The sequence below is a fragment of the Acinetobacter sp. YH01010 genome (assembly GCF_013420775.1).
Lineage (GTDB): Bacteria > Pseudomonadota > Gammaproteobacteria > Pseudomonadales > Moraxellaceae > Acinetobacter > Acinetobacter amyesii.
The window spans coordinates 57,672-173,014 of record NZ_VOYF01000003.1; the positions used below are offsets into that span (position 1 = coordinate 57,672).

Annotated in this window: 92 protein-coding genes, 1 tRNA gene, 1 other RNA gene and 1 pseudogene (2 of these 95 cut by a window edge); 32 read left to right on the top strand and 63 right to left on the bottom strand. The window is 40.0% G+C overall.

Annotated elements, in window-relative coordinates; translation table 11 throughout:
• Both FTT77_RS03475 and FTT77_RS03480 read right to left on the bottom strand, forming a co-directional pair.
• Positions 1 to 509: the 5' end (the start) of an ABC transporter permease gene (locus FTT77_RS03475; RefSeq protein ID WP_180073221.1), read on the bottom strand. Its footprint begins 1,993 nt before the window's first position; the window shows 509 of its 2,502 coding nt (coding positions 1-509); it begins with the start codon at positions 507 to 509; its stop codon lies beyond the left edge, outside the window.
• Complete coding sequence (locus FTT77_RS03480) at positions 506 to 1,237, bottom strand: ABC transporter ATP-binding protein (RefSeq protein WP_180108911.1); 732 nt, start codon at positions 1,235 to 1,237, stop codon at positions 506 to 508. Before FTT77_RS03480 ends, FTT77_RS03475 begins: the two co-directional genes overlap by 4 nt.
• Positions 1,238 to 1,248: 11 nt before the next feature.
• On the opposite strand from FTT77_RS03480, the gene FTT77_RS03485 reads away from it, so the two are divergent.
• Positions 1,249 to 1,878, top strand: coding sequence for an arylesterase (locus FTT77_RS03485; RefSeq protein WP_078193022.1), 630 nt, complete (start codon positions 1,249 to 1,251; stop codon positions 1,876 to 1,878).
• 82 nt (positions 1,879 to 1,960) lie between these two features.
• On the opposite strand, the gene FTT77_RS03490 is transcribed toward FTT77_RS03485, so the two are convergent.
• On the bottom strand, positions 1,961 to 2,575 hold the full coding sequence (locus FTT77_RS03490; protein WP_078189941.1) for a carbonic anhydrase: 615 nt from the start codon (positions 2,573 to 2,575) through the stop codon (positions 1,961 to 1,963).
• 334 nt (positions 2,576 to 2,909) lie between these two features.
• Between FTT77_RS03490 and FTT77_RS03495 the strand changes: the two genes are divergently transcribed.
• The gene (locus FTT77_RS03495; RefSeq protein ID WP_373423849.1) at positions 2,910 to 3,950 is read left to right on the top strand and encodes an alpha/beta fold hydrolase; all 1,041 of its coding nucleotides are present in this window, start codon (positions 2,910 to 2,912) and stop codon (positions 3,948 to 3,950) included.
• Between the two features lie 46 nt (positions 3,951 to 3,996).
• Complete coding sequence (locus FTT77_RS03500; protein WP_180108912.1) at positions 3,997 to 5,004, top strand: hypothetical protein; 1,008 nt, start codon at positions 3,997 to 3,999, stop codon at positions 5,002 to 5,004.
• A gap of 36 nt (positions 5,005 to 5,040) precedes the next feature.
• Here the strand turns inward: FTT77_RS03500 and FTT77_RS03505 are convergent, their stop codons facing one another.
• Together FTT77_RS03505 and nfuA are read right to left on the bottom strand one after the other, a co-directional pair.
• Positions 5,041 to 7,233 carry a TonB-dependent siderophore receptor gene (locus FTT77_RS03505; RefSeq protein ID WP_180108913.1) on the bottom strand — a complete coding sequence of 731 codons (2,193 nt, stop codon included), beginning with the start codon at positions 7,231 to 7,233 and terminating at the stop codon, positions 5,041 to 5,043.
• Between the two features lie 229 nt (positions 7,234 to 7,462).
• The gene (gene nfuA / locus FTT77_RS03510) at positions 7,463 to 8,101 is read right to left on the bottom strand and encodes a Fe-S biogenesis protein NfuA (protein WP_078189947.1); all 639 of its coding nucleotides are present in this window, start codon (positions 8,099 to 8,101) and stop codon (positions 7,463 to 7,465) included.
• Between the two features lie 158 nt (positions 8,102 to 8,259).
• Here nfuA and FTT77_RS03515 point away from each other — a divergent pair, with 158 nt between their 5' ends.
• From FTT77_RS03515 to FTT77_RS03525, 3 genes are all read left to right on the top strand, one after another.
• Entirely contained in the window at positions 8,260 to 8,877 is a 618-nt protein-coding gene (locus tag FTT77_RS03515; RefSeq protein ID WP_180051069.1) for a rhomboid family intramembrane serine protease, read from the top strand.
• 247 nt (positions 8,878 to 9,124) lie between these two features.
• Complete coding sequence (locus FTT77_RS03520; RefSeq protein ID WP_180108914.1) at positions 9,125 to 9,304, top strand: hypothetical protein; 180 nt, start codon at positions 9,125 to 9,127, stop codon at positions 9,302 to 9,304.
• Positions 9,305 to 9,523: 219 nt separating this feature from the next.
• The gene (locus FTT77_RS03525) at positions 9,524 to 11,074 is read left to right on the top strand and encodes a hypothetical protein (protein WP_180108915.1); all 1,551 of its coding nucleotides are present in this window, start codon (positions 9,524 to 9,526) and stop codon (positions 11,072 to 11,074) included.
• Between the two features lie 164 nt (positions 11,075 to 11,238).
• Here the strand turns inward: FTT77_RS03525 and FTT77_RS03530 are convergent, their stop codons facing one another.
• The gene (locus FTT77_RS03530; RefSeq protein ID WP_180024086.1) at positions 11,239 to 12,858 is read right to left on the bottom strand and encodes an inorganic phosphate transporter; all 1,620 of its coding nucleotides are present in this window, start codon (positions 12,856 to 12,858) and stop codon (positions 11,239 to 11,241) included.
• A 479-nt stretch (positions 12,859 to 13,337) separates the two neighbouring features.
• Between FTT77_RS03530 and metH the strand changes: the two genes are divergently transcribed.
• On the top strand, positions 13,338 to 17,027 hold the full coding sequence (metH, locus tag FTT77_RS03535) for a methionine synthase (protein ID WP_180108916.1): 3,690 nt from the start codon (positions 13,338 to 13,340) through the stop codon (positions 17,025 to 17,027).
• A 117-nt stretch (positions 17,028 to 17,144) separates the two neighbouring features.
• Here the strand turns inward: metH and FTT77_RS03540 are convergent, their stop codons facing one another.
• The 3 genes and pseudogenes from FTT77_RS03540 to FTT77_RS17570 all read right to left on the bottom strand — a co-directional run bounded on the left by FTT77_RS03540 (position 17,145) and on the right by FTT77_RS17570 (position 18,973).
• Complete coding sequence (locus FTT77_RS03540) at positions 17,145 to 17,771, bottom strand: transglycosylase domain-containing protein (RefSeq protein ID WP_180026484.1); 627 nt, start codon at positions 17,769 to 17,771, stop codon at positions 17,145 to 17,147.
• The gene (locus tag FTT77_RS03545) at positions 17,768 to 18,373 is read right to left on the bottom strand and encodes a hypothetical protein (RefSeq protein WP_180026485.1); all 606 of its coding nucleotides are present in this window, start codon (positions 18,371 to 18,373) and stop codon (positions 17,768 to 17,770) included. The genes FTT77_RS03540 and FTT77_RS03545 overlap by 4 nt, the downstream gene beginning before the upstream one ends.
• A gap of 232 nt (positions 18,374 to 18,605) precedes the next feature.
• A pseudogene (locus tag FTT77_RS17570) lies at positions 18,606 to 18,973 on the bottom strand (endonuclease domain-containing protein).
• 291 nt (positions 18,974 to 19,264) lie between these two features.
• Between FTT77_RS17570 and dhaK the strand changes: the two are divergent.
• The 3 genes from dhaK (at position 19,265) to FTT77_RS03565 (ending at position 23,686) form a co-directional block, all read left to right on the top strand.
• A complete protein-coding gene (dhaK, locus tag FTT77_RS03555; RefSeq protein ID WP_180108917.1) occupies positions 19,265 to 20,995 on the top strand; it encodes a dihydroxyacetone kinase subunit DhaK in 1,731 nt (576 codons plus the stop codon).
• Positions 20,996 to 21,220: 225 nt separating this feature from the next.
• Entirely contained in the window at positions 21,221 to 21,898 is a 678-nt protein-coding gene (locus FTT77_RS03560; RefSeq protein ID WP_180108918.1) for a DUF421 domain-containing protein, read from the top strand.
• A 600-nt stretch (positions 21,899 to 22,498) separates the two neighbouring features.
• Positions 22,499 to 23,686, top strand: coding sequence for an ammonium transporter (locus FTT77_RS03565; protein ID WP_180092233.1), 1,188 nt, complete (start codon positions 22,499 to 22,501; stop codon positions 23,684 to 23,686).
• A gap of 77 nt (positions 23,687 to 23,763) precedes the next feature.
• On the opposite strand, the gene FTT77_RS03570 is transcribed toward FTT77_RS03565, so the two are convergent.
• Positions 23,764 to 24,462 carry an HAD family hydrolase gene (locus tag FTT77_RS03570; RefSeq protein WP_180108919.1) on the bottom strand — a complete coding sequence of 233 codons (699 nt, stop codon included), beginning with the start codon at positions 24,460 to 24,462 and terminating at the stop codon, positions 23,764 to 23,766.
• A gap of 172 nt (positions 24,463 to 24,634) precedes the next feature.
• On the opposite strand from FTT77_RS03570, the gene FTT77_RS03575 reads away from it, so the two are divergent.
• Positions 24,635 to 25,342 carry a phosphatase PAP2 family protein gene (locus tag FTT77_RS03575; RefSeq protein WP_180108920.1) on the top strand — a complete coding sequence of 236 codons (708 nt, stop codon included), beginning with the start codon at positions 24,635 to 24,637 and terminating at the stop codon, positions 25,340 to 25,342.
• 43 nt (positions 25,343 to 25,385) lie between these two features.
• Here FTT77_RS03575 and FTT77_RS03580 read toward each other — a convergent pair whose 3' ends face one another.
• From FTT77_RS03580 to FTT77_RS03600, 5 genes are all read right to left on the bottom strand, one after another.
• On the bottom strand, positions 25,386 to 26,705 hold the full coding sequence (locus FTT77_RS03580) for an ATP-binding protein (RefSeq protein WP_180085196.1): 1,320 nt from the start codon (positions 26,703 to 26,705) through the stop codon (positions 25,386 to 25,388).
• Between the two features lie 19 nt (positions 26,706 to 26,724).
• On the bottom strand, positions 26,725 to 27,393 hold the full coding sequence (locus FTT77_RS03585; RefSeq protein WP_180089255.1) for a response regulator transcription factor: 669 nt from the start codon (positions 27,391 to 27,393) through the stop codon (positions 26,725 to 26,727).
• A 3-nt stretch (positions 27,394 to 27,396) separates the two neighbouring features.
• Positions 27,397 to 29,067 (bottom strand): phosphoethanolamine transferase, encoded by a 1,671-nt coding sequence (locus tag FTT77_RS03590; protein ID WP_180085198.1) that lies wholly within the window; start codon positions 29,065 to 29,067, stop codon positions 27,397 to 27,399.
• Between the two features lie 140 nt (positions 29,068 to 29,207).
• Positions 29,208 to 30,344, bottom strand: a complete 1,137-nt coding sequence (locus tag FTT77_RS03595) for a porin (protein WP_180108921.1) — start codon at positions 30,342 to 30,344, stop codon at positions 29,208 to 29,210.
• Between the two features lie 127 nt (positions 30,345 to 30,471).
• Positions 30,472 to 31,758 (bottom strand): MFS transporter, encoded by a 1,287-nt coding sequence (locus tag FTT77_RS03600; RefSeq protein ID WP_180108922.1) that lies wholly within the window; start codon positions 31,756 to 31,758, stop codon positions 30,472 to 30,474.
• 169 nt (positions 31,759 to 31,927) lie between these two features.
• Here FTT77_RS03600 and FTT77_RS03605 point away from each other — a divergent pair, with 169 nt between their 5' ends.
• From FTT77_RS03605 to putP, 5 genes are all read left to right on the top strand, one after another.
• The gene (locus FTT77_RS03605) at positions 31,928 to 32,563 is read left to right on the top strand and encodes a 1-acyl-sn-glycerol-3-phosphate acyltransferase (RefSeq protein WP_180108923.1); all 636 of its coding nucleotides are present in this window, start codon (positions 31,928 to 31,930) and stop codon (positions 32,561 to 32,563) included.
• A 61-nt stretch (positions 32,564 to 32,624) separates the two neighbouring features.
• Positions 32,625 to 33,548, top strand: a complete 924-nt coding sequence (locus FTT77_RS03610; RefSeq protein WP_180108924.1) for a patatin-like phospholipase family protein — start codon at positions 32,625 to 32,627, stop codon at positions 33,546 to 33,548.
• Positions 33,549 to 33,647: 99 nt separating this feature from the next.
• Positions 33,648 to 34,127 carry an NfeD family protein gene (locus FTT77_RS03615; RefSeq protein WP_111885593.1) on the top strand — a complete coding sequence of 160 codons (480 nt, stop codon included), beginning with the start codon at positions 33,648 to 33,650 and terminating at the stop codon, positions 34,125 to 34,127.
• A 16-nt stretch (positions 34,128 to 34,143) separates the two neighbouring features.
• Positions 34,144 to 34,998: an SPFH domain-containing protein gene (locus FTT77_RS03620; protein WP_180108925.1), complete on the top strand. Its 855-nt coding sequence runs from the start codon at positions 34,144 to 34,146 to the stop codon at positions 34,996 to 34,998.
• A 211-nt stretch (positions 34,999 to 35,209) separates the two neighbouring features.
• On the top strand, positions 35,210 to 36,700 hold the full coding sequence (gene putP / locus FTT77_RS03625) for a sodium/proline symporter PutP (protein WP_180026493.1): 1,491 nt from the start codon (positions 35,210 to 35,212) through the stop codon (positions 36,698 to 36,700).
• A gap of 194 nt (positions 36,701 to 36,894) precedes the next feature.
• Here putP and FTT77_RS03630 read toward each other — a convergent pair whose 3' ends face one another.
• The 3 genes from FTT77_RS03630 to prpF all read right to left on the bottom strand — a co-directional run bounded on the left by FTT77_RS03630 (position 36,895) and on the right by prpF (position 40,308).
• A complete protein-coding gene (locus tag FTT77_RS03630; RefSeq protein WP_078193048.1) occupies positions 36,895 to 37,803 on the bottom strand; it encodes a polyprenyl synthetase family protein in 909 nt (302 codons plus the stop codon).
• A 130-nt stretch (positions 37,804 to 37,933) separates the two neighbouring features.
• On the bottom strand, positions 37,934 to 38,911 hold the full coding sequence (locus FTT77_RS03635) for a GGDEF domain-containing protein (RefSeq protein WP_180108926.1): 978 nt from the start codon (positions 38,909 to 38,911) through the stop codon (positions 37,934 to 37,936).
• 206 nt (positions 38,912 to 39,117) lie between these two features.
• On the bottom strand, positions 39,118 to 40,308 hold the full coding sequence (gene prpF / locus FTT77_RS03640; protein ID WP_180108927.1) for a 2-methylaconitate cis-trans isomerase PrpF: 1,191 nt from the start codon (positions 40,306 to 40,308) through the stop codon (positions 39,118 to 39,120).
• A 330-nt stretch (positions 40,309 to 40,638) separates the two neighbouring features.
• On the opposite strand from prpF, the gene FTT77_RS03645 reads away from it, so the two are divergent.
• The 4 genes from FTT77_RS03645 to FTT77_RS03660 all read left to right on the top strand — a co-directional run bounded on the left by FTT77_RS03645 (position 40,639) and on the right by FTT77_RS03660 (position 45,428).
• Positions 40,639 to 42,027 (top strand): amino acid permease, encoded by a 1,389-nt coding sequence (locus tag FTT77_RS03645; RefSeq protein WP_078189974.1) that lies wholly within the window; start codon positions 40,639 to 40,641, stop codon positions 42,025 to 42,027.
• A 73-nt stretch (positions 42,028 to 42,100) separates the two neighbouring features.
• Positions 42,101 to 42,173, top strand: a tRNA-Arg gene (locus tag FTT77_RS03650).
• Between the two features lie 538 nt (positions 42,174 to 42,711).
• A complete protein-coding gene (locus FTT77_RS03655) occupies positions 42,712 to 43,971 on the top strand; it encodes an OmpP1/FadL family transporter (RefSeq protein ID WP_180026496.1) in 1,260 nt (419 codons plus the stop codon).
• Positions 43,972 to 44,276: 305 nt separating this feature from the next.
• Entirely contained in the window at positions 44,277 to 45,428 is a 1,152-nt protein-coding gene (locus FTT77_RS03660; protein WP_180004312.1) for an OmpP1/FadL family transporter, read from the top strand.
• A gap of 72 nt (positions 45,429 to 45,500) precedes the next feature.
• On the opposite strand, the gene thrH is transcribed toward FTT77_RS03660, so the two are convergent.
• Positions 45,501 to 46,118 (bottom strand): bifunctional phosphoserine phosphatase/homoserine phosphotransferase ThrH, encoded by a 618-nt coding sequence (gene thrH / locus FTT77_RS03665; protein ID WP_078189978.1) that lies wholly within the window; start codon positions 46,116 to 46,118, stop codon positions 45,501 to 45,503.
• 200 nt (positions 46,119 to 46,318) lie between these two features.
• Here thrH and FTT77_RS03670 point away from each other — a divergent pair, with 200 nt between their 5' ends.
• Together FTT77_RS03670 and FTT77_RS03675 are read left to right on the top strand one after the other, a co-directional pair.
• On the top strand, positions 46,319 to 47,053 hold the full coding sequence (locus tag FTT77_RS03670; RefSeq protein WP_180026497.1) for a phosphoadenylyl-sulfate reductase: 735 nt from the start codon (positions 46,319 to 46,321) through the stop codon (positions 47,051 to 47,053).
• 167 nt (positions 47,054 to 47,220) lie between these two features.
• The gene (locus FTT77_RS03675; protein ID WP_180026498.1) at positions 47,221 to 48,600 is read left to right on the top strand and encodes a wax ester/triacylglycerol synthase family O-acyltransferase; all 1,380 of its coding nucleotides are present in this window, start codon (positions 47,221 to 47,223) and stop codon (positions 48,598 to 48,600) included.
• A 311-nt stretch (positions 48,601 to 48,911) separates the two neighbouring features.
• Here the strand turns inward: FTT77_RS03675 and FTT77_RS03680 are convergent, their stop codons facing one another.
• From FTT77_RS03680 to FTT77_RS03705, 6 genes are all read right to left on the bottom strand, one after another.
• Complete coding sequence (locus FTT77_RS03680) at positions 48,912 to 49,085, bottom strand: PA1571 family protein (protein WP_168379036.1); 174 nt, start codon at positions 49,083 to 49,085, stop codon at positions 48,912 to 48,914.
• A gap of 142 nt (positions 49,086 to 49,227) precedes the next feature.
• The gene (rng, locus tag FTT77_RS03685; RefSeq protein ID WP_111885603.1) at positions 49,228 to 50,682 is read right to left on the bottom strand and encodes a ribonuclease G; all 1,455 of its coding nucleotides are present in this window, start codon (positions 50,680 to 50,682) and stop codon (positions 49,228 to 49,230) included.
• Between the two features lie 42 nt (positions 50,683 to 50,724).
• Positions 50,725 to 51,291 carry a Maf-like protein gene (locus FTT77_RS03690; RefSeq protein WP_168379037.1) on the bottom strand — a complete coding sequence of 189 codons (567 nt, stop codon included), beginning with the start codon at positions 51,289 to 51,291 and terminating at the stop codon, positions 50,725 to 50,727.
• Positions 51,279 to 51,770 (bottom strand): rod shape-determining protein MreD, encoded by a 492-nt coding sequence (gene mreD, locus FTT77_RS03695; RefSeq protein ID WP_168379038.1) that lies wholly within the window; start codon positions 51,768 to 51,770, stop codon positions 51,279 to 51,281. The genes FTT77_RS03690 and mreD overlap by 13 nt, the downstream gene beginning before the upstream one ends.
• On the bottom strand, positions 51,757 to 52,614 hold the full coding sequence (gene mreC / locus FTT77_RS03700) for a rod shape-determining protein MreC (protein ID WP_078189984.1): 858 nt from the start codon (positions 52,612 to 52,614) through the stop codon (positions 51,757 to 51,759). Before mreC ends, mreD begins: the two co-directional genes overlap by 14 nt.
• A gap of 16 nt (positions 52,615 to 52,630) precedes the next feature.
• Positions 52,631 to 53,677: a rod shape-determining protein gene (locus tag FTT77_RS03705; RefSeq protein WP_086178633.1), complete on the bottom strand. Its 1,047-nt coding sequence runs from the start codon at positions 53,675 to 53,677 to the stop codon at positions 52,631 to 52,633.
• Positions 53,678 to 53,810: 133 nt separating this feature from the next.
• On the opposite strand from FTT77_RS03705, the gene gatC reads away from it, so the two are divergent.
• Genes gatC through gatB form a run of 3 tightly spaced genes read left to right on the top strand, consistent with a single transcriptional unit; the run spans position 53,811 to position 57,130 of the window.
• Positions 53,811 to 54,125 carry an Asp-tRNA(Asn)/Glu-tRNA(Gln) amidotransferase subunit GatC gene (gatC, locus tag FTT77_RS03710; RefSeq protein ID WP_078189985.1) on the top strand — a complete coding sequence of 105 codons (315 nt, stop codon included), beginning with the start codon at positions 53,811 to 53,813 and terminating at the stop codon, positions 54,123 to 54,125.
• 51 nt (positions 54,126 to 54,176) lie between these two features.
• Complete coding sequence (gatA, locus tag FTT77_RS03715) at positions 54,177 to 55,655, top strand: Asp-tRNA(Asn)/Glu-tRNA(Gln) amidotransferase subunit GatA (protein ID WP_180022293.1); 1,479 nt, start codon at positions 54,177 to 54,179, stop codon at positions 55,653 to 55,655.
• Positions 55,655 to 57,130, top strand: a complete 1,476-nt coding sequence (gene gatB, locus FTT77_RS03720; RefSeq protein ID WP_180108928.1) for an Asp-tRNA(Asn)/Glu-tRNA(Gln) amidotransferase subunit GatB — start codon at positions 55,655 to 55,657, stop codon at positions 57,128 to 57,130. The genes gatA and gatB overlap by 1 nt, the downstream gene beginning before the upstream one ends.
• 51 nt (positions 57,131 to 57,181) lie before the next feature.
• Here the strand turns inward: gatB and FTT77_RS17360 are convergent, their stop codons facing one another.
• Both FTT77_RS17360 and FTT77_RS17365 read right to left on the bottom strand, forming a co-directional pair.
• Positions 57,182 to 57,526, bottom strand: a complete 345-nt coding sequence (locus tag FTT77_RS17360; RefSeq protein WP_257224697.1) for a DUF4145 domain-containing protein — start codon at positions 57,524 to 57,526, stop codon at positions 57,182 to 57,184.
• Positions 57,523 to 57,888, bottom strand: coding sequence for a hypothetical protein (locus tag FTT77_RS17365; RefSeq protein WP_252725847.1), 366 nt, complete (start codon positions 57,886 to 57,888; stop codon positions 57,523 to 57,525). Before FTT77_RS17365 ends, FTT77_RS17360 begins: the two co-directional genes overlap by 4 nt.
• Before the next feature lie 357 nt (positions 57,889 to 58,245).
• Between FTT77_RS17365 and FTT77_RS03730 the strand changes: the two genes are divergently transcribed.
• Entirely contained in the window at positions 58,246 to 58,800 is a 555-nt protein-coding gene (locus tag FTT77_RS03730; protein ID WP_180108929.1) for a hypothetical protein, read from the top strand.
• 415 nt (positions 58,801 to 59,215) lie between these two features.
• Complete coding sequence (locus FTT77_RS03735) at positions 59,216 to 59,794, top strand: DJ-1/PfpI family protein (RefSeq protein ID WP_168379042.1); 579 nt, start codon at positions 59,216 to 59,218, stop codon at positions 59,792 to 59,794.
• A gap of 108 nt (positions 59,795 to 59,902) precedes the next feature.
• Here FTT77_RS03735 and FTT77_RS03740 read toward each other — a convergent pair whose 3' ends face one another.
• From FTT77_RS03740 to sbmA, 4 genes are all read right to left on the bottom strand, one after another.
• Complete coding sequence (locus FTT77_RS03740) at positions 59,903 to 60,349, bottom strand: hypothetical protein (protein WP_227591924.1); 447 nt, start codon at positions 60,347 to 60,349, stop codon at positions 59,903 to 59,905.
• Between the two features lie 147 nt (positions 60,350 to 60,496).
• Positions 60,497 to 61,342 carry a hypothetical protein gene (locus tag FTT77_RS03745; RefSeq protein WP_180007417.1) on the bottom strand — a complete coding sequence of 282 codons (846 nt, stop codon included), beginning with the start codon at positions 61,340 to 61,342 and terminating at the stop codon, positions 60,497 to 60,499.
• Positions 61,343 to 61,436: 94 nt separating this feature from the next.
• The gene (locus FTT77_RS03750; RefSeq protein WP_180108930.1) at positions 61,437 to 62,408 is read right to left on the bottom strand and encodes a hypothetical protein; all 972 of its coding nucleotides are present in this window, start codon (positions 62,406 to 62,408) and stop codon (positions 61,437 to 61,439) included.
• A gap of 471 nt (positions 62,409 to 62,879) precedes the next feature.
• The gene (gene sbmA / locus FTT77_RS03755) at positions 62,880 to 64,070 is read right to left on the bottom strand and encodes a peptide antibiotic transporter SbmA (protein ID WP_180108931.1); all 1,191 of its coding nucleotides are present in this window, start codon (positions 64,068 to 64,070) and stop codon (positions 62,880 to 62,882) included.
• Between the two features lie 459 nt (positions 64,071 to 64,529).
• Between sbmA and FTT77_RS03760 the strand changes: the two genes are divergently transcribed.
• The gene (locus FTT77_RS03760) at positions 64,530 to 64,724 is read left to right on the top strand and encodes a hypothetical protein (protein ID WP_180108932.1); all 195 of its coding nucleotides are present in this window, start codon (positions 64,530 to 64,532) and stop codon (positions 64,722 to 64,724) included.
• A 151-nt stretch (positions 64,725 to 64,875) separates the two neighbouring features.
• On the opposite strand, the gene FTT77_RS03765 is transcribed toward FTT77_RS03760, so the two are convergent.
• The 3 genes from FTT77_RS03765 to FTT77_RS03775 form a co-directional block, all read right to left on the bottom strand.
• Complete coding sequence (locus tag FTT77_RS03765; protein WP_180108933.1) at positions 64,876 to 67,839, bottom strand: type I restriction endonuclease subunit R; 2,964 nt, start codon at positions 67,837 to 67,839, stop codon at positions 64,876 to 64,878.
• A 213-nt stretch (positions 67,840 to 68,052) separates the two neighbouring features.
• The gene (locus FTT77_RS03770; RefSeq protein WP_180108934.1) at positions 68,053 to 69,294 is read right to left on the bottom strand and encodes a restriction endonuclease subunit S; all 1,242 of its coding nucleotides are present in this window, start codon (positions 69,292 to 69,294) and stop codon (positions 68,053 to 68,055) included.
• Complete coding sequence (locus FTT77_RS03775) at positions 69,294 to 70,862, bottom strand: type I restriction-modification system subunit M (protein ID WP_180108935.1); 1,569 nt, start codon at positions 70,860 to 70,862, stop codon at positions 69,294 to 69,296. Before FTT77_RS03775 ends, FTT77_RS03770 begins: the two co-directional genes overlap by 1 nt.
• 346 nt (positions 70,863 to 71,208) lie before the next feature.
• Between FTT77_RS03775 and FTT77_RS03780 the strand changes: the two genes are divergently transcribed.
• A complete protein-coding gene (locus FTT77_RS03780) occupies positions 71,209 to 71,940 on the top strand; it encodes a Fic family protein (RefSeq protein WP_180026592.1) in 732 nt (243 codons plus the stop codon).
• 1,086 nt (positions 71,941 to 73,026) lie between these two features.
• Here the strand turns inward: FTT77_RS03780 and FTT77_RS03790 are convergent.
• From FTT77_RS03790 to ssrA, 25 genes are all read right to left on the bottom strand, one after another.
• Positions 73,027 to 74,310 carry a tetratricopeptide repeat protein gene (locus FTT77_RS03790; protein WP_180026591.1) on the bottom strand — a complete coding sequence of 428 codons (1,284 nt, stop codon included), beginning with the start codon at positions 74,308 to 74,310 and terminating at the stop codon, positions 73,027 to 73,029.
• 15 nt (positions 74,311 to 74,325) lie between these two features.
• Positions 74,326 to 74,880, bottom strand: coding sequence for a DUF2799 domain-containing protein (locus FTT77_RS03795; protein WP_180026590.1), 555 nt, complete (start codon positions 74,878 to 74,880; stop codon positions 74,326 to 74,328).
• A 73-nt stretch (positions 74,881 to 74,953) separates the two neighbouring features.
• Positions 74,954 to 75,616 carry a hypothetical protein gene (locus tag FTT77_RS03800; RefSeq protein ID WP_180026589.1) on the bottom strand — a complete coding sequence of 221 codons (663 nt, stop codon included), beginning with the start codon at positions 75,614 to 75,616 and terminating at the stop codon, positions 74,954 to 74,956.
• 29 nt (positions 75,617 to 75,645) lie between these two features.
• Positions 75,646 to 77,079, bottom strand: coding sequence for a hypothetical protein (locus FTT77_RS03805; protein ID WP_180026588.1), 1,434 nt, complete (start codon positions 77,077 to 77,079; stop codon positions 75,646 to 75,648).
• Positions 77,080 to 77,157: 78 nt separating this feature from the next.
• Positions 77,158 to 80,883, bottom strand: coding sequence for a tubulin-like doman-containing protein (locus tag FTT77_RS03810; RefSeq protein ID WP_180090158.1), 3,726 nt, complete (start codon positions 80,881 to 80,883; stop codon positions 77,158 to 77,160).
• A 33-nt stretch (positions 80,884 to 80,916) separates the two neighbouring features.
• Positions 80,917 to 81,327 carry a hypothetical protein gene (locus tag FTT77_RS03815; protein ID WP_180026586.1) on the bottom strand — a complete coding sequence of 137 codons (411 nt, stop codon included), beginning with the start codon at positions 81,325 to 81,327 and terminating at the stop codon, positions 80,917 to 80,919.
• Between the two features lie 39 nt (positions 81,328 to 81,366).
• Positions 81,367 to 82,830 (bottom strand): hypothetical protein, encoded by a 1,464-nt coding sequence (locus FTT77_RS03820; RefSeq protein WP_180026585.1) that lies wholly within the window; start codon positions 82,828 to 82,830, stop codon positions 81,367 to 81,369.
• On the bottom strand, positions 82,827 to 84,317 hold the full coding sequence (locus tag FTT77_RS03825) for a hypothetical protein (RefSeq protein WP_180026584.1): 1,491 nt from the start codon (positions 84,315 to 84,317) through the stop codon (positions 82,827 to 82,829). The genes FTT77_RS03820 and FTT77_RS03825 overlap by 4 nt, the downstream gene beginning before the upstream one ends.
• Positions 84,318 to 84,626: 309 nt before the next feature.
• Positions 84,627 to 84,833 (bottom strand): hypothetical protein, encoded by a 207-nt coding sequence (locus tag FTT77_RS03830; protein ID WP_257224012.1) that lies wholly within the window; start codon positions 84,831 to 84,833, stop codon positions 84,627 to 84,629.
• A 100-nt stretch (positions 84,834 to 84,933) separates the two neighbouring features.
• Positions 84,934 to 86,226, bottom strand: coding sequence for an McrC family protein (locus FTT77_RS03835; RefSeq protein ID WP_180108936.1), 1,293 nt, complete (start codon positions 86,224 to 86,226; stop codon positions 84,934 to 84,936).
• 12 nt (positions 86,227 to 86,238) lie between these two features.
• Positions 86,239 to 89,154: an AAA family ATPase gene (locus FTT77_RS17235; RefSeq protein WP_180108937.1), complete on the bottom strand. Its 2,916-nt coding sequence runs from the start codon at positions 89,152 to 89,154 to the stop codon at positions 86,239 to 86,241.
• Between the two features lie 70 nt (positions 89,155 to 89,224).
• Complete coding sequence (locus FTT77_RS03845; RefSeq protein WP_180108938.1) at positions 89,225 to 90,595, bottom strand: restriction endonuclease subunit S; 1,371 nt, start codon at positions 90,593 to 90,595, stop codon at positions 89,225 to 89,227.
• Positions 90,592 to 92,163: a type I restriction-modification system subunit M gene (locus tag FTT77_RS03850; RefSeq protein ID WP_180108939.1), complete on the bottom strand. Its 1,572-nt coding sequence runs from the start codon at positions 92,161 to 92,163 to the stop codon at positions 90,592 to 90,594. The genes FTT77_RS03845 and FTT77_RS03850 overlap by 4 nt, the downstream gene beginning before the upstream one ends.
• Before the next feature lie 53 nt (positions 92,164 to 92,216).
• Entirely contained in the window at positions 92,217 to 95,708 is a 3,492-nt protein-coding gene (gene hsdR / locus FTT77_RS03855; RefSeq protein WP_180108940.1) for a type I restriction-modification system endonuclease, read from the bottom strand.
• Positions 95,709 to 95,841: 133 nt separating this feature from the next.
• A complete protein-coding gene (locus FTT77_RS03860) occupies positions 95,842 to 96,849 on the bottom strand; it encodes an HNH endonuclease domain-containing protein (RefSeq protein WP_180108941.1) in 1,008 nt (335 codons plus the stop codon).
• A complete protein-coding gene (locus tag FTT77_RS03865) occupies positions 96,842 to 97,426 on the bottom strand; it encodes a bifunctional 2-polyprenyl-6-hydroxyphenol methylase/3-demethylubiquinol 3-O-methyltransferase UbiG (RefSeq protein ID WP_180026578.1) in 585 nt (194 codons plus the stop codon). Before FTT77_RS03865 ends, FTT77_RS03860 begins: the two co-directional genes overlap by 8 nt.
• Before the next feature lie 73 nt (positions 97,427 to 97,499).
• Positions 97,500 to 97,730, bottom strand: coding sequence for an AlpA family transcriptional regulator (locus tag FTT77_RS03870; protein ID WP_180108942.1), 231 nt, complete (start codon positions 97,728 to 97,730; stop codon positions 97,500 to 97,502).
• A 76-nt stretch (positions 97,731 to 97,806) separates the two neighbouring features.
• Complete coding sequence (locus FTT77_RS03875; RefSeq protein WP_180108943.1) at positions 97,807 to 98,691, bottom strand: hydrolase or metal-binding protein; 885 nt, start codon at positions 98,689 to 98,691, stop codon at positions 97,807 to 97,809.
• 206 nt (positions 98,692 to 98,897) lie between these two features.
• A complete protein-coding gene (locus FTT77_RS03880) occupies positions 98,898 to 99,971 on the bottom strand; it encodes a YqaJ viral recombinase family protein (protein ID WP_180108944.1) in 1,074 nt (357 codons plus the stop codon).
• Between the two features lie 132 nt (positions 99,972 to 100,103).
• Positions 100,104 to 101,138: a DUF932 domain-containing protein gene (locus FTT77_RS03885; RefSeq protein WP_180108945.1), complete on the bottom strand. Its 1,035-nt coding sequence runs from the start codon at positions 101,136 to 101,138 to the stop codon at positions 100,104 to 100,106.
• A 22-nt stretch (positions 101,139 to 101,160) separates the two neighbouring features.
• Complete coding sequence (locus tag FTT77_RS03890) at positions 101,161 to 101,439, bottom strand: hypothetical protein (RefSeq protein ID WP_180108946.1); 279 nt, start codon at positions 101,437 to 101,439, stop codon at positions 101,161 to 101,163.
• 123 nt (positions 101,440 to 101,562) lie between these two features.
• Entirely contained in the window at positions 101,563 to 102,417 is an 855-nt protein-coding gene (locus FTT77_RS03895; RefSeq protein ID WP_180108947.1) for an inovirus-type Gp2 protein, read from the bottom strand.
• A gap of 659 nt (positions 102,418 to 103,076) precedes the next feature.
• Positions 103,077 to 105,518, bottom strand: coding sequence for a hypothetical protein (locus FTT77_RS03900; RefSeq protein WP_180108948.1), 2,442 nt, complete (start codon positions 105,516 to 105,518; stop codon positions 103,077 to 103,079).
• A gap of 387 nt (positions 105,519 to 105,905) precedes the next feature.
• Entirely contained in the window at positions 105,906 to 107,042 is a 1,137-nt protein-coding gene (locus tag FTT77_RS03905) for a tyrosine-type recombinase/integrase (protein ID WP_180010037.1), read from the bottom strand.
• A 184-nt stretch (positions 107,043 to 107,226) separates the two neighbouring features.
• Positions 107,227 to 107,586: a transfer-messenger RNA gene (gene ssrA / locus FTT77_RS03910) on the bottom strand.
• Between the two features lie 128 nt (positions 107,587 to 107,714).
• Here ssrA and glpK point away from each other — a divergent pair.
• Positions 107,715 to 109,199, top strand: a complete 1,485-nt coding sequence (glpK, locus tag FTT77_RS03915) for a glycerol kinase GlpK (protein ID WP_168379050.1) — start codon at positions 107,715 to 107,717, stop codon at positions 109,197 to 109,199.
• Positions 109,200 to 109,268: 69 nt separating this feature from the next.
• On the opposite strand, the gene FTT77_RS03920 is transcribed toward glpK, so the two are convergent.
• From FTT77_RS03920 to FTT77_RS03930, 3 genes are all read right to left on the bottom strand, one after another.
• Positions 109,269 to 110,795: a DHA2 family efflux MFS transporter permease subunit gene (locus FTT77_RS03920; RefSeq protein WP_180108949.1), complete on the bottom strand. Its 1,527-nt coding sequence runs from the start codon at positions 110,793 to 110,795 to the stop codon at positions 109,269 to 109,271.
• Positions 110,796 to 110,801: 6 nt separating this feature from the next.
• Positions 110,802 to 111,953 (bottom strand): efflux RND transporter periplasmic adaptor subunit, encoded by a 1,152-nt coding sequence (locus tag FTT77_RS03925; RefSeq protein ID WP_180108950.1) that lies wholly within the window; start codon positions 111,951 to 111,953, stop codon positions 110,802 to 110,804.
• A gap of 262 nt (positions 111,954 to 112,215) precedes the next feature.
• Positions 112,216 to 112,713: a thioesterase family protein gene (locus FTT77_RS03930; RefSeq protein ID WP_180026566.1), complete on the bottom strand. Its 498-nt coding sequence runs from the start codon at positions 112,711 to 112,713 to the stop codon at positions 112,216 to 112,218.
• Between the two features lie 107 nt (positions 112,714 to 112,820).
• Between FTT77_RS03930 and hemB the strand changes: the two genes are divergently transcribed.
• Together hemB and thiO are read left to right on the top strand one after the other, a co-directional pair.
• On the top strand, positions 112,821 to 113,834 hold the full coding sequence (gene hemB, locus FTT77_RS03935; protein ID WP_111885258.1) for a porphobilinogen synthase: 1,014 nt from the start codon (positions 112,821 to 112,823) through the stop codon (positions 113,832 to 113,834).
• A 137-nt stretch (positions 113,835 to 113,971) separates the two neighbouring features.
• Entirely contained in the window at positions 113,972 to 115,096 is a 1,125-nt protein-coding gene (gene thiO / locus FTT77_RS03940) for a glycine oxidase ThiO (RefSeq protein ID WP_180108951.1), read from the top strand.
• A gap of 21 nt (positions 115,097 to 115,117) precedes the next feature.
• Here the strand turns inward: thiO and FTT77_RS03945 are convergent, their stop codons facing one another.
• On the bottom strand, positions 115,118 to 115,343 hold the 3' end of the coding sequence (locus tag FTT77_RS03945; protein WP_180108952.1) for a TIGR01777 family oxidoreductase. Its footprint extends 710 nt past the window's final position; the window shows 226 of its 936 coding nt (coding positions 711-936); its start codon lies off the right edge, out of view; its stop codon occupies positions 115,118 to 115,120.

Here is a 115,343-nt window from a genome sequence, read left to right on the forward strand (position 1 = left end):
TCTTGATTGGTATCATGAATGATTTTGGCACTGACTTGAAAAGCAGCATCGGCAATATTGATCTGATCTCCAACCTTTACACCCAATAAATCCATGGCACGAGGACTTAACCAGACCTCACCTGCTTGTATGGAACGGTTTAGTTTCGGTTCTGTTTCGAGTTCACCTCTTAATGGAAATGCAGCATCAACGGCTTTGACATTGACCATGACAAATTGCTGATCAGTATGCGCCATGCTGCTAAATAGCGTGACATTGGATTGTTTTAATTGCTGTGTTTTGGCTTGTTGTTGCCACTCTTGTGGAATTGGTTCATTGGCTGTCAGCACCAAATCTGCTGCCAACATTTCAGCAGCTTGTAGCGCTACAGCATTTTGAATTTGTACATTACTAAACTTTAAAGCCGTGGTGGCACTGATCGCCAAGGTCAGTGTGATCAATAATAAATACACACCCGTGGTTTTAAAACTCAGCTGTAAGAGTGGTCGAAACAATGCCAAAAGATTCATGTAGCATCTCCTGTCCGATGCTCAATTAATTGACCATTGACCAATTCAAAATGGCGCTGACATTGACGGGCCAAATCGGCATCATGCGTCACTAATACCAAAGTGGTTCCCATTTCACGATTTAACTGAAATAACAGTTGTTCAATTTCCTGTGCCGTTGCACTATCTAAATTACCTGTCGGTTCATCTGCAAAGATCAGATCGGGTTCACTCACCAAAGCACGGGCAATCGCAACCCGTTGCTGCTCACCACCCGATAAAACTTTGGGAGCTTGTTGCGCTTGACGTTCTAATCCAACCTTTGCTAACAGTTTTAATGCTTTTTCTTCGGCGGCTTTGACCTGAAAATTTGCTTGTAGCCGTAGCGGCAGCATGACATTTTCCAATGCCGTTAAATGTGGCAACAACTGGAAAGACTGAAAGACAAAACCAATATGGGCCAAACGAACTTGAGCACGCTGTTCTTCATTTAATAGATGAATGTCTTGACCACAGACCCGTAACAGTCCAGAACTGGCTTGATCTAAGGTCGCCAAAATCCCCAACAAGGTGGATTTACCTGAACCAGAACGACCAGTGATCGCAACTTGTTCCCCTGCAAAGATTTCAAGATCGAGTTGTTCAAAGATCGATAACTGTTTTTGTGGAAGTTGTATCTTTTGTGTCAATTGCTGTGCAGAAATAATCGCCTGTGGCATGATGTCAACATCTGTCGTAAGTTGGGTCATATCTTCCCTATATGCAAAATCGCATTCAAAATAATCGTCTATTGAGTTACTTGCTGGCTATTGCACTGATGTTCTGCCCGATGCTGCTCTCTGCCAAAACCATTATGATTTTGGGCGATAGCTTAAGTGCAGGTTATGGTGTTTCAGTGCAGCAAGGTTGGGTCCACTTATTACAAAAACGTCTAGACCAACAGTATCCGAAACAACATAAAGTGGTCAATGCAAGTGTCAGCGGTGAAACCACCAGTGGTGCTTTGGCACGACTGCCTAAACTGTTGCAAACTCATCGTCCAGACCTTGTGGTGATTGAGTTAGGTGGTAATGATGGTTTACGCGGACAGCCCCCTGCACAAATTCAAAAAAATTTAGCGCAGCTGATTCAAAAAAGCCAACAGGCCAAATCGAAAGTCATTTTATTTGGAATGAAAATTCCACCGAATTATGGCAAGGCATATAGCCAAGCTTTTGAAAATAACTATCAAGTGTTGAGCCAACAGTACAAAGTCAAATTATTGCCTTTCTTTATGCAAGGGGTTGCGGGACATAAAAACTTAATGCAACAAGATCAGATCCACCCGAATGCCAAAGCGCAAACAATTTTGCTGAACAATGCTTATCCATTGATCAAAGCAAGTTTATAAATTTAGTTGGTGAAAATCGGTTCATAAAAAAGGCGCTTCATTTGAGCGCCTTTTTTAATATCTTGTCTTTACTGTAATTTGCTTAGAAATCGTAGAAGCTTACTTCACCTGTTTCGAGTGAATACTCAGCGCCCACCACTTTTAATTTGCCTTGCGCAATTAAGTTTTCGAGGACTGCTGAACCATGACGCAGTTGATTCACTGATGCAAAAACGTTTGAACGTACTGCATGCATTGAAAGTTTTTCAAGGTCATCTTTCAATTCAGTTTGCATGAGTATTTCTACAGATGGACGAACGCGGTTCACAATCGACATCAAGTTTGCTGATGGTGGTGTCGCAGGATTAGTTAAAGCTTCAATTGTAGAATGAATCGCGCCACAGTGTGTATGACCCAATACAATGACCACAGGACATCCAAAGCTTTCTGCTGCAAATTCCACGCTACCGACTTGAGACGGTGCCACAATATTACCTGCAACACGAATCACGAATAAATCGCCTAAGCCTTGGTCAAATACCATTTCAGCAGGAACACGTGAGTCTGAACACCCTAAAATAATCGCAAAAGGTTCTTGGCTTTCGGCCATTTCAGCACGTTGTTGATGCGTCAAAAGCTTCGGGTGATTCGTTTCACCGTTTACAAAACGTTGATTCCCTTTCTTTAAACGATCTAAAGCTTCTGCTGCTGCTAGCATGTTCTAATTACCCTTATCCGAAGTTGCAATATTTTAATCCCAGTCGAATCGATTGTCACTTGCAAAAACAATTGCTGTGAATTTTTTCTACGACGATGCAACTTGATAGAAAATGCTACTCCACATTCATCAAAAAAAATTATTTTTTCTGTAATGGTTCACATTATTAAACCGCAAGTTTAACCACATCAAAAAAGCAATGGATGACAAAGGTCATTTTTAATTTACAATATATTTCATAAATATACGCTTTTACTATTTCAGCCCATTCTGATAATAGTCATATAAATGATCTAAAAAATATATCGATTCGATTTAACTGGGGTAAACGTCAATGAAAGGACATCATTCACGCGTTTTTGGCTTTTTCAAGCTAGCAACAATTTGCTGTATGACGTTTACTGCCAACCATGCTTTGGCTGCAAATCCGTCTCCCATCAGCAAAAACCTGGCTGTACCCTCTATCGTGCAAAACTATTTGAGCCAAGAACGTAAAGCGGCTGGTTTAGTTACACATAGCGTTCAAGTCGGCAATGTGAATTGGAGTTATAGCGAAGGCGGTCAACGCTCTAAACCTACCATTTTGCTGATTCATGGTTTAGGCGGCACACGTGATAATTGGAATCGTGTTGCGCATTATTTAACACCGAACTATCACGTGATCATCCCCGACCTTCCGGCCAATGGCGATACCCATGTCCCTGTCGATTTTGATGTCTCAGTGCCGAATGTCACGGAACAACTACGCCAGTTTGTCCTTAAAATAGATATTGAAGATAAACTGAATGTTGCAGGTCACTCATTGGGTGGTTCCATTGCCACGGTATATGCCTCTCAATATCCTTTTGATACCCAAAGTTTATTTTTACTCAACAGCGCGGGCATTTATAAACAGGCCAATACCAGTTACACCCGCGACCCGTATAAACTTAAAAATTTAATCGTTTCAAAACCGGGGGATTTAGATGATGTTATGCATAAACTCATGCAAAATCCGCCCAATGTTCCAACACAGCTCAAAGAAGCGCAGGAAAATATCTTAATTGCGCGTGCGCCCTTCACCAGTAAAATGATCGATCAAGTCGTCACGCTCAATCGAATCTACACCCCTGAAACTTTTGCCCGATTAACACGAACGGTGGAAGCACCAACCCTGATCCTTTGGGGCAAACAAGATAAAATCTTTAATGTTGAAGTGGCTGGGGAACTCAAGTCTTTACTGAAACGTGCAGAAACCCCTGTGATTTTAAATAACGTCGGTCATATGCCAATCTTAGAAGCTGAACAACAAGTTGCAGACCATTACTTGCCTTTCCTTGCGAAAAGTCAAAAGTTTAAAAACCCTTTGGTAGATAAACTGATTCAGTTAAACTGAGCATTCGCCATTTTTAGATACCCATCACTGGGGCTTCAGGGAAAGTATGCAGAAAAACCCGATGATTGAGCAGTTGATTGACGCTCAACTGAACTTTTTAGATCAGAGCTTTTCACACAATGATACCGTAGCCACTGAATTCACCCATTTTTATCAATGGTTTCGTAAACAATCTTTGCAGCAAATTTGGAGTTTTGATCAAATCAATGCCTTGTTGCAGAAACAAATTTTAAATACCCCTACAAGTCAATTTCTAATTGAGCAAATTGCTGAACATATCAAATTTGCACTGATTCATCCTGCAAATGACAGCACCACGATTGCCGAAATCATTCCTGTGTTGACCATCGATAAAATTGCACAGTATGTGGCCAGTAAACAAGGACATCGTCAGCGTTTAATTCATACCATGGTCAACAATCCTGCATTTTCAGCCATGATCAGTCAATTGATTCAACATGCGATACAAGATTATTTAGATAATTCGGTGATTGCAAAATCGGTACCCGGTGTTTCACGATTTATGAAAATGGGGAAATCGGTACTGGAAAATGTCACAGATACCAATTTAGATAATGCGGTCAGCAAATACTTGCAAAAGAATATTTTAAAACTCAGTCAAATGAGTGAAACCGTGTTAAATCAGCACTTTGATGATCATAAGCTGTACCATTTTCAAGCCAATTTGTGGCATAAAATTAAAGCGCTGCCAGTTTCGGTATTAAAGAACTATGTTGAAGTTCAGGACTTGCCGCAAACGGTTGCCATGGGTCATGAAATTTGGGACTTTATGCGACAGTCCGAGTATATGAAACAGCAAGTGCATGATGGCGTATACGCTTGGTACGTGCGTAATGCAGAACGCCCTTTTGATTTATTGCTACGTGATTTAAATATTGATGAAGCGTTAATTCAGCATGAACTTCAAAACTTACTCAATCCAATCGTTCAACAAATGATTGAGTCGGGTTATTTGCGTGAGCGTTCACGTCTCTATTTAGAACAATTCTACTACTCAAGTGAAGCACTGAAAATTTTAAATATCCCAACATAAAAAAAGCCGCGTTAAGCGGCTTTTTTTTGGACATACTTAGAACTGGTATTTCAAACTTGCATAATAAGCTCGACCCGGCTCGTTATATGTTTGGTTGACCGTTTTATCACGCAGTTTTTGCTCATCAAATAGGTTATTCACACCGATACGAGCACTTAAAGCCGCATTAAATTTATAACCAAAGTTAATGCCTGCAATGCCATAACTTTTCACGCTATCCATCGCCAAGCCATCTTTGCTTTCAAGACTGGTTTCTGCATATTGACGTGGTTTTTGACGTCCATATTGGGTATAGACAAAGTTACTGTCTAATCGATCCGTGATGTTGTAGTTCAAAATAGAGTTTAGTGTGTAATTCGGAATCACTGAAAGCGGGTTGCCTGTACGTTTATCTTCAGAGTTGATCATATAGGTGACGTTATTGGTCCACGTGATATCACCCCAATCCAAAGAAATACTTCCTTCAACACCTTCTACCAAGGCTTCAGGCGTATTCATCCAACGCAGTACATTATATGTTGTTCCATTTACTTCTAGTTCTTCTAGACGTGTATCCCCTGCAACGATCTTATTTTTATAATCATTACGGAACCATGCAAAGCTTGCATTTACGATGTCTTTTTCAAACTGTACACCTAATTCTTTATTCACTGAAGTTTCAGGTTTGAGATCGCCATTACCTTGTAATAGACATTGGCTCAGCCCAATCGGACAGCCATTACCGCGAGTGCTTAACAGATAACCTTCCGCATTTTGGTACATATTAGGTGCTTTATACGCCTTAGCTACACCACCTTTTAGTGTCCAATAGTCACCAAGTTTTTGCGTAATATTGAGACTTGGACTCCAGCTATCTCCCGATTTACTATGATTATCATAACGCAGTGCCAAAACAACATCGGTGCTTTCGCCCAAATTCATATTATTTTCAATATAGGCCGACGCAATCCGTGAATCCATTTGTGAACGGTCACCTGAAGTCAGCGCATCACCAAAACCGCCTGCGCCAGCTTGTGTATTAACCGTATCGGTAAAGTCATCTTCGACCCACTCAGCGCCTAAAGTTAATACTTGTGGGACATACCATTGGAACGGCAGATTGGCTTCTGCATTAAAGCGAATGGTTTCTAGATGTGACGTTTGTTTATTCTCGAGATTATTAATCTGACCCTCTGTACTACCGCCTGTACCTTCAGGTAAGCGCTTATTTTTGGTTTTGTCATATTGCGCTATGAGTTTACTGTCACCCCAACCCCAAGTACCTTCATGAGTTAATGCAAAACTATCACGATAAATGGTATTGGTTTCTTCACCGATTAAAGCCGATAAAATTGGTGCTTTGTTTGGATCGGCTGGATCAAATACACTGTTTTGACTGTCGCCTGCAAAACGGTTGCCTTGGCGGCCAACACTTGCATCAAACATCAAGACTTGTTGATCATTCAACTGCCAAGCCAAGCGCCCAGCAATATCTTTATTCTCTACGCCTTCTCGACCCGCCATACGCGCGCCATTGTTCATTAAAGCATTAATATCCGCAGCATCTGAATCGGTTTTGTTATAACTACCGTAGAAACGATATGAAAGGACATCTTTGAGAATTGGGCCGCTTAAGTTAAAGCTTTCACGGTGACTTGCGCCCTCTTTAGCATCTTCAGGCTGATTGGTAAAAACCTCCACAGAGCCATGCACGTCGTTGGTCACTTTCTTGGTTTTAATATTGACCACACCACCCATCGCACCTGAACCATAACGCGCTGCAGCTGGACCACGCAGCACTTCAATTGATTCAATAGCATCTGCAGGTACCCAGTTCGAATCACCACGTGTATCACGCTCACCGCGCCAGCCATAACGTACTGAGTTTCTCGAATTTACTGGCTTGCCATCAATTAAGATCAACGTGTTTTCAGGCCCCATACCACGGATATCAATCTGACGGTTATTACCACGTTGGCCTGTGGCACTGTTACCAGTCAAATTCACACCCGGCATACGGCGCACATACTCTGAAATATCATTCACAACCGGCATTTTTTCTAAATCTTCTGCCGTAATTTTTGAAGCACCTAATGATTGTTTAACTTGTTCTGCTGCAGTAACAACAATAGTTTCCATTTTAACTGCAGATTCATCGACTGCTTCTGCTGCTTCATTCGCATGGCTGAGGCTTACCATTGCGCTAAGAACTGAAAGTGTAAGCGTTGATTTTAATAGTTGTTTGGTCATTGAGTGCTTCCAAATAAACGTATTTATGGAGAAATCTAGAATAATGTGTTGCACATTGTAACCACCACAAACAATATTGCAATTAATTTTAATAATCATTCTCATTTATATTTGTGATATCGCTTATCATTTTGATGTAAAAACCCTAGAAATATCTAAAAATCTTCGTTTTTTTGATTTAGACAATAAAAAAGCCGCAAGGTTGCGGCTTTTTATAAAAATACTGAACTTATTTGAAATAAGCACCTTCAGTATTACTGTGATCCGTTTGGTCAACAACACGCATTAACTCAGGTACATGCTGCTTCAATGTTGTTTCAACACCTTGTTTCAAGGTTAAATCGATTGAAGAACAACCTTGACAACCACCACCGAATTTAAGCACTGCAGTTAAACCATGTTCTGCATCTTCAACCACTTCTACCAGTGCACAGTTACCACCATGACCTGCAAGGCCAGGGTTAATTTCTGACTGTAGAACATAAGTGATACGCTCTTCTACAGAGGCATCTGGACCCACACGTGGCACTTTTGAGTTTGGTGCACGGAATGTTAACTGACCACCAAAACGGTCTTTGTTATAGTCAATCACCGCATCCAAAAGATATGGAATAGACGGTGTGTCAATAAATGCAGGGAAATCTGGATAGTCTTGTTTATAGTCTGTAGGCACAACTTCTTCTGGTGCACTGTAAGCCATACAACATTCAGCACGTGGCGTACCCGGATTTTCCACAAAAACACGTACACCAATGCCCGGTGTATTTTGTTTATCCAAAAGATCTTTCAAATACTCTTGGGCATTTGGAGTGATCAATAGGTTTGGAATTTCTTCAGCAACTGCTGTGCTGTTGTTCTCAGTCGACATTACAATATTTCCTCAAGCTGAAGTCGCTATTTTAACTTAAGATGCGGGGCATTAGAAAAAAATCAACTAAAATTGTCGGATTTATTCTGAAAGTTCACGCTTTAGGCAGATTTAATGGCATTATTGAGCATAAATTTTAACAAGTAGAATAGTCATATATGTTGGGTCTACCCTTTAACCACACCGTGACCCTTATCCTGATTACGGTGGTGATTTCACTGATTGCATTTTCAAATCAGAAAGTGATGAATCGATTGTTATTTTGGCCACCGGCCCTCAGTCGTGGCGAATATGACCGATTTATTAGCCATGGTTTTATTCATGCAGATGGCGCGCACCTATTGTTCAACATGATTACCTTATTTTTCTTTGGTAGCGTGATTGAAAGTTTTTATCGCCAATATTTCTTCGACATGGGCTTTGTATTGTTTTATTTAGGCGGTTTGATCGCTGCGATTATTCCGAGTTATTTAAAACATAAGCATGATACCCATTGGGCAAGTTTAGGGGCTTCTGGGGCAGTATCTGCAGTACTCTTTGCGTATATCTTGTTTGAGCCGTGGAAACTGATTTTTGTATTCTTTATTCCTGTTCCTGCGATTATTTTTGCCGTGCTGTATGTGGCTTATAGTATCTGGTCAGGTAAACGTGGCAACAGCAACATTAACCACAGCGCACACCTTTGGGGCGCAGCGTATGGTGTAATCATGACGATTATTCTTGAACCGAAGCTCATTCCACATTTCTTAAGTCAGTTATTAAACGTTCCTTTCTAACGTTAAGTCTAAAAAATCAGTCTGATTTAACCAGTAAAATGACAGCCTAAACCGTTTCAGTTTAGGCTTTTTTATTGTGCTGCGTTAAATCGAAATGTCCTTTAATTTTTTTCTTTAGCCAATTTCCCACATTTACAGCACCGCACTTTGAATATCGAGCTATACAATTTCACAGCAGATTGAAACGCTATCTACCCTTGCCCTGATTTAAACTGAAATGACACAGAATAAAAAAGGGAAAATTCCAATGAAAATAGTCCTGATATTCTCAAGTTTGCTGTTGACCTGCGTGTTGAGTGCTTGTGCTGTTCACACCCGTGAAGGCAGTATCGTGGTCAACCCAGATCGTAATCACTATCCTTATAATTATCCAGATCGCCATGGCGACTTTTGCCCGCCCGGACAGGCTAAAAAAGGCCGTTGTTGATTTGCCGTTATTGACTTAATGCCCTCTTCTTTTCAGCCTTCAAACCGAAGGCTTTTTCAATTCCGACAATAAAAATTGACGCTGTATATTCTACGAAAGTTCACAAAAGCACATGACAAATCATATAAATCTGGCACTTTATGCCACCCTATTTTTTAATTTGGCATAGATAATGTATACATCTGTATATTAATGACAAAATTAGCTGAGATATTTTGCATGTCGAGTTCAACTGAAGGTCTTCAATTTCCCATTTCGGCTTCAAACCAAAAGCCGAGTACATCTAAAACAGGTCGTGAAATTATCGCTGAAGCATTAGCTGCAGTTGACCATCACTCTTCCGTACGTGCAAAACAAGAAAAAAACTGGCGTAAAAAATATCCTGAATATTTTAAAGCCTTGGTTGAACAAGGAATTCAATCATCTGAAGCCGCAATCAACATTGCTGAGCAAGGTTTAAATAAAGCGCATCACGTCTTTGAGTTTTATCGTGATCAAGAAAAGCATACGCTCAAAGATGCAGTAGCTTTGACTGCACATCCGCTGCATACCGTGAAATTAAAAGGTGAAAGTGACGCTGCACCTGAGTGGTATGTGCCCTATCATGGTCAAAAACTTCAAGGTGAGGCTTTACAGGCTCAGATTCAAAAATGGCAAGATGCTGGCATTATTGAAGCAAGTCATGCCGACGCATTACGTGAAGCCATTGCCCACCCAGAATGGTTCGATTTGTCAGATCGGACAATGGTGCTTTTTGGTGCTGCCTCCGAAGCTGGCCCTCTGACGTGGTTAGCAAAATGGAAAGCCAATATTGTGGCAATTGACCTGAATAATGAACGTGTTTGGGATCGAATCTTAAGCACGGTTCAGGCCGGTAATGCCACTTTATATGCGCCAAGTCTCGACGCTGTGCATGAAGACACACCCATTCAAGAACTAAAACACAAATTGGGTGCCAATTTACTGACACACATTCCTGAAATTGCACAGTGGCTTGCACAAAGTGAACATCAACTTGATCTAGCTGCAATAGCCTATTTGGATGGTGAAAAGCATGTTCGTGTTGCAATGGCGATGGACAGCATCATGGCCTATGTCAGCCAACAAAAAGCCGACACCAGCTTGATGTTTATGTGTACTCCGACCGATGTCTATGCGGTGCCAGAAGAGATTGTTACGGCAGCGCAAGCCAAATTCCAAAACCGTGCTTCTGCACAAAAGCTTTTGACGCAAAGCATTGCCAAAGTCACAGGTCAGCATTTCTTTAAGCAAAATAATGAGCAAACCACCACAGCAGACAATGGAAAATCCTATGGTATCGCTGACTGTTTGGTGGTGGAACAAGGTCCTAACTACGCACTTGCAAAACGTATTCAACAATGGCGCGCAACTGTCGCACGTCAAAATGGTCAGCGGGTTAGTATCAATATTGCGCCATCCACCACGACCCGCTCAGTAACGAAGAATCCATTATTAAAGGCAGCATTTAATGGTGCGAGTTTATTTGATGTGGAATCCTTCCAACCTGAAACCACCAATGCACTCATGGCAGCTTTATGGATTCACGACTTGAGAAACCCTCAATCGGTTGCTAACCCTGAAACAGCGCTAGACCATCCATTAGAACTCTTGATGCATGGTGCCAACCATGGTGGCTTATGGCGTGTGGCTTATTTGGCGCGTACCGCCTTACCTTTTGCAGCGCTGTATGGTTTCGCTGAAGAAAAACTGCCCGTGAAAAAAGTATTGGGGCTGTTTAAAAAAGCGTAACGGCATTGGTTCAAATAAGTGTTGAACTTTGCAAAGTTTCAACTCGCTAGTTTGATTGTTCTAATTCAGCTCAGTCACCCCATTCAAATCGGTGATGACTGAGATAAAGCCATAAAAAAACGCTGCCGAAGCAGCGTTTTTTTTATACCTAAAATTTGAGTTGCTTAGAACACTTTCAAGAATAACCAGTACAAGCAGCCTGATAGACAGATCGTTGCAGGTAAAGTAAAGACCCAAGCCGATAGAATGGTTTTCACTGTTGCAAAGTTCAGACCCGATTTATTCGCGACCATGGTACCTGCAACCGCAGAGTTAAGTACGTGTGTAGTCGATACTGGCATACCAAAACCATCCGCAGCAGCAATCGTTGACATAGCAACAAGCTCGGCAGACATACCCTGACCATAGGTCATGTGGTTTTTACCAATACGCTCACCTACAGTCACGACAATACGTTTCCAACCCACCATGGTTCCAAGACCCAGTGCCAATGCAACAGCGACTTTCACCCATGTTGGAATGTACTGTAAGAACGAGTCTAGGTGACTACGATATTCTTTCACAGTCTTTTGTTCAGCTTCTGCCATTGCTGGTAGTTGGTCAGCTTTATCTAGACGTTTAAAAGCAGTAGTACTTAAGTACATGTCATTACGAATCGAAGATACTTCTTGTTCAGGAATATCTTTTAAGTCGCCATACTGTGCAACACGCTCACCTAAATGATCGGTCAAACTTGCCAAAGCTGGCACAACTTCTGGGCTGACTTCTTTGGTTTGAATGTATTTGGTGAGTACATCACGTGCTTGTGCATCAGGAATATCCTTATGCTCTGCGTAGATCGCAGTCGCAGTTTGAGCAGATAACTGATGGAAAGATTGAATATGTTGATTATCTAAGTTCTTATTCAATGAATAAGCCAATGGCACACATCCGATCAAAATCAGCATGATCAGACCCATACCTTTTTGACCATCATTTGAACCGTGCGCAAAACTTACACCTGTACAGGTAAAGATCAAAATTGCACGAATTAGTGGTGGTGGCGGCTTGTTGCCTTCTGGTGGCTGAAACAATTCTAGCTGTTTGCGGAAAATACGCTTCACCAACAAGAAAACGAGAGCCGCAAATGCAAAACCAATCAGTGGAGAGAACAATAACGCCTTACCCACTTTAAGCACCTGCTCCATATCTACACCGCTCGCACCACCACCTGCATTTAACAGGTAATTCATGATGCCAACGCCAAGAATAGAACCAATCAAAGTATGCGAACTAGACGCTGGGATGCCCAAGAACCAAGTCCCTAAATTCCACAAAATCGCTGCGATCAACATAGCGAAAACCATGGCAAAGCCAGCACCTGAACCGACATTCATAATCAATTCAACAGGTAACAAGGCAATAATGCCGTAAGCGACTGCACCACTGGCAACCATTACGCCTAGGAAGTTACAGAAACCCGCCCACATTACCGCAACCGGTGCTGACAAGGCGTTGGTATAAATCACTGTTGCTACTGCATTTGCAGTGTCATGGAAACCATTTACAAATTCAAAGCCAAGTGCGATGAATAAGGCTGTGCCCAATAAAATCATTGAATAAAGACTTAAAGGCGGAACATGCGCTAAATCGGCAGTCACCTGAAAACCAATATAAATCAACGTTGAAATAATCACCGTTAAAAATACCGGCATAAAGAATTTCGGTGTAGGCACATGAACATTCGTGGACTTTTGAGGAGTCGACGTGTGCGCTGAATCTACGGGAGTTTGTTTAGAATTCATGCAGGCAGGAATAGAGGATTTTAAAATCCCCATATTGTTCAATTTAATTATGACAATTATATGACAAAGCGGTGTCATATAAAGCAATTTTTCATGCTTTATTTGTTTTTTTTAGGTGTTTAAAACCGACTCCTACACTCTACTTTCATAAAGTAAATCAGTTATTTAATCTACGTATTTAAACTTTATTTTCTTTGAAACCCAATGTTTCAGCTTTTATTTCATCTGTCATGTTTTTTTGTCATATTGCATAGCCCTGCTGGATGTTTTTTAATCTTGCCTGAGCAATATGACAAATTCATGAAGCTTTCCATACATTTATATGAAATTGGAATATGAAATTATCAAGTTGCAATATTGCTCATTAATTCAACAAGCTAATAATTGCGCGCTGTGAAGATGATTGAATATCAATAAAACTGCAATGAATTCTGTTAATATATTTGCCGATTTTATATTCCATCGGATTGGGGTTATTTATGTCCACGCTTGCCACCCTAAAAGAGCTGCTCGCTCAACGGATTCTGATTATCGACGGTGCAATGGGCACCATGATTCAGCGTCATAAACTCGAAGAAGCTGACTACCGTGGTGAGCGTTTTGCAGATTGGGCATCTGACCTCAAAGGCAATAATGACCTATTGGTGTTGACACAGCCTCAAATTATTCAAGGCATTCATGAAGCCTACCTCGATGCCGGCGCAGACATCATTGAAACCAACAGCTTTAACGGCACAAAAGTTTCAATGTCTGACTACCATATGGAAGATTTGGTATCAGAGATCAACCGTGAAGCAGCGCGTATTGCCAAAGCAGCTTGTGAAAAATACTCAACGCCTGAAAAACCGCGTTTTGTTGCAGGTGTGCTTGGCCCGACTTCACGTACTTGCTCGATCTCGCCAAATGTAAATGACCCAGCATTTCGTAATATTACTTTTGATGAGTTAAAAGAAAACTATATTGAAGCTGCGCATGCCCTGATTGAAGGCGGTGCGGATATTCTACTCATTGAAACTGTATTCGATACCTTAAACTGTAAAGCTGCCATTTTTGCAGTGAAAGAAGTCTTCAACCAAATTGGCTACGAATTGCCATTGATGATTTCAGGCACGATTACCGATGCCTCTGGCCGAACTTTAACTGGCCAAACTGCTGAAGCGTTCTGGAACTCTGTGCGTCATGGTGATTTATTGTCGATTGGCTTTAACTGTGCCCTAGGTGCAGATGCCATGCGTCCGCATGTAAAAACCATTGCTGACGTTGCCGATACTTTTGTTTCGGCGCATCCGAACGCTGGCTTACCAAATGCCTTCGGCGGTTATGATGAAACCCCTGAACAAACCGCTGCCTTTATTAAAGAATTTGCAGAAAGTGGCCTGATTAACATCACGGGCGGTTGCTGCGGTACAACGCCGGATCACATCCGTGCTATTGCCAATGCCGTAAAAGACATTGCGCCGCGCCAAGTGCCAGAAACCAAACCCGCTTGCCGTCTCAGCGGTTTAGAGCCGTTCAACATTACAGAAGATTCGCTGTTTGTAAACGTCGGTGAACGTACCAACGTGACAGGTTCTAAAAAATTCCTACGTTTAATCCGTGAAGAAAACTTTGCCGAAGCTTTAGAAGTTGCACAGCAGCAAGTTGAAGCCGGTGCTCAGATTATCGACATCAACATGGATGAAGGCATGCTGGATTCAGAAGGCGCAATGGTGCACTTCCTGAATCTTGTAGCCTCTGAGCCTGAAATTTCACGTGTGCCTATCATGATTGACTCATCAAAATGGGAAATCATTGAGGCAGGCTTAAAATGTGTACAAGGTAAAGCGGTTGTAAACTCGATCTCCCTCAAAGAAGGCTATGACGAGTTTGTGCATAAAGCGCGTTTGTGCCGTCAGTATGGCGCTGCCGTGATTGTGATGGCCTTTGATGAACAAGGTCAGGCAGATACTGCTGCACGTAAAAAAGAAATCTGTAAACGCTCTTATGATGTATTGGTGAATGAAGTGGGCTTCCCTGCTGAAGACATCATTTTTGACCCGAACGTGTTTGCAGTGGCAACAGGTATCGAAGAACACAACAACTATGCTGTGGACTTTATTGAAGCAACAGGCTGGATCAAGCAAAACTTACCACATGCGATGATTTCAGGCGGTGTGTCTAACGTATCGTTCTCCTTCCGTGGTAATGAACCTGTACGTGAAGCGATTCACTCTGTGTTCTTGTACCATGCCATCAAGCAAGGCATGACCATGGGTATTGTCAACGCTGGTCAAATGGCGATTTATGATGATATTGATGCTGAACTGAAAGCTGCGGTTGAAGATGTGATCTTGAACCAAAACCAAGGTGAAAGCCATCAAGAAGCTACAGAAAAGCTGCTTGAAGTTGCTGAAAAATACCGTGGTCAAGGTGCTGCGCAAAAACAAGTGGAAAACTTGGAATGGCGTGAGCTTCCCATAGAAAAGCGCCTTGAGCATGCTTTAGTGAAAGGTATCACCACCTTTATTGATGAAGATACTGAAGAAGCACGTCTGAAAGCTAAACGTCCACTCGATGTGATTGAAGGTCCGCTGATGGACGGCATGAATGTGGTAGGTGATTTGTTCGGTTCAGGCAAAATGTTCCTGCCGCAAGTGGTGAAATCTGCACGTGTCATGAAACAGGCTGTAGCTTGGCTGAATCCGTTCATTGAAGCGGAAAAAACAGCTGGCCAATCTAAGGGTAAAGTCCTGATGGCGACTGTTAAGGGCGATGTGCATGACATCGGTAAAAATATCGTAGGTGTGGTGTTAGGCTGTAACGGCTATGACATCATCGACCTTGGCGTGATGGTGCCTTGCGAGAAGATTTTACAAACTGCGATTGATGAGAAAGTCGACATTATTGGTCTATCTGGCCTGATTACGCCGTCACTGGATGAAATGGTTTTTGTTGCGAAAGAAATGCAGCGCAAAGGCTTTAATGTTCCATTGATGATTGGCGGTGCAACCACTTCTAAAGCACATACGGCAGTGAAAATTGATCCGCAATATTCAAATGATGCAGTCATTTATGTTGCCGATGCATCTCGTGCGGTGGGTGTAGCAACAACTTTACTTTCTAAGGAAATGAAGCCAAAGTTTGTAGCAGAAACCCGTGCTGAATATGAAAAAGTCCGTGAGCGTATTGCTAACAAACAGCCGAAAGCAGCGAAACTGACGTATGCTGAATCGGTTGAAAATGGCTTAAAAATTGACTTTGCAGCCAATGCACCTGTGAAGCCAAACTTTATTGGTACGCAAACGCTGACCAATTATCCATTGGAAACATTAGTTGAATACTTTGACTGGACACCGTTCTTCATTTCTTGGAGTTTGGCAGGTAAATTCCCTGCTATCTTAACTGATGAAGTTGTAGGTGAAGCAGCAACTGACTTGTATGAACAAGCACAGACCATGCTAAAAGACATCATCGACAACAAACGTTTTGATGCTCGTGCTGTGTTTGGTATTTACCCTGCAAACCGTTCAGCAGCGGATTCGGTTGAAGTGTATAGCGAAGATGGTCAATCGGTTACGCATACCTTCCATCACATTCGTCAACAGTCTGATAAAGTGACAGGTAAACCAAACTTGTCATTAGCGGACTTTATTGCGCCTAAAGGTGTCGCAGAAGACTACTTGGGCGGTTTCACTGTATCGATCTTTGGTGCAGAAGAAATGGCCAATGAGTACAAAGCTAAAGGCGATGACTACTCTGCAATTCTTGCGCAATCTTTAGGTGACCGTTTTGCGGAAGCGTTTGCGGAGCATTTGCATGAGCGCATTCGTAAAGAGTTCTGGGGCAACCAAGCTTCTGAAACCTTAAGCAATGAAGAATTGATTAAAGAGAAGTATATAGGCATCCGTCCTGCGCCGGGCTACCCTGCTTGCCCTGAGCATTCTGAAAAAGCGCCATTGTTTGATTGGTTAGGTTCTACCGATAAAATTGGTACGCAATTGACTTCTAGCTTTGCAATGTGGCCGCCTTCATCTGTCAGCGGTTTTTACTATGCAAACCCTGAAAGCCAATACTTTAACGTGGGTAAAATCGCAGGCGATCAGCTTGAGGATTATGCAAAGCGTAAAGGCTGGACTTTGGATGAAGCGAAGCGTTGGTTAGCACCGAATTTGGATGATTCGGTTCAATAATTTGCATTAATAAAAGCTCTCACAGTGAGGGCTTTTATTTTTTAATCCCCCTAAATCCCCCTTTTTCAAAGGGGGACTTTCGCGTATCAATTTAATTACGTGACAGCTCCTCCCTTTTTAAAGGGAGGCTGGGAGGGATTTTTTAGCCAATTTACAAGAAATATTAGTAACTCTTATTTTCATTTTAAATAACCATAAACCTTTATGTTTTAATGGTTCGGGATATTTTAGTCTAGCAACTATTTCTATCTTTTCGATAGTGCTCAACTGTGAATATTTTTTATGTTCTCTTCTTAAATATTTATCTATTCCATTCAATCCTGAACCCAAAAATGCAATTTTAAGATAGGCAGTTGCTATGTGTTTATGACTATATTTTCTACAAATTAAAATAGACAATAATTGTTCACGAAATTTTCTAATCCATGTTCGCTCATACCTTTCAGTAATTACTCTGACATATTGTTGAGCCACTGTACTTGCTCCTTGAAATTCATTTTTAAACTTTGTGCAGTAAATAGCACGAAGCATTGCATAATGATCTATTCCAAAATGCATTGAAAATCTATGGTCTTCAGCAAGGAATAAAATATTGAGTGTTTCATCATCTACGAACTGATAAATACTATCTAAATGAACTTCACATTTCTTGAAATCAGAATTTATTTCATCAAAGTTTAGAATTTGAAATAACTTAGCTACAAAATAAAATGGAATGGTTGCTAAGAAATAAAGTGCCCTCATACTTTACCTTTGATTTCAGCAATAGATTGGGGAAATGGTTCTTTAGATAACCAAACTTTTCCTTTTTGATCAGCAACCATTGAATAAAAATCACCTTCAAACTTAGTTGCTTTACGATCACTAAAAAAGATGAAATTTTTCCTTAATTCAAATCTGCAATAAATTGTTGATTGTCTCCGCTCTCCATATTCAGTTGCATGTAAAGTTAATATATCTGGACCAAAAATATTTTTTTGAATTGACCCTTCTATTTGTGCTCTAGCACGATGTTTACCAGTATATTTAAGGACATGTCGGCTATGCGTAAAACGTTTTCCATAAGTAGAATCTTCATAAATTTTTTCAGAGGCTCCTCGAATATTATTCCCCTCTAATCTCAAAAATAAATTATGTTGTAATTCCATATTTTCATAGGGTCTATATGCTGTTTTCTCAGTTTTAGATCTCAAATACCATTTTCCTGAAAAGTCTGGTATTCCTAAAACCCGTTCTCTAACCCAGAAGAAAAGACCAGCAATAATGATTGCTGCAAAAACTGCTTCTAATACATCCCCACATGCAAAATCCTTAATTAATACATCCAAAAGTTCAATTTCACTCATTTTTAAGATTTTTATAAAGAAATTGATTCATTTTATATAAAACATAAAGTCTTTTAAAGGAAAAACTCTATAAAAAACAATCAACTTATCTAGAAAACCATGAGATTAATTACCTTTATATTTCTATTTTTTCTTATAATCCCTCCTAATCTCCCTTTGAAAAAGGGAGGAACTACGCGAATCCACAATGGCAATCAAATTCGTGTGAAGTCCCTCTTTCTTAAAGAGGGATTTAGGGAGATTCTTTCAGACAATACCGATAAATCACTTCCACCACATCATCAATCTGCGCCATTACCTGCCCATTATCAAACCTCAGCACTTTTAGCCCAAGCTGAGCCAAAGCTTCATCTCGAATTCGATCTGCCTCTAATTCTTCAGGCGAAAAGTGCTGACTACCATCGCACTAAAGCCTACATTCAAGCCCTCACCCCAGCCCTCTCCCAAAGGGAGAGGGAGCACCATCTAATTTAATAATCAGGTTAATTCAATAGTGAAAGTTCCCTCTCCTCTCAGGAGAGGATTAGGGAGAGGTAAATCAGTCATGTTATTGCGTAAATCACGCGAGGCTTGTTTTAAATTTTTATTGTAGGGTTTCATTTTATTCTTCTATTTTAATATTTTTAATCCCTCCTAACCTCCCTTTAAAAAAGGGAGGGACTATCACGTAATTCATTTAATCACATGAAAAAGTCCCCCTTTGTAAAAGGTGAGAAGCGTAGCTTCGCAAGAGAGGGATTCTATCGAAGAATATATACAACTGAGACGTCAATTTTCCACCACACTCATCGATCAACTGCCCTTTTTTACACTTTTATGTCAGACACCACGCCAATTTCCTTATAATAATCACTTTAGATCTCCCCAAATTCATAACCCATTGGTGCATTAATGAAAAAACTCATGAACGGTGCAGAAAACATCGTAATTGAAATGTGCAAAGGCTTTGTTCTTGCGCATCCTGAACTCGCATTTAACGAGTCACACAAAATCATTTCACGCAAAGAAAAGCACAACAACGTGGCATTGATCAGTGGTGGTGGTAGCGGTCATGAACCTGCCCATGCAGGCTTTGTCGGCACAGGCATGTTAGACGCTGCTGTGTGCGGAGACGTATTTGCATCTCCGTCGCAAATTCAGGTTTATAAAGCCTTACAGCAAGTCGCAACTGACAAAGGCGTGCTGATGATCATCAAAAACTATTCTGGCGATATGATGAATTTCCAGAATGGCGCAGCCCTTGCGACTGAAGACGGCATTAAAGTTGACTATGTAAAAGTGGCAGATGACATTGCGGTTAAAGACAGCCTATATACAGTCGGTCGTCGTGGTGTTGCAGGCACAGTATTTGTACATAAGATTGCAGGCGCAGCAGCATCAAAAGGCTTAGAACTTGCAGACGTAAAAGCGATTGCTCAAAAAGCTGCAGACAACGTCATTAGCCTTGGTTTTGCTTATAGCTCATGTACTGTTCCAGCCAAAGGCACGCCAACGTTTACTTTGACTGATGACGAAATGGAATATGGCGTCGGCATTCACGGTGAACCCGGCATCCGTCGTGAAAAAATATTGCCTTCTAAAAAAATGGCACAGCGCATCGTGGATGATTTATTCCTCGACCGTCCAGACATGAAAGAAGTTGCAGTCTTGGTCAATGGCTTTGGTAGCACACCGCTGCAAGAGTTGTATGTCTTTAACCATGATGTATGCGAACACCTTGCACGTAAAGGCATCAAAATTTACCGCACATTTGTCGGCAACTATATGACCAGTATCGACATGAATGGTGCATCTGTGTCCTTGCTTGCTGTCGATGATGAATTGAAAACTTACCTCGATGCAGCAGCCAATACCCCTGCATTTAAAATGGATGGTTCAGCAGCACAACCTTTAACTTTCGCAACTAAAGATGCTGCCACCGAAGCTGTGGTAAATACCCAAGTTGAAACACAGCCTGAACATGCGGTGATTAGCAATGAACAATTCACCATCGAAAACATGCGCTATGTGGTCGATGTCATGTCTGCCTGTATCATTAGAAATGAAGTGCCATTCTGTGAACTAGACGCGCATGCAGGTGACGGCGACTTCGGTATGAGCGTGGCGAAAGGCTTTAAGCAATTAAAACGTGAATGGCAAAGTCTGATTCAAGCGCAGCAGATGGATGAATTCATGCTGAACTGCTCAATGATCATTATGGAACACTGTGGCGGTGCATCTGGCCCAATCTGGGGTTCAGCATTCCGTGCAGCAGCGAAATCAATTCAAGGCAAAACTGCTTTGAGCGTTTCAGACTTTGCCGAGATGCTGCAAGCAGCGGTCAAAGGCATTCAAACTACAGGTGAGCGTTCATTTGGACGCGGCGCAGTGGTGGGTGATAAAACCCTGATTGATGCACTTGTGCCATGCGCAGATTCTTGGTCTGCCCATACAGATAAAACCTTTAAAGAAAACTTTGTACTTGGTGCAAAAGCGGCGGTTCAAGGCGCTGAAAATACCAAAGAGATTGTAGCGCGTATGGGACGTGCGGGAACTGTAGGCGACCGTAGTCTTGGCTATCCAGATGCTGGCGCACATGGTTTAGGTGTAATCTTTACGAATATTGCAGAACATATTAAATAACTGAACATCTTTAAAAATTGCCAGACCACATCAAAAGCATCGATTCGTCGGTGCTTTTTTTATGGCTATTTTAAAGCACTTTTTTTCATCAAATATCTCATTCATACAATACCTTTAGCATGAAATCCTTTTTCGAATAGTGCTTAAAAATTAACACAATTGAGCTGCTTTATCGCCCAGCGCTTTGCTAAGTTAAAAACACATAACGATAAAAAAGGATGAGACATGGATTTCACTCAAATTTTCATCCATGACACTACATGGACTTTTGCTGCCGAAGTGATTTTGCGTAGCGTCATTATGTTCGTTTTAATCATCGTATTCTTACGCCTAACAGGCAAACGCGGCGTGCGTCAGTTATCCATCTTTGAAGTTGCCATCCTCCTTGCTTTGGGTTCAATTGCAGGCGACCCGATGTTTGAAGAGGAACTCCCCCTCTTACAAGCGCTCATTGTGATGACGGTAGTGATTGGTTTATACCGCGTAATCACTTGGCTAATGATGAAATACCAGCCCTTTGAAGATTTAATTGAAGGTAAAGCCCTCTACATTGTGGAAGATGGTGAATTGGTCTTAGAAAAGATTAAACAAGGTAAAATGTCACATGATGAATTCTTCTCTGAAATGCGCCAGCAAAATGTTGAACATTTAGGGCAAGTCCGCGTCGGTCTATTAGAAAGTGATGGAAAATTTAGTATTTTGTTTTATCCACCTGAACAAGTGCGTTATGGACTGCCACTATTTCCGAAACCCTATAAAGCGGTTCGAGATATCAAAATGCATCAGCTGTATGCCTGTACGCACTGTGGCAAAACCATGTACATTTACGGTGCTCAGGATACCTGCCCGCGCTGCGGATGTAGTGACTGGGCTGAAGCGATTAATACACAGCGTTTAGCTTAAGCATTCAAGGCTAAAACTTTAAAATTCTGTGCCGCTTCAATTAAATACGTCATCAAAATACAGTAAGATCCAACGACCATCACCACAGACCCACCCTTGAATGTTTTTCGCCATCTAAAAGTGCAGCAGCAGAGATTTCATTGGTTAATATATGTGCATTATTTCAGTTCAGGCAAGCCATCCAGCTTTCATCTTTTGAAGACTACAAGATGCTCAGACAGACTCCCAAAAATGTATCATTCGTCAATTTTCAGTTCCATTATCGCGCTAACATCTATCAATCAGATAAAAATACAAAATAATGAATTGCCCTGAATTAACTCAGAAATGGCGCAATTTGTTTTTCATTTTTTAAACAGATTCTAAAAACATAGTTTTTCACTTAATAATCATTCATTTAATTTTGTCATTGCAAATCACCATTGCACCATTTTAGTGCATTGTTGTCATACTCATGCAAGTCTTTGCTTTATATCGAGTCTTCTACATTTTTTAGTTTTTTTAATCAAAATTTCCCTCGCTCACTCCTCTTTTCGAAATTATTCCGCTCGATATACTGAACTTCTTTTCGTGAACTAGCGCACTAAACTGGAACACCTTATGCAAAATATAGATCTCCTCTTTCTCCTTCTTGGTGCAGTCTTGGTTCTTGCCATGCATGCTGGCTTTGCATTTTTAGAATTGGGTACAGTACGACATAAAAATCAGGTCAATGCGCTGAGTAAAATTTTGACTGACTTTTCTATTTCCGCAATTGCATACTTTTTTGTGGGTTATTACATCTCTTATGGTCAGCACTTTTTTCATATTGGGGACACTTTAGCAGCCGATCATGGCTACAACTTAATGCGTTGTTTCTTCCTGCTGACTTTTGCCGCAGCCATTCCAGCGATTATTTCAGGTGGTATTGCTGAACGTGCAAAAATGCGGACTCAAGCGATTGCCACATTATTATTGGTCGCTTTGGTCTATCCATTCTTTGAAGGCATGGCATGGAATGGTAATTTTGGGCTACAAGCATGGTTAGAACGCACATTTGGCGCAGCATTTCATGATTTTGCAGGTTCGGTCGTGGTACATGCGATGGGCGGTTGGATCGCTTTAGCTGCAGTACTTTTACTTGGCGCACGTCATGGACGCTATAAAAAAGACGGTCGTATCAGCGCTCACCCCCCTTCAAGTATTCCATTCCTTGCCTTAGGTTCTTGGATTTTAATCGTCGGCTGGTTTGGCTTTAACGTGATGAGTGCGCAACGTTTAGATGCCATTTCAGGACTGGTTGCAATTAACTCTCTCATGGCAATGGTGGGCGGCACGCTTGCAGCAAACTTTATGGGTAAAAATGACCCCGGTTTCTTACATAACGGTCCCTTAGCAGGTTTGGTTGCAATCTGTGCAGGCTCAGATGTAGTTCATCCTGTCGGTGCGTTAATTATCGGCGCTGTCGCAGGTCTGATCTTTGTCAAACTATTTACATACACTCAAAACAAACTCAAAGTCGATGATGTACTTGGCGTATGGCCACTACACGGTGTTTGTGGTGCTTTCGGTGGTATTGCAGTGGGTGTATTTGGACAAAAATGGTTGGGCGGTTTAGGCGGTATTTCAATGATCTCTCAATGTATCGGTACGCTGCTCGCGATCGTGATTGCATTGGCTGGTGGATTCATCATTTATGGTCTACTCAAAGTAACGATGGGCATTCGCCTAGATCAAGAAGAAGAATTCCGTGGTGCAGACTTAAGTATTCACCGTATTTCGGCAAACTCTGAAGAAAACATGTTCTAAACAACACAATCTAAAGCGGCTTTTAAGCCGCTTTTTTTAACCCTGAAATGCACTCAAAGCTCTATTATTAGAATTCCTTATTTCAGAAAATTTAAGACTTGATCCAAATGCTGAATTTTATTCGGAATGCTGTGCTGTTGTTCTGCACTTAAAGCATGAAAGCCTTCAAGCAATACGGCAAACATCCCTGCTTGGCTCGCACCATAAATATCATTGACAGGATGATCACCAATAAATAAACACTCGGTTTCCGTCACGCCCAACTCACGACAACTGTACTGAAATATTTCAACTTTGGGCTTACTGATGCCTGCACTTTCCGAGCTGATGATCTGATCAAAATACGATGCAAAACCCAGTCCATTTAAAATGTTCAGGCGTGTGGCATGTCCACCATTCGACACCACAGCCAATTTATACTGCTGTTGTTTTAGTTGCTGCAGCAAGCTCAATGCTCCTGGCATCGCCACGGCAAACTGACCAAAGTGCTGAAACCAAAATTGTGTCAGCTCATCAAAATCGGGTTGATGTATCCAACTTAGCTCTGTTTGTAGGGCATAAGCGACAGATGCCCCAATACTCGGATGAGTAAGGAGTTCTTTTTTCGGATATCCCCCATTATCTATACGATTAATAATACGTTTAATCTGTACAAGGTCTACCTCCGCCAGCGTCGACTGATAAGACTCGGCTAAATACTGCGTATAGGCCTGAACGCTGTGATCTCGATGAGTCAAAGTATTATCTAAATCAAAAAGGACTGCACGTATGCTCATAAATCTTTATTACTGAGTTTTCAAAAACTTTAACACAATGCCCGTTTTGCTTTATGCACCTTCTTCACTATCGATATCAATACAGTTCAAATAGCCGATTAAGTCTGATTTAAGTTTTGTGGTTTCAAATAGCAGCATTCAAACAAAATAATTTCGGCACATCACACGACTTATGCTCTCGAACCGTACCTTTTTATTGCGACAAACCCTGCTGCTCACACTCAGTTTGGTTGGCCTCCTTTATGTTTTTCCCGTCGGTGGTTCGCTCGACCAAGCTTTTATTCAGCCTTGGGTCGACCTACATGGTAGTTTTCCTCATCGTAATGATTGGGCACTTGCTGTGCTGAACCATCGCTATATCAAGAATATCGTCATAGGCGTTTATGTTCTCTATATCGCAGCATGGATATGCAGTTTTAAATATCCTCATCTAAAAGCACGCAAGTTTGAATTTGGTTATTTTATCGTAGTGGCTCTACTCAGCACGGCAATCATTGGGTTGCTCAAATCACAATCTGCACATGCCTGCCCTTGGAATATGACAGTCGCTACAGCCCATGGCTTTTCTTGGGATTTTTCAGCACGCCAAGGACACTGTTTTCCCGGTGGTCATGCTGCAACTGGTTTTGCCCTAATCACTGGATATTTTGTTTATCGAATACATCGACCTGCCCGTGCCTACTTCTTTTTATCTGCAGGGCTGATTTTAGGCTTTGCTTTTGGCTGGGCGCAAATGATGCGGGGTGCGCATTTTCTGAGTCATAACCTTTGGACCGTATGGATCATTTGGGCATTTAATTGTGTCATGTATGTGCTGTTTTCTCGCCATTTCACTGCATCGACTACGCAGCAAAACAGCAAAGCTTTTACATGGATCTAATTAAGTCCCTGAATTGAGCTTGATCTGAAAATGATTGAGTCACTCATGATTCACTAAATGGGATCTGTAAACTCACTTTCAGACCACCCAATGTTTCACTTTTAGAAAATTTCAAATCCGCACCGATATGTTTTGCGGCTTTATCCACGATCGCTAGCCCTAAACCACTTCCAATTTCTTCATGATTATAAATTCGATAAAAGCGTTTTCGAATTTGCTCATATAAAGCTGGGTCGATGCCAGGCCCACTATCTTCAACCTGTACAACCGCCTGCCCCGCATGTTCAAAGACGGAGACATTAATCATGCCCTGTGCAGGGGTATATTTAATGGCATTATCAATCAAATTAAAAATGATTGAATGTACCGTTGGCTCAAGACTATATAAGGCAATGCTTTGTTGTTGCTCCATGCCAAGGTCAATATCTTTTTGCATCGCCAAATGTACCAGTTGCTCCACGCAATTGGTTGCGACTTGCTTAAGATCAAAATGTTGTTTGCGCTCAAGTTCAAAGACCGAGGCATCTTGTTTTGCCAAACTCAATAATTGACTGACCAAATGCTGAATACGAATTAAACCTTTACTCAAATTTTGTAGAGCGTCATCTTGTGGAAATTTTTGTAGCAAAATCTGCATTTGCAAATTCAGTGCGGTAATCGGGGTCCGTAACTCATGCGCTGCGTCAGCAATAAACTGGCGCTGTTCCTGCTGTGACAATGAAATTCGTTCAAACAACTGGTTCATTTCAATAATAGTCGGTGCAATTTCCTCTGGATACGGCATTTGAGAGATTGGAGAAAGTTCAAAGGCATCCCGTTTTGCCAGTTCTTTTTTAAATTTTTCCAGTGGGTTTAAACTGCGTTGAATCAACCATCCCAAAGCGATTAATGCAAAAGGTATAAAAACCAAATAGGGAATAAACATGCTACTGGCCAATTCTGCTGCAAGATGCTGTCGTACCGATTCTTGCTGACTGACCTGAATTTGCCGATCTGCAAGTGGCAAAATATAGGTATGCCACTCATCTTGTTGGGTATTGTGGGTATAAAAACCGGCTTTGGGCTGAGGCGCGACCAATAATTTTAATTGATGGGTTTGATGCGCATTGGACTGATAAGTCCACACATCAACAAATAAATCTTCTTCGTGATAACGCTTATGTTGATCAAATTCGCCGCGAATAGGCTGCGGATCATGCTCTGCAACACGTTCCGCCAAATTTTGCATTTGCGCATCTAAAATTTCATTAATTTCTTCAAGTGCAATTCGATAAGCTGAAAACACCAAAAGACAGCCCAAAAACATACTGAAAACAGACACATAAATAATTAGTCTCTTTTTCAGAGAATAAGGCTGCTGCATGGTTGATAATTCCTTTGCCTTAACCGAGTCGATAACCTAAACCACGAATGGTGCGAATAAAATCTTTGTCTAATTTTGTTCTGAGATGATGCACATACACTTCTATGGTATTACTACTGATATCACTATCAAAATCATAAAGCTTATCTTCTAAATTGGCTTTCGAAAAAATCTTATTCGGATGCGTCACCAGTGGAATCAATATGGCCCATTCACGGTTAGATAAATCAACATATTGCCCCTTATAGCGTGCAAGATGCTGCTCAATATCTAAAATCAATTCACCATGTTTTAAAATTTTCTGTGGTGCTTCGACTGAACTCAGCCCTGTGCGTCGAAGGAGCGCATGAACCCGTGCAAGTAATTCATCAAACTCATAAGGCTTAATCAGATAGTCATCTGCCCCATGGTTTAAACCATCTACACGATTTTGTAATTGATCACGTGCCGAGATGATTAACACTGGCAATTTAGGCTGCATTTGACGAATTTGTTTCAGGACTTGCATACCATCCATCATCGGCAAACCCAGATCTAGTAAGACGATATCAATCCCCCCTTGCATTATGAGCTTTAAGCCATCGATACCATTATTCACCCACTCGACTTCAAACTGTTGATAGTTCAACAAGGTTTTAGTCGATTCGGCAATCATGAAATCATCTTCAATAATAAGTATTTTGTGCATGGCTTAAGTCCTGCGCTGTACTGAAGTACATTGTTGCAACATATTGTTTTTTTCATCAATCACTTGAGTCTGCACATCGAGCAAACTCAATAGCGATGGAAATAGATTATCCTGACTTAATTTTTGGCTTTTTTGTGCCATTAAACAAGTATATTGCGCTGAATTATTTTTTTGCCACGCCGGTGAAAACCACATCAACATCGGTACATGGGTTTGCTGTGACGGTGCAATTGCGTATGGAGAACCGTGTAAATACAAACCATGCTCACCTGTCGACTCGCCATGATCGGACAAATACCACAGTCCTGTTTGATAGTTGTCAGTCACTTTTAAAGTGTTAATCAATTTACTCAGTACATGGTCGGTATAGACAATACTGTTGTCATAACTATTTATTAATTCCGTCGAGCTACATCCCTGTATGGCATTGCTATTACAGGTTGGCTTAAATTTTTGAAACGCTGCGGTACTTCGTTTGAAATAAGCAGGGCCATGACTGCCCATTTGGTGTAACACAATTAAACGGGGAGTTGGATCTGCTTTGGGGATCGAAGCCAAATATGCCTTCAAACCATCCACCAAGATTTCATCATGACATTCGCCATCGGCATCACACCACTTTTTCTTCAGCGCTTCAGGAAATTCATATTTTTCAACACGTGTGCATGTGCCCTTACAGCCTGAATTATTATCTAGCCACGTCACCTTATAGCCTGCACGCTGTGCAATATCGAGTAAACCTTCGCGATGACTTGCAAGCTGTTCATCATATTCGGTTCTCGGCATACCCGAGAACATACAAGGAACAGACACAGCGGTTGCGGTGCCACATGAACTGACTTGGCTAAAATTGATAATATTTTGCTGACTGAGTTCAGGATTTGTATTTTTAGCATAGCCATTGAGTGAAAAACTTTCCGCGCGCGCAGTTTCACCAACCACTAAGACCATCAATTTTGGTAAGCTTTTGGCGCTTACGTTTTCAACTATATGTGCATCTTCACCATAGCTCAGCAATGGCAAATTCTGTTTCGGTGCTTTTTTGTGATAATAGGAAAATGTCGAAGCGATACTGTTTTGTGGTGAGAGCATGCCTTTTAAGTCACGATGCTCACGAAAGATCGCAGCATAATCGACAAAATAAACAAACAGCAAAGCACCCATGAGGATGAGCGAAAGCACTATATGTAAACCCTTTTTGGCTACCACCGTGCTTAGGGCTTCTTTATGCAGTGGCAAAAGCCAGATCAATAGCACTGGCAAAATAACCAGTCCAAAGACCCAGATAAAAAATTGTGGCGAGATTAAATCCTGCACTTCCTTTACATCTGTTTGCATCATGTTCTGCACTTGGTCAGATGTAATGGTCACGCCTAAACTATTGACGAAATAAGCACTCAAGCCACCAATGATCAGCAAAACACTCGCCAAAAGTTTTGAATTCCATCGCCATTGCAGGAGTTGCATCAGCACATTATAAAGTGCCACCACCACCAGTACGGTTGCCGCTAAAAATAGTCCGGCCTTCAGCCCCGTATAAGGCGTGAGCTGCTGGATTTGCTGATAAAACGTAAGGTTCAAAACCACCCCAAGCCATAAGGCAAGCACGAGGTTAAATTGACTTAAACTAAGTCTTGGAATTTTTTGCTGTATTTTAGCTATGACCTGAAGCATATTGGCATCAATTATTGATCTTTGATGCCCTAATCTAAAAATTCAAACTTAAAAATCACTTAAAACTGATCAAAACCATGCAAGAAAAATAAAAAAAGGCGATGTAAAACATCGCCTTTTGAACAACTTAAATCAAGGTCTTAGAATTTAAATTCTAGGCCTGTACCCAATACAGGTTGTTCGCTTTCATCTGGACCTTGTTCAAGTGCCAAGTAACCCGCATAACCATAAGCTTTCACTTGTTTGCTAAATGCATAATCCGCACCTGCAATGAATTGCTGAGCTTCGTAATCCTCACCTGCTTTATAAGTCGTGGTATTTTGACTATATTGTGCTTTTACTGTCCAAGCTTTTGCAGAAGGTAGATTGTATTCTGCGCCGACTAACCAACCTTGAGCATCATCAATATTTGCTGCTGCAACATCATTACCTTTAGCAGCCTCAACCTCTGATGTTTGATACAGTGCTTTGAGTGCCAAACCGCCCTCAAGATTTACGCGACCAATCGCACGAATTGTATTTGCAGCAGCAAATACTTTGGTTCCAGTTATTTCAGAATTTGAAACAACTTTATCATTCACGGTATATGTACCACTATTTAGCGTCCCTACGCCACCAAAGTTCGATGGAATGGCTTTGTCATAGGCTAAACCTGCGACAACAACGGGGCTGTCATAGACAACAGACGCCGACCAAGCATCGCCAAGACCACGACCTGCAGTTTTTACTACACCTTTGTCGCTCTTGATTCCTGAAGATTCACCTGTAGCAAGCAATGCATTAACTTTAATTGCACCTTCAGCAATTTTAAATGCTGGTGATTCATAGACAACAACGTTATCTACACGGTTTTCACCCGTCATGATGCCTGTAACATCAGCACGGTTACCCACGTAGTTGTTGAATGTATCAACCGGACTAGACAATTGTTTTAATGGTGTATCGTGTGCACCGACTTTCAATGTACCAAGTTTCGCATCTTTCAAACCAACGAAGCGGTTACGCTTAGACCAGTCATCGCCTTCGCCGTCTGAGTTAAATGCCCATTCAATTGCATAAATTGCGCTTAAACGCTCAGTCAGTTTTTCATCGCCCTTTAAACCCAAGAAAGAACTGTTTGAACTGATTTCAACGACATCTTTATCTGAAACACCCGTTTTATTATCTTCAGGTAAATAATCAACTGACGCATCAATTTCACCGTAGAAGGTTGGTGCTGCAAAGGTTGACCCGGCCAAAAGGCTCAATGCGATAGCCGCTGCTAACTTAGTTTTCATCAAAAATTTTCCTTAAATTATTTTGTAACAGATATTACACACGCGAAACATATTACAAAATTATTAAAATAATATTTGCATTGCTCTTTTAGTGCTTTAGCTGATAAAAAACAACCAAAATCATGATTTAGAAGTGATTTTGGTCATTTTTTGATGCTTTTCCCCAAAATAGAATCGGGACTAAGCTCAATGCAGCCAAACCTGTGATCCAAAATAAATAAGTGCTATAACCCAACTGATCGGCCACTATGCCACTGATGCTATACAGCCCCCCACTCACCGTAGCCATAATGGCAACCTGAAATGTAAAGTCCGTTGCTGCAAATACTTTACGACTATATTGCATCACCAAAGTCAGCATGATCACGAGCAGCATGGCTGAAATCATGTCTTCGGCAGCATTGATCCCATAGATCAGCCATTCATGAACTTTCTGTTTTGCCTCGAACTGCAAAGCCAGCCATGCATAGGCTAATAAGCTGAATATTTTCAATACCGAATAGAAAACCAAGGCTTGCGCCCGAGAAATATACTTCAAGCTTAGACCAGCAACCCCCGCCCCAATTAAAGCAGCCACAGCACCCAGCATGGTGACATACAGACCAATTTGACTAAAACTCAATCCTAAATCGACCATCAGCGGCTTGAGTAAAGGACCTGCCAGACCATCTGCAAGCTTAAAACTCAATAAGATCATCAGCCATAGTGTGAGGGTTTTGGTTTGGGTAAAATAAGCCAAATACTGGCGAATAGCATAGAATAAGCCTGAAGTATGTTTATAGTTGTTATCATTCTCTGGACTAGATTTTATGTTGATTGGTAGCTTTGAAGGTTCTCGATACAGAAAAATAGGAATGGTATTGATGAACACCAATGCCGCTAAAAACAGAAAGGTGGCTTGCCAATCCAACCAATCTAAAGCCCAAAGTACAGCGCCACCACCGACAATAAAGCCGAGTCTGGAACCAATCACCTGAAAGGTATTGCCCCAGTGCTGTTGGTCGGTTTTTAAAATATTGACAGCCAAGCCATCGGTTGCGACATCTTGAGTCGCACCGACCAAATTCATACTGAGTAAAGCCACAAAAAACAGCAGCAAATACATCGGTTCATTCAAACTTTGGATCGGCAGAAAAGACAGGAAGACCAAGACCAGCACGGACAACAACTGCATTGGAATAATCCAACTCCGATAGTGCCCTTTGGACTTTGAACCATGTCGATCAATCCACGGTGCCCAGAAAACTTTGATCGACCATGGCAGCATGAGTAATCCAAAGCCACCAATATGTGCCAAAGACACACCTTGCGCTCTTAAAATCACCGGTAAAGCATGTGTCATAAAACCGACAGGTAACCCTTGCGCCCAATATAAGGAAAACAGTAAAAGATAGAGCTGACGAAGCTGGATCATAAGTTCCTAAATGTTGAATGCGCTGAAGTTACATTTAGAGTAGTCAAAATACGGCTATTTTGCCAATGATCTAAAAAAATCATCGACCTAAGATAAAGGTCAATGCTGATGCCGTATTTTTAAATGTGCATCACATCAAAAATGGATTTCACTTATATAAGAATATGCAATGAATCAAAAGACTCAATTATTTCCGGTTTTGCCCGATCAAGTTCCATCACTAGGCTCCATCCTGAGCCGCGCTATTTTTAAAAAACTTTTTTTGGCACAAGGATGGAAATTTGACGGCGAATTTCCCAACCTTGCCAAAGCTGTGGCAATCATTTCTCCGCATACTTCTAATATAGATGCATGGCATGGTTTTCTCGCCTTGCTTGGGATCGGGATAAAAATAACCATTTTTGGTAAAAACACCCTTTTTGATACTCCCTTAAAACCACTTTTGGATTGGGTCGGCGTGATCCCTGTACAGCGTGAAAATCCACATGGACTGACGCGTGAAATTGCAGAGATTGTCCAAGCGACAGATCAAATTTGGATTGGAATGGCACCTGAGGGAACACGAAAAAAAGCCGATAAAATCCGCAGTGGTTTTTACTATATTGCCTATGAAGCACAGATTCCTATTGTGATGTTTAGCTTTGATTATGCAAAGAAAACCATTCATTGCTTGGGTGTTTTTGAACCGAGTGGAGATTTTGAAACTGATCTCGAAAAAATTTTGAAGATATATGACGGGAAATTTTCCCCGAAAAATCCCGAATGGTTGGCATTGCCGTTACAAAAGCACTGGAAAAAGCCCTAGTCAAATGGCTATTTTTTTGATGTGATGTGCACTTTGTATATTTAACCATCAGATTTCACCCATGAAACTTTTGCAATACCTGATTCCTAGCCTCTTTGTATTGGCACTCACTGGCTGTGATTCTGCAACCAAAACGCCTGCAACCACGACACCTACACCTGCCAAAGCACGTGAACCGGTGATCGCGATTGCGCTCGGTGGTGGCGGTGCCAAAGGTTTTGCTCATATTGGTGTGCTTAAAGTGCTTGAATCGCACGGTATTAAACCTAAGATTGTGACTGGGACCAGTGCGGGTAGTTTTGTCGGCAGCTTGTATGCCAGCGGTAAAACACCATATCAAATGCAGCAATTGGCCCTGAACTTTAAAGAGTCTGATATTCGTGATTTAACCTTAAATAGCCAAGGCATTATTCAAGGGCAAAAACTGCAAGACTTTGTTAATAAAAACGTCGGCAATAAATCAATTGAACAATTTCCAAAGCGCTTTGTTGCTGTAGCCACCCGTTTGGATAATGGCAGTAAAACTGAATTTAACCGTGGTAATGCAGGCCAAGCGGTACGTGCATCGTGCAGCATTCCGAATGTATTTGTACCTGCGACTATTGCAGGGGTGAAATATGTCGATGGTGGTTTAGTCAGCCCGATTCCGGTGAAAACCGCACGTGATATGGGTGCAGATATTGTAATTGCGGTGGATATTTCTGCGCGTCCTGACGGTAGCAAAGCCGTAAGCATGTTTGGTTTACTCGATCAAACCATTAACATCATGGGACAACAAAGTATTAATGAAGAACTGAAAAATGCTAATTTCGTGATTCAACCTAAAGTGGGACATATCGGCACACTCGATTTGAAGTCGAGCAATGCGACGATTTTAGAAGGTGAAAAAGCCGCACAGCTCAAAGTGAATAGCATTATTAAGGCGATCGATAACTTTAAACAGTCCCCTGCGGCCTTTAAACCAGCACCAAAAGCGAAAATATAATTCAACGATTTTTTTTATATTCATTGAGTTATACATCTGCTACATTGATATAGATGCTGGTTCATCTATATCAATTCACCCTTATATAAGAGTAGATGTATGGAATTTATTTTAGAACCTTGGCACTGGTTTGTATTGGGCGTCGTTTTGATGCTTTTTGAACTGATTTTGCCGTCTTTTGCTGCGCTATGGTTTGGCGTTTCTGCAATTTTGGTTGGGATCTTATATTGGATCTTTCCATCCATGGACTTTAATGTCCAAATTGTGGTTTGGATTATTTTTGCCGTGCTCTGCACATTTTTGTGGTTCAAATTTATTAAACCTTTATCCATCGATAAAACCAAAGCAGGTCTGTCCCGTGAAGCGACGATTGGCCAAGTGGGTATGGTGATTCAAACCCAGCTCAATCATGGCAGCGTTAAAGTTCGCTTCCCGATGCCTGTTTTAGGTTCAGACGAATGGCATTGCCGTACCCAAGATGCACTTCAAGTCGGCGACCGTGTTCGCGTGACCGATATTTTAGGCAATGATTTAGTCGTCCAACTGCACAGCAGCAACCACCCCACTGACAATCCATAAATAAGTGAGAAATGACATGTCTGGTGTTTCTATTGTTTTTTTAGCGCTCTTAGTTTTTGTAGCCGTCACCATTTTTAAAGGTGTCCGTATTGTTCCCCAAGGTTATAAATGGATTGTTCAGCGTTTAGGTAAATACCATACCACGCTCAATCCGGGGCTGAACTTTGTGATTCCGTATGTCGATGAAGTGGCTTATAAAGTCACAACCAAAGATATCGTGTTAGATATTCCCTCTCAGGAAGTGATCACACGTGACAACGCGGTACTGCTGATGAATGCTGTGGCTTATATCAATTTAACCACACCTGAAAAAGCAGTTTACGGTATTGAAAACTACACATGGGCGATTCAAAACTTAGTTCAAACCTCTTTACGTTCAATTGTCGGTGAAATGGACCTCGATGATGCACTTTCATCGCGTGATCATATTAAGGCTAAACTTAAAGCTGCTATTTCTGATGATATCTCTGACTGGGGTATTACGCTTAAAACTGTAGAAATTCAAGACATTAAACCTTCTCATACCATGCAAGCAGCAATGGAAGAGCAAGCAGCAGCGGAACGTCAACGTCGTGCGACAGTCACCAAGGCAGACGGTGAAAAACAAGCGGCTATTTTGGAAGCTGATGGTCGTTTAGAAGCCTCTCGTCGTGATGCAGAAGCTCAAGTGGTACTGGCAGAATCTTCACAGCGTGCAATTGAAATGGTGAGTTCAGCCGTCGGCGATAAAGAAATTCCAGTTGCGTACTTACTGGGTGAACAATACGTTAAAGCCATGCAAGATATGGCTAAATCTAATAATGCCAAAACTGTGATTTTACCTGCGGATGTACTGAATACGATTCGTGGTGTGATGGGACGTAATAACTAAATCTTCGCATTAATTAAAATGGGTCGTGATATACGGCCCATTTTTATGCCCAAAACAAAAAAGAAGGCAAAGTTTGTCAATTTATGTTTAAATTTCACGTTATTTTTTTGACGTTTTAGGACTTATCGTTCGATTTCACCTACTTGGCTTAGGCAAATCCCATTGAGTCCCCTAATTAAACGCAATTGTCCAACGCCAAAGCGGATACCGTATGAGCTCCCTGAATCCCACCCTAATTACCTTTCTCTTTTATATTGTCGCCATGGTCGTGATCGGTTTACTTGCATACCGTGCGACCAGTAACTTTTCTGACTACATTTTAGGTGGCCGCCGATTAGGGAGCTTTGTCACTGCCCTTTCTGCAGGTGCATCGGATATGAGTGGTTGGTTGCTCATGGGTCTTCCGGGGGCGATTTACCTTTCAGGTTTATCTGAAATGTGGATTGCAATTGGTCTGATCATCGGTGCTTGGCTCAACTGGCTACTTGTGGCAGGTCGTCTTCGTGTACATACCGAAGTTCAAAATAATGCTTTGACCCTACCTGACTATTTCTCAAATCGTTTTAACGATCAAAAGAAAATCTTACGTATCGTGTCAGCTGTGATTATTTTGATTTTCTTCGCAATTTACTGTGCTTCAGGCATGGTTGCAGGCGCTCGATTATTTGAAAGTATGTTTGGTATGTCGTATAGCACTGCGCTTTGGATCAGTGCCATTGCAACGGTGAGCTATGTGTTTATTGGTGGCTTCCTTGCTGTCAGTTGGACCGATACCATTCAAGCGGGCTTTATGATTTTTGCCTTGCTACTTACCCCTATCGTGGTCATGTTGTCATTCTCTGATTTAAGCCAGTTCACTCTGGCACTAGAAGCGGCACGCCCTCAAGCCATGGATGTATTTGCTGACTTAAGTTTTGTCGCAATCATGTCTTTATTGGCATGGGGCTTAGGCTATTTTGGTCAACCGCATATCTTAGTGCGCTTCATGGCAGCTGATTCTGTTAAATCGATTCCCAATGCACGCCGTATTGGTATGACATGGATGACGCTCTGCCTCGGTGGCGCAGTTGCAGCAGGCTTCTTCGGTATTGCTTATTTCCAACAGCATCCAGAACTGGCAGGTGTCGTTACAGCAAACCCTGAAACGGTCTTTATGGAATTGACTAAAATTCTATTTAACCCATGGGTGGCAGGTATCGTATTGGCTGCGATTTTAGCTGCGATCATGAGTACCTTAAGCTGTCAGCTTTTAGTCTGTTCAAGTACCTTAACTGAAGACTTTTATAAATCATTCTTACGTAAAAATGCTTCACAAAAAGAATTGGTTTGGGTCGGCCGTATCATGGTGTTAATGATTGCGTTGCTAGCGATCTATATGGCGGCTAATCCTGACTCTAAAGTCCTTGGTCTCGTCGCATATGCATGGGCAGGCTTCGGTGCTGCATTTGGCCCACTGATTATCATGTCATTGTTCTGGAAACGCATGACACTCAATGGTGCTTTAGCAGGTATGGTGGTTGGTGCTGTTATGGTTATTCTATGGAAAAACCTCTGGGGCGATACAGGCGTTTATGAAATTATTCCTGGCTTCATTTGCTCACTACTTGCAATCATCATTGTAAGCTTAATGGGCAAAGCACCATCTGCTGAAGTCACTGAAAAATTTGAAGAAGCAGATCGTATCTATAAAGAAAGTATTTAAGACCAATAGCACTTAAATTTAAGCTCTAATTTTTAATATCTGCAAAAAAGGACGCCTAGCGTCCTTTTTTGTTTTTATCATGTCATCCATTTAGATATTACTTAGAGGTTTATTGACTTCTGTTCCAAATGTACTTGATATAAAAAAGCCCACAACATGTTACATGTGTGGGCTAATGTCTTTACTGCGTCATATTAACTTTGACGTTTTAATAAAAACTGCGTGATCTTGTGTAATTCTGCTGCATCTTCTGCAAAATAATCCAAAGCTTGAAGTGCTTGTGCATGTAATTCTTCTGCATATGCTTGCGCTTGCTCGAGACCCATTAACGCAGGATATGTGGATTTATCCACTTGTTGATCTTTACCCGCTGTTTTACCCAATGCTTCAGTGTCAGCAATAATATCTAAAATATCATCTTGCACCTGAAAGGCTAAACCAATCGCAAGACCAAATTCACGGAGTTTAGGAATGGCTTGATCTGTGCCATTAAATATCGTCACTGCCGCCATCATGATTGCAGCAGAAATTAAAGCACCAGTTTTATTTCGATGAATGTTTTCTAGTTCATCCTGACTGACGTGTTTGCCTTCCGCTTGTAAGTCTAGGACTTGTCCATTGACCATTTTTGAAGTTGCAGTCGCTAAAATTTGCATTTGCTTTAAGATAATCGGCGCTTCAACTGCTGGGCCTTGATCAAAGAGACGACTGCCTAAAACTTCAAAAGCCATCGATTGTAAAATATCGCCAGCAAGTAAGGCCGTATCTTCACCAAAAGCCACATGACAAGTTGGTTGACCACGACGAAGTAAATCATTGTCCATACACGGCAAATCATCGTGTGCCAATGAATAGCAATGAATAAATTCAATTGCCACCGCAGCACGGCGTACTGCTGCAAAATTGGTATTGGGTTTTAATGCTGCTGTTGCATAACAAAGTGCCGGTCGAACACGTTTTCCACCCAACATCACAGCATGATACACCGCCCCTTTTAAGGGTTCTGGAATTGAAAATGCATCAAGCGCTGTCAGTAAATCCTGCTGAATACGCTGCTGCGCTTCTGTCAGGGCATGTGTGGAAACGTCTGTTAAAGAAGACACATTCACCTCAAATACTTTAAATATTTAACTGCTTCGTTCATTAGCAAATCGACTGCCAATGTTTTCTGTCAATTTTGACCTGTTGCATCATACTGCTTTCTCAGATCTTTCTCTATGTTACGACCTAAATCTATGTGTTTTTCCCACAGTCTGATGGTTTTTTAAATGTCGTTTCCTCAAATAGCGCCACATTTTGTCCATCATTAAAACAGGTACAATTTTTCGAGCCTTTCTTGGCTTGATATAAAGCCTGATCGGCACGTGTCAATGTTTCAAAAAATGACTCTGTACCATCCCACAAGGCCACTCCGCATGAAATACTCAGTTGTAAAGCCTTATCTGCATAATTCATCGAAGAAGCATAGATTTGCTCACAACATTGTTGTGCAATCGAACATGCAGTCGATATAGCCGTGCGTGGCAAAATCATTGCAAACTCTTCCCCACCCATGCGATATATTTGTGCATCTGCGTGTTGACTAATTTGCATCCTTAAAAGCTGCGCACTTTTTCTTAAAACTTCATCGCCAAACGCATGACCGTAGATATCATTGATTTGCTTAAAATTATCTAAGTCGAGCATCATCAAACAAATTTCATCGGCTTGTTCAACCGCGAAGCTTTTTTGCCACTGAGAAAGGTCTAAATCAAAACCTCGTCGATTTTTTATCCCTGTCAGATAATCAAAATAAACTTGTTGTTCGAGTTGTTGGTTATGTTTCAACAGCGATAATTCGAATTGCTTTAAATTTGTAATGTCCGCACAGCACAACAACACATGTTCCAAATCGCCACTTTGTTGAAACTTTGGTTTGAGCGTGAACCAATAATGCCGTTCGTTTTCACTATACATAAAGGGTTCAATGCTATCGTTCTCAAAACAGCGTAAATCAAACTCAGAACTTGTGGCTTTGGTCTTTTGCTGCATCTCAGACACGTGATTTAATACGATCTCTTGTAAGTCTGACTGAAATCGATGTTTAAATATTTGATTGGCGCATATCAGCTCAGCTGTCGCAGAAAATAACGCAGCAGGCATTGGCAACGCTTCTAATACAGACAATTGTTCAGTAGGTATTTCCGATTTTATTAAGTCTTTTTTAAGCATGGTTTCGCTACTTTTTTCAGGGCAAAGCTACGCAAAATGCTAACAAAATTAATCCGGCATAAATCACAGAAACTTTCTAATATTAAATGCAGTTCATATTATATAAAAAGATATACCAATTCATGATTTGCTTATTCATATAAAAGATAAAGGCAAAAAAAAGCCCCTGCAAAGCAGAGGCTGATTTCAAATTAGATGTTAAATGCTTAATCCAAACTATCCGCAGGAATACGCACCCAGCCTTCCATTAAGACACGCGCACTTCGGCTCATCACGGCTTTTTTAACGACCCACTGACCATTTTCATAAATTGCTTGCGCACCTACACGTAGCGTCCCAGACGGATGTCCGAAACGCACAGCTTCTCGCTCCCCACCACCCGCGGCTAAGTTCACAAGCGTTCCCGGTATCGCCGCAGCTGTACCAATGGCAACTGCCGCTGTGCCCATCATGGCATGATGCAGTTTCCCCATCGACAAGGCACGAACCAATAAGTCCGTATCTTGTTCTGAAATTTGTTTAGAACTCGAAGATGTATAGGCTTTCGGCTTTGAAACAAATGCAATCTTTGGTGTATGTTGACGTTGCTCTGCTTCAGCAATATCTGAAATCAAACCCATTTGTTGTGCTCCATAAGCACGGATTTTTTCAAAACGGGCCAATGCCTTGGCATCACCATTGACCGCATCTTGCAGTTCAGTGCCGACATAACCAATATCTTCTGCATTTAAGAAGATGGTTGGAATACCTGCATTAATAAATGTTGCAGGGAAACTGCCTTCATCGGGTACGGTTAAGGTATCGACCAAATTCCCTGTAGGGAACATAGCGCCGCCATCTTCACCATCATCTGCGGGGTCTAAAAATTCAATTTGAACTTCGGCTGCTGGGAAGGTCACACCATCTAGTTCAAAATCACCGGTTTCTTGTACTGCACCATCAGTAATAGGTACATGCGCAATTATGGTTTTTTGAATATTGGCTTGCCAAATACGAACCGTACACAAACCATTTTCAGGAATACGTGATGCCTCAACCAAACCATTTGAAATGGCAAATGCACCAACCGCTGCCGTTAAGTTTCCGCAGTTACCACTCCAGTCGACAAATGCTTTATCTATCGACACTTGTCCAAATAGATAGTCTACATCATGCTCAGGCTGTGAACTTTTTGCCAAAATCACGGTTTTACTAGTACTTGAAGTCGCTCCACCCATCCCATCAATTTGTTTGCCATAAGGATCTGGACTGCCAATCACACGCAATAAAAGTTGGTCGCGAACTTTTCCAGCTTGTTGTGCTGCAAGCGGCAAATCATCTAGCTTGAAAAATACACCTTTACTTGTACCACCACGCATATAAGTCGCTGCAATCTTAATTTGGGGAGCAAAACTCATTTTTATTGAATCCTTAATCTTTATCATTGTGTTTTGGCAGAGCGTTCTTTTCTGCGCTTTTGCATCATACAATGTTTAATTGAAGTTTTAACAATCACATGACTTAAGTATAAAAAAACAACATTCGATACCTTTTCCATATAAAGCCAAGTATCAGAATTTCATTTAAAATAAAATTAATCTATTGATTCATAAATTTTTAATTCAGCATTTAAGACAAAAAATAGGTTATCAAACCTATAAATATTTTTCATAAATTTTGAGCTACTAGGCTATTCATTCTCTATACATTACAATTACCAAAATTAAACCATTCTCGGGAAGAGTAACTTGACTACCAATTCCTCCGAACTCAAGCGTGGCTTAAAGAATCGTCATATTCAATTGATTGCCATGGGTGGTGCAATTGGTACAGGCTTATTCTTGGGCTCAGCGCATGTGATTCAATCTGCTGGACCATCCATTATTCTTGGCTACGCCATTGGCGGTTTGATCGCCTTTCTAATTATGCGTCAGTTGGGTGAAATGATCGTCCATGAACCTGTAGCGGGTTCATTTAGCCATTTTGCATATAAATATTGGGGGAAATTTCCAGGTTTCTTAACAGGTTGGAACTACTGGATTCTCTATATTTTAGTGGCAATGACAGAACTCACCGCTGTTGCGAAATACATCAACTACTGGTGGCCTCATATTCCAGCGTGGGCATCTGTACTGTTCTTCTTCGTGATCATTACTTTAGTAAACTTAGGTAATGTGAAGTTTTATGGTGAATCAGAGTTTTGGCTGTCGATTATTAAAGTCACTGCGGTTATTTCGATGATCGTATTTGGTTTGTATTTGCTACTGACTGCAGATGCTAACTCAACAGCTTCATTTACCAACTTATGGAGTCAGGGCGGCTTCTTCCCAAATGGTTTTGAAGGCTTATTCTTCATGCTGGCTTTCTTGATGTTCGCCTTCGGTGGTATTGAACTGATTGGTATGGCGGCAGCGGAAGCTGAAAATCCAAAAGAAACTATTCCTAAAGCGATTAACCAAGTTGTTTTTCGTATTTTGATTTTCTACGTGGGTTCTTTGACTATTCTATTATCACTTGTGCCATGGAATCAGCTTGAACTAGGTGGTTTAGACAAAAGTCCATTTGTGATGATCTTTAGCCAACTGGGTATTGATTGGGCTGCACATTTACTGAACTTCATTATTTTAACTGCAGCACTGTCTGTTTATAACAGCGGTATGTATGCCAATAGCCGTATGCTTTACAGCTTGGCGAAGCAAGGTAATGCACCAAAAGTTTTCGCAAAAACCAACAAAAGTGGCGTGCCAATTCCAGCGGTATTACTTTCTGCAGTCCTGATTTTCGGTTGCGTACTCTTAAACTACTTCGTACCTGAAGATGCGCTGGGTCACTTAATGTATGTGGTGGTTGGTGCACTTGTCCTTAACTGGGCGATGATTACCATGACTCACTTACAGTTCCGTCGTGCAAAACGTATTTTGAATTTTACAACGTCTTATCCTGCACTTTGGGCACCAGTCAGCAACTACATCGTTCTGATCTTTATTGCTTTAGTTCTCTTTATTATGTGGACTCAGGGCTTTATGGAATCTGTTCTAATGATCCCTGTTTGGATTACAGTCATGTTATTAATGTTTAACTATCTTAATCCTAAAGATTTGAGCGACATTGACCCCAATGAAGTTCATAAAGACTAAGTAATTTAAAAAGTTATTGTTTCGGCAATAACTTTTTTTTTAGCTAAAATAGGAGTACATTAGCCTCCGTCTTGCGCTCTTAGCTTAACTGGATAGAGCAGTTGCCTCCTAAGCGACCGACGTGGGTTCGAGTCCCGCAGAGCGCACAATTTCTGAGATATCCCTCCTCCCTGTATTTGTAATCCCCCATATACCAATAAATATAAAGAAAGAACCTTTCACACTAAAAACCCATCAATTACAGTTTTTAACTTAGTTATTGTTTTTACAAAGATTACTGTTCAAAGACTATTTTTAAGAACAGTTAAATAGCGCTTTAAAATGTGCTAGCCACCTACCTCTCAATGCAAAAAACGACACATAGTATGGTCCATAAGGCCAAAAAATCAATTTATGACTGCTCATATCAAAATTTTTTCAATTTTTTTCTAGGTTTAGAAAATAATGCGCTAAATGAAAATATTAAATAATAATCAAAATGTTATATATACTAATTAGTACTTTTACTCTAAAAATAGCAACTTTTAGCCATATTTTTCAATCTAGAGCATTTACTCTTATTTTAATTGTGCTATTTTTGTCACATGGAGTAACAATTAAGCCTAAGAGTATTAAGAAGTTTTCCATAACGAATATATGCAGTAACCATAAAAATCAAATTCGTATCTCAAGGAATGACGAAGAATGAAATTAAAAACTTTAGCTACAGCCATGATTCTTGCTTCAGTTCCAATGACAGGTGCTTTTGCAGCAGCACTAGATCGTTCAGGACAATCTATTTCTGCATTTTTACAACCAGGGAACTATTTTGAAGCAGGTATTTCGGTTTTAGATCCGAATGTTTCAGGGAAGATGAACAGCACTGCACCTGCTAGCAACCCAACATTAGGAGCTCTTGCTAATACATCACTAGATGACATGGCGGGTGATTACTATTTTCCACAAGCAGCATTAAAATTACAGCTAACTGATAATTTTTCTTTTGGTTTACTATATGATCAACCTTTTGGTGCAGAAGCTAAATATAGTGCAACAGATCAAACACTACCAGTTGCAGGTAACCCTGGCGCATTCCAATTAATGGGCGAAACAACTGAAGTCGACGTTCACACCCAAAATATTTCGATGATATTTGGTTTTCAACCGACTGAAAATTTCAACATTTATGGCGGTGGTGTATATCAAACAGTAAAAGGCGATGTTCAACTACGTGGTATTGCATATGGAGCAAACCAAGCTCTCGGTTTATATAATGCAAATATGAAAGAAGATAGCGCCGTTGGTTGGTTAGCAGGATTAGCTTACCAAATCCCAGAAATTGCTTTAAAAGCATCTATTACTTACCGTTCTGAAATTGATCACGAAGCTGCAACCACAGAAACTGGAAACAGTGCTCTACTTGGCGGTGCTTTTTCAACACGTGCTGACACCAAGATCACTACACCTCAGTCTGTTAACCTAGATTTTCAAACTGGTATCATGGCCGACACTGTCGCATTTGCGAATGTCCGTTGGGTAGATTGGTCAAATTTCGCAATTCGTCCAACTGCTTTTGGTGCAGCATCTGAAACACTAGGTGCCATTGGTCGTGGCCCAGTGGGTGGGTTTGATCTTGTTGCTTATACTGATGATCAAATCAATGCTACAGTCGGTGTAGGTCGTAAATTTAGTGAACAATGGGCTGGTAACGTCTCTGTAGGCTGGGATTCAGGCGCAGGTAACCCTGTATCAACACTTGGTCCTACTGAAGGCTACTGGAACGTAGGCTTAGGTTTACAATTCAGCCCAGCGCCTAACTACTTTATCGCAGGTGGTGTTAAATACTTCATGTTAGGTGATGCTGAAGCACAACCTGCATCAATGTTTGGTACAAATGAATCAGTAGCATCATTTGAAGATAACGATGCTTGGGCATACGGTTTAAAAATCGGTTACCGCTTCTAATTTAAATATGATTCGGGCCATAGTTCGCTATGGCCCTAACTTTTTATTCTTTCCCTATCTTGTTTGATCAAACAATAAACATTTAAATTTACTAAAACATTTATCAAAAACTAAGCTTTTTACTCTAATTTTTCATTTAAAAATCATAAAGATAATTATCAATCACTAGAATAAATACTCTAGTCATGCTCATTTTTTAACTTCCCTAGTTCAATTTTAGAGTAGCAACTCTTATTTACTGTTTTTCTATTTATGTTACTTTCCACACATTGAAATAACATCAAAAGTTACGAACAGGGAAAAGTATGCGCTTAAATCACCTTAGCTACGCAATTTTACTTACCGCTTTACCAACAGCATCATTATTTGCAGCGGGTCTAGATCGTTCAGGTCAGTCTATTTCAGCATTCTTACAACCTGGTAACTACGCAGAAGCAGGTATCACTGTTCTAGATGCAGAAGTAAAGTCAAATGAACTTAATGTCGATGACATGGCGAAGTCATATTACTTCCCTTCCGCTGCTGTCAAAGTACAAGCGACTGACAAAATTTCACTAGGTTTAATTTACGACCAACCATACGGTGCAGAAGCTGAATATGATGCTGCATCGCAAGTATTTGGTAATGGTGCTCAAGGTACATCTGTAGATGTTAAAACTGAAAGCTTAACTGCCCTAATTGGTTACCAACCAAACGAAAATTGGAACTTTTATGCAGGTCCAGTTTGGCAAACTGTAGAAGCCAATATCAAACTACGTGGTGCTGCTTATGGTGGTAATGCCAAACTTGGTACTTATAACATCGAAATGGAACGTGAAGAAGCTTATGGCTGGTTAGCAGGTGTTGCTTATTCGATTCCTGAAATTGCATTAAAAGCGGCTATTACCTACCGCTCTGAAATTGAACATAATACAAAATCCAATGAAACTACGCTTCTACCGTATCCATCTTTAAGTGCGCTGACATCATCTGTTGATGCAACAACACCTCAATCAGTTAACTTAGATTTCCAAACAGGTATTGCTAAAGATACGCTAGCATTTGCCAATGTTCGTTGGGTACATTGGAGCCAGTTTGCGGTTAAACCAACTTTACTTGGTAACGTAAGTTCAATTCCAGCACCTCATGTCCGTCAAAATCTTATTGATTACTCAGACGACCAATGGTCAGCTAATGTTGGTGTAGGCCATAAATTTAACAGCAAATGGTCTGGTTCTGCATCTGTAGGTTACGATTCGGGTGCTGGCAACCCTATTACGACTTTAGGCCCTGTTGAAGGGAATTGGAATGTTGGTCTAGGTGGTCAATATAGTCCTGCTGAAAACTATTTCATCCAAGCAGGTGTTAAATACTTCTGGTTAGGTGATGCTACTGCTCAAACTGGTGGTAATCCAGTAGGTGAATTTGAAGATAACCATGCGCTTGGCTATGGTTTGAAAATAGGCTATCGCTTCTAAGTTGTTAGAACAGCTTTGCATTAAACAAGAAAGGGCGCATAAGCGCCCTTTTCTATAACCAGCTATACAGAATTAAGCTGGAATATCACGAACTGAAGCATTACGAATCGCTTCTTTTAATGCAGCATAGCCATGAATTGGTGGGAATTGTGGAAATTCTGCAATCACATTGTCAGGCGCATCAAATAAGAAACCCGCATCTGCTTCACCAAGCATCGTCGTATCGTTATAAGAATCACCTGCTGCAATCACCCGGAAGTTTAACCCATGCAATGCTTGAACGGCTTTACGCTTTTGATCAGGTTGACGAAGCTTATAAGCTGAGATCATACCATTTTCATCAGTTTCTAATTTGTGGCAGAAAATCGTTGGCCAACCAAGTTGCTGCATTAATGGATGTGCAAACTCATAGAAAGTATCTGAAAGAATAATCAATTGAAAATGAGTACGCACCCACTCTACAAACTCTTTTGCACCTTCAAATGGCCCCATATCTGCGATTACGTCTTGAATATCGTTTAAACCCAAACCGTGTTGTTTTAGGATATTTAAACGCTGAGTCATCAACACATCGTAATCTGGAATGTCACGAGTCGTTGCTTCAAGTTCTTTAATGCCTGTTTTTTTCGCAAAATTAATCCAAATTTCAGGTACTAAAACCCCTTCTAGATCTAAACAAACGACTTCCATGCACTCTACCCTCTGTTATGTGAAAAAAATTTTTCATTATCATAGCGGAAGAATAAAAAAATGCATTGTTCTTTTTTAAATCTGTTTTTTTCATAAGTATCTATTTTTTAGTGATAAGTGTGTTTTAGCATTTCCATTAAAATAGTTCTGAAATAAATTAATATAGGTTTTAACGTTCCAAGCCTATAGCCAGGACATTCATGACTACCATCCCTACTATTGACCTTGTCGATGCACTTGCATCTGAATATGCAGATAAATCACCTTCTGAGATTATGAAACTTGCGCTTAGCCAGCAAGGTGAAGTTGCGATTTCCTTTTCTGGTGCAGAAGATGTTGTACTGATTGATCTTGCATCGAACTTAGGGATTCCTTTTCGTGTATTTAGTTTAGATACCGGTCGCTTACACCCTGAAACTTACCAATTTTTAGATACTGTCCGTAAACATTATAAAATTGATATCGAAATCTGTTTCCCAAAAAGTGATGCGGTACAAAAACTGGTGACAGAAAAGGGCTTTTTTAGCTTCTATCAAGATGAACATAAAGAATGCTGTGGTATCCGAAAAGTACAACCTTTGCGTAAAAAACTAGCCACTTTAGATGGCTGGATCACAGGTCAACGTAAGGACCAAAGCCCTGGCACACGTAATGAAATTCCTGTGGTACAAGCAGACCCCGGTTTTTCAGGTCCGGGCAAGCAATTGATTAAATATAATCCTTTGGCAAACTGGTCTAGCGCTGATGTATGGAACTATATCCGTCTCATGGAAATTCCATATAATCCACTACACGAACGTGGCTTTATCTCGATTGGCTGTGAACCATGTACTCGACCTGTTTTACCGAATCAACACGAACGTGAAGGTCGCTGGTGGTGGGAAGATGCAACCCATAAAGAATGCGGCTTACACGCAGGCAACATGAAAAAATAAAGATCACAAAACCACTGCATAGCAGTGGTTTTTTTCAACGCATAGATACACATAATTCCGTATCATTTCAACGTAAAAACGCTATACTGCAAATGACAATTTAATAATTCTAACAATGCTACTCATACATGAGCAGCTGTAGAAATTGCAGTGAGGCAATCAACGCTATGCGTCCATTACATCCTATTGATTTCATATTCTTAAATTTAGAGAAACGGCAACAACCGATGCACGTAGGTGGTCTATTTTTATTTCAGATCCCTGACAATGCACCAGATACTTTTATTCAAGATTTAGTCGCAGATATTCGTAATTCAAAATCCATTCCTATTCCTCCTTTTAACAATAAACTCAACGGCTTCTTTTGGGATGAAGACGAAGAGTTTGATTTAGATCATCACTTCCGCCATATCGCACTGCCGCATCCCGGTCGTATCCGTGAACTTTTGACTTATATTTCACAGGAACACAGTGCGCTGATTGACCGTGCAAAACCGCTTTGGACCTGCCATATTATTGAAGGCATTGAAGGCAATCGTTTTGCCATGTACTTCAAAATCCACCACGCGATGGTCGATGGCATTGCAGGTATGCGTTTAGTTGAAAAATCGCTTTCGCATGACCCAGATGCTAAAAGTATTGTGCCACCATGGTGTGTAGAAGGCCCTCGTGCAAAACGCCTGAAGCAGCCTAAAGCCAGTCGTATGAAAGGTCTGTTATCGACCATTAAGGGACAACTTGACTCTACTCCACGAGTTTTGTACGAACTGTCACAAACCGTGATGAAAGATATGGGGCGTAACCCAGATTATGTGTCTAGCTTCCAAGCGCCGAGTTCAATATTAAACCAACGGGTCAGTTCTTCACGTCGTTTCGCTGCTCAGTCTTTTGAATTTTCACGTTTGTCACATATTGCCAAGTCACTTGGTGTAACAATTAACGATATTGTGCTCGCAATTTGTTCAGGTGCATTACGTGAGTATTTAATTACACAAAATGCATTACCTAAAAAGCCATTGATTGCCATGGTGCCTGCATCTGTGCGTACCGATGATTCAGATATGTCAAACCGTATTACCATGATTTTGGCCAATCTTGGAACCCATAAAGAAGATCCGCTAGAACGGTTGAAGATTGTGCGTCGTAGTGTGCTCAATGCCAAAGAGCGCTTTAAGCGGATGAACTCGAATCAAATTTTAAACTACAGTGCTTTTGTCTACAGTGCAGCAGGTTTAAATATTGCATCAGGCTTCATGCCAAAACGTCAGGCCTTTAACTTGGTCATTTCGAATGTTCCCGGCCCACAAGAGCCGTTATATTGGAATGGTGCACGTTTAGAAGCGCTCTACCCAGCGTCTATTGTTTTGGATGGTCAAGCGCTTAATATCACCATGACCAGCTATTTAGATAAGCTTGAAGTTGGTTTAACCGCATGTCGTAATGCGCTGCCAAAAATGCAAAATTTACTCACGCATTTGGAAGAAGAAATTCAACGATTTGAAACTATTGTGAACCAAGATTCCCCAAAGTTACAGGCGGTTAGCTAACCGCCTGTTTCTAGATTTGGTATCAATTCATCAGCATCTTGAACCATACATAATGATAAAAACCCGTCTAAATTAAACAATCTAGACGGTTTTTTAGTATTTGAACTTTGATTGATTTTTTGGAGCAATTTATGTGTATAAGCTAAAATTTAGGTGAACAAATCCGTTGCTATTGTTTAATTATGACTTGTAGATACGAACTGATAATTAAGTTTATTTTCCATTATTTATAAAATTTTAGCGCATTAAATATTTTAGAATTGCGCGTTAGCACTTTAACCCTCTGGATTACATTATTTATATTTCAATATTTAAGCTTTAATTGCTCGGCACTGTTTAAGTAACTGATGACAAGCAGAACGAATCATAGACGCTGTAATTTGAACCTCATTACCACGCTCATCCACGATATAACCTGAATGGATCGCTTTTGCTTCAACAACAGTTTTAAGACCACTTTTCATTACTGTTTTACTAACACCCATAGTACACCTCTTTTTGCTAAGCCATTTTCAAGTCCAATGCAGGAAAATGGCTTTGGCTATTTGATGTGTCTAGTATTCAAAATAACAGTTCAAAAGTAAAATCTCAGTTGTAACAAGTGTTTAACGATATTCTGTTACAATTTCAGCTCAGAATGATATCGTATTGCTCTTGCGTATATAAATTTTCCACTTGGAACTTGATCACACGGCTAATAAAGTGCTCTAAATCAGCTACCGCAGGTGCTTCAGCAGTTAACAATCGGTCAATCACCGACGGATGTGCCACCACGGTAAAACCACTTTGTGACTCATAAGCACGTGCATATCTCAAGATTTCACGGAAAATTTCATAGCAAACTGTTTCAGCCGTTTTCACATAACCACGCCCCTGACAGGTTGGGCAAGAATCACAAAGAAGATGCTCCAAAGATTCACGGGTGCGTTTCCGAGTCATCTCCACCAAACCCAGCTCAGACACTTGAGTGATCTTGGTTTTTGCATGATCGCGCTCGAGCATTTTCTCAAACTGGCTCATCACTTCTTCACGATGATGTGCTTCTTGCATATCAATGAAGTCAATAATGATAATCCCGCCCAAGTTACGTAGTCGAAGCTGACGTGCAATGACCTGTGTGGCTTCCATATTGGTTTTAAACACAGTGTCTTCAAGTGAACGACCACCAACATAGGAGCCAGTATTGACATCAATCGTGGTCATGGCTTCAGTTTGATCGATCATCAGATAGCCGCCAGACTTAAGTGCTACACGTGTCTGTAAGGCTTTCTGAATATCTTCTTCGACATTGTACAAGTCAAAAATTGGACGCTCACCTGGATAATGCAGTAAGCGATTTTGCATACTCGGTACAAATTCTTGGACAAACTCTTGCAATTTGCCATGTACTTCGCGTGAGTCGACCTGAATTTTAGACGTTTCTTCGTTGGCTAAATCACGGATGACGCGTTGCGGTAAAGGCAGCTCTTCAAAAATCAAAGATGGCACAACAATACTGCGTTGTTTACGTTGTATGTATTCCCACAGTTTTGCTAAATAAGCCATGTCCTGCGCAATTTCACATTCAGGAATACCTTCAGCAGCAGTACGAACGATGACTGAACCCGGTAAATTGTGTTCCTTTTGAATGCGTTCAATCATGCTACGCAAGCGATCACGTTCTTCTTCAGACTCAATGCGCTGTGAAACACCGGTATGACTGCCATATGGCATTAAAACGAGGTAACGGGAAGGAATAGAAAGATCAGTTGATAGTCGTGCACCTTTTGTACCCAACATATCTTTCATCACTTGTACGGTGAGTACTTGTCCCGGTTGTAACAGCTCAAAAACGTTCGGGGTCGGTTGATTGCGCTGCCAGACCATATCATTGATATGTAAAAAAGCCGTTCTCGACAATCCAATATCAATAAAAGCAGCCTGCATACCCGGAAGCACACGAACAACTTTCCCTTTATAAATATTGCCCACTAACCCACGCTTCACGGTGCGCTCAACAAATAATTCATTGACCGTACCGTTTTGAATCAACGCCACCCGACATTCCATCGGTGTGACGTTAATCAACAACTCGTCAGACATATCAAAACTCAAAACATTATAAAAATTCTTGTGTTGCAGCAGTTAATTTAATGCCTTAACTGTCTGTAATAACTGTACGGTTTCATGCAAAGGCAGCCCAACGACATTGCTGTAGCTCCCTTCAATACAAGGAATATAGCGCGCAGCAATTCCTTGAATGGCGTAGGCTCCCGCCTTGCCGATTGGTTCACCTGTTGCCCAATAGCTTTCCATGTCAGCTAGACTCAGCGTTTGAAATTCAACCTGTGTGCGCACTACTATACTGTATATTTGATCTTTTGTACTGACACAAACACCTGAAAACACATCATGTTTTCGTCCAGAGATCATTTCCCACATAGAAAAAGCATGTGCTTTCGACGCTGGTTTTCCTAAAATGTGCTCATCAACGCCTAAACTGGTATCGGCGGCAATAACAATAGCATCAGGGAATTGTTGTTGTACTGCGCAAGCTTTAGCACGTGCTAAACGCTCTACATAATCCGCTACAGGTTCTCCTTCCAACACGGACTCATCAATATCTGGACTGAAAATTTCAAATTCCAGACCTAATTGTTGCAATAGTTCGCGTCGTCGAGGAGAACTCGAAGCTAAAATTATATGCGCCATTTTCTCAAGAAGTAATACATGATTGGCCAAATGAGTAAGCTAGTAACAATTGGCTGCCAATGGCGGGCAAATGAAAACTGTGCTCCACCCATCACTTGAACAATCCACACAAACAGTAAATGCGCGAAAATTGCCATTGCAGCAATAATCCATAAATTACCAAATGTGAGGATACGACGTTCACGGGTCAAAAAGCGTGTCACAAATGCAATGACCACAAAACTCAGTGCGTTCATGCCAAATGGCGCATCAGTCAATAAGTCCGTAAAGAGACCTGTGGCAAATGCAAACCAAACACCGCACCATGTCGGCTGACAGAGGACCCAAAATAGCATGATCATCATCATGAATAATGGGCGCCAACCCGATAGGTCATAAGAAAGCGGATACACCATCAGCACGGATGCCAAAATGATGGAAAAGATAATTGGAAATAATGGGTCGCGCTCTGTATGACGACTAAGCTTAGCGAGTGACATGCGGTTGCTCCATCGCTAAAGAATCGGAAAATAGCACAACCACATGATGACCACCTGCCAATTGGGCAGCAGGATTGATATCAATTTGGGCAAATTCACCACTATTGTGACGACTGACTTTCGAGACTGTCCCCACCAAATATCCTGCTGGGAAATGTGCCCCTAGCCCTGAGCTATAGACTTTTTCACCGACTTTGATATTCGCACTGGTTGGCACGTATTCCATCTTAAGTCGACCTAAGTCACCTGTACCCGTAACGATTGCGCGCATACCTGTATGCTCCATACGCACGGATAAAGAGTGCTCTTTGTCTGAGAGCAACATGACACGGCTACTATGCGGGTAAACATTGATAATTTGCCCCATAATGCCCTTGTCATCGAGTACAGTTTGTCCCACTTTAAGCTGACTGCTGGCTCCACGGTTAATCACAATAATATGACGTAAGGGATCAGCATCAGTACCAATGACTTCGGCAATCTCCATACGACCATCAATGATGAGTGGTGTATCGAGTAGTCCACGTAGTCGAGTATTTTCAGCAGAAAGTTCAGAAAGTTTCTGTAAACGGACTTGAGCCTGAATTAACTCTGCTTGCATCGCGGTATTTTCACGACGTAATTGAGCTTCAGACTTGGTTTGTTGATTCAGCCATTCTCGCGATAACACTGGATAGCTTGCAAGGGCATAAATTGGATTATATGCCGCATACAAGACGTCTCTGGCCGGTTGAATTACATGTGGCATGCGCCAATCAAAGAAAAGCACCACCAAGCATGTAATCACCGCAATGATAAATGAGCGAAAAGATGGCGGTTGTCTTGAAAACAGTTGCGTTTGCACCCGCCGAGTCCTTTTCTTAGCCTACAAATAACATGTCATGATTTGGGTTATCGAAGAATTCGAGAACCTTACCACCACCACGTGTAACACATGATAGTGGATCTTCTGCAACCACGACAGGAAGACCTGTTTCTTTTGCAAGAAGCTTATCAAGATTGCGAAGTAATGCACCGCCACCAGTCAACACAATACCGCGTTCTGCGATGTCTGAAGACAACTCAGGTGGCGTTTGCTCTAGTGCAGATTTAACCGCAGCCACAATGTTTTGCAGTGGATCAGAAATCGCTTGAGTCACTTCATCAGAAGTTACGGTAATCGCACGAGGTACACCTTCAGCCAAGTTCCGACCACGGACTTCGATTTCCAAAGGTTTTGCACCTTCTTCTGGAAGCGCCATACCAACTTCTTTTTTGATGTTTTCTGCAGTGGTTTCACCAATCACACAACCATGTGCTTTACGCACGTAATTAATGATTTGTTCATCAAATACATCACCACCGATACGTAGTGAGTCTGCATAGACACAACCTTGAAGTGAAATGATCGCGATTTCAGTTGTACCACCACCAACATCGACAACCATCGAACCACAAGCTTGCTCAACAGGCATACCTGCACCAATTGCAGCAGCCATTGGCTCTTCAATTAAGCGAACTTCACGTGCACCTGCATTGTATACAGCTTCACGGATTGCACGGCGTTCCACCAACGTCGATTTACATGGCACACACACCACGACACGCGGTGCAGGTGGGAACAAACGTTTTTCGTGCACTTTGCCAATGAATTGATTCAACATCGTTTCAGTGACTTCAAAATCTGCAATCACACCATCTTTCATTGGGCGAATCGCAGAAATATTTGCAGGTGTACGACCTAGCATTTGCTTCGCGTCAAGACCTACTGCGGCAACGATTTTTTGTGAACCACTGTGGCGAATTGCCACCACCGTCGGTTCATTTAATATAATGCCTCGTCCTGGCGCATAAATAAGTGTATTTGCAGTGCCTAAATCAATGGCAAGATCCGGCGAAAACAAGCCAATTAGTCGTTTTAGAATCACGGGGACGTTCTCAGTTAAACTTTTATATGGACGCAAGGTGGCAACTTTAACTAAATGTGATGATTTGAACAAGTCAATCGCTTATTATAAGCCACGATATTTTGAATTTTTTTAATACTGATTAGGTAATGTTATGTCTACATCGGATGCACAGCATTCTGCAGATCTAAATGCACAAACAGTTTCAGCGATTGCCCATCTGGCTCGATTGTCGCTAGATGAAGCGCAATCTGCCGACTATGCTCAAAGTTTAAATAAAATTTTAGGCATGATGGAAACCCTGAAAGGCATCGATACTGACGGTGTTGAACCACTAAAAAGTCCATTCGACAATCCACAGCCCTTACGTGAAGACGTGGTATCTGAGACCAATCATCGCGAAGCATATCAAGCAGTTGCTCCTGCCGTACAGGATGGCTTGTACCTTGTTCCGCGTGTGATTGAATAATTTTTATTCAGATCAACATTTTTTCAAATTAAACGTAAAGAAATATTTCTCATGACAGATTTACATCGCTTATCAATTCGTGAATTGTCTGAAGGTTTGGCTGGCGCTAAATTTTCTTCACGCGAATTGACTGAACACTATTTAAAACGCATTGAAAAAATCGATGCTCAAGTCAAGTCATACGTGACCGTGACAGCTGAACAAGCACTTGCGCAAGCAGATGCGGCTGATGCTGCAATTAAAGCAGGCAATGCAACTGCGTTGACCGGTGTACCAATTGCGCATAAAGATATTTTCTGTACCCAAGGCATTAAAACCACTGCTGGTTCTAAAATGCTGGACAATTTTATCTCTCCTTACGACGCGACCGTTGTAGCGAAAGGTAAAGCTGCGGGCCTTGTCACTTTAGGTAAAGTGAACATGGATGAATTCGCCATGGGTTCAACAAGTGAAAACTCATTCTACGGCGCGACTGCGAACCCTTGGAACTTAAACCATGTTCCCGGTGGTTCTTCAGGCGGTTCTGCGGCTGCAGTAGCGGCTGATCTTGCGCCTTTCGCAACAGGTACAGATACAGGCGGTTCAATCCGTCAGCCTGCATCATTCTGCGGTTTGACTGGTCTTAAACCGACGTATGGTCGTGTTTCTCGTTTCGGTATGATTGCGTATGCATCATCTTTAGACCAAGGCGGCCCGATGGCACGTTCGGCTGAAGACTGTGCTTACCTCATGAACGTGATGGCAGGTCATGATGCGAAAGATTCAACTTCGGTTGAAAAAGACGTCGATAACTATGTAGCGAACCTCAACGGCACTTCTGTAAAAGGCTTACGCATTGGTATTCCTAAACAATACTTTAACGTTGCCGGCTTAGATGCTGACGTGAAAGCACGCGTTGAAGAGTCACTGAAAAAGCTTGAAGAAATGGGCGCAATCTTGGTTGAGATTGACCTAAACATGACTGAAAGCTACGTGCCGACTTACTACTTGATTGCCCCTGCTGAAGCATCGTCTAACTTATCTCGTTTCGACGGCGTACGTTATGGCTACCGTGCAGAAAACCCTGTGGATTTGATGGACTTGTACAAACGTTCACGTTCTGAAGGTTTTGGTAAAGAAGTTCAGCAACGTATCCTGATTGGTACATACGCGCTGTCTGCGGGTTACTACGATGCTTATTATGTGAAAGCACAAAAAGTACGTCGTTTAATTCAACAAGACTTCTTAAAAGCATTTGAATCTGTAGACGTGATTGCTGCCCCTGCTGCACCGACAACTGCATATAAGATTGGTGCAAACCTGTCTCCTGTAGAAATGTACTTAGGCGACATCTACACCATCGCAGTGAACTTGGCAGGTCTGCCTGCGATTAACGCGCCTGTTGGTTTTGACAAAGACAACTTGCCTGTTGGCTTACAGCTGATTGGTAATTACTGGTCAGAATCTCAATTGTTGTCTGTGGTGCATCAGTACCAACAAGCAACGGATTGGCATACACAACGCGCTGCAATTGCTGAGGAGAATGCATAATGGCTAAAAACGCTGCTAAACCAAAATCTAACCTGATTGATGGTTGGGAAGTGGTGATTGGTATTGAGATTCACACTCAGCTTGCAACCAATACCAAAATTTTCTCAGGTTCATCTACCACATTTGGTCAAGACCCAAATACACAAGCGAGCCTTGTTGATTTGGCAATGCCTGGCGTATTGCCAGTACTCAACAAAGAAGTAGTTGATCTTGCGATTCGCTTTGGTTTGGGTATCGATGCTTACATCGACCAAGCTTCTGTATTTGCACGTAAAAACTATTTCTACCCTGACTCTCCTAAAGGCTACCAAATCAGCCAAATGGACAATCCCATTGTGGGCTTGGGTCATATCGACATCCAACTTGAAGATGGCACTGTAAAACGCATTGGCGTAACACGTGCGCACCTTGAGGAAGATGCTGGTAAATCGATCCATGACCAATTTGAAGGTCAATCTGGTATCGATTTAAACCGTGCAGGCACACCTTTACTTGAGATTGTCTCTGAACCCGATATGCGTTCGGTTGAAGAAGCGGTTGCCTACATTAAAGCGATTCACACGCTAGTTCGCTGGTTAGGTATTTCTGACGGTAACATGGCAGAAGGTTCGTTCCGTGCCGACTGTAACGTGTCACTGCGCCGTCCGGGTCAACCTTTCGGTACACGTTGTGAATTGAAAAACCTCAACTCATTCCGTTTCATTGAACAAGCGATCAATGTTGAAATTGAACGTCAAATGGAAATCTTGGAATGGGATGGTACCATCGACCAAGAAACACGTTTGTTCGACCCTGTGAAGATGGAAACGCGTTCAATGCGTTCAAAAGAAGAAGCGAACGATTACCGCTACTTCCCTGACCCTGACTTGTTGCCTGTGATCATTGCAGATGCGCAAATTGAAGCGGCACGTGCTGCCCTTCCTGAGCTTCCTGCTGCACGTCGTGCTCGTTTTGTGGCTGACTTTGGTGTAACTGAATACGATGCTCACGTTTTAACACTGACTCGTGAAATGTCAGAGTTTTATGAAGACGTGGTAAAAGCTGCGGGCGGTGCTGCACAAGGTAAAGTTGCTGCGAACTGGGTGATGGGTGAATTCTCAGGTGCTTTAAACAAAGCGAGCCTAGAGCTTCATGATTCTCCTGTATCTGCGGAAAAACTTGGCGGTATGATTGCACGTATTGTGGATAACACCATTAACGGCAAAATTGCGAAACAAGTATTTGGCTTTATGTGGGAAGAAGGCAAAACTGCGGACGAAATTATTGCGGAAAAAGGCTTGAAACAGGAAACTGATACAGGCGCGATTGAAGCGATTATTAAAGACGTACTTGCTGCTAACGAGAAGATGGTTGAAGAGTATAAATCTGGTAAAGAGAAAGCCTTTAACGGTCTTGTTGGTCAAGTGATGAAAGCAGCGAAAGGTAAAGCTAACCCTGCTCAAGTAAATGAATTGATGAAGAAATTGATTGGTTAATACCAATTGATTTTGAAATAAAAAACCCGCTTTAGAGCGGGTTTTTTAAACCTATAATGAAGCTCTTTTTTGCTCAGGAAATAAAGAATTAATTTCTTCAATTTCCTTTGGTTTTGTAATAGCATAATCCACTATTAAATTAATATAAGTAAAAATAGCAGGATTAATATCTTCTAAAACTTCATCACCAATAATCCCTGGATGTACATTTGCATTTCCAATCAATCTAATATTATCAGCAGCTTGTGCAACTCTTAATGGAATAATTTGTTGTTTTGCCAACTCTTCAATTGACTCTTTAATATTCTTCTTTTTAACACCTAAATGCTCGCATAATTTTTCCAAAGCCAAACGTATAAGAGCGGCACCAGAACGTGGTGACAATTCAAAAATCAAAGCTGCCTCTTTATATAATTTTTTACTTCTTCTGGCGTATCAGGTAAATAATCTGGAATATCTTGACTATTGACTTCCTGAACTGGAAATAATCTTAATAGCTCAGTGTTATCACTAGGTCTAGGTATACCCTGTAAAGCTAACCAACCAGTAACTTCTCGATGGTTATACCAAATACTATCTTTATTACATGATGCACAATTTGCTTGATGAACCCTAGTTAGAACGTTATGTTCAGCGCCTTGGTCATCATATACAAGTAAAGATAAATTATCCCATTTCATATATGAAAATGCTCCACAATGGGGACATTTAAAACTTTTTTGATCAAGAATTGTTTTTGGTAGCTCTAGTATTTTCATGATGTTTAACTAGCTTGAATTTTTCTTTATTTAACAAGTTTACATACAAATCTGTAAGTTTTAAAACTATTATTACTTTGAAAAATTTAAAGAAATTTTTCTTTAAATAATTACCACTAAATACATAGACGCCTACTAAATATTTTCCATCGTCAAACTCAAAGACTTAGGACTTATCCCCCCTCATCCCCGCCTTCTCCCAATGGGAGAAGGAGCATCCATTACTAATTTAATACCGTTATAGGTTCTGCAATAGAAATTCCCTCACTTTTAAAAAGAGGGTTAGGGAGAAGTAAATATTTAATTTTCATATTTTTAACCATACAATCAATCCAAATACTTCACACCAAAAACAACATGACCATCAAAAAAGCATCCTCAATTGGCAAACTTGAAGACTTAGGACGTATCCAACTTTCCAAGTCCTTCTTTATGCGCGACTTTCTCTATAGTGAAATCGCCAATTGGTACGGTGTACCCAACGTCCCTGACCATCCTGATATTGCCATTCGTACGGGCTCGAAACTCTGCGAAGAACTACTTGAACCACTGCAAGAAAAGTTTGGACGTATTGCCACTCGTTCAGCTTACCGTTCACCAAGCGTGAACCAACTCGGCAATGAAAAAGGACATAATTGCGCAAGTAATGAGAAAAACTTTGCCAGTCATATTTGGGACTATCCCGATGCTAAAGGCTACGGTGCAACGGCATGTATCGTCATTCCATCATTTTTAAAACTTTATGAAAAAGACCAAAGCAATTGGCAACAACTCGCCTATTGGATTCATAACCATCTGAACTATAGCCATTTGCAATTTTTCCCAAAACTCTGTGCTTTTAACATTGGCTGGCATGAACAACCCGCACGGGAAATTTATAGTTATATCCAACCGAAAGGCTATTTGCTGTGAGGTGAAGCGGTGAATGAGGGATTTGAGAAATTTTATCCTGATCTGATTTAATTTTTTAAGTTTCCCTCTACCCCCCGCCTTCTCCCAGTGGGAGAAGGTGCTTCCATTGCTAATTTAATACCGTTATGGATTGTTACTTACCTCTCCATTTAGTAGATGAACAGCACTGCTGCACAAGGGAGAGGTAAATATTTAACTTTTTAAAGCTATGTGAAAAACACCAAAGTCATTAATAATTGATAACAGCTAGCCTATTAGACTCATCATAATTTGAACTATAACCATCCATAACTTTTTATAAATCTAAATAAAAATATACAACTAAAGAATTTACAGCCTGCTTAAAACTGTCATTCCAATATGCTAAGGTAAATGAAAAATTGATATAAATCATATTTCAACAGAGGGTTACATCATGTCAAAACAAATTCTTATGCTCGTGGGCGACTATGCTGAAGACTACGAAACAATGGTACCTTTTCAATTTTTAGTTGGTCTTGGTTATACCGTTCATGCCGTTTGTCCTGACAAAAAAGCTGGCGACAGCATTGCCACAGCCATTCATGATTTTGAAGGTGAACAAACTTATAGCGAAAAACGCGGTCATAACTTTGCGATTAACTATGACTTTGATGCAGTTAACTCAGAAAACTATGTCGGCTTAGTGATCCCGGGCGGTCGTGCGCCTGAATATTTACGTATGAATACACGTGTGATTGAAATCGTACGCGAATTTGACGCGGCGAAAAAACCTATTGCAGCGGTTTGTCATGGGGCGCAAATTCTAGCGGCAGCCGATGTGCTAAAAGGTCGTACCTGTTCGGCTTACCCAGCATGTGCAGCCGAAGTTAAACTGGCTGGCGGTCAGTATGCAGATATTGCAGTCACGGATGCAGTGACCGACGGTCATTTAGTTACTGCTCCTGCTTGGCCTGCTCACCCTGCGTGGATGGCGCAATTTGTTAAAGCATTAGGCGCGACGATTACCATTTAATGCTTGAGTCACGAAACTAAAACGCATTGGATCATCATCCATTTAGGGTGAATCCATAAAAAATGCTCCTTGTATAAAAGGAGCATTTTTTATTTACTCAAAATAAAATTAACGAACCACACCTAACTTATTCCAAATTTCTGGGGTTAAAAATTTGGTCACCAATTTATTTAAATCGACATAACGCAGTACGCCTTGTAATTGTTGTTTAATTTCAGGCGTCTTTAATATTTCATCCCCCGTGATACTACCAAGCTCTTGAAAACTTTCGCCTACAGCCTGTAGACCGTCGGCTTTAATTACAGCCTGCGTTTGCGTAGAACATTGCTCCACCAAAATTCGCTGCATCACTTGAGCCAGATTTTTATCGAGTTGCGTTTTTTGCGCATCACTGACATTACTGTATTGTTTTAAATCTGGATGCGCTGCCAAGGCAGAAAAGGTCCATTGTAGAACCGCCGTTTTATCTGCGGCAGTGGTCGATTTTACTAAACATTGACTGAGCTGATCGACCGTCGGACTCGCTAAACTCACTTGCGTCGTCCCAAGCATCATGAGCGTCAATACAGCCAAACCTGCTGGTCGTGAAAAACGTAGATGTAATTTTTTAGATAAACCGTAAGCCATAGACCAAACTCCCAAAACTTGAGTCACCTTTGTATCATGAAGTGCTGTATTTGCTGTTTGGTCTATGTAACTCAACTATTCATTTTTGCTAGTAGCTGCATAGATGAGAGGATGAATCGTTGGCCTTCTATTCCAATACCAGTAAAAATGCCCATGGATATCGAGCAAACTATGGGTGGTCAATGTCGATTTATTACTATCCCCTCGCCAGCAGGCAAGTGCTGCATTACGATTATTATGTAGGTCAATAAACTCTGGATTCGAATATTTGGGTTTCGCTGGAATGTATAAAGCATCTCCGGGATTGACCCATAAATCTGCCAAGTAAATCTTACCTAGATTTGGAAAATAACGTCCCACTGAGATGACCAGAGGCAATTGATCCTGATCTGTCGCGCTAAAAATATGCGGAAAGTCATGGTGTTCTAAATCAGTAGCCACATAAGGAAATAAGGTTTTTCCACTACAGTCAGGCTTACCGCCATCTAGATAGGCAAAACAATGACCTGCCATCATGCCGTATTCATAATGAATCTCTGACAGTCGTTTTTGATTTGAATGAATCTGAATCGCTTCACCTGCCTGAACTAAGGTGATACCAAAAGCTGCCGCGGTTTCTTTGCTTGCCACCAATGGCATAAACTCGAAGTGTTGCCCTTCAAATTCAAGCTCCGTTTGCTCCCCCCAATTGGTAATTTTAGTCGAAATTTCGGAAGGTACATCGTAGGGATTTCCCATCGTCATTTTCGCATTGGTGGCTGACTCTGTAATTAAATGAATCCCCGCCCCAAGTGACGCTAAATATGTTGGATGCCCACGATCATTCAAAAAGAAGGGGGTTTGCTCGATATTGACTGTAATTTCTGTCAATTCACGGTCAAATAATGGTGCATTAAAATAAGTTTCATTTACTGAACTCATGGTTTTTCCTTATTATTTTTAAAACTTTATCTGAGTACATCATTGGATCAGGATAAAAGCTTATTTCCCCAAATGGCTTTTATCCTGTTGAGGTTTATTTCATACGATTCAACATATTTTTTGCCCCTGCATGGTTATAGTTGGTCGCTAAGTTTTGTAAGATGCCTTTTGCTCTTGCATTGGCGTTTGGATAACTTTTGCTATATGCAGGCACTGACGTTAAGCATTTTGCAACGAGCATACCTGATTCAGCATAGGCTCTATTGGCATTTGCACCATTTAATTTGCCATAGCTATAAGCGCGCTGTGCATTATTACAAGCGGTGACTTGGTTTTTTCCTGCATTTAAGTCACGTCGTGCATTGACATATAAGCGCATTTGTATCTGTTGCGATGTTTCTGCAACTGGTTTCACTACAGGTTTATTTTCAGGCTCTTTGGCTTTTGTTTCTTTTTTTGTCTCTACTTCTTTTTTTGTTTCATCTTTCGCATTGCTTTTTGTTGTCGTTTGTTTTGCTTTGTTTGATGTGGCTTTCTTAGCTATGGTTTCTTCTTGTTTATTATAGTTTTTGCGACGTTCTTCGGGTCCAATGATTGCTGTATACAAACTGACTAAGCGGGTTTCAGAACGGTCATTTAATTTACGCTCTGAAACGGGTTCAATAGCAACCATCCAGCGCTGTCCATCTGCCTGACTACACTGAAATACACCTGTGCCCTGTTTTATACTGCTATAGGTCGCTAATAATTTACGACTCCATGCATTTTTGACTTGGTTCAAATTGCTTTTATTCAGTTGAATAAATTTGCCATTTTTTGCTTGGCAGTAACTGCTCATATTCTGCTTGGGTATAAGCGATTCTACTTCCACATTTTTCTTTTGTGGTCCCCAATCATAGACGTATTCTTTCGCCTTGCCATTTGAGCTATTTAGCCCTTTTTGATTGATCACTTCTTGTGGTGATGCATAATAATTAAATGAATTTGGGTTTAAACTCTGCATGGTGGTACAACCATGTAATGCAAATCCAATACTCCCCACCCATAAAATTGCCTTTAAATTCACAGCAAAAATCTCAAAAATTTCACCCTTAAAAAATAGCGTAATTTAGTGCCTTTCACAATTTTATAATCTTGATTTTATTTATTATTTTTATAAATTTAATCACTAAAATCGTACACGTTTGAGATGTGTACATATGTTGTTAATTTTAATTTGATGAATTTCACATTTTATTTAAGTGTATTCGTTTATCCTTGGTGAACGGTCATCATCGTTCCCTTTTAGGTTATTTCGCAAGCATTTATGTATCGCTATGTGCTTATCAAATCTGCCATCAGAACAAGCCTCTATTATTAATAATAATATAAAGCTGAGCCTATCCATGATTCGAGCGACAATATGGAATCGAGTAAAAAAACAGCTCATCTAAAAATATTAATCTATTGATTTTATTGAAATATATTAACTTAAAATTAAAGTCATAAAAAAACCTGTAATTAATTACAGGTCATTTTTAAGATTAAAAATTAATTATTAATTTTTTTCTTCAAATGCTCTTAAACGCTTATAAATAGAAATCAGTTCAATAATGGTTGTCCACGAGGAAATCAGGTATTGGAAAGAATCACGTACACGCCCAAAGACATTTAAAATTTGCATTAATATACCGAGTGTGATTGTTCCCGCTGCAATACTTGGAAACAATACAAAGAACCCATAAATATTATCAAGCTGCATATACCAAATACGAACTAGGTTGAAATAAGCATAGTGAAAATACAGTCTAAAATAATTAAATCGGACTTTACCAAATAATTCTTTTAATGTGAGAGGGTCTGCTCGATCTGCATGATCTTCACCATAAACTAATTCTTTACGATATGCTGCTTCGACTTTTTGATTATTAAACTCCAAACCCGGTAGTTTATAACCCACCAGCATTAAAATAACCGTCCCTAATACTGCCCAAAGGACTGCCGCCCAAACTAATGCATAGGTGATTTCCCCCACGACAGGTAATTTCTTTACATGTGTTGATAAAGTTAACAGCACAGGTAGAAATGCAATTAAGGTCATCACCGATTCAACCAAGCTAACCCCAAGTCCTTCTGTGGTTCTTGCAAAACGCATCGTATCTTCTTGAATACGCTGTGAGGCACCTTCGATGGTTCTCAGTTTTTCCCAATGCGCAGTATAAAAGTCATTCATTGCGGTACGCCAACGAAAAACATAATGACTAACGAAAAACAGGTTCAATACCGCCAGTGTGACATATACCATGGCCACATAGAGAAAAGTCAGCGTCTCTGAATATAACGTCGCCACTTCGCCCCCACCACCTGAAAGCATCTTCTGGATCAGATCATAGAATGGGTTATACCAAGCATTGATTACGACATTACATTCCACACTAAACCAAACATTAAACAGGATAAATGCGGTTCCCCACACAGACCATCGTTGCCAAGGATTATCTGATTTAATCTTCCAAAAGGCTGCAAAAAGCGCCGTTGCTACAAAAAACCAAGCATAGAACCATAAAAATTTGGGACTCCAAAATCGGCTAATACCAATAGGCAGTTCTGCTTGATGATAATTTGCAGCTAAACCAAACATCGTACCCCAACTATTGCCACCGCTATACCACAAGACAATATTGATCACGAACCATATAAGGAATGATCCAAAAAACCATTTTGGATTTGGAAAAAAAGATTTAAACATTGGTCCTACATTTCCCTGAATCTTTGTTTTTAGTTTGAGTTGCTGATGATAAGTTTTATTTCATTAATTTTCTTGTTCAGATTGAAGATTTAACGCTGTTTAATCTGAAATTTAACAATCAAATACAAGACGACACATCATTCGGTTAGCTTAAGGATGAAAACTGAAGTTCACCTTAAATTCATTATTAATCATGCCCTTTTGATGATCTGGTCATTGTTTGTGGAACAAAAAACACACCTTAGGACATATAATTACAGTTAAAAAGTTTGTCATATTTTAAAATTATTTTTGATATCAATAGATTAAAAAACCTTAATTTATTTAACCATTATTTAAACTTAAGTTATGGAAAATTCTAAAATATTTTCTGCGATGTAGCTCACGTCATTTACAAAACCTGTTTCTTCACCAATAATATGCTAAGTTCAATTAACAACCGATGCTTGGGGAAGTAAAATGGAAAGTGCAATTGTTGAATTACTCAAACCAATTACATTAAATAAAGAAAATTGCAGTCCTTTGGTTTTTGAAACTGGTACCGTTTTAAAAGTGATTATGCAAACGCCAGAAGGCCTTTTGGTAAGTAATGATGACAAATTTAACTTTACGATTTCATTGAAAGATAAGAATGAAGTTTGGCGCGAAATTTAATTTTCGCCTCACTTTGTGATTTGTTTTTAAATCATATTTATTCTAAGAAATTTAATCATACAATTATTGAATAAACAGGATAAGGTTCTTAAATTCCATAAAAAAAGAACCCTCCTTTTAAGCAAATATTTTTCATAACTTAGCTTAACGTTTAAATCCGTAAATCATATTTTTCTAAAATCGCATTGGTTTTCTGATGCAATCCCTCAAAATACACTTTACTCACCAGTGCTGAAGGCTTATTTTTGGGCAACGGACGAATTTCATGCGCGTGCGGATAACGTTCAGTAAAATCAAAGCGTTGAACAACTTTTTTAAACTCATCCATCACAAGATTTTCATCTTTACAAAAAACATCGTAGGCTTGCTGTTTTTCTGCATCCCAAAACTGCTTAAATGCATCTTGAACACTTTGACCATTCAGCATTCGTGGCATTTGTTCATCAATAAACTTCTGAATCAAATCCATTTTTTTATACATTTTTCGGTCATTACTGAGTAAAGATTGGAGTTGTTGCTGCTGTTTAGCCCTTTGAATCGAGGATGGTGGCGCAGCAGCAATCATATTTAATAATGTATAAATATAATCCTGATTTACATAATCACTAATAATAAAATCTAAAGCAAAATTCACGTCACGTAGCACTGAATCTTTTTCAACTGCTGTACCTTTATTTATTCTGTCATATAAATCTTTATATTTAGATTTATAGTCTTCAAGTTCTTGCGGCACTATAACTGCGTTATCAACATCAAAGTCTGTATACATTTTCAGTTGTGAATGTAGACGAATCACATCACGAAAAGCTTGAATAAACTGCAACTGCTGACTTTCGAGTTTTAGATCATCTACTGACTGACACTCAGGTGTTATTTTTCTTAATTCACTAACACACTTATTAAATTCTGCTAATTGTTGATCCAACGGTGGCACAATCACTTGCTCAAAATTTTGGTCGTCTGCAAAAGTAGAAAGAGCTTTATCTGTTGCCTGCTTTAAATTTCTAAAACACACGACATTACCAAAAGCTTTTGTTGGCTTATAAATACGGTTTGTACGCGAAAAAGCCTGAATTAAACCGTGATATTTTAAGTTCTTGTCGACATAAATCGTATTAAGTGGCAATGAGTCAAAACCTGTCAGGAACATATTCACCACCAACAGCAAATCAATTGGCGGACCTTTCAACTCCCCAACTTCTTTAGGTGGTTTAGGGACTTTGAAGTACTTAACGCGATCACCTAGATTTTTATAATATTCATAAAATCCTTCGTCACAGTTATAGCTAGTCAGATGGCGCGTATTAAATTCTGCAATGATCCGTTCAAGTTGCGCTTTACGCCCCATATCAACTTGACTCGGCTGTTCAAGTTCTTCTTCAGAAATCGTACCTGTTGTGGAGTCATTGGCGTCGTTTGTCGTGTCCTGCGCTCCAAAAGAAAAAATCGTACCAATCACTAAAGGGGTATAAATTTCTTCCTTCTTGTCCGCTTCTGCAACCAACTCTGCTTGGACTTTGGCAAATATTGCATAATATTGAAGCAGGACATCTACTGAGCTGACACAAAACATTGAACAAAATTCGCGTTTTGCAGTTTTTTTGTCATGATTTTTTAAAATATAACGTACAATTTTTTCTAAGCGCTCAGGGTTGTCATACAGTTCTTTAGTATCGATGCCTTGTATTTTTTCATCACCTGCATTCACCTGATGAGCGGTAAATTGCCCCACATAATCAATTTGAAAAGGTAAAACATTTTTATCTGCTATCGCATCGACAATCACATATTTATGCAGTCGTTTAGGGAATAGATATTCTGTGGTGTATTTCACGCCACCAATGCTTTGACAGTTCACAGGAAAAATAGGCGTACCTGTAAAGCCGAACATTTGTGCCTGCTTAAAGAAGCGCTTGATATTTTGGTGAGTATCACCAAATTGACTGCGGTGGCATTCATCAAAAATAAATACGACTTTTTTATCTGCCAAATCAGCGATCAACTCTCTGAATTTAGGGAGTGTAATTGCGTTATTCAGCTTTTGAATGGTCGTCACGACCAATTTATCTGTGAGTAAATTGCTTTCATTTTTTCGTGAGTTCAGCCGTTTACCGATGAGCTGTTCGACCAATGTTTTGGTGTTGGTCGTTTGGTCTACGCAGTCGGGAACAAAGGCATTGAACTCTTTAGTGGTTTGATTATCTAGGTCTTTTCGATCCACGACAAAGATAACTTTTTCTATTTCTGGCAACTGACGCATGATTTCACTGGCTTTAAATGCCGTGAGTGTTTTACCTGAACCCGTTGTATGCCAAATATAGGCATGATCGGTTGAGGTTTTCACATGCTGAATCATGTTTTCAACTGCATAGACTTGATAAGGTCGTAGCACCATTAAGCATTCATTTGTTTGATGCTGAACGATGTATTTACTGATCATTTTCGTAATATGTGCGGCGTTTAAAAATGCTTCGGTAAATTTACTCAAATCATTAATTGCTTTGTTGTTTTCATCGGCCCACGGAAATGTGAAATCAAACAGTGGCGTACCGTGTGAATAATATAAGCAATTTACGCTGTTGCTAATGACAAACAGCTGTATGTATCCAAACAAACCTTTTCCAGATGTATAGGCGTCTTTACTGTAGTTATGCACTTGGTGAAACGCTTGTGCGATTTCTACGCCACTACGCTTAAGTTCAACTTGTACCAACGGAAAGCCGTTGATCAATAGCGTGACATCAAAACGGCTGGTTTCTGTACCGCTCTCACCGTATTGAACCGTCACTTGGTTGGTCACTTGAAAAATATTTTTTTCTGCATCATCACTTAAAAATCGCAGTGTTTGGGTCGTACCGTCATCATGTTTAAGCTGGTATGAACCACGTAAAAGCTTGGCTTTGCCGAAAATCGTATGTTCACTGCTCAGATAATTCCACACCTGTTCCCATTGCTCATGTGTGAGTGGTGCAGTCAGTGCGTTAAATTTTTCTATTTGATTTTTTAAGTTTGCGAGTAAGGCTGTTTCGTTTCTATACTGAACACGTTCGTACCCTAAAGTTGTTAAGTGCTCTATAAATTGGTTTTCGAGTTCAAGTTCTTTTTGGGTCGACATTTATAATACTGCTCAGTTTTTAACTATTGGTATGTATATCTTTTGATTCTAATAGATTTATTATATTTTTCAATCTTTTAAATTCATCAAATAAACATCTAAACTGATGATACAGATCACTGTTTTTTCTTTTAGGAGTCCTTCAGTACTTTCTTAAATAAAAAAATTCCCACATTTGAATAAATGCAGGAATTTTATAAAACCATATAACAATCACACAAACATTTGCTGTAACAAGCCTTTTTTCCACTGTTTGGCTTGTTCAATTTGCAGTGCAACGACTTCAATTTTTTGATCAATGGCAGTTAGGAAGTTGGCGATTTTGGTTTGTTCTTCTAGGCAAGGACAATCAATTTCATAATCTTGAATTTGCTTACCACTTATATGAGGAATACCTGAGCTAGTTTTGACTTGGTCTACATATCTATGAAACTCTTTTGATACAATCCATTGGTAAACATATTGAATATTAGTTTTCTCTTTTTTACGTAAAATACAAACACGCTGAACAAGTAGAGACCCAGCATCTTTCTCTGTAACAAAAGCAGAATTACGTCCTACTTTAGAACCATCCATACTCAAAACAATATCATTAACTTTGACAAAATATTTTTCTAGTTTAGACGTGTCTTTAAGAAAAAAACGATCTAGCTCGAATGAATGCCTAATATGGCGTTCACCAATATTAATCCCTCGCATTAGGGGAATACCGCTACTACCTTCAACCATTTCCTTACTATCAAAAGGATAACCAAAAATTGTTTCTGTAATAGTACCTATTTTCGCTTTTTCCCACTCCCCAAACTCACTCCCATCATCCGCTTTAAAACGAATCTGCTGGCTAAATAGCTTTTGCATCATGCCCTGTTTATATTGGCTCAGCAGTTCATGTTTTTGAGTCAGTTGGCTAATCTTTTCATCCACAGAAGAAAGAAAAGAAGCGATTTTGGTTTGTTCTGTGTTTGATGGCATTTCAAAGTCAAATGAACGTATTGCCTGAAAATTTAAACCCTCACGCCCGCCACCAACTTGTTTAGACTGAATATGATTTTGCCCATTTTCGGAACTTAAAAATGATTGTACAAAAATAGGATTATCATTTGGAGTGCGAATAATGCAAACGTGTTGGTTTACATTTCCATCTGAAAAGCTCTCAGGTACAACACAACTACGCCCAATAGATGCACCTGTAATATTTAACAAAATATCATTAGGCAAGACTTTACTACCTGACATTTTTTCATGTGTAGATTCAGGTATAAAAACCACATCATTCAGTAAAAGTTGATTATCGTTTACATTTTGGCTTCTTATAAAAATTATTCCTTCGTCAACATAAGCTTCTGCCCCACCTCGAGGTGTACTACCACTACCAACTTTAGAGGCAATATCATTAATAGATTTTAATGACCAATCCCCATCAAACTCTTTAAAGCGTAACTTTGGAGAAGCCATTACTTCACCTCCGCAAAAGGTGAATCAATGCAGAGTTCTGCACAAAACTTAGTAATTTCTGCATCAGTTTTTAGACTTTCCACTTCTAAGGCTTGAAGCTGTTTCGCTATTGCATCTAAATCAATTTCTTCTTCTGCTTCAAAAGTATCGACATAACGAGGAATATTCAAATTGTAATCATTGTCAGCAACTTCTTGCAGACTCGCTACGTATGCATATTTTTCAATATTTTGACGGTTTTCAAATGCACCAACGATATTATCTAAATGCTCTGGCAAAAGCTTGTTTTGATTCTTTTGCTTATCAAACTCGTTACTCGCATCAATAAATAAAATATTGTCGCTATGCTCACGGTTTTTCTTCAACACCAACACACAGGTTGGAATAGTCGTGCCATAGAAAATATTGGCAGGCAAGCCAATAATCGTATCAATCACATTTAACTTTTCGATTAAATGCTTACGAATATGCCCTTCACTCGAACCACGGAACAAAACCCCATGCGGCAGTACAATCGCCAAAGTCCCATTTTCATCTAACTGATAAAGCATGTGCTGTAAAAACGCCATATCTGCCTTAGAACTTGGAGCTAACTTGCCAAAATCACGGAAACGCGGATCGCTTAAGTATGACTCACTCGCAGACCATTTAGCAGAAAATGGTGGATTCGCTACAATCGCATCAAATTTCAGTTCCATATGCTGTGGACGTTTTAAAGTATCTTCCTGCTTAATTTCAAACTTTGAATAATGCACATCATGCAAAATCATGTTCATGCGCGCCAAGTTATAGGTCGTACGATTCATTTCTTGACCGTAAATCGCATCCACATCGCCGACTTCACGCTTTACACGTAGCAATAAAGATCCTGAACCACAAGTCGGGTCATATACACTGCGTAGACGTTCTTTACCTAAGGTGACAAGTTTTGCAAGCAAAGTCGAAACCATTTGCGGTGTATAAAACTCACCTGCTTTTTTACCAGCACCTGAAGCAAATTCACCAATTAAGAATTCATAAGCATCGCCTAAAATATCAGACTCAGTATTCGACAGATCAAAATTAATATCGTCTAAATGTACGATTACACGGCTAATCAGCTCATTGCGGTCATCAGGCGTATTTCCCAACTTAGTCGAACTTAAATCCATGTCTTCAAACAAATGCGAAAAATCATCTGCCGCATCTGTACGCAATGTACTTTGCTCAATTGCCTTAAGGGTTTTAATTACATCATCCAAAATGTATTTTTTTGCTCGAGCCAATGTTGCCATACTATGGAACAATTCTTGTGGCGCTAAGAAATAGCCCATACTGGCAAGACATTCTTCACGAACAGCACTCAAATATGCTTGATTAATTTCAGTATCTTCAACCAATTCTGCAAACTTAATTTGATCAGGTGATAAAATTTCGTTGGCATTATTTTGAATTTTTTCAGACAAATATTTGTAGAAGATCAAGCCCAAAATGTAATCACGGAATTCATCTGCCCCCATTTTACCGCGCAAAGTATTGGCAATATTCCAGAGTTGTTTTTGCAGTTCTTGAAGCTGGACTTGAGTCATTGTTGTACCAAAAAATGTTTTTTAATTAATCATAAAAAAAGCCGAACCCGAAGGTTCGACTTTTTTGAATTTTGGTGGAGATGGCGTCAATTGAACTCAACTCCTAAGCTATTGATTTAGTGAACCATAAAGTCAATAGCGTTTTACCTGTACCCATTTTTTACCCAAATTAGATTTAGCGCATTGAATCACAAAATTTATTTTGTTCAAATTCATGAACAGGATTTGAAATGGTTACTGATTTTAACACGTATGCATTTAACATTAAAAGATATGTTATAACCTTCCTTTTTTATATTTGTTTTTTTCATGTATCATTCAAGAGTACAACTTCAGGGTGAAAGTTATGTTTGACAATATAGATGCTTTAAAAACAAAATTAGATCAGCATCGTCCTCTTTCTCCTGCAATTGTAAAAAATCTACAAGAAGATCTTATTGTTCGCTGGACATATCATTCAAATGCAATTGAAGGCAATACACTGACATTGCTAGAAACAAAAGTGGTTTTGGAAGGCATTACCGTTGGTGGAAAAGCATTACGAGAACATTTCGAGGCAATTAACCATAGAAATGCGATCTATTATGTTGAAGATATTATTCGTAAAGAAGAACCTTTTTCTGAATGGCAGATTCGTAATATCCATCAACTCATTCTAAAAAATATCGATGATGACAATGCAGGACGTTATCGCCAACAAAACGTGTTGATTTCAGGTGCTACGACTAACCCACCCGACTATACATTGTTGAATGATAAAATGGCTCAGCTTGTCGATTGGTACAATACTGAGGCACATAAGCTACATCCTATTGAACGTGCAGCTAAAGTACATGCAGACTTTGTAGGCATTCATCCATTTATTGATGGGAATGGTCGTACATCACGCTTATTGATGAATCTCGAATTACTTAAAGCTGGATATCTGCCTTGTGTGATTACAGTAGAAAATCGTTTGGCTTACTATGAAGCTTTAGATCAATGGTTGGCTTATGGAAAGACTGAAGCTTTTATTCAGTTGGTTTCTGAGGCTGTATTGGAAGGGTTTAAGCCGTATCAGGTTGTTTTAGGTATTTAGAGCTATCTAACTTACATTTTAATTTATTTGGATGGGATAGTGCACTCAGCGCGCACCATCTTTACAATTTAAATAATTGTTTATAATAAACATTTATAACCAACCAATGTCATTGTACCGCGAAAAATACCGCTAAAATTCAGCATCCTAAAAATATTGATGATGGCAATGTAGGAGGTTATCGTCAGCAAAACATTTTAATTTCAGGTGCTACGGTAATCCCCCTAAAAATAATAGGATCTAAAAGTAGAATTTTCTCTTAAGATACAAGCTGGAGATTCTTCATGAAAACATCTTAATATCCTGACAGTCATATCATGTCCATCTTGAAGCAAGCTGAATCTAGTACCCCCTTGTTACCATTTTTTGCCGAGAACATAGCATGTGTAAGGCGAGTTTTTAGAAATGGCGTGCTAAATATAGTGGTATGTATGCCTCATTAATTAAACGACTGAAAGAACCTATTCGGCCTGAGTAAGTATGATCATTAGATTACATGCCTGACCAGCTGAGTGATGGACGAAGTAAACGCTTGTTGAACATGATTGATGATTATCGGCATATAGGATTGGTGATTTAAATAGGGCTATCAATGCCTGTACTACGAGTCATTCGTACACTGAATTAGTTGCTTGAATGGCGAGATAAACCACTTGCAATTCACTATGACATTGGATCTGAATTTATTAGTGTTTGATTGGTTAACTGGGCAAAGTTGCATGACAAACGTATCGTACTTCAGCCTGGGAGGCCATAACAAAATGTGTATATCACAGGTTAAGATCGCAAGATCCCTTACAGTTTGGTATGCAAATATTTGTTCGATACATTTAAATAAGTACAAGACCATACAACAAATTGATTGTTATTCTATAAACATGAAAAATCATACAAAGCCAATGGTAACAAACGACCGTTAATGGCCACTTAACGTTTACTTTTACTTTTACTTTTACTTTTACTTTTACTTTTACTTTTACTTTTACTTCGATTATTTATTGGAGAATTATCTAGAAGATGAAACAGCATTTTATGCTAATTCATCCTCCTCAATTCAAAACAAAATACCATTTTTAAATGTTTAGTTTAAAGCTTATATTCATCAATCACCTTTTGGGCTTCTTTAAAACCGTTTTGAGCAGACTGCTTTATCAACTGAACCCCTTTAGATTCATTTTTTGGAATACCTTCACCAAAATAATACATGATACCTATTATATATTGTGCTTGAGCATGACCAAGTTCAGCAGCTTTTGAAAACCATTTAAATGCTTCTTGATCATCTTGACGCTCCCCGGCATCTTCGCTGAAATAATCTGATCCCAAGGCAAAATAGGTCCGTGAAATATAGTCTTTTGCTCTTTCATGACCTTGAACAGAAGCTTTTTCAAAAAACTCTAAAGCTTTTATATAATCTTGAGGTACACCGATTCCTCTAAAGTACATGATGCCAAGATCAAATTGTGCTTTTGCATCACCATTTTTTGCATGATTTGCAGCAGATATAAAAAATGCATCACCATCGATAACTTTTCCTGCTGTATTTGCCACTGTCAGTTGCTTATATGGCATATCCCATGAACTTTTAAGTTTATCTAGTTTTTTTTGAGCACCTTCATGACCTTGTGCTGCACTTTTTTCATACCATTCTTTAGCTAAAGTTAAATTTAATTCTGTACCTTGACCGTCATAATACATTTCACCAAGTAAGAATTGAGCTACTCTGTTTCCATCTGTTGCAGCTAATGAGAACCATTTTAATGCTTCAGGTAAATCTTGTTGCATTCCCTGACCAGTATAATAACAAGTACCCACATTTGCTTGTGCCCCAGTATCACCTAATAAAGCTCCGCGCAGAAACCATTCACAGGCTTTTTGTTTGTTAACAGGCGTTCCTTCACCTTTGTAATACATGATTCCTAAATTAAATGGCGCAAACTTATGGTTGTGATATGCAGCACTCGTCCATGCTTCCAATGCTTTAACATCATCTTTTTGGATATATTGATTATTAAACGAGACATTTCCCTTATAGTAAGCATTACCGAGATTAAAATAATACTCACCATTAATTTTATCAACACGCGGCTTGACAACTTTTTCAACCCCTTTATGTAATGGTGAAAACATTTTTTCAATTCCAAGGGTAGCCATTTCACCAGCCTTATCAATACCACCTACAACTCTGGAATGAATTTCTTCGCTTTTTGTATTAGCTGTCACATAAGAAGGGAAAGTTAATACGAGTGATGAGAAAAGTAATTTTGCCTTTAAATATTTCATATAAATAAACCAATAATTTGAAGATTCTTTATGATCTAAAATAAAAAATGCAGTCTCTGTTTTTGAATCAGAAACTGCATTTTTCAAAGTTATAACTCACACTTAGTATTCAAAACTCGCTGTTCGCTTAAATTGCTGTATTTCTCGCTCTGCTAGATTATATTCTCGCTGAACTTGTCCCAGTTTATTACTAGCTTCGTTATATCTTTCGCGATAATACTTGCGCGACTCTTCTTTAAGATCAGAGCTATACATATTAGATTTTGCTGTAGCAATTGTATCTTCAATCGATTTTAAATTTTTATTCGCGTGATAAAACTTATTTGCCACATTGTAATAGGGTCTTAAATTATTTTGCATTTCCATTGGACAACTTTGATATGTTCCTCTACCTTGCAACGCATAATCAAAAATCGTTTGTGGATTACAATAATTTTTTAGACCTTTCTTATAACCAGTAGTATAGGCTTCTGTATCTAAAATCGCGTTGTGCTTCATACATGCTTGAGCACGCTTTTGCATGAATGAACCATTACCATTATAACCATCATTCTGCCCAATCAACGACCAGTTTGCTGAAAGACATTCATTTTTAGACATAATAGCACAGCCATTTAACATGACAACACTTGCCAACCACACCATTTGTAACTTCATTTCACCCTCAAATGTTTTGTTTTTTATTCAAAGACCTTCAACTCCCCATAACCCATTGAAGGTCTATTTAGATTTAAGTTAATGTAATCACACGTGTGTTGTTTGCAACTTTCACGCCATTCACAAGAACTTCTGTATCTAAGACATATCTTCCTTTTGATACACTCATAGGGAATTTCCAGCTAAATGAGTTTTCAAATGCCCCTGAGCCAAAATCTTGCTTATTGGTCATTTGTACATCCTTAACTAATTCACGAATCACTTTACCATTTGCATCTTTAAGCACCAGCTTTTCTTGTACACGCTGTAATGGCTCTGCGACCCCTTCAACTACAGTTAAATCGGATTTCACTGTAATACTTTGATTTGCTTGAATAGTCTGATTAGGAAGAACAACTGTTGAGTATTGTTGTATCCGTGTTTGTTGTGGCAATTGTCCTTTATTGGCTTGTTTATATGCCATTTCAACTTCAGCAGCGGACTTTTTTTGAATAGTGTGTGCATTAATCATTACGCACCCTGCTGCAAAAACTGCACCACCAATGGCAGCACCTGTTGCAGCATAAGTACTATCACCCACAGATGCCCCGATTGCCGCACCAAGTAATGCACCTACTGCTGTAGACATTCCAGTATTACATCCACCATTGGCTGACGTTGCCAATCCACCAGTACTTGCACAACCTGAAACGGCTAAGGCTGAACTCAGCATAGCAATAGACATAGATTTTTTCATTTTATTACCCCTCTTCACATTTCAAATGATTATTGAATTACCATATCGTCAAAGGCCGCTGACTCACCTGCTTCAGCCTGACGTAAAATACGTTTTGCTTGACCATTACTCGGGGAAGCAGACAATACTTCTCGAGCCAAAGATTTAGCCAAACCGTAGTTATTCGCATTTAATGCACGCTCTGCACGACTGAGCTGAGAATCAAAACGTGCTTCATTTTGACGCCGTGCCGCTTCTTCAGCTTTTTGACGCTCTTTTTCTAAAGCTTGTTGACGTTCTCTTTGTGCTTGTTCAACTTGTCGTTGAGCCTGTTCTGCTTGACGTTGTAGTTCTACTCGTTCACGTTCTGCTTGTGCTAAACGCTGTGCTTGCTCAACCTGATGATTGGTATTTTGTTGAGGTATGTTTTGAATAGCATCTTGTACAGCCTCACTTTCTAATGGAACTTCCTCTACTTCTTGTTCTTGCTGAAGATTATATTCTTCAATCATCGATTCAATTTGTGGCAGTAACTCTACGCCCCCCACAAGTTCTGAATCAAGCTCTAATGCAGCAAGCAATGTCTGATGTGCTTGCTCCAAGTTCCCAGCTTGTAAATATTCTTTCGCTAAAGTGAGCTTTTCTTTTGCAGAAGTTGCTTGTGCTTCAGCCGATACAACCAATTGAACAAAACTTGCATTGGTTTTACATTCTGCCTGGTTGAGTTTGATGATACTCAACGCACGCATTGGCATCTTTTCGCTCAATAAACTACTAACTTCTGCATTTACATTTTCACATGAATCTACCAAAGGCTCTTCATCTACAGAAATCGCTTGATCTGTATCCTTATTACCACTAAACATAATGACAATACCAATAAAAAATACGGCAAAAGAAATCGCGATATATTTAAAAATAGAGTTTTTGGGCTGTGGTGAATCTAAAGGTGTTTGCTGATTCATGCTTTTTGATGGTAAAGGACTTTCAACACTTGCCACAGATGACGTCTGTTCAAAATACTCATCTGGTTCATTGTCTTGAATTAATAAATCTTTTTGAGACTTTAGTTTATATTGTTCTGAGCTTAAAAATTCATTTGGGATTCTTGCTAAATGTTTTAAACGGACAAAAACACCTTCTTCCTTTTTAAAAGCATATCGATCATAAGTCCGCATTAACTCAAGAGATGCACCTACGACAATGATCCCGACTAATTCTTTACCCTTTTTCGTAATATGTTTGACCACAACCGATGTATCAGCAGCCTCATTATTTTGAGCTTCACTTAGTGTTTCACTAACCGTCGATTCTGGTAAGTCACTGACTATTTCTTGTGGAATAGTCGATGTTTCTTCTGGCTCTACAGGCAGAGTTTGAGCTTGAACGCTTTGTGCAACACTACAAAAAGGACAAAACTTTACTTTGAGCTGTAGCTCCTGCTTACATCCAATACAAGCTGTATATTCTTGCTGCTTAACCATTTCATTTAACCTATTACTTCTTTTTGTGTTGAGCATGAGCAGTATTGCCCTCCTTCGAGAACAATACTACGATGGGCATTATTGTAAAATTGGCGGCATGCCTGGAATTGGTGGTGGCACAGGCATTGCAAGCTCAGGGCATTGGGCAATTGCGATCCAATTAGCTAAACCTTCACGCCATACCATCGTTGCAGTGTTAATTTGTTGCTGCTGCAACATTTCAACCACTTTAGAATGTGAGTATGGTCCAAAGTTTTGCCCATTAATCGCTATATGATATTGATACTGAGGTTGCTGCAGAATGGGTGGTGGCATCGCGCCTGGAGGTGGCGGTGGAGTCATGCCAGGCATTGCAAAAGTCTCTATTGGCGAAACTACTTCTGCCACACTTTTTTTCACAAGAAGTTGTTCATGTGTTTGTAAGATACTTGGTGACATATTCATCACCCATTTCAGACGTCGACCTTTATTTGGCTCACGAATTTCATCCTGATATGCATCCTCGTCCGAATCTTTGAGCACTTCAGCCCATTTTTCCATTTCTTCGCGATATTCAGTTAACTCGTATGCACGATCAATAAGGTCCTGAGGAATTTCCTTACGTTGAGCAAGTTCAAGTAGCTCTCGCTTCAATTCTTTTGCAATTGCACATGCAAAACCGACATGTTCAACTTGTGCACCCGTTTCATTTTGAACAAGACGTGGGGTATAGACTTCACGCTCATAATGATCAACCAATGCAATTAACATGGTTAAATTCGCATCACTGAGTGACTTAAATTTGTGTTGAACTTGATCATAAATATTATCGCGATAGGTCTGAGGCAAACCATTTAAACGGAAGCCACGCTCATTTCCTAAACGACGTACATCACCACGTGCAACCGCAAATTCATATTGACCACTTGGTATCAAGCCTGGAACATCACAACGTTTTAAGACGCCCAACATCACTGCTTTCAAGTAACACTTAAAGTCATCCGCTAAATTATTTAATTCATCAGGTGTAGGCGCATATGGATGTTTAAAGCGTGTTGAATCGATATGTGTATGTAATGGTGTTCTTTCACTCTCTTTACGATAGCTCGTACGCCACGTCTCAATACCACGTAAAATGGTCAGTGGAATACCTGAAAGCTCTACATAACACACTGCACGACCAGGTTCACCTGTTTCCACAATCGACAATGCTTGTGCATTTAAGCCTAGACCGCTCGGAATAGCTCCCGTCAATTCATGTTTATATTTTTTACTGAATTGATCTGCACCATTTACACCAATAAAACATTTGAAACGGTCTGGTGGTGGTGTGAAATCACCTCCCATTTTAGCGTCGACCCAAGGCATGGCACGCTGTAGCCACTCGGTAAAGACATTTTGACGCTCCACTACACTCATATTTTCAAGTGCTTTGTAAAGTGGATCTTCCTCTTGATCATTCTGTTCAAAAGCAACCAAACGGCGTTCTGCCATACGAATGATTTTGATCAATAATGGTGTTTGCTGATCTGGATCAACAAGAACTTTAAAGAGCTCTTTTGAACCGCCGAAGTCTTTAAATGCTTCTGCTGCCCATTCACAGAGTAAACGAGGATCAATATTCCGTTCTTTTACATCTTCAGTTTCGATAATTTGCAAAGTGGCGTGCTTGGTACGAATTTGTTGATGAATTACTTCACGATCATGATCAAGACGGTTCATCATATCGATAACTGACTCTTGACCATTTTGTAGATCACCCATCACCCCATTCCAAATAGTGCGACCGCTTTCATCTACCCCTAAACTGTTACCTAACCAGCTTGAGATATCTTGCATCAGCTCAATCGCTTCTAAAGCAGCTTTGGCACGTAGATGGAAGGAAAGTACATTAGCAATATCTTTACGTAAATTATCTAATACTGAACGCGCTTGTTCTTCTTTATTGCCACCACTAAAGATACTCAGTAGACCTCTACCTTTGGTCTCTTCCAAATCTTTTAGTTGCTTTTCATACTCATAGGTCAACAAAGCGTCTTTAATTGCAGTATAACGATTTGCTGAATTTTTCAGTTGTAATGCAATCCCAGAGTTCGCATTTTCAATACGATCTTTAATTTGCTCAACTAAAGAAATCACATATTCAAAACCGCCTTGCTCATGATTATCTAAATACAGATATAAACGACTTTCGATATCTTTCTTGAGACTTTCAAAGAGTGCTTTACGACGGCGCATGACACGATCTTCAGCAGTATCTGCCATCGCATCTGGATTACGAATCACATCACGCATTAAACCTTGCATCGCTTTCCGGACTTCATTTGCCCACTGATCACGATCAATATTACTGATTTCACTAATGCGTTGACTGACACGCTGACGGGTTTCTTCAGCAATATCCACTTCCACGCCGTTCTGTCCTGAACGAAGTAAAGTATCTACAACTTCTAAATCCATGAATTCTGTATTGAGTTCACGAATTTCTGGATTTTTCAGTGTTGTAGCAGAAAATTCAGGAAGATTGTTGAATGGCACTAGACTAAGATTCATGTTCTCAGCCATGAATGTATCACGCTTTTTTTCACTCGCACGGTTTGCAGCAGGATTGGCACTTGCGACACCGAAGAATGCTTTCAGCATATCGGAAGCCAAACTATAGGCATACTCATCATAGCGCGCTCGACCAAGCGTATCTAAAGTTGCTTGCCCAAATGCTGAATAAGCACATGAATAGTTTAGTTTCATGTCACCGAAACGACCTGTCGGTACAGGTGGCGCAAACATATGAATTTTATGCTGCCGTTGGTTGACTGCAACTGAACGTTTACGATTGGCGAAGTCAGCAGAACGGTAGTCCTCAAATAATGTGTCCGCAATCATCGAATACACATCATTCATATTGTCTGTATGTTGACGAGCTAAGTTACCGGAATCAATCAGATGCACTTCATCATAAGGCTTAGAGGCAAGCTGAGGACGATCATAATCATCCCATTTTTCCACATACTTCGAATGACCCACCATCGCAGATTCAACTTCCATCAATGCCGCATAAGCATTGGCTTCAGTACGTGCCTTGTTTGCACTTGAATAGCCTGTAGGCAAAAATAGCATCAATTCAACATCAGCTGCTTCAACTTCATTACTTGCCACCCACTTAGATAACCAGCCCATATCCAAGAATGAACCTGAGCCTGTACCACCAGCAACAGAACCTAATACCACGATACGGAATTTACTGGTATCGAGTTGAAGATTGAGCTTACGCAGTATGTCATCACGAGACAGGCCTGCTTTTAAAGTATTTAACTTTGATCGAATTTTATCACGTGTTTTTGGATATTTATCAAAGAAATATAGACGTGAAACAGAACGAATCTGACCTGCACCTTTGGCAGGATCAATCCCTAATTCACGAATTTTTTTAGGAGTTAACGGCAACCAATTTTGAATATGCGGATAACGACTTAATGATGCATCATCACGGCTATATTTTTCGATATCAAAAGATTCAACAATCTTTTCATCATCGGTAAATTTCACCAAGTTGTATTGCAAATCTTCAGTTTGTGCACGACCACTATCAATAATTGCACCTTGATCTAAGTCAAAGTGCATGAATTGCGCGATGGGGAATTGTGATAAGTTTTCTAAGCGAACATTATCACTGCCCCAACTTGCATTGAGAATACGACGACGCACACGCATCATCACTTCCATACCTGTACCACCCACACCAATGTAAAGGGTTGGTCGGAGTTTTACCGTCTGCTCTGCAGATTTGGTAGCCGTGTTTGTATTGACACTTTGTGCGTCTGTCATATTGATCTCTCTAATTCTTTTTAATGTTATTAATTAAGCACGGCTTGTTGTAAAGGTCAGTACACCACTCACCAAAGCAACCACACCTAATGGCCCTAAAATTAATAAAGATAAAAATTTAACAGGATTCACCGCTGCTAAAACTGCACCAATTGCTACTGCAGAAAGAAATATAAATAACCACCATCCAGCCATGCTCGCTTTACTTGGCGAAATACGTTTTTTCACCAAACTATTGCTGAAACCACGTTTTGCAAAAAAGAATGCAATTAAAAGTACTGCGATAATTGCACCAGCAATCATCAAATCACGAGAGCCAGTTTCTTCTTGTACAGTAGGTACATTCACTTCTTGTACAGTCTGCGCAACACCACTTGCTTCATTTTGTGTTTGCTCATCTGCTGTAGGTAATACAAAACCGTTATTTGTATTTGACTCTGACATATATCCCCCTGGATGTTTTTAAAGATCTGTCTTTAATATTTAACGAAGTGTCACACTAAATTCTTTATCTATAACTTGAACAGATGCATCTGAAATGCCTCGTTTTACAATCGCGATTTCCTGTCCTGAATCACCATAAACACTTATCTTAGAAAACGGTTTTAATTGGATGGTTTGTTTCTTCAAGCCATTGACCCAGACATCATATTTTTTACGTTTTGACCCCAGTGCTAACGCGAAAAGAACCATAGCAATTGACAATAAAATCCCAGTGATTATGACCACAACAGGCCATAATGGATATTGCAAGCGGAATTGCACAGGGATCGTTGCCGTTGAAGACTGAATACTTTGAGGTGCTACAAATACATCCGACAACGGATCGCCAGGAAATAAGTTCTGCAAATTCTGTTTAAAATCTTCAGATAGACTGAGCTTCTGCTCGTACAAAGTCACATCAATATTTGCAGGAATTGTAACTGCCTTACCCATTGCCTTAAAAACTTCCCAAGACCATGGAGAAACAATTAAATGTGATGGAATAGGCACTTGAAACTCAAGCTTAGTATTGTCTTTAGTCATCAAACGAATATCCGTTTCAGAAATCTGAATCGGTGCCTGCATACCATTAGCTAATCTCAACTTCGCTTCAACACGTGTTGCAGCAATGTTGTACGGATAAAATTTATTTTTTAGATCTGCGGTCAGCTTTAATTCAGGAATGATATCTTTAGGTTCTAAATTAAACACTAATGTTTTTTGGTCAGATGCTAAAGATGCATGAATCGTAGATGAGTTTTTCACTCCTGTCGGAATGAGCTGGACTGGCTCTTTATCTAAGGGCTTCAATAATGCTGGTTGCTGCGTGAAAACTTTTTCCATTTGCCCAGACTGAACTAAATGATTTAACTCGGCCTCAGCTTGTTCTCCATAGGCTAATACATAGACCATTAATCCAGATGCATTAAAATGCTGCCCTTGCACAGGCATTTTTAGTGGGTATGCCATTACTTTATTAATAGCTGGATCTAAATGCACTAACTCATAAAATTCTTTATTACGTTCAGCAGTTGCTTCATCATTATTTGGACTATTTTTGTTGTTTGTAAAAATCCAAATTATGCCTGACTTCTTAGCAAATGGTCCTGTAATAGTTGCTATGACAGCTTCCTTAAAATCTGTGTCTGCATATGCTTTTTCAGATTTTTTCGCAATGCTCTGTTGGCTCAACTGCTGACTAACATTTTGTTTCCCTGCTCCTTGGTAAATCACTAAAGGTGATTTAGACAATGGATTACTTTGGTTAAACATTACCACTGCAACAGTGTCATTTGGTTGAGTTACGGTTTGAACCACTGCATTGACCAGTGGTTTTAATTGTGAGTTTTGATCTTGATAAAAAGGTTCCATCCAACCTGAGTTTTGTACCAAGAATGCATGCTGTCCTGCATAGCCAAAAGATGCTGAAAGGCTTAATAAGCTCATCAATGCCAATTTTTTCATACAGCAAGCTCCCACCCTAAGATGTCAGTTAAGCTTGAGTTATAGAAATACAAAACATTCTGATGAATAAAGAATCTTGACTGTAGTGGCTTTTCTACTTGAACACGATGGAAATCAATGAGTCCATCATGTGTATCTATAAATAATTTAATGTCTTGCTTTGTATCATCTGCAAGTTTTTGCTCAATACCTACATTGGTCTCTGTATCAAAGCTAAACCCAAAAATTAACTGCTTTTTCTCATCTTCAATCATTGGAACTGTAAAACGATGGGTGGATTCAACTGCGCTTGTTTCTTTCCAAATATCTTGCTTGATTTCCAATTTACCATCTAGGGCAAACTTTGATAAACCTGTGGTAAAACGAAATGATGGCGATTTTTCAAGTGATTTATCAAACTGGTCTTCAGAATCTAGTTCGATATAGCACAATGGACCTTTTTCATTATTTTGAGTTGTACCAAATTGATAGAAACTGCCTTTTTGATTATCATAAGGTGCACCAAAACGGAAGTCAGGTGTATAACTCGGCACCCATATTTTATAGATAGCATTAAGTACTTCATCATCAGAACTTTTATATTTTACAATCAACTGACCTGATGTGCCGACCCAAATAATACGGCTAGTGTCATAAACCACTTTTTCAAAGTACATTTCAGAGATCGTATGATCCAACATGATTGATGCTTGATTGCTTACATTAAAAAGCTTGACCTGATCAGCAATCAAAATCGGTATTAATATCGTTTTATTCCAATAAACAGGTGTACCCAAACATAAACTATTGGATGGCGTAACATACTCAGCTCGGTAGCTTAATGACAAACCATCAATGATGACGCGTGCTAAACCTGCTTTGGTTGGAATGTATAAAGTCTGAACACCTGCTTCATTCACCACCCCTAAGAGCTGTAAGTACTCTTCTAGTTGTTCCGGGCAACCTTCTAAACGGTGTGCTACAGCTTTTAACTCCAACCACTCCTGATTATTCTGACTCCAAATCAAAAGATTGCCATTGATTTTATTGTATGCCACAAGTTGAGGAATCTCAGTACTAGCTTTGATAGAAACAAATTCAAAAATACCTCTTGGTGGCATTTTTATTTTCTGTTCCGCATCAGCATCAATCTGTGGCTCATTCTTTAATTTTTTAAGTTGATGACTTAACTGTAATCCATGGCTATCCATGCTTTGACGATTATCATCATAATGTCGTCCCTGCCCATAAGGAGGAAGCCAATATGCTTCGGAATCAACCTGCTTTTTTTCTAAAGGGGTACCTGTTTCAGGATCGTATAAGAACTCAGGTGGATACACTTTTCCAGCCAAAGTTGGTAAGTTCAACAACTGCTGAACAAAGTGAGGGTTCACATGATTTTCAACATTTAAATTTGGCGTACTTTTTAAAATATAACCGACTTGATCATCTTGAACCCAAATTCCGGATGCCAAATTCCAAACTGCTTTATCATGATTATGAACCAAGACACACCCCTTATTTTGAGTTTCTTTTGCTACATTCTAGACATTTTTTTTTACTTTCAAACCATTTATTTAATTTTTTTTCAATAAAATTATATATTTAATTTAATCTTAACAATAATTAAATATTTTCTAACAAATTTTAACAAATAATTATTTCTTATCTAATTGTCCTATTTGCGATTTAGTCGAAATGATCTTAATTTTAGGGTGGTGGTGGTGGCAATTTAACTCATCCAAAATCTCTAATGAAATCTGGTGATTAAAAAAAATGAAGATCTAAATTTTTACCCAAAGTTACCCTAATTTCCTTTAAACTTGACTCAATAACAGACCTGTCATCAAGACCCGATCAAAGCTATACACATACGCAAAAGGACTTTCTACACTATGTCCAACTAACTGCAAATTATGATCGGATTGGTCAGTTCTAAGTACAGCATCTGCTGAACAAATCGGATAAATCCCTCTAAACTGAGTTAGACGTGTTAAGTGATTACGCTCTCTATCACGATACATCTCAAAATCAGCATGATCCACTTTATGCCAAACGATAAATCCGTAAATTGGGACCGATCTAGCTAAAAAGTAGATTTTAGTCCCAAATATGGGACTAACCTCACATGATAAAAGACTTATTAATTTTGAAGCTTTTGGGATCATCTACATTAAAAGGAACGACACGTAGTTTTGCACTAGTGGTTAGCCTAAACTCAAAGTCATCTAAGGAGTGCGTAAATTTGTCCTTCCGATATGGATAGACAAGTACAACATCACTGTCATGTTTGAGGTAATAATGGCTATAGGCAAACATTTGCTGAATATCACTATCTTTCAAACCATAACGCCCAGCTCGATCATTTTGATCAATCAACTTCCATTTAGTATCCATCACAATTGGCTTGGCATCTGGACACTCAATAAAAATATCAGGCTTAAGCTTAAAAATATTGCGCTGTTGATGCTGACAAATATGCTCCGTCGCATGTTGTGTCTTCACCGTATATTCAGGTAAGTTACGGCGCAAATGATAAGCTACAAAGTTCTCAAATAGCTTCTCCATCGGGAAGAGTAAACTCATGCCACGCCATTCCCCTTGAGTAGATACAGGCATGTATTCACCCAAAATTAACTCCGTCCAAGGTTTAATCTCAGCATACAAAGCGAGTAGCCGCCCTGACTGCCATTGCCTAAAGTCCTGCTGAATGTTTAGGCTTCGCGGTATTTCGCTGGTCATCAAACGTAGCTCTTGAGCAAGCTTCCAGTTATTGGCATCTTTGGTCTTTTTACACACCATTTCTAAGGCTGTACGAATCAGACGATTTTCAGGTCGATTCACCTCATACACATCATGCTCAATCGGAAAGATATGTTTCTTTGTCGGTGGTTGGCGCATGTATTTCACATGCTGTAATTGCCCACGTAAAAACTTTTGTTCCTCTTGTACACGGTTATAATCAAAACGTAAACCCCGTTGCACTAAACGTTCAAATGATGCAAGGAACTGTGTCATGATCCATTCATGCAAAGGCTGTTTGAAACGGTTTAAATTGGCACTCCCTGCCTCTCTATAAGGTAAATGCAACGAAACACTGAGCATTTTTTGCAGGAGCTTACGCTCTTGACCAATAACCTCCTGATCACTTTCGCCGTTGAGCTCTACATGCTTCGGAAGAATTTCAATCCGTGTACCGCATGGGGTTTCTATCACCCCAACATATTGATCTAGCTTAAGCTTTCTATGTCCTGCTAATTCAAATACTTTTGCACCGTGCTTAGAAAATGAAGCAGAGAGTTCACACAGATACATAAATGCTTTTTCGGGAATATAAGCATGGTTTAAACAAGATTCAGGACAACCTTTATAAACTTCGCTAATGAAGGCATATTCTCGGACAGTAAAATCAGGCATATAGATCCCCGATTAGTGCTTGATGATTTTGCTAAAACTAGCGATTGAATCAAATGCAGTATCGTTTAGTTGCCATATTTTTTGTTCTTCAAAGAACCCATCTGAATCACTCTCTACATTTGGAAATAATGCAGAGCGTTCAACAGGTTTAGCTTTCAACATCCCATTAGCATTTAGCACCATGTTAATCTTCGACCAATCATCAAAGAAATACTCTTGCAGTTGGGGAATAATTTTTTGTTTAAAGATTGCTGCTAAATGCTCACGAGTACGATCTTTATTTAAGCTCATGAAATTGGCATGGCCAATACAGTGATCACGGTCTAACAGCACTTCAATACGTTGATTGATGACTTTTAACAGCTCAGCAATGTTCAGACCTTCCACCTCAATATCACTCAATAACTCTGGCTTCGGTGGCATTTCAATAAAGGTAAAGCGCCGGCGCAAAGCAATGTCTAAGCCTGTTAAAGAACGATCTGATGAGTTCATTGTGCCAATGATGTAGACATTACTTGGGACAGAAAATTCTTTTTTGGAATAAGGCAAGATTACAGATAACTCTTCTTCAGCACCTTGGCGTTTTGAGTCTTCAATGAGTGTAATCAACTCACCAAAAATACGGGAAATGTTACCTCGGTTGATTTCATCAATGATCAGCACATAAGGTTTTACTTTTTCATTAGTATCTGAATATTGAACCTCTGAACGTAAAGAATTTGCGATTGCCCACTCATAGCTCTTTTGATCCACAATAATGTCACTTTGTGTCTTCAAATAGTTTCGAATATGCCTAATAGATAAAGTGATATTACTTCCTCTAGATGTAAGAGCGAATAAAGTACCTGCTGAATTACTTGATACTTTAATTTCCGCACCACGTTTAGTATGGAAAATCATTTCCTCTGTTTTAGCCTGTGAAATGAGTTTATCAATTGCATTATTAATACTCGCTTCAATCGGTGCTGATACATTATTTTGCTTAGTATCAATTTCTATTTGAGCATCTTCACAAATCTCTTTAAATACACCTGCTTTTACATCATAGCTTAACTGCCCATTATCATCCGTTTCAGCACGAATACCTTCTACAAAATCTTCATAACTAAAGCTCTGATGAAAGGTCACAAACTTAATGCGTCCTTCATTTTTATATTTATCAAACAACCCTTTTAGGTTTGTTCTCCCATCGAGTTGTTTTTCTAGTTTTTCAATTTCTATTAAATCTCTGCCTTCTAAAATTGCTAAAGCATGGGTAATGGTATTGTATGTTTTCCCAGTACCTGCAGCACCAAAAAGAATACGGTTTAAAGGTTGTTGAGTCATGACGTCTTCCAGTGATTCTTTAGCTTGCTGTTTCTTTTGTTTATTATCCAAATAGCCTTTTCTGACCATTACAAAAAGTTGTTCCACATATGGGAAAAATGAGTGTGTACCCTGACTAACCAACAAAATTGGTAAAAATTCTAGTAATGGTTTCCGTGCATACTCTTCATATCCAATACGCTTAATATTCGTTTCAGTCACGATAGGAATAATTAAAGGGTTATTGAAATCCTGATATAAGAAAGCAATCATCCATTTCAATGGTTTAGGGAACTGGATTTGATCAATTGCGTTTAAATCACGCTTCTGCACAGCATCAACAATATCGAGTATTTCTTGTTTAAGAGTTTTAAATGCTAACTCTACATCATCACCTAGTCGTTTATGCCATGAATACGGCTTCACATTATGATATTTATCATCCTTTCCTAAATTAACAGGCTCCCAAACATCAAAATAATTAGCAAAGGTTGGCTCACCTTGAGTGGGATCAAAACTGTCGATTTGAGCAATAAAACAATTGATATTTTTTGCTTGATGATAATCTTCGATGCTTAGCTGTGCTAATCGCTCAGCAGGCCAGTTCGTTAAGAATAGATTAACTTTACGTTCAAGTGCTGTGGTCTGATCATCACTTTGCTCATACCAATCACAAAGCTTTTCTAACTCGTCAAGGGTGCTCACAATAATTAAATATGCTTTATTACCCAGCATCAATGATTTAGCATGTGTAGACAAATGTTGATTCCGAGTATCGGCTTCTGAATAGACTTTTTTAATTGGTAATTTAAGTTCTATCGGTGGTTCTGCATCACAGAAAATTACAGGCTTTTTTATTTTTGGGTCTAATGCTAGCTCTCGACCTAAATCTGTCTTAAACGCGGCTATATGTGTCGTACCCGAATAAGTATTCGGATATCTATCCTTGAGATAATCAATAGCATTGTTCGCACTAAAATTAGTCGCTACTTTCTCAGCATAAATGTCCCACAAGAACATATTTAGCCAAAAGATATCTGTTTGACCTGATTCAAGCTCTGCCTTTAATGTCTCTCTAATTTTCTGAACTAAATATACGTTCTTTACATACCAACTTTTCTCTTTGACTTCTTGAGGAAAATCTATGATTTGGTGAGTTGTTACATATTCAATAAATTGATGAAATTTATTTCGATCAACAATTGTTGAAACATCTAAAGTACATGAAGCACATGCTCGATTGAATAATAAAGGTCGCTGAGTACTCCCCAATTCCGTAAGTAATCGACCACCATAACTATTCAACGCTTGATATGTCTCTTCATTCGGCTGTTGAATAAGTTTTTCTACAACATTAAGAAATTCCACATCTTGAATTAGCTTATCAAATACTCCGTTTGCGAGATTTGACTGTCCTTTAGATGCAACCCCATTTGCATCATTTTTCAGAAGCTCACTTAAAAATTCAAAATCATTTGTGGCCGTTAACTTATAACCATTATTGAGCTTTTTCTTTATTTCCTGAACTTTATCGAAGGTATTTTCATAATCTTTACGCCATCCTTTTCCATCACCCGACTCAAGATAATCATTTAACCACTGTTTTAATATCGTTTTATTCACAACACTCTCATTTCTTTAAATTTATTTAATACGACAAGAAACGCACTCATCCCCACGAGTGCGTTTTTGTTTATGCGTTTTTCTTTGCCCGTGTTTTTTTCACAGGCTTACTCGCTTCCCGTTCCGCCTGTATTTTAGCAAGCAAGCTTTCCGCACTGTTTACCCCAGTGATAAGGTCTTGATGCTGTTCACGCCATTCGGCAGTCAGTTCACCGCTAAAAGCTTTGGCTAAAATTGCTTGAGTTAGTAGATTCGCTCGTTTTTTTGCTAATGAAACTAATTCTTCAGTCCTTGAAGCAGATTTTATAAAACTCTTTAACAAAGTTACTATTTGCATTTGTTCACTTTCGGGAGGTAGCTTTAGCTTATATGTTTTAATATCTTTAATATTTAGATGCTTAATCAATGTACCTGTATCAAGAGTATCTACATAGCTTCTAAATTGTGGTGATTTAAAAACATAGAATAAATAAGATCTTACATCATAATTTAGTTTAGATTCGAAAGAAGATATTCGCTGATTCAATAAAATATCTTCATCTGCTTTTTCAAGAATACATACTCTACCTAAAAACTCATCTGCGAGTGATTGAGCTGTTAAGTTCATCAAAAGCGCACCTTCTTTTAATAGAAGTTCTGATCGTTTTTCTTTCCAAACCGTAGGTAAATAGATAGTATTTTTATCAGTCCACTTGACCTTACCTGACACATGTAAATTACCAGGTCTCAATAACTTTATACCCTGTGCTGAATAATCTGAACTCGGAAAAGATTTTCCATTCACAATATTAACTAAATCATTTACCGTAACTTCAGTCCAATTACTAACATCTGCTTCCGTCAACTTACCACTCACCGCATCCGCCAAAACCGATTGACGGAATTTTTTAAGAATGGCAGGAATGGCATCTAAACGGGCTTTAATCTGCTCCACTTGCGCAAGCATCACATCAAGCTGACGAACGATTTCTTGTTGTTCGGCTAATGGTGGCAATGGAATCGGCGCTTCAGAAAACCGCCCCTTATTTACAATGGCAATCGTTGTTGCTGAAGACTCTCTTTCAAGCCAATTCTTTAAAGTTAAACAATAATAATAAGTATATTTATAATTAATAAATTCTTTAAAGGGCACAATTGAATTAATCTGCTGGTTAGTCGCAGATACCTTTGTATTTATACCAACCTTACCCATGTTACCAATACATGTCACCATAATTGAGTTTACAGGTAGATTAGGTAAAGCCTCTAATGCTTGTGGGCTAATATGAGTTGATGTATGAAAAATATACCCCCCATTAGCGAGGTCACCCGGCTTAATAAATGGAATATCTCCTTCAAAATTAGTGGCATCTTTAGATGAAGGCGTCTTTCCTGTAAAAATATTTCCAATATCTTTTAATTGTAGGGACAACCACTCAACAGGCAAATTATCTAAACTCATGCCTGTTCCTCAGCATTCAAACCCAACGCATCAGCCAAAAAAAGTTTTTGTGTATTGGCTTCATCAGTTTGACCTAATGCCTTCATCAAGGCATCTAATTCAACCAAAGCTTGTGTTAGTTCAGACATGGCTTCACTTGCCAACACATGCGGTTCAGGTAAGTTTGCAGCATCCACGGCGTCATTGTCTTTTAACCATGAAATATCTAAAGAATCACCCTTTTGTTCTTTAATCCATTCACGGCTAAACTTACGCCAACGGCTATTCTCCAGCGTTTGCTCTTGGCTTTCTTCTGTAAGTGACCATTCACCCTCAGTACGTGGTGAAAGACCTTTCGCATCAGCACCATAGATAACTTCAAAGCCTTTTAAATGGCTTTCGGTAAATGGCGTACGCTTACCAAAACTTGGCATGTTGGTCCTTAGGTCATATACCCACACATCTTGAGTACAGCCCTGCTTTTGCATCGGGTCTGCTTCTGTCCCTTTAGTAAAGAACAGTACATTGGTTTTTACACCAGCTGCGTAAAAAATACCTGTCGGCAAACGCAAAATCGTATGCACATTGCATTTATTCATCAGGTCTTGACGAATCGCGGTACCTTGTCCTGCTTCAAACAGTACGTTATCTGGTAATACAACTGCGGCACGACCACCTGGTTTTAAGTTTAAATAAATATGTTGTAGAAATGCCAATTGCTTGTTTGACGTATCAAAAGGCAAATCTTGACGTGTAATACTTGCTTCACCACCTTTCGATGTACCAAATGGAGGATTGGCTAAAATTACATCTGAAACAGGTAAATCAAAGCCAGTAGAACCTAATGAGTTACCTAATTTAATTGCACCCTGTTCTCCGCCTATATCATGCAGTAAGCAGTTCATCTGTGCCAAACGGCGCGTATTCGGCACCAGTTCTACACCAACAAAAGCACGAGTTTCTTGAAATTTCTTTTGATCTAAATTTAAATCAAACAAATCATCTGTTTCAGACTTAATAAATGCATCAGCAGCAATCAAGAAACCTGCTGTACCACAAGCTGGATCTTGAATCACCTCACCCGCTTTCGGCTGCATACAGCGAACAATCGAATTAATTAGAGGACGCGGCGTAAAATACTGTCCTGCACCTGACTTGGTTTCAGTGGCATTTTTTTCTAATAAACCTTCGTACAGATCACCCAAACCATCAGCTTTGATGCTAAACCAATCTAACTTATCAAACTCTTTAATGAGCTGAGCCAAATGTCGTGGCTCACGTAAACGCGTCTGTGCGTTGTTATAAATAGATGCAATCAACTCGTGCTGACTTTGTGAAAGCTCAAGTAACATCTCTTTATAAAACACGAGTAAATCATTTGCCTGATTCACACGCTTACGCAGTTCCGCCCAACGATATTCATCTGGATAAATGTTTGCCAGCGTTGAATCTTGATGATCAAGTTCATCCACCATTTTGACAAATAGCAACATAACTAGCTCTGAAACATAATCACTGTAATTGATGCCATCGTCTTTTAAGACATCACATAGGTTCCAAAGTTTTTGAACAATATCATTTTGCGTCATGCTTACTACTGCTTCTATAAAAAGTTAAATTTAGGCTTCAGGCATTGTAGGGTTTAAGAGGCTTTCCAGAAACTATCCACAATGTATTTGGATATTTTTTCAGCATCATCATCCAGTACCTTATTCAGCATCTCGATCCCGCCTTGTGATGAGAAACGCTCACGTATACTGTCTTTATCAACCACTAACTCAGTAGCAATAAATTGAGCCAAGCGACGTAACCATTTTTCCTGTTCAGGATTCCATGCTTTGAGTTTAAGTATTTTTCTCAGACCAACTTCCACACGCTGCTCAAACGGCATAAGGTCTTCACCAATCGCTGAACGGCGGATCAAGGCAATAATCTGCGCAGCATATGAATGATTTGTCTCATTATTACCAAGCTCTTTACTTAATTTAGCACGGGTAAATCCAGCTTGTGTAAGCGTTGCTTCAACTTGCTTTAATTCATCACGAGTCAAATCAGATGGGCGTGTCACTACAGCTTTCATTGCAGCATTATTATTGACAGATTGATTCACAAAATTTTGGAATTGCTGCAAATAATCCTCTAAAGGTTTGTAGTTAGGGTCTTGACCTGCATAGATCATGCTATCTTTCTCAAAAGAGATGATCTGCATTTCTGCTAATCTAAACTCTTCACGAACATTCTCTAAAATACCATTTAAAGTTTTGCCATGTTCTTTTAACCATGTCGCTGCCTTTTCTACACCCATTTTGTGCAGCTCTTTTGGTAAATCTTTAGATTCCCACTTCCATAACTGCTGAACTTGTTCCAAGCTGTCTTTGAGATTCGTTAGGCGCGGATCATTTTTATATTTTTCAGCTTTAACCAAAACACGCATAGCCTTCTGACAAATTTGATCTAACATCACATCTGCTTGGCTACGCTGATTTAAAGTATCAGCAATGACTGTTGATGCAGCTTTACGTGTAGTGTCATCTTCAAATTCTTTAAATAACTCTGCCAATGTAATATTCGGGTTCACCGATATCATTTTCATGCTATTTACATTATCTAGGTCTTTAAATACATCTACTGCATCATAAACACGGAAATGCGTCTTACCAATCTTGTCAGCTCGACGTGTTCCTCGCCCTAACATCTGCTCAAACAATACGCGCGAACGGACTTTACGTAAAAAGATTAAATTGCAGATATTAGGTACATCAATCCCTGTTGTTAATAAATCAACGGTAATTGCAATATTTGGGAAATCCTGTTTTTTGTAAGATTCAAGCACTTCCTTGACCGCAGGTGTTTTCCCTGTAATCTTACGCACCATTTTTTCATCATACTTCTCGTATTTTTCCGCATAATATTGATCGAGCAATTTTTTTACTTTATCTGCATGTGTATCAGTCACACAGAAAATTAAAGTCTTCTCAACACTAAATGGATTAATATCTTTTACTATCTGCTGACAAATCACTTCATTAAAGCTATCTAGCAATAAACTTCTATTGAAATCCGCCACATCAAAAGACAAGTCATCCGGCAAGGTATACAACTCTTCTTTCTTCGTGACTGTTTTATAAATTTGGACTGAGGATCCTTTCGTATAATTTAGACCCAATGTGCCCAATGCTGTTTTATATACAACCGGTGTGTCATAGTTGACTAAATAACCATCTGCAACTGCTTGTGTATAGGTATAATTAAAAATAGGTTCTTCAAAGATATCGACAGTGTGCAATGCTGGTGTTGCAGTTAAAGCCACTAAATGTGCATCGAAATAATCAAGTACTCGACGATATGTCGACAAATATTTTTCTTGATCCCATACAGCTTCTTCACCTTCAGTCATTTCACGGTCTAAGGTATAGCCACGATGTGCTTCGTCCACAATAATGCAATCAAAAGCATCTATCGGTACATATTCATCTGCATTAAAAATTCGATGAACAAGGCTCTGTACAGTCGCAACCTGAATAGTCACTGAATCATGCAAGTTTAATTCAGCGGAATTTTTTGTATCGCTAAAACTTGAAAACAGGGTGATACTTCCATGAATCACTTCAGTTGTAAAAGCCTCTGTGGCTTGCTCCGCAAGTGAATTACGATCCACTAAAAACAGAATACTTTTGAAACGCCCAGATGTAATTAAGCGGTACATCAAGCCCGTGGCTAAACGTGTTTTGCCTGTCCCAGTTGCCATTGCGACAAGGTGCTTACGAATGCCTTTTGCAATATTATTTTCAACCGCTTTGATTGCATCGCACTGATAAGGTCGATCATTAAACGGTAAAATTGCAGTATTTTTGAGATTTTCGTCAGCTCGCTCTTCTGGGAAACGCATCCAGTGAATTAACGTTTCCGCACGATGAAAACCTTGTAAAGCACGTCGTAAATTACGGCCACGCCTAACGTCTCTAAACCAAATTCCAGTCTGTTCAAATAATCGTTTATTGGTTGCGCGCCCATTGCACGAATAAACAAATGGAATATGGTAGCTTAGGCCATTTATCATCCATGGTCCAAAATGCTCTGCTTTTTGATCTAACTCCTTCAAATCCTGTGTATCAAAGGCTTGTGCATAAAACTCTGCTTGTTCAATTGCACCATATGGATTGATATTGCGACGTTTTGCTTCAACTACAGCCACAGGAGTCAGACCTTGAAACAACACATAATCTGCCTGACCTTTTTTTCCATTTAACTCTAGAGGATATTCAGCAATCGCCATATTTCGCCCAAGCAGTGGGCGTGTACCTTTGCTATATCTATAATTTTCAGTATCCGCGATCCAACCAGCATCTTGAAGCTGCTGATCAATCAATTTACGAGTTTGTGCTTCAGTAAGGTCGAAAGATTGGCTCGCAATTTTTGCTGCTTGTACCAATGCAGGTTGACCCGACACTCCAATCACTGTTGGATTTTGATCAAATTTAGCCTGTAATACTTTCACTTGCTGCTCTAAATCAGCAATGATAGAAGCTGAACGTTGTTGCTCAGTTTGAGTTAAAGACAATAATTGCTGATTTGCTTGTGTAAGCTCCTCAACTTTTGCTTTGTATTCCTGATAAATTGAAGCATTATTTTTGGTTGTTTTTAGCTGTTCATTTAAAGCAAAGACTTCTGCTTTTAACGCTTCAACATGTAGTGATGGATCCTGTGGTGCTTGATATTTAGGAAAATCTTTTTCAACTTTCTTGAGCGTTCTATATAACCACTTAGCAACCTCATAACTTAGCATTAAAGCGTCTAAGGCATCTTTATGGCATGCAGTGACTTCATGTGCCCCTGTATTGCCTAACTTGCGTATGCGATGGAAAGCTGAACGAACATCTTGATCCAACTTTAACTTTTCTGAAACTTGATTAATAATTTCAAAATTATTCCAGTTGGGTTCAATCACAAGTTGTGAATTAATCGCCAATTGACGCATTAAGTTTTCGCCAAACTGGCGCACCTTCACCAAAGTTGCATTTGGATCGGCATAATAATATTGCTCTGCAAGGGTCAACACATCAAATAGTAACGGGCTAATTTCTTTTAAAAAAAGAAACTGGCTAAAAGATTGCTCTAAATTTCCCTGTTGCATATACCCTCTTTATCAAAAGCTAATTTATTATTAATTAGAATGAATACTATCCTAATCTTATGTTTTGATTCATTAAAATTGCCAATTATTGTTTAATTTTAAATCAATTTAAGACTTAAGTTGCTACTCTTGCTCAGAAAGGCCAGAAGGAATATCCATTTTCACGTCCCTGAGCATATGCCCACTCCGCAACCTTATGCGACCGTTCTATATCTGTTAGAAATCCCAATACAGAAATTCGATCCACAATAATCAAATCCTGTTCTTCATTCCGTTCTTTCCACTTACGCAAAAACTCATCTGAAGCCAACAAATTACTTTTCTTAGAATTACAGCTTGAATCCGCCAAGACAAAATTATGCCCCGTGTCCGATGGATACATTGACCAAGGAATGAAATGATCAACTGCATAATTACCTTTTTTCATTGGCTTATTACAGTAGAAGCATTTACAGTCCTGTAGCTCGACCAACACATTCGCAACTGCATTCAACTGGTTTCGGCTCGGTTCAAACATGAATTGTTCAAGGTTCGGTAATTGATTCAAAATTTGTGCATTACTGCTGTTCTTTCGGATGTAATCAATCCACCGTTTCTGACAAAGCTCTTCAATAATCTCGCTAAATTGGCGTAAGCAATACATCACTTGGGGTAAAAGAATGAGTTTCTTTCCGCACTGATTAAGCTGAAATATAAACTCAAAATTTTGACCATTGATGTTTTGCAGATAACGGACAGGCATTTCTCTCACAGTGCGAGCCACATCTTTAACTAACTTCAGCCACACCAATGGATCTCGTCTTAATAATCCAAGAGATGAGTAGCTTTGCCTTAAGGCAATAATGCGATTCAATATGGCTGCTTGCTTGCCATTGTTTTGATTTAGGATCAGCTGACCTTCATCATTAAACACATACGGTACAGCCTGCTTCCAATACAACTCGATAAACTTTTCAGCAATATCTGTATATTCAAGGACTAAGCTTTCACCTGTATCCTCACCTTTCTCAATCGCCAATCGACTAAGACTAATCAGTAACGCAAATTTATAAGTACTGCTAAAACTGCCAGATTGTAAAATTAGCTGGATATTTTTAAGAAATTTCAATTGCGCTTGCGCCGTAGGAATAAAATCAGGCATGTTTTTTCCATAGTACATTCAGCCATTCTTCATCACGATCTGGACGTTTATCTATCGTAATCCATTGTTGTAACAGTAAAGCTTGATCGATCTGCTTAAGTAGTTCCTGCGCTTGCTGCTCATTTAGATCAGTAAAGCTACGCCCGTCTTTCTCACGGTCTGTCTTGCCATATTTAAAAGACATGTAACACACACCATTTGGCTTTAGTGCTTTGAATATGTGCCCCATCACTTCAGGCAAAAAATCTCTGTCACAGTGTAAAAGAGAAGCACAAGCCCAAATACCATCGTACTTCTCACTCTCATTTAATTCATAAAAACTTTGTTGACGTACTTCAATGCCGGTCAGCTCCTTGGCCTTTTTAACCAGCTCGGCAGAATAATCTATTGCTTCAACTTGATAGCCTTTATCTTTAAAAGCCAGAGTATCTCGTCCTGAACCACAGCCAACGTCAAGAATCCGAGCACCTTCAGGCAACTCAGCTAAAAATGGCTGATATAGGCTTTCCATATCCACGTCAAACGTTAAAGCTATAAATTCTTCTGCATGCTTATTATAGTAGTCTATTGTTTTCATTACGGACACTTAGGCTAAAAGACATTTTTCAGTCTACAAGAAAACAAAAAAATAAGGGAGCTAAGAGCATCCCTTATTCTCGACTCGCCAACTTACGTTCAATCCATTGATGGATCTCATAAGCTGACCAGCCGATACGATTTTGAGTAATTTTAACTTTCTTTGGAAAGGTTGGATCATAATAGGGGGAGTTTTCATCCATCATTTCATAGATAGTAGAACGGCCCACACCAACGAACTCCACAACCTGCTTAATGCTAATCAGCTGCTGCATCTGAAATGTCTGACCTGTAAATGCATTCATGTTTATTTCCTCATCTCATGTTGACGAGCTCCTCGCTCATGAGATACGGCACATCTGTGTGTTTTTACCTGCCGACTTAATTCAATGCAGTCACTGCTCCCTTTAACTCCTGCTGTATATCAAATGCATTGGTTTCATTACTTTTCGGCTGCTGTTGTTCATCCGAATAAAACTCTTCAACCACCTCCAATCCCTCCTCTCCATCCATCTCAAATTGCGCATTGGCAAAGCCTTGTCTGGCGATATGGTCCAAAGCCTCCTGATAGAACCCCGCCTGTTTACTTTGCTCATCAATTTGCTTTGCCATGACAATCGCTTCATTCAAGCTAATACCATCCTTCAAAGTTAAATCCACGTAATACACCGGCTGTCGATAACTCTGAGTTGTACTTTTACCTCTTAGCGTCAACTGCAATGGCAGACATGAAAGCAAGCCATTCGAAGCCGCATGGTAATAACTCAGCCGAGCAGCCAAGGTGCGGATACTATTGAAGCCCGCTGTCCTGAAAATGAAGGTGCCAAATTCATCAGACTCATCTAAGTTCACATGCAATCGTCCATAAGGTTTGCAGTTGCCGCCCTGAGCCAATGGACATATATCTGGCGAGGGACATGGCAGTTTCTCTATCCCTTGCTGTGTTCGCCTTTGACAGGTTTCACCATTTCCCATACACACAGGTCGACCCGTTTGCCGGTCAAACATGGTGTACTCTGCTCTTAAGTTCAGATCAGGATCATTGAAGATCATACGGACAGGAATCGTCCGCAGCTTTTGATTTGGCACATTGACCCGCAGCTGCTCATCTAGCGGATGCTTAATCCATCCTTCTTTGTTCTGAATTTGGGAGGTTATGGTGAATTGGTCGTCTTTTTCAGGCAGACGTTTTCCGTTCTTTTCCACTACCCGCCCAATGCTGATTCGTCCAAGCATTGGCGGCGTGATTGCTAAACCTTTAATCATGCTGTTTTCCTCTTTCTGCATTTTTATACAAAACGGCCAAATCTATAGAGCACCCGCCCTTTAGCCGATTAATTTAAAATTAATAAAAACAAGACACACCAATGGCCACGGGGGAATATGTTGTGCATCGGTCTTTTGATCTGGCAAAGCTGTCCAATGCCCTGTTCTTTTTGAGAATGGGGCGAAGGGGCTGCTTTGCCGATTTTTTATGCTGGCCTGTCTGAAAGCGACGAATCTAAATAAATGTTGAAGCGCCTGCTTCCAGCTCTATACAATGGGTAAAGCTCAATCAAATCGGGTTGATGCTTCAAGACAGCTTGTGTATTCAAACCAACACTATCTTTGGCTTTCTTCCACACCACTGAACCACGGCTGAATACTGCACGCTCAGCATCCTTCATCATCATCTGAATCTGATGCTTAAGTTCATCAAATCGCTCCTGCTTATGCTGAATCTCTTCTTTCAGTTTGATCAACTTATCAAACATGAGATTGGCGGTTTCATTCTGTGATAGATCTTCAACTGTCAGTGGGACATGACTTGGATATAGCCTTTGGATTGCTTCCGCTGCCGATGCACTTGCATCGACCGATGGCGGTGTATCGTTTTCCACACATTCCCAGAAATAACGTTCTGCATTGATGATGTGCTCAATCACTGATTCAGATCGTGTGACCTTAAAGATTTTGGTTTCATGTCCACAGAGCAATACACAAACATGGGCTGCCAGTTTTCCTGTCACAGCCAATTGATGCTGCACCTGACACAATACATATAGCGGTACACCATCTCGCCATAATTTGGCTCCATGCTCCCCTGCAGTTTTACATTCAAGAATTTGCACTTCCTCATTGCCAACAACGGAGTAATCCAAGTTTGCCAACATAAAGTGCTTGTCAGGATCCGGATGCTGTAGAACAGCATTCACACGGCGGACCTTGGAATTGGTGTGCATGCTGTAATACTCAGCGACTAAGGGTTCCAGTTGCTTGCCCCAATACAGTGGTGCAAGACCCGAGCTCTCATCTTCAATCGACTGCGTCTGACGGCCTGTTTTGATCAGCCATAGTTCAAGCATCGACATGTAGGGGTTTAAACCGCATGCTGTTGCAGCATCACTGCTGCCAATACCTTGTTTACGGACTTCAAGCCAATCCTGATAGGCCATATCTTTGGTACTGACCAAACGTTTGGCTGTATTGGAACGCTTAGCTGTGATTAAGGGATTTATTGTTGGTTGTGGAGCTTTCTGGTGTGTTATTGGGATCATTTGATTCATTGCGACATCCTTATAAATATAGATTTCTGTAAATATTGAACGGCATAAAAAAACCATACCCAGCTTCATGCTGGGTATGGTTGATATGAGGTGGAAAGTATTTAGTTAGATATGGCTTAGGCTAAATGTATCTCAGGCAAGCAATGCCAAAGCTTGCTCTAAGCCTCTTTGTTTCAGACTTGCACCTGCACCAAACCATGCTGAGTCGAGACGATGATCTGTACTCATGGCACGACGTTCATGATCAACAAATTCCGTGATCGAACAGAGTAAGCCATAAGCCGTATCCTTAGCCGATGAAAGATCTGCTCCTCGTCCCTGACCATTAAACATGTCGAGTGCTTTAGTCATCGCTCTTCCATTTGGTTCAGTTTTGTTTTGCTGTGGTGGGTTGCTTGCCACCTGACGGTAGAACTGAATAATGTTCTCCTCAGGATCTGCAATAGACATGGTGCTGTTATTGAAGACTGCATCAAAGTAAGCTTTGGCTTCCTGCTGACTCACTTTACGCTGGCTTAATTGTTTCATTTCATACATGTGATCATCCCATGCACGCACTGAAACACCCAACTGCTGTTTCACTTTCTCTGCATCGAACTTGGTGCTGTGCGGTACTTTGACCACACCTGAACTTGCAGTTGCGCCTTTCAAAGCAATCGCAAGCGTGTTATTGCACACGACACGGATACTGGTAAATTGCGCTGTTGTTGCCAAAGTTCCATCGCAGGCCGACGCAAGCAAGATATAGCCATTACTTACATCCTTGCCTTTCAACGCTGTACTTTGACCTGTACGCGCCAATGCCCAGAACTTCTTACCGCCCTTCAAGACACCTGCTGTTTCAAGCTCGAAGCCTGATTGTTCTGTTAGATCACGATAGAACTCCAAAATCTCTTTTGGTTGAACTTCCTGATAACGCTGACTAACCACAGATAACGGTGCATGGGTATCTGAGCGATACAGCACGCGCTGTTCTTCAAATGGCATGATAATGCTTTGACCTCGCTCATTCTGAGCCATATAACTGACATCAGATGTTTCAATACGCCAATCCATTCCTGCCTGCTGCGCCCAAACTTCCAGAGGTTGATTGGGACTCAGCTGATTCCCTAAGCCATGCCAAGGCGTTTCACCTACATAGGCGATTTGTTCAATTTGATGGGCCATTGATTCGATCTCCTATGCTAGCTCAGCGAAAGTTCTGCTGACATTGGTTACAGCGGTAATAGGTCATCGTGACAGGCTTTTTCGGCTCTTCAAATACACTACTGAATAAACCACCAATGACTGCACCTGCTAGCCCACCAAGTAACGGTGATACAGGCAAAGGTAAGCTCTTTGAGATGGATGCACCAATGGTGGCAAACGATGCAGATGCTGCAAGACCTGATGATTCAGTTCCATTCACTTGTTGATTCACCACTTGGATGACTTGATCGGATAGGCAGTAAGGACAAGTTAAACTCATAAGATATACCTCAAAAATGAAAAAAGGCTTACCGCATGGCAAGCCTCTGATTTGAATGTCAGGGGGAAATAAACATTCTTCGTTCATGTTAATGATGTATATCTATGATTTTTTGGAATCCCGTTATCTGCGCCCTGAGCCACCTTTACTAAACTTCCGCATGCCCTTCAAAGGAGCTCTTAAGTATTGATCATCTTTATCAGGATCAGCTAAATAACCTATTGCTTTTAACGCGTTCCCTACCTCTTTAGAGTTACGCCTTTCAATCATTCCAATACCTAACTGATTCAAACCCCAATAATACTTTTTATGCTCAGCTTGATTGCAGTTATAAAACTGTCCACACCCTCCTGTAATTTTATCTTTCCACAATTCACCAATGCACTGCCCTAAGTAAGAATCTCGATTACGCAAAGAACCGTTATATATCAGCAACAGATGACAATGATACCCTCTGCTTTTGCCACCCTGCTCTAGACGATAGACATACCCGACCTGATCCTTAAAAATAGTATCCTTATCCTGAATGCGGCTGACCAACTTCTTAATATCACGATTGAACTGACTTATACTCGATTGAGCCAAAGCTCTGTATGACAGATCAACTCGTACCAATAGCAGCTTACGATGACGCTGCAACAGCTCATTAAAATAATTTTTTAAACTTCCTTGGTTATCTCGAATCTGATCAATGAATCCATCCAAGAAGCTTTCCTGCTTTTCAGCCAACTCCCGCTGAAAGCATTGAAATACGCTCTTACTTTCAAAGATCTCCTGATCCTCACAAGAAATATTTTCAGGGAGCAGATTGAAATAGGCTTGTACTAAAGGGCTGTATTTACAGTCTGGATTGTGAACAGCTATTGCTTTTCTTTTAAGTGCATCAAAGTCCGACTGGAAATCATTCCAATGGTATTTTCTTCTAGATGCCATAAGCATGAAGTTTTCAATATCAAGTAAGGTTTGTGCTTCGTTCACGAATGTATTTCCTATGTTTGGTGAAAGACATAGGAATCACTGCTCAGTATTTTTTACACATGAACGTAAGCATTGAACTCAATAAAAAAACCTTCATCATTTGGAGTGATGAAGGTTGATTAATAAGATTAAGTATTTAATAAATATAAAATATATATCCTAGCAATTTTAAAAAGGCCCGAGGCAACATCAGAGTTCATGCCTTAAAATTTCTGCTTCTATAGCAAACATTGAAATCCCAACAATTCTTCCTATTTTTATGGAAAGGGATGAAGCGGAAGTTAGGTTCTAATGAAAAGCAATCCTATATAATCCATTATTTGAATTTAGATACTCGTATTGGTTTCATCTGCCGCTTACGTTCTACCTTTACTACTCTCCTTGATCGTTCACTTATATCCGATTTCGCAATAGGTTTTCTTTCATCTTCCTCTCTGGATGTTTTAATAGGCTCACGTACTGATTCAACAACATCACTTAAAATACTCTCATCTACTTTAGAAATATTTTCGCTAAATTCTTCACTATTTTGTTTTAAAGGACCAGAGATAACTCTTTGAATCTCGTTGAAGTCACCTATTGCAGAGCTAGAGTTTACATATCCCTCAGCAACTCTCTTGGAGCTGTCATTATTTTCTACAACCGACGATGCCTGTTTATTAGCCCTTACTCGAGTCTCTCGTCCTTTTTTGTGAAGACTTAACTTCGCTTTTACTTTTTGTTTTTCGCCCCAGAATCAAACTGTCTTTTCTCGGCATAAGTGACAAATCTAGTTCAGCAATTAAAATATGTGGAGCATAGGCATAAAATTTAGCAATGGTCTCAATCATGTATTGCTTGTTTCTTTTTTGATTTGGGTAAATTTCCAAATACTCATCATTCAGTTCACCCGTTAGTTGTATTACTTTCACAGACTTTGCCACAAGGCATACATCACTGAAATCATCAAAAGGATTTACCAGATCATCATTCTTTTTCTGTTTTGAGATGTAGGTCTGAATTTGCTCAGTTTTTTTGACTACATAGTTACTCCAATACTCTGAAATGTCATTTATCAAATCAGCTGAATTCACTTTTAGATTCGTGTCATTTTTGAAAAATAACGTGGCATCAATATAATGTTCATTGCGATATGGCACATAAAGACCAACATGGCCAAGAAGCTTTACTCCTTGAGTATGGCGACGCTTCAAATTATCAACATAATCCCGAAACATTGAATCAAAAACTTTCGCCTTATCCTCGCTTCCTTGTACAAAACCTCCCTCAAATATGAACCTTAATACAATGACATCTTCTTTAAAAACAAGCTCAAGATAATTTTGGATTGATTCTTCTCGCTTTTTAGCCTTTTTAAACTCTACATTTTCTTTTTTTATTAAGTCTTTAAGTACAGATTTCTGATAATTTTTTAGCTCATTTTCCACAGTGGGAAGCGCATCAATTCTTATCACTTCTGGAAAACTTCCATTCATCTCCTTCAAAAAATGATGTACCCGATAGCCAATATTTTTAAATTCAAAACTTTGACTTAAGCTAAACCCCCTCAATAAGTGATTTGCCTTCAAAAAACAGTTCATCATAGTAATAAGGATAAACTGCTGAAAGACTACATTTAGTTTCGAAAACGCTGGTCTAGCATAAAAAGCCTTTCTCTGTTTATCTGAATAGAACAACTCTATTCGTCTTTGATACATTATGCGCGTTAACAACTTCTCAACTCGGATAAAATCATCCAAAAGACTCGTGTAAGCTTTAGGAACCGTTGCTTGTTGATGATATAAAAATTCAATCAAATTAAGTTGATTTATAGCATTAGGTTCTAAGTCATTAATATTGAAATATTTATCAAAATTGGAAACAATTTTTTCATCTATCAAATCATCTAGAAACACCCTAGCCGTATTAAGTTGATCTAATAAGGATTTACGAGTCTTAGGGGGCTTAGGTTGTATGTATATTTTTTCTTGAAAACATCTGAAATCATTAAAAAATACAGAGTATAAATCTACTTGCTCTTTCAGTAGCTCATCACTATCTACATTTAAAAAAAAACTACTGGATAAAAAGTATTTCAGAAACTTATCTCGAAAATTAATTTTCTGTTTTTGGTCAACCAAGTCTCCAACGAAGTGATCTGATGGATAAGTTTTATTGATCATTTTCTCACAATTAGTCACTCTTATTTTTTCAATGCTTCGAGTACCAATATAGCTATGAATCCTTTTAGAATAGTGCTCCACCAACCTCTCTTGAGATTCATAATTTTTAAGTTTGTAAATGACTAAGAATGTTATAGCTACAAAATCGAGACTCAAGACATGTGCATGATTAACAACCAACAATACACCATCATCTTGTGCAAACTCACTATCCATATATCGGCCAAAATCACCTAGAAATTTAGCTGAAAAAATAGATTGATAGTTATGAATCCCATCCTCTAATTGAATGGGCAAACGAACATCAAATACACAAATTCCAAATTTTACTTTCTGTTTTAACAATTGATCGTAACTAGTAAGTAAATTCTCATAAATTCTATTTTGCTCTGCAATTTTTCTATGAAGCCAATCGGACTTTTTAAACTCGTCATTTTCTGTAGTTGAGGCTGACTCTAGAAAAGCACTGTAGCGATCTAAAAAATCAAAAAAAGTTCCAGCATCAAATTTTTCTACGCTCCACATCTTTGAGTCAAAGAAATCTAAATCTTGCAACCCTGCTGGACTTTGTAAAAATTTTTTATAGTTATAAATTCGTGAATCCCAATAATAATGCTTAGCAAAATTTTGAAAGGCATTTGCCATGTCATCAGAAGTATTTAACGCTAGCACTTTATAAAAATTAATAATCTTGATCTTCAGGTCATCATTACCCTGCGCATCTTCATAATCTTTTCGCGTATACGCCGAACGGTCTTCGATTCGTCTAAGAACATGATGTATCTGCTCTAACGCGACAACGGTTTCATTATAAATAGGTTGCTCAGTATATTTTTCACCACCTAAAATTTTTGGTCTCTTATTGGGGAATTTTGCTTTTAGATACGAAAAACACCCATCATAAAATGCATCGGTGTCATCAAGCCATTGCAACTTCATTTTCATCCCCTCAATATTGTCTAGATAATTTTTATTTAAAATTTATTGTTTTATATCTTCTTACTATCTAAAAGGCAATAAAATAAGGTATTTTAGATTTTTAGATACATTTCTATCCCTTAAAAACTTACTTCTTATATAGTTAATATTTTAGTCTTAAATTCTATTTTTTTAACTATTATTTCTTAAAAATTGGATTAGTGCTCGAGTTTAATTCTGTGATGAAAATCTATAAAAATACCCTTTCTACAAGCACTAGCCATATTCAGAAATTAAGTCTAGATATCATTCCCTCAATCAGAAGATAGAAATTTGGCAAAAAAAAGACGTGCTAAGCACGTCTTTTAAGTTTTATTTCCTCACTAAATTATTTTTCAAATCCCATAATTATTTCAACCACTCCTTTACCTTCTCCCCATACCATTCCATGATCTTTACACGCTCATCCCAGTACTGTGCTCGGTTATAAGCAGCACGAATACGGTTCTGTGGTACATGTGCAAGCTGACGTTCAATGGCATCAGAATTAAACAAATTTGACTCATTTAGCACAGTACTAAACAAAGATCTAAACCCATGTGTTGTCATTCTACCTACATAACCAGAACGCTTGATTACGGCCAAAATTGATTCACTGCGCATAGATTCTTTGTTATTTAATCTATGTGGGAATAATAAGTCTTGGTTGTGTGTCAAACGTAGCGCCTGAAGCTCATCAATCATCATATCTGTTAAAGGTACACGATGGGGTAAACCGTTCTTCATACGCTCAGCTGGGATATCCCACTTACGATCCTCTACATCAAACTCATCCCAACGAGCTTGCAGTAACTCACTTACTCGAACACCTGTAAGCATGATCAAAATAATTGCATGATGCGTTTGAGCATCAGCAGGATAGGCTTTAATCCGTCTAAGAAATTCAGGCATTTCACTTTCAGGTAATGACGCTAAATTCTTCACTTTTTTATTCTTAAGCGCATAAACCAAATCACTAGCTGGATTGTCATATCGATAACCGTGGGCTATGGCATATTTCATCACCATACCGCATCGAGATAGCGTACGTTTAGCTACTTCAGTCGAACCTCTAGCTTCAATTTTTTTAATAACCTGCAAAATCTCAGGTGCCTGAATTTGGTTGATTCGTTTATTTGCGAGAGCAATGTAAAGCTCATCTAAAGATGCGCGCACATTACTGATATGCTTTGCTGACCAAGTTTCTCTTTGATTCTCAAACCAATCTTCTGCCACCTCTTTAAAAAATGGCTTGATGTCTTCGTATAAGACTGATTTGGAATGCTTGTATTTCAGCTCAAGGGCAAGCTCTCTTGCTTTCTTTAAACTCATGTCTGGATATAGACCAAGTGATTCTGACTTACGCTCACCATGAACGGTATAGCGTACATTCCAGTATTTTTGCCCTGCAGGTGTCACCAATAATGACAAACCATTTTCATCTGAAAGACGATAACGCTTATCTTGGGGCTGTGCTTTTCTGCATTCAGTATCCGTGAGTTTCATCTGTATATACCCTTTATCTAGACTAAAAATAATTGGGTAAATTTTCCCAATTATTACCCGCAGAAGGCAAAAATTGGGTCACACAGCTTAGGACAGGATCGGACAATACAGCCAATAAAAAAGCCCTTAAACATTGAATTTAAGGGCTTTTTTACATTCAGTCGAACATCTCTGAATTGAATTTTGGTGGAGATGGCGGGAGTTGAACCCGCGTCCGCCAGCACTACGCTCGAGAATACTACATGCTTAGATATCGTCTATTGATTTAGCTCTTTGTGACCCGACGAACAGGGTACAAATCGCGATCCTTTAAGATTTAGTATAAGACCCCAAGGCTTGATCTTATACGGACTTGTGTGCGTTCGCTTCAGTCGGGACCCCTAACCACAAGTATTCAGGGATGCGGACAAGCTGCCCTTAGGCAGCTAGAGCGTAAGTTTCGTCGTTTGCGACTAAAATATGCAAATTTGATTTACGAGAGAAAATGCGCTCTCGACATGCATCTATGAGTTTCATCACCAGCGTCGAAGCCAGAAACATCCCCAAAGTAGCGTCATCATAGCATAACTGCAAAAAATTGCGATGCAATTTCGAAACAATTACACATTGATCTGCGCTTAATTACATAATTGCGCTAATATTTTATTTTTCAAGACCGCAAAAGAAAAATATATGAGCTATTTATTGGCACTCGATCAAGGAACGACTTCAAGTCGTGCGATCATTTTTAACGAACATGGACAAGTTCAAGCTACAGCTCAACGGGAAACCCACATTCAAACTCCACATTCAGGCTGGGTGGAGCAAGATGCTCAGGAAATTTGGAGTACCCAAATTGCCGTCGTACAGCAAGCGCTCGCTTCTGCCCGTATCCTCGCCAAAGACATTAAAGCCATTGGCCTGACCAATCAGCGTGAAACCACTGTGGTTTGGGATAAACGCACAGGTCAACCGCTCGCTCCTGCAATTGTCTGGCAAGACCGCCGTGCAACCGAGTGGTGTGGGCAACTAACTCAACAAAACCTCAATGACCTCATTCACAAAAAGACCGGTTTACGTATCGACCCCTATTTTAGTGCTGGGAAATTGGTCTGGTTATTAGAACACACCCAAGGTCTACGTGAACTCGCAGAGCAAGGTCATGTGGCTTTCGGCACGATTGACAGTTGGTTGGTGTGGAACCTGACACAAGGTGCAGAGCATGTGATTGAAGCAAGCAATGCCTCACGAACCATGCTAATGAACTTGCAGCAACAAGCTTGGGATGAAGAACTCTTAGAATTATTCGATATTCCCCTATCAGTGCTTCCTAAAATCATCAGTTCAGATGAATATATTGCAGATACCGCTACAGGTTTACTTGGCGCAAACATTCCCATTACCGGCATTTTAGGTGATCAGCAATCCGCGCTGTTTGGACAGTCATGCTTTGACGCAGGAACAGCAAAAAATACCTATGGTACAGGCTGTTTCATGCTCTTTAACACCGGCACCGAAGTTCAATATAGCCATAATAAATTACTCTCAACCCTTGCATGGCAAGCTCAAGGTCAAACCCATTATGCACTAGAAGGTAGTGTGTTTATGGCTGGCGCAATCGTGCAATGGCTAAGAGATGGTTTAGGGATTATTCAAAAAAGCAGTGATGTTGAAAAACTCGCGTGCCAAGTGGAGCATACCGATGGCGTGGTTTTGGTTCCTGCCTTTACTGGGCTAGGCGCTCCGCATTGGGACAGTGATGCCCGTGCCCTCCTCTGTGGAATGTCACGTGGTACCAATAAATCCCACATTGCACGTGCCGCTCTAGAGGCCATTGCCTTTCAAGTGTCGGATGTATTGACCGCCATGCAGTCAGACCTGTCTAGTCCACTTAAAGAACTCAGTGTCGATGGCGGTGCCAGTAGCAATGATATGCTGATGCAATTTCAGGCCGATATTTTAAATGTGCCTGTACTGCGTCCTAAACTTTTAGAATCAACTGCATGGGGCGCTGCCGCAATGGCCGGACTCAAAGCGGGTGTGTTTTCAAATCTTGATGAAATTGCTGCATCATGGCAATTAGAACGTGCTTTTGAACCAAAAATGAATGCTGATCAACGTGAATTTCATTTGGCTCAGTGGCAATCTGCACTTAAACGGGCGCGCTCGGATCTTTAATTTTTTCCAATCAACGCCGTATGCAATAAAAAACCGCTCATTCGAGCGGTTTTTTATACTTGATGATATTTAATGTGCATGACCACCACCCACACCTGCTTTAGGCCGCGGACAGAGCCAAATGATCAGTGCAGCGAATATAAAGACACCCGCCAAGACTAAAAACACATGATTGGCTGAAAGCGTTAAGGCTTCTTTATCCACCAAACTGGAGATATATCCCAAAGCAGCTTCTGAACTCATTCCATGATTCACCAAGGTGTTTTGTACCTCAGTAACATGTAAATTACTGACCATTTCACTGCGTGCGACTTTGGTGTGATCATCCCAAATGGTTACTGCAATCGAGGCTCCAATTGCCCCTGCCATGGTTCTTAAGAAGTTCATCAAACCTGCTGCAGATGCCATGTCTTGTGGCAGTACCGATGCCAAGGCCATATTGGACAAAGGAATAAAGAAAAATGGCACGGCAAAACCTTGTAATATTTGCGGTAAAGCCAAAGCCATAAAGTCCGCATCCGTGGTCCAAAAGGCGCGCATAAGGGTGACTCCGCCCAAAATACTTAAACCAAAACTCGACAAAGCACGTTGATCGTATTTGGTTGCAAGCTTCGCAACAATTGGCGACATGGTCAGACTACCGACGCCCATCGTTGCCGTGAGATAACCTGCCCACGTTGCGGTATAGCCCAAGTTGATCTGTAACCACTGCGGAATCAGGACAATACTGCCAAAAAAGGCACCAAAACCAAAGGCCAAAGCCAAGACCGAAATGGTAAAACTTCTGTACTTAAACAGCAGTATATTCACCACAGGATGCCGTTCAGTCAGCTCCCAAATCGTAAAAACGATCAACCCGACAAATGCCGTCAGTGCCAGCACCACGATAAATGGATTATTAAACCAATCTCGCTCATGGCCCAAGTCCAACATCAATTGCAAGGCACCGATCCACAACACCAACAGCAGTAAACCACCGCGGTCAATTTTCAATTTCTGTGTAGGTGTTTCAGCCGTTTTCAGTAAGCGCATCGCTGCGATAGCACAACCGATCCCGACAGGAATATTGATAAAGAAAATCCAATGCCAAGATAAATTATCACTGATCGTACCACCCAAAATTGGACCTAAAATGGGGCCAACCACAGTGGTCATTGCCCACATCCCCATGGCTTGCGATTGCTTTTCAGGAGGGAAAATGCGCATTAACAACGTTTGGCTCAGTGGCATAATTGGGCCACCAAACAAACCTTGCCCAATTCGGCAAAACACCAACATTTCCAAACTGGTCGATAAACCACACATTATCGAAAATACCGTAAAGCCAAACAGGCTGATCACAAAAACCCGTACAGAACCAAAGCGTCCAGCGAGCCAACCGGTTAATGGCACACAAATCGCTTCTGCCACGGCATAAGAGGTAATGACCCATGTCCCTTGGGATGCTGACACTGCAAGGCTACCGGTAATATGCGGCACTGAAACATTGGCAATGGTCATATCGAGCACAACCATAAAGTTCGCCAATGCCAAGACCAAGGCAGCGAGAATCAGACGACCACCTTTCAGGTCAGTCATTTGCATTTGCTGATTCATAGGCAATTACTTCGATTTCAAGTCAATCGTCGCTTCCATAGACAGCCCCACACGTAGTGGGTGTTCTGCCAACTCTTTTGGATCTAAACGTATCCTCACAGGTAAACGCTGAACCACTTTAATCCAGTTTCCTGTGGCATTTTGTGCTGGAATCAAGGTAAATGCTGAACCTGTGCCACCAGAAAAACCAGTGACTATGCCATTAAATTTAACTTTGTCACCATACAGATCAGACGTCAGTTCAACTTTTTGACCCGCTTGCACCCCTGCCAATTGGCTTTCTTTAAAGTTGGCATCGACATATAACTGAGAGACAGGCACCACCATCATTAATGACGTTCCCGGTGCAATGCGTTGCCCAACTTGAATATTGCGACGTGTCACTACACCATCAAAGGGTGCTTTAATTTGTGTACGTTCTAAGTCCAACTGAGCTTGTTGTAGACGTGCTTGTGCAATTAAAACATCTGGGGTTGAATTTTCATTGCTGTCTTGAATTAATGCATCATTTGCAGCTTTATTACTTTGTGCCGCTTTTTGACTAGATTTGGCTTGAGCGAGTCCTGCTTGTGCCACATCAAAACTGGCTTTAGCGGTATTCACAGCACTCTGCGCTGTGCTTAATTCTTCTTTAGAAATCGCACCTGAAGCAGCCAATTGTTGACGACGTTGTAATTCATCTTGTGCTTTATTCAGATCGGCTTGTGCCTTGGCGACTTGTGCGCTTGCACTATGAATTGCATCATCACTGACAAAGATTTGTGAGTTTAAAGAACTACTATTCGCCGCAGTTTGTTTGTATTGGCGTTTTGCTTTAAGTAATTCAGCCTGAGCTTGAGCTAAGGCAATTTCAGCATCACGAGCCTCAATACGAACAAGCACATCGCCTTTTTTCACTTGCTGCGTATCACTCACCAAAACATCTGCCACTTGCCCCGTGACCATCGAGGTAATCGACGCTGTTTCTGCACCGACATAGGCATTATCGGTACTGACGGAATGATTTAGAAATATTGACCAAATCAAATACATCACCAAAGCAATCACGATCAATACAGCCACTATACCAAGGCCTTTTTTTCTGCGTGCTTTTAATTCCTGATCGGTGGGCTGCTTTGTAGATGGGGTTTCTGGCAGGTTACTAACGGTATCTGTCATAGATTTGTCCTAAATCTAGCAGACTTGGTCATGGCATCATGAGCTTTGCAAAGCATGTCAACTTTGCTGTCAGATAATGGTGTCGTGAGAAAGTCTATCTTCTTCAATTTTCCGGCATTTTAAAGCTAAAAAATCATATCCTGAGAATAGAAAATGTAACTCGTCAGTCTTTTTTTCGTCGGCAACAGGATAAAATCATGCCCTGCTGCCAATACTGGACTTTATTTTTTCATTATTTTGAATGTGTTAACTTAAGAATGGCTTAATAGGCATACGATGCAATCGCTGTTGCAATCGCTTTACCTTCATCATTGACCATGGTCATACGCATGGTGCAGCCCTTACGACCTAAACGTAAGGTTTCAGCTCGTGCAACGAAATACTGTCCGCGTCCTGGCGCTAAATAATCCACACGCATATCGACGGTCGCTAAGCGAGATACCTTTTTACTAGTTTCTACTAGATCTTCAGCTGTGGCCTTTTTATACAATTCTGCCATTGCAGAGATACCACCGATACTGTCGAGTAAGGTTGCCGCTACACCACCATGTAAAATTTGGAATGCGACATTTCCAATTAAATTACTGGCCATGTCGACACGTGCTTCGATCTGACCATCAATCACCGTCATTTTCATGGCATTGTGTACAAAAAATGGGGAGCTGTTAAATGCTTGAGCAATGTTATTTAATAAAGTATCGATTTCAATCTTCGAGTTTAGGTCAATATTACCGGTCCAACTCTTATTTACATCTGTCATAGCCTACTCGAATCGCTGTCATTGAATAAAAAAATAATACGGGGTGCGCCAAACCCTCATTATGCGTCTACAATAGTCAAAGTTTAATACTGATCAATGAGATTGTTATGACCTATACGTTCAATCGTCCAGCTTTTCCTGCTACCCGCATGCGTCGCATTCGTAAAAATGACCAGCTTCGTGCCATGGTGCGTGAAACTCAACTGACGACTGATCATCTCATTTATCCAGTATTTGTGTTGCCAGGCCAGCAACAAACTCAAGACATTCCAAGCATGCCAAACGTACAGCGTCTATCTGCTGACTTGTTACTAAGAAAGGCAGAACGTTTACTCGAATTGGGTGTTTCAAAATTAGCTTTGTTCCCAGTTACACCACAGGAAGATAAAAGCTTAACGGCTGAAGCAGCTTGGCATGAAGATGGCTTAGTCCAAAGCACCATCCGCTTATTAAAAAAAGAACTACCAGAAATGGTTCTCATCACTGATGGTGCTCTCGACCCATACACCACACATGGTCAAGACGGTATCATTGATGATACCGGCTATGTACTGAATGATGAAACCGTTGAATGCTTAATTAAACAAGCGCTCAGCCATGCCGAAGCGGGTGCAGATGTGGTTGCACCAAGTGACATGATGGATGGTCGTATCGGTGCAATTCGCCAAGCCCTTGAAGCCAATGGCCATATCTATACCAACATCATGGCTTATTCTGCAAAATATGCGTCTAGCTTTTACGGGCCATTCCGTGATGCGGTAGGTTCTTCAAGCAACCTCAAAGGTGGCAATAAATATAACTATCAAATGGACATCGGTAACCGTGCAGAAGCTTTACATGAAATCGCACTGGATATCCAAGAAGGCGCCGACATGGTGATTGTAAAACCGGGTATGCCGTATTTAGATATCGTCCGTGAAGTCAAAGATAATTTCGGTGTTCCAACATTTGTCTATCAAGTGAGTGGCGAATACGCCATGTTGGCAGGTGCCATTCAAAATGGTTGGCTGTCTGAAAACGTGATTATCGAATCGCTTATGAGCTGCCGCCGTGCAGGTGCAGATGGGATCTGGACTTACTTTGCTGAAGATGCAGCACTCATGTTGAAAGACATGAAATAACCTGCAAAGCCTTCCTGAAATGGTAACGTTCAGGAAGGCTTTTTTATATCTGTAAAATTTAAAAAACAGTCTTGGAAGAAAAACTTCGGCGTTGCTGAAGTTAAGATCAAACTCATACATTCATCGGTTAAAAGAACATGAATATTGCCATTATTGGGGCGGGTATTAGTGGTTTACTCAGCGCATTGGAACTCGTTGAACGCGGTTGTACGGTGACGATTTTCGACCAACAACGCACAGGTTCTGCCGCATCTTGGGCTGGTGGTGGCATCCTCTCCCCGATGTATCCTTGGCGATATCCCAATGAAGTCAATGCGCTCGCACGTTATGGCAAGCAGAGCTACCAAAAATGGAATGAAAAATTAAAACCGATCACTGGGATTGATTTTGAAATTCATGAAACTGGCATGCTGATTTTTGATGAAGATGATTTTGAAATTGGCTTAGATTATGCCCGTTTGCACCAAGACCCAATGCAACAGGCGGAATATTTACAATCCGAGCAAATTGAGCAGATTAATCCTCACATTTCAGCACGCTTTGCACATGGCATTTATTTTTCGCAATTAGCCAACATCCGTAATCCGCGACTTTTGCAGTCATTAACGGCTTATTTACAGCAGCATCCCAAAGTGATCATTCATGAACATTGCCCTATCCGCCAATTAAACCGTTCGGACAATCGTATCCAGTCCATCACCACCGCAGATGGCAAACAACATACAGCTGATCAATTCGTTATTGCCACGGGCGCTTGGTCAGCCGCATGGAGTGAACAACTAGACATTGAGATACCCGTACAACCCGTGCAGGGACAAATGCTTCTCTTTAAAACTCCGCAGAACTGGTTGCCGACCATGTGCATGAATAAAGTCATGTACTTGATTCCACGCCAAGACGGTCATGTGGTTTGCGGCTCAAGTATGCGCCAATGTGGCTTTGATACTCAGACAACAAATACAACCTTGCAGCATATTCAAAAATCCTGCTTTGACATGGTGCCAGAGCTTGCCAACTTTCCGATTGTGAAATCTTGGGCTGGCCTGCGTCCATCTTCCCCTGAAGGGATTCCGTATATTGGGCAGATGCCAAATTTCGACAATCTATGGGCAAATTTTGGGCATTTTAGAAATGGTTTATGCATGGGACCTGCTTCAGCTCAGCTATTGGCTGAACTGATGACTGGGCAAACGCCTTCATTCAATGCAGACCACTATAGTCCGACTCGCCTGTTTCAAGATGCATTGTTAAGCGTCGAATAATGCTCAATAGGTCAATTTCAACTAAGCCAATAAATCCTGCAAGGCTTCTTTTAACGTCGGAAATTTAAACTCAAAGCCTTGCTGTAATAATGCGGCTGGCTGAACCAATTGACCATTTAAAATTAATTGCGATTGCTCACCCAATAAAATTTTAAAGATAGTTGCAGGCACATTGAGCCACGGCTTTTTCGCTAATTGACGTGCTGCAATCTGCGCAAACTGAGCCTGCGTCGTTTTTTCCGGCGCA

What these genes read in the sequence shown, in the direction of transcription:
- FTT77_RS03480 (WP_180108911.1), bottom strand. Translation starts at nt 1,237, where the DNA reads ATGACCCAACTTACGACAGATGTTGACATCATGCCACAGGCGATTATT.
- FTT77_RS03485 (WP_078193022.1), top strand. Translation starts at nt 1,249, where the DNA reads ATGCAAAATCGCATTCAAAATAATCGTCTATTGAGTTACTTGCTGGCT.
- FTT77_RS03490 (WP_078189941.1), bottom strand. Translation starts at nt 2,575, where the DNA reads ATGCTAGCAGCAGCAGAAGCTTTAGATCGTTTAAAGAAAGGGAATCAA.
- FTT77_RS03495 (WP_373423849.1), top strand. Translation starts at nt 2,910, where the DNA reads ATGAAAGGACATCATTCACGCGTTTTTGGCTTTTTCAAGCTAGCAACA.
- FTT77_RS03500 (WP_180108912.1), top strand. Translation starts at nt 3,997, where the DNA reads ATGCAGAAAAACCCGATGATTGAGCAGTTGATTGACGCTCAACTGAAC.
- FTT77_RS03505 (WP_180108913.1), bottom strand. Translation starts at nt 7,233, where the DNA reads ATGACCAAACAACTATTAAAATCAACGCTTACACTTTCAGTTCTTAGC.
- nfuA (WP_078189947.1), bottom strand. Translation starts at nt 8,101, where the DNA reads ATGTCGACTGAGAACAACAGCACAGCAGTTGCTGAAGAAATTCCAAAC.
- FTT77_RS03515 (WP_180051069.1), top strand. Translation starts at nt 8,260, where the DNA reads ATGTTGGGTCTACCCTTTAACCACACCGTGACCCTTATCCTGATTACG.
- FTT77_RS03520 (WP_180108914.1), top strand. Translation starts at nt 9,125, where the DNA reads ATGAAAATAGTCCTGATATTCTCAAGTTTGCTGTTGACCTGCGTGTTG.
- FTT77_RS03525 (WP_180108915.1), top strand. Translation starts at nt 9,524, where the DNA reads ATGTCGAGTTCAACTGAAGGTCTTCAATTTCCCATTTCGGCTTCAAAC.
- FTT77_RS03530 (WP_180024086.1), bottom strand. Translation starts at nt 12,858, where the DNA reads ATGAATTCTAAACAAACTCCCGTAGATTCAGCGCACACGTCGACTCCT.
- metH (WP_180108916.1), top strand. Translation starts at nt 13,338, where the DNA reads ATGTCCACGCTTGCCACCCTAAAAGAGCTGCTCGCTCAACGGATTCTG.
- FTT77_RS03540 (WP_180026484.1), bottom strand. Translation starts at nt 17,771, where the DNA reads ATGAGGGCACTTTATTTCTTAGCAACCATTCCATTTTATTTTGTAGCT.
- FTT77_RS03545 (WP_180026485.1), bottom strand. Translation starts at nt 18,373, where the DNA reads ATGAGTGAAATTGAACTTTTGGATGTATTAATTAAGGATTTTGCATGT.
- dhaK (WP_180108917.1), top strand. Translation starts at nt 19,265, where the DNA reads ATGAAAAAACTCATGAACGGTGCAGAAAACATCGTAATTGAAATGTGC.
- FTT77_RS03560 (WP_180108918.1), top strand. Translation starts at nt 21,221, where the DNA reads ATGGATTTCACTCAAATTTTCATCCATGACACTACATGGACTTTTGCT.
- FTT77_RS03565 (WP_180092233.1), top strand. Translation starts at nt 22,499, where the DNA reads ATGCAAAATATAGATCTCCTCTTTCTCCTTCTTGGTGCAGTCTTGGTT.
- FTT77_RS03570 (WP_180108919.1), bottom strand. Translation starts at nt 24,462, where the DNA reads ATGAGCATACGTGCAGTCCTTTTTGATTTAGATAATACTTTGACTCAT.
- FTT77_RS03575 (WP_180108920.1), top strand. Translation starts at nt 24,635, where the DNA reads ATGCTCTCGAACCGTACCTTTTTATTGCGACAAACCCTGCTGCTCACA.
- FTT77_RS03580 (WP_180085196.1), bottom strand. Translation starts at nt 26,705, where the DNA reads ATGCAGCAGCCTTATTCTCTGAAAAAGAGACTAATTATTTATGTGTCT.
- FTT77_RS03585 (WP_180089255.1), bottom strand. Translation starts at nt 27,393, where the DNA reads ATGCACAAAATACTTATTATTGAAGATGATTTCATGATTGCCGAATCG.
- FTT77_RS03590 (WP_180085198.1), bottom strand. Translation starts at nt 29,067, where the DNA reads ATGCTTCAGGTCATAGCTAAAATACAGCAAAAAATTCCAAGACTTAGT.
- FTT77_RS03595 (WP_180108921.1), bottom strand. Translation starts at nt 30,344, where the DNA reads ATGAAAACTAAGTTAGCAGCGGCTATCGCATTGAGCCTTTTGGCCGGG.
- FTT77_RS03600 (WP_180108922.1), bottom strand. Translation starts at nt 31,758, where the DNA reads ATGATCCAGCTTCGTCAGCTCTATCTTTTACTGTTTTCCTTATATTGG.
- FTT77_RS03605 (WP_180108923.1), top strand. Translation starts at nt 31,928, where the DNA reads ATGAATCAAAAGACTCAATTATTTCCGGTTTTGCCCGATCAAGTTCCA.
- FTT77_RS03610 (WP_180108924.1), top strand. Translation starts at nt 32,625, where the DNA reads ATGAAACTTTTGCAATACCTGATTCCTAGCCTCTTTGTATTGGCACTC.
- FTT77_RS03615 (WP_111885593.1), top strand. Translation starts at nt 33,648, where the DNA reads ATGGAATTTATTTTAGAACCTTGGCACTGGTTTGTATTGGGCGTCGTT.
- FTT77_RS03620 (WP_180108925.1), top strand. Translation starts at nt 34,144, where the DNA reads ATGTCTGGTGTTTCTATTGTTTTTTTAGCGCTCTTAGTTTTTGTAGCC.
- putP (WP_180026493.1), top strand. Translation starts at nt 35,210, where the DNA reads ATGAGCTCCCTGAATCCCACCCTAATTACCTTTCTCTTTTATATTGTC.
- FTT77_RS03635 (WP_180108926.1), bottom strand. Translation starts at nt 38,911, where the DNA reads ATGCTTAAAAAAGACTTAATAAAATCGGAAATACCTACTGAACAATTG.
- prpF (WP_180108927.1), bottom strand. Translation starts at nt 40,308, where the DNA reads ATGAGTTTTGCTCCCCAAATTAAGATTGCAGCGACTTATATGCGTGGT.
- FTT77_RS03655 (WP_180026496.1), top strand. Translation starts at nt 42,712, where the DNA reads ATGAAATTAAAAACTTTAGCTACAGCCATGATTCTTGCTTCAGTTCCA.
- FTT77_RS03660 (WP_180004312.1), top strand. Translation starts at nt 44,277, where the DNA reads ATGCGCTTAAATCACCTTAGCTACGCAATTTTACTTACCGCTTTACCA.
- thrH (WP_078189978.1), bottom strand. Translation starts at nt 46,118, where the DNA reads ATGGAAGTCGTTTGTTTAGATCTAGAAGGGGTTTTAGTACCTGAAATT.
- FTT77_RS03670 (WP_180026497.1), top strand. Translation starts at nt 46,319, where the DNA reads ATGACTACCATCCCTACTATTGACCTTGTCGATGCACTTGCATCTGAA.
- FTT77_RS03675 (WP_180026498.1), top strand. Translation starts at nt 47,221, where the DNA reads ATGCGTCCATTACATCCTATTGATTTCATATTCTTAAATTTAGAGAAA.
- FTT77_RS03680 (WP_168379036.1), bottom strand. Translation starts at nt 49,085, where the DNA reads ATGGGTGTTAGTAAAACAGTAATGAAAAGTGGTCTTAAAACTGTTGTT.
- rng (WP_111885603.1), bottom strand. Translation starts at nt 50,682, where the DNA reads ATGTCTGACGAGTTGTTGATTAACGTCACACCGATGGAATGTCGGGTG.
- FTT77_RS03690 (WP_168379037.1), bottom strand. Translation starts at nt 51,291, where the DNA reads ATGGCGCATATAATTTTAGCTTCGAGTTCTCCTCGACGACGCGAACTA.
- mreD (WP_168379038.1), bottom strand. Translation starts at nt 51,770, where the DNA reads ATGTCACTCGCTAAGCTTAGTCGTCATACAGAGCGCGACCCATTATTT.
- gatC (WP_078189985.1), top strand. Translation starts at nt 53,811, where the DNA reads ATGTCTACATCGGATGCACAGCATTCTGCAGATCTAAATGCACAAACA.
- gatA (WP_180022293.1), top strand. Translation starts at nt 54,177, where the DNA reads ATGACAGATTTACATCGCTTATCAATTCGTGAATTGTCTGAAGGTTTG.
- gatB (WP_180108928.1), top strand. Translation starts at nt 55,655, where the DNA reads ATGGCTAAAAACGCTGCTAAACCAAAATCTAACCTGATTGATGGTTGG.
- FTT77_RS17365 (WP_252725847.1), bottom strand. Translation starts at nt 57,888, where the DNA reads ATGAAAATACTAGAGCTACCAAAAACAATTCTTGATCAAAAAAGTTTT.
- FTT77_RS03730 (WP_180108929.1), top strand. Translation starts at nt 58,246, where the DNA reads ATGACCATCAAAAAAGCATCCTCAATTGGCAAACTTGAAGACTTAGGA.
- FTT77_RS03735 (WP_168379042.1), top strand. Translation starts at nt 59,216, where the DNA reads ATGTCAAAACAAATTCTTATGCTCGTGGGCGACTATGCTGAAGACTAC.
- FTT77_RS03740 (WP_227591924.1), bottom strand. Translation starts at nt 60,349, where the DNA reads ATGATGCTTGGGACGACGCAAGTGAGTTTAGCGAGTCCGACGGTCGAT.
- FTT77_RS03745 (WP_180007417.1), bottom strand. Translation starts at nt 61,342, where the DNA reads ATGAGTTCAGTAAATGAAACTTATTTTAATGCACCATTATTTGACCGT.
- sbmA (WP_180108931.1), bottom strand. Translation starts at nt 64,070, where the DNA reads ATGTTTAAATCTTTTTTTCCAAATCCAAAATGGTTTTTTGGATCATTC.
- FTT77_RS03760 (WP_180108932.1), top strand. Translation starts at nt 64,530, where the DNA reads ATGGAAAGTGCAATTGTTGAATTACTCAAACCAATTACATTAAATAAA.
- FTT77_RS03765 (WP_180108933.1), bottom strand. Translation starts at nt 67,839, where the DNA reads ATGTCGACCCAAAAAGAACTTGAACTCGAAAACCAATTTATAGAGCAC.
- FTT77_RS03770 (WP_180108934.1), bottom strand. Translation starts at nt 69,294, where the DNA reads ATGGCTTCTCCAAAGTTACGCTTTAAAGAGTTTGATGGGGATTGGTCA.
- FTT77_RS03775 (WP_180108935.1), bottom strand. Translation starts at nt 70,862, where the DNA reads ATGACTCAAGTCCAGCTTCAAGAACTGCAAAAACAACTCTGGAATATT.
- FTT77_RS03780 (WP_180026592.1), top strand. Translation starts at nt 71,209, where the DNA reads ATGTTTGACAATATAGATGCTTTAAAAACAAAATTAGATCAGCATCGT.
- FTT77_RS03795 (WP_180026590.1), bottom strand. Translation starts at nt 74,880, where the DNA reads ATGAAGTTACAAATGGTGTGGTTGGCAAGTGTTGTCATGTTAAATGGC.
- FTT77_RS03800 (WP_180026589.1), bottom strand. Translation starts at nt 75,616, where the DNA reads ATGAAAAAATCTATGTCTATTGCTATGCTGAGTTCAGCCTTAGCCGTT.
- FTT77_RS03805 (WP_180026588.1), bottom strand. Translation starts at nt 77,079, where the DNA reads ATGGTTAAGCAGCAAGAATATACAGCTTGTATTGGATGTAAGCAGGAG.
- FTT77_RS03810 (WP_180090158.1), bottom strand. Translation starts at nt 80,883, where the DNA reads ATGACAGACGCACAAAGTGTCAATACAAACACGGCTACCAAATCTGCA.
- FTT77_RS03815 (WP_180026586.1), bottom strand. Translation starts at nt 81,327, where the DNA reads ATGTCAGAGTCAAATACAAATAACGGTTTTGTATTACCTACAGCAGAT.
- FTT77_RS03820 (WP_180026585.1), bottom strand. Translation starts at nt 82,830, where the DNA reads ATGAAAAAATTGGCATTGATGAGCTTATTAAGCCTTTCAGCATCTTTT.
- FTT77_RS03830 (WP_257224012.1), bottom strand. Translation starts at nt 84,833, where the DNA reads ATGTATCGTGATAGAGAGCGTAATCACTTAACACGTCTAACTCAGTTT.
- FTT77_RS03835 (WP_180108936.1), bottom strand. Translation starts at nt 86,226, where the DNA reads ATGCCTGATTTTACTGTCCGAGAATATGCCTTCATTAGCGAAGTTTAT.
- FTT77_RS03845 (WP_180108938.1), bottom strand. Translation starts at nt 90,595, where the DNA reads ATGAGTTTAGATAATTTGCCTGTTGAGTGGTTGTCCCTACAATTAAAA.
- FTT77_RS03850 (WP_180108939.1), bottom strand. Translation starts at nt 92,163, where the DNA reads ATGACGCAAAATGATATTGTTCAAAAACTTTGGAACCTATGTGATGTC.
- hsdR (WP_180108940.1), bottom strand. Translation starts at nt 95,708, where the DNA reads ATGCAACAGGGAAATTTAGAGCAATCTTTTAGCCAGTTTCTTTTTTTA.
- FTT77_RS03860 (WP_180108941.1), bottom strand. Translation starts at nt 96,849, where the DNA reads ATGCCTGATTTTATTCCTACGGCGCAAGCGCAATTGAAATTTCTTAAA.
- FTT77_RS03865 (WP_180026578.1), bottom strand. Translation starts at nt 97,426, where the DNA reads ATGAAAACAATAGACTACTATAATAAGCATGCAGAAGAATTTATAGCT.
- FTT77_RS03870 (WP_180108942.1), bottom strand. Translation starts at nt 97,730, where the DNA reads ATGAATGCATTTACAGGTCAGACATTTCAGATGCAGCAGCTGATTAGC.
- FTT77_RS03875 (WP_180108943.1), bottom strand. Translation starts at nt 98,691, where the DNA reads ATGATTAAAGGTTTAGCAATCACGCCGCCAATGCTTGGACGAATCAGC.
- FTT77_RS03880 (WP_180108944.1), bottom strand. Translation starts at nt 99,971, where the DNA reads ATGAATCAAATGATCCCAATAACACACCAGAAAGCTCCACAACCAACA.
- FTT77_RS03885 (WP_180108945.1), bottom strand. Translation starts at nt 101,138, where the DNA reads ATGGCCCATCAAATTGAACAAATCGCCTATGTAGGTGAAACGCCTTGG.
- FTT77_RS03890 (WP_180108946.1), bottom strand. Translation starts at nt 101,439, where the DNA reads ATGAGTTTAACTTGTCCTTACTGCCTATCCGATCAAGTCATCCAAGTG.
- FTT77_RS03900 (WP_180108948.1), bottom strand. Translation starts at nt 105,518, where the DNA reads ATGAAGTTGCAATGGCTTGATGACACCGATGCATTTTATGATGGGTGT.
- FTT77_RS03905 (WP_180010037.1), bottom strand. Translation starts at nt 107,042, where the DNA reads ATGAAACTCACGGATACTGAATGCAGAAAAGCACAGCCCCAAGATAAG.
- glpK (WP_168379050.1), top strand. Translation starts at nt 107,715, where the DNA reads ATGAGCTATTTATTGGCACTCGATCAAGGAACGACTTCAAGTCGTGCG.
- FTT77_RS03920 (WP_180108949.1), bottom strand. Translation starts at nt 110,795, where the DNA reads ATGAATCAGCAAATGCAAATGACTGACCTGAAAGGTGGTCGTCTGATT.
- FTT77_RS03925 (WP_180108950.1), bottom strand. Translation starts at nt 111,953, where the DNA reads ATGACAGATACCGTTAGTAACCTGCCAGAAACCCCATCTACAAAGCAG.
- FTT77_RS03930 (WP_180026566.1), bottom strand. Translation starts at nt 112,713, where the DNA reads ATGACAGATGTAAATAAGAGTTGGACCGGTAATATTGACCTAAACTCG.
- hemB (WP_111885258.1), top strand. Translation starts at nt 112,821, where the DNA reads ATGACCTATACGTTCAATCGTCCAGCTTTTCCTGCTACCCGCATGCGT.
- thiO (WP_180108951.1), top strand. Translation starts at nt 113,972, where the DNA reads ATGAATATTGCCATTATTGGGGCGGGTATTAGTGGTTTACTCAGCGCA.